Annotated in this window: 100 protein-coding genes, 1 tRNA gene, 12 pseudogenes and 1 riboswitch; of the genes and pseudogenes, 36 read left to right on the top strand and 77 right to left on the bottom strand. The window is 39.7% G+C overall.

Features of this window, described 5'->3' with window-relative positions; genetic code table 11:
• From hemQ to PROCOU_RS08725, 4 genes are all read left to right on the top strand, one after another.
• On the top strand, positions 1-631 hold a 631-nt coding region (hemQ, locus tag PROCOU_RS08710), incomplete at its 5' end, for a hydrogen peroxide-dependent heme synthase (RefSeq protein ID WP_036071522.1).
• Positions 632-876: 245 nt separating this feature from the next.
• Positions 877-1,644, top strand: a complete 768-nt coding sequence (locus PROCOU_RS08715; RefSeq protein ID WP_036071524.1) for an ABC transporter ATP-binding protein — start codon at positions 877-879, stop codon at positions 1,642-1,644.
• Positions 1,631-3,565: an ABC transporter permease gene (locus PROCOU_RS08720; RefSeq protein WP_036071525.1), complete on the top strand. Its 1,935-nt coding sequence runs from the start codon at positions 1,631-1,633 to the stop codon at positions 3,563-3,565. Before PROCOU_RS08715 ends, PROCOU_RS08720 begins: the two co-directional genes overlap by 14 nt.
• A gap of 122 nt (positions 3,566-3,687) precedes the next feature.
• Positions 3,688-4,059 (top strand): iron chaperone, encoded by a 372-nt coding sequence (locus tag PROCOU_RS08725; protein ID WP_036071527.1) that lies wholly within the window; start codon positions 3,688-3,690, stop codon positions 4,057-4,059.
• Between the two features lie 300 nt (positions 4,060-4,359).
• Here the strand turns inward: PROCOU_RS08725 and PROCOU_RS08730 are convergent, their stop codons facing one another.
• The 5 genes from PROCOU_RS08730 to PROCOU_RS18465 form a co-directional block, all read right to left on the bottom strand.
• The gene (locus PROCOU_RS08730) at positions 4,360-4,734 is read right to left on the bottom strand and encodes a DUF423 domain-containing protein (RefSeq protein ID WP_036071529.1); all 375 of its coding nucleotides are present in this window, start codon (positions 4,732-4,734) and stop codon (positions 4,360-4,362) included.
• Between the two features lie 13 nt (positions 4,735-4,747).
• Complete coding sequence (locus PROCOU_RS08735) at positions 4,748-5,035, bottom strand: YwdI family protein (protein ID WP_036071535.1); 288 nt, start codon at positions 5,033-5,035, stop codon at positions 4,748-4,750.
• Positions 5,032-5,607 (bottom strand): sugar O-acetyltransferase, encoded by a 576-nt coding sequence (locus PROCOU_RS08740; protein ID WP_036071538.1) that lies wholly within the window; start codon positions 5,605-5,607, stop codon positions 5,032-5,034. Before PROCOU_RS08740 ends, PROCOU_RS08735 begins: the two co-directional genes overlap by 4 nt.
• A gap of 98 nt (positions 5,608-5,705) precedes the next feature.
• A complete protein-coding gene (locus tag PROCOU_RS08745; RefSeq protein ID WP_244266273.1) occupies positions 5,706-5,957 on the bottom strand; it encodes a DoxX family protein in 252 nt (83 codons plus the stop codon).
• 22 nt (positions 5,958-5,979) lie between these two features.
• Complete coding sequence (locus tag PROCOU_RS18465; protein ID WP_244266274.1) at positions 5,980-6,090, bottom strand: DoxX family membrane protein; 111 nt, start codon at positions 6,088-6,090, stop codon at positions 5,980-5,982.
• Positions 6,091-6,284: 194 nt separating this feature from the next.
• Here PROCOU_RS18465 and PROCOU_RS08750 point away from each other — a divergent pair.
• The 5 genes and pseudogenes from PROCOU_RS08750 (at position 6,285) to PROCOU_RS08770 (ending at position 10,849) form a co-directional block, all read left to right on the top strand.
• Positions 6,285-7,153, top strand: a pseudogene (locus tag PROCOU_RS08750) (Cof-type HAD-IIB family hydrolase).
• A gap of 21 nt (positions 7,154-7,174) precedes the next feature.
• Positions 7,175-7,991 (top strand): annotated as a pseudogene (gene pdxK, locus PROCOU_RS08755) (pyridoxine/pyridoxal/pyridoxamine kinase).
• Positions 7,992-8,112: 121 nt separating this feature from the next.
• Positions 8,113-8,677, top strand: a pseudogene (locus PROCOU_RS08760) (DUF420 domain-containing protein).
• Positions 8,678-8,769: 92 nt separating this feature from the next.
• Positions 8,770-9,705 carry an LCP family protein gene (locus PROCOU_RS08765; protein WP_036071705.1) on the top strand — a complete coding sequence of 312 codons (936 nt, stop codon included), beginning with the start codon at positions 8,770-8,772 and terminating at the stop codon, positions 9,703-9,705.
• A 102-nt stretch (positions 9,706-9,807) separates the two neighbouring features.
• A pseudogene (locus PROCOU_RS08770) lies at positions 9,808-10,849 on the top strand (LLM class flavin-dependent oxidoreductase).
• 377 nt (positions 10,850-11,226) lie between these two features.
• On the opposite strand, the gene PROCOU_RS08775 reads toward PROCOU_RS08770, so the two are convergent.
• Both PROCOU_RS08775 and PROCOU_RS08780 read right to left on the bottom strand, forming a co-directional pair.
• Entirely contained in the window at positions 11,227-11,952 is a 726-nt protein-coding gene (locus tag PROCOU_RS08775) for a metallophosphoesterase (protein WP_036071541.1), read from the bottom strand.
• Between the two features lie 91 nt (positions 11,953-12,043).
• On the bottom strand, positions 12,044-12,235 hold the full coding sequence (locus tag PROCOU_RS08780; protein WP_036071544.1) for an Lmo0654 family protein: 192 nt from the start codon (positions 12,233-12,235) through the stop codon (positions 12,044-12,046).
• 172 nt (positions 12,236-12,407) lie between these two features.
• Here PROCOU_RS08780 and PROCOU_RS08785 point away from each other — a divergent pair, with 172 nt between their 5' ends.
• Both PROCOU_RS08785 and PROCOU_RS08790 read left to right on the top strand, forming a co-directional pair.
• The gene (locus PROCOU_RS08785) at positions 12,408-13,460 is read left to right on the top strand and encodes a DUF975 family protein (protein ID WP_036071547.1); all 1,053 of its coding nucleotides are present in this window, start codon (positions 12,408-12,410) and stop codon (positions 13,458-13,460) included.
• Positions 13,441-13,965, top strand: a complete 525-nt coding sequence (locus PROCOU_RS08790) for an N-acetyltransferase (protein ID WP_036071549.1) — start codon at positions 13,441-13,443, stop codon at positions 13,963-13,965. Before PROCOU_RS08785 ends, PROCOU_RS08790 begins: the two co-directional genes overlap by 20 nt.
• A gap of 27 nt (positions 13,966-13,992) precedes the next feature.
• On the opposite strand, the gene PROCOU_RS08795 is transcribed toward PROCOU_RS08790, so the two are convergent.
• The 3 genes from PROCOU_RS08795 to PROCOU_RS08805 all read right to left on the bottom strand — a co-directional run bounded on the left by PROCOU_RS08795 (position 13,993) and on the right by PROCOU_RS08805 (position 16,337).
• Positions 13,993-14,541: an FCD domain-containing protein gene (locus PROCOU_RS08795; RefSeq protein WP_149023646.1), complete on the bottom strand. Its 549-nt coding sequence runs from the start codon at positions 14,539-14,541 to the stop codon at positions 13,993-13,995.
• Between the two features lie 172 nt (positions 14,542-14,713).
• Entirely contained in the window at positions 14,714-15,355 is a 642-nt protein-coding gene (locus PROCOU_RS08800) for a GntR family transcriptional regulator (RefSeq protein ID WP_051994304.1), read from the bottom strand.
• A 28-nt stretch (positions 15,356-15,383) separates the two neighbouring features.
• Positions 15,384-16,337, bottom strand: coding sequence for a magnesium transporter CorA family protein (locus tag PROCOU_RS08805; protein ID WP_036071551.1), 954 nt, complete (start codon positions 16,335-16,337; stop codon positions 15,384-15,386).
• A 113-nt stretch (positions 16,338-16,450) separates the two neighbouring features.
• Between PROCOU_RS08805 and PROCOU_RS08810 the strand changes: the two genes are divergently transcribed.
• Positions 16,451-16,750: a hypothetical protein gene (locus PROCOU_RS08810; RefSeq protein ID WP_036071553.1), complete on the top strand. Its 300-nt coding sequence runs from the start codon at positions 16,451-16,453 to the stop codon at positions 16,748-16,750.
• A 55-nt stretch (positions 16,751-16,805) separates the two neighbouring features.
• Here PROCOU_RS08810 and PROCOU_RS08815 read toward each other — a convergent pair whose 3' ends face one another.
• From PROCOU_RS08815 to PROCOU_RS08835, 5 genes and pseudogenes are all read right to left on the bottom strand, one after another.
• Complete coding sequence (locus PROCOU_RS08815; RefSeq protein WP_051994305.1) at positions 16,806-17,639, bottom strand: VOC family protein; 834 nt, start codon at positions 17,637-17,639, stop codon at positions 16,806-16,808.
• Between the two features lie 85 nt (positions 17,640-17,724).
• Positions 17,725-17,955, bottom strand: coding sequence for a helix-turn-helix domain-containing protein (locus tag PROCOU_RS08820; RefSeq protein WP_036071558.1), 231 nt, complete (start codon positions 17,953-17,955; stop codon positions 17,725-17,727).
• Positions 17,956-18,084: 129 nt separating this feature from the next.
• Positions 18,085-18,465, bottom strand: a complete 381-nt coding sequence (locus PROCOU_RS08825) for a VOC family protein (protein WP_036071561.1) — start codon at positions 18,463-18,465, stop codon at positions 18,085-18,087.
• A pseudogene (locus tag PROCOU_RS08830) lies at positions 18,462-19,200 on the bottom strand (DUF2238 domain-containing protein). The gene PROCOU_RS08825 and the pseudogene PROCOU_RS08830 overlap by 4 nt, the downstream one beginning before the upstream one ends.
• Before the next feature lie 48 nt (positions 19,201-19,248).
• Positions 19,249-20,143: pseudogene (locus tag PROCOU_RS08835) on the bottom strand (PhzF family phenazine biosynthesis isomerase).
• A gap of 113 nt (positions 20,144-20,256) precedes the next feature.
• Between PROCOU_RS08835 and PROCOU_RS18065 the strand changes: the two are divergent.
• Both PROCOU_RS18065 and PROCOU_RS18070 read left to right on the top strand, forming a co-directional pair.
• Positions 20,257-21,081: a hypothetical protein gene (locus PROCOU_RS18065; RefSeq protein WP_208855806.1), complete on the top strand. Its 825-nt coding sequence runs from the start codon at positions 20,257-20,259 to the stop codon at positions 21,079-21,081.
• A 7-nt stretch (positions 21,082-21,088) separates the two neighbouring features.
• Positions 21,089-22,585 carry a glycoside hydrolase gene (locus PROCOU_RS18070; RefSeq protein WP_208855807.1) on the top strand — a complete coding sequence of 499 codons (1,497 nt, stop codon included), beginning with the start codon at positions 21,089-21,091 and terminating at the stop codon, positions 22,583-22,585.
• A 55-nt stretch (positions 22,586-22,640) separates the two neighbouring features.
• On the opposite strand, the gene PROCOU_RS08845 is transcribed toward PROCOU_RS18070, so the two are convergent.
• The gene (locus PROCOU_RS08845) at positions 22,641-23,540 is read right to left on the bottom strand and encodes a helix-turn-helix domain-containing protein (RefSeq protein WP_149023647.1); all 900 of its coding nucleotides are present in this window, start codon (positions 23,538-23,540) and stop codon (positions 22,641-22,643) included.
• Positions 23,541-24,080: 540 nt separating this feature from the next.
• Here PROCOU_RS08845 and PROCOU_RS08855 point away from each other — a divergent pair.
• On the top strand, positions 24,081-25,052 hold the full coding sequence (locus PROCOU_RS08855; RefSeq protein WP_051994306.1) for a linear amide C-N hydrolase: 972 nt from the start codon (positions 24,081-24,083) through the stop codon (positions 25,050-25,052).
• Between the two features lie 49 nt (positions 25,053-25,101).
• On the opposite strand, the gene PROCOU_RS08860 is transcribed toward PROCOU_RS08855, so the two are convergent.
• The 26 genes and pseudogenes from PROCOU_RS08860 to PROCOU_RS08975 form a co-directional block, all read right to left on the bottom strand.
• A complete protein-coding gene (locus PROCOU_RS08860) occupies positions 25,102-25,311 on the bottom strand; it encodes a hypothetical protein (protein ID WP_036071569.1) in 210 nt (69 codons plus the stop codon).
• 523 nt (positions 25,312-25,834) lie between these two features.
• On the bottom strand, positions 25,835-27,331 hold the full coding sequence (gene yjeM, locus PROCOU_RS08865) for a glutamate/gamma-aminobutyrate family transporter YjeM (protein WP_036071571.1): 1,497 nt from the start codon (positions 27,329-27,331) through the stop codon (positions 25,835-25,837).
• Positions 27,332-27,618: 287 nt separating this feature from the next.
• Entirely contained in the window at positions 27,619-29,142 is a 1,524-nt protein-coding gene (cls, locus tag PROCOU_RS08870; protein WP_036071573.1) for a cardiolipin synthase, read from the bottom strand.
• A gap of 75 nt (positions 29,143-29,217) precedes the next feature.
• A complete protein-coding gene (locus PROCOU_RS08875) occupies positions 29,218-29,766 on the bottom strand; it encodes an AI-2E family transporter (protein ID WP_051994307.1) in 549 nt (182 codons plus the stop codon).
• A 185-nt stretch (positions 29,767-29,951) separates the two neighbouring features.
• Complete coding sequence (locus PROCOU_RS08880) at positions 29,952-30,332, bottom strand: AI-2E family transporter (RefSeq protein WP_036071575.1); 381 nt, start codon at positions 30,330-30,332, stop codon at positions 29,952-29,954.
• 195 nt (positions 30,333-30,527) lie between these two features.
• Positions 30,528-31,469 (bottom strand): L-lactate dehydrogenase, encoded by a 942-nt coding sequence (locus tag PROCOU_RS08885; RefSeq protein WP_036071578.1) that lies wholly within the window; start codon positions 31,467-31,469, stop codon positions 30,528-30,530.
• Positions 31,462-34,104 (bottom strand): cation-translocating P-type ATPase, encoded by a 2,643-nt coding sequence (locus PROCOU_RS08890; protein ID WP_036071581.1) that lies wholly within the window; start codon positions 34,102-34,104, stop codon positions 31,462-31,464. Before PROCOU_RS08890 ends, PROCOU_RS08885 begins: the two co-directional genes overlap by 8 nt.
• A gap of 486 nt (positions 34,105-34,590) precedes the next feature.
• Entirely contained in the window at positions 34,591-35,514 is a 924-nt protein-coding gene (gene bla / locus PROCOU_RS08895; RefSeq protein ID WP_036071584.1) for a class A beta-lactamase, read from the bottom strand.
• Between the two features lie 168 nt (positions 35,515-35,682).
• On the bottom strand, positions 35,683-36,360 hold the full coding sequence (locus PROCOU_RS08900) for a DUF4956 domain-containing protein (RefSeq protein WP_036071588.1): 678 nt from the start codon (positions 36,358-36,360) through the stop codon (positions 35,683-35,685).
• A 2-nt stretch (positions 36,361-36,362) separates the two neighbouring features.
• Positions 36,363-37,076 carry a polyphosphate polymerase domain-containing protein gene (locus tag PROCOU_RS08905; protein WP_036071591.1) on the bottom strand — a complete coding sequence of 238 codons (714 nt, stop codon included), beginning with the start codon at positions 37,074-37,076 and terminating at the stop codon, positions 36,363-36,365.
• A 150-nt stretch (positions 37,077-37,226) separates the two neighbouring features.
• Entirely contained in the window at positions 37,227-37,919 is a 693-nt protein-coding gene (locus PROCOU_RS08910; protein ID WP_036071595.1) for a Crp/Fnr family transcriptional regulator, read from the bottom strand.
• Between the two features lie 42 nt (positions 37,920-37,961).
• The gene (locus tag PROCOU_RS08915; RefSeq protein WP_036071598.1) at positions 37,962-38,924 is read right to left on the bottom strand and encodes an SDR family NAD(P)-dependent oxidoreductase; all 963 of its coding nucleotides are present in this window, start codon (positions 38,922-38,924) and stop codon (positions 37,962-37,964) included.
• A gap of 123 nt (positions 38,925-39,047) precedes the next feature.
• Complete coding sequence (locus PROCOU_RS18470) at positions 39,048-39,416, bottom strand: hypothetical protein (RefSeq protein ID WP_077913387.1); 369 nt, start codon at positions 39,414-39,416, stop codon at positions 39,048-39,050.
• Positions 39,382-39,939 carry an ABC transporter ATP-binding protein gene (locus PROCOU_RS18475; RefSeq protein ID WP_077913388.1) on the bottom strand — a complete coding sequence of 186 codons (558 nt, stop codon included), beginning with the start codon at positions 39,937-39,939 and terminating at the stop codon, positions 39,382-39,384. The genes PROCOU_RS18470 and PROCOU_RS18475 overlap by 35 nt, the downstream gene beginning before the upstream one ends.
• A gap of 15 nt (positions 39,940-39,954) precedes the next feature.
• Entirely contained in the window at positions 39,955-40,296 is a 342-nt protein-coding gene (locus PROCOU_RS18480) for an ABC transporter permease (protein WP_244266275.1), read from the bottom strand.
• Complete coding sequence (locus tag PROCOU_RS18485; RefSeq protein ID WP_244266276.1) at positions 40,263-40,766, bottom strand: ABC transporter permease; 504 nt, start codon at positions 40,764-40,766, stop codon at positions 40,263-40,265. The genes PROCOU_RS18480 and PROCOU_RS18485 overlap by 34 nt, the downstream gene beginning before the upstream one ends.
• Positions 40,767-40,783: 17 nt before the next feature.
• Positions 40,784-41,851: an accessory Sec system protein Asp2 gene (locus PROCOU_RS16580; protein ID WP_051994308.1), complete on the bottom strand. Its 1,068-nt coding sequence runs from the start codon at positions 41,849-41,851 to the stop codon at positions 40,784-40,786.
• A gap of 24 nt (positions 41,852-41,875) precedes the next feature.
• The gene (locus PROCOU_RS08935) at positions 41,876-44,008 is read right to left on the bottom strand and encodes a glycosyltransferase (RefSeq protein WP_036071600.1); all 2,133 of its coding nucleotides are present in this window, start codon (positions 44,006-44,008) and stop codon (positions 41,876-41,878) included.
• Positions 44,009-44,020: 12 nt separating this feature from the next.
• Positions 44,021-46,174 (bottom strand): glycosyltransferase family protein, encoded by a 2,154-nt coding sequence (locus PROCOU_RS08940; protein ID WP_051994309.1) that lies wholly within the window; start codon positions 46,172-46,174, stop codon positions 44,021-44,023.
• A gap of 10 nt (positions 46,175-46,184) precedes the next feature.
• Complete coding sequence (locus PROCOU_RS08945; RefSeq protein ID WP_036071602.1) at positions 46,185-47,294, bottom strand: coiled-coil domain-containing protein; 1,110 nt, start codon at positions 47,292-47,294, stop codon at positions 46,185-46,187.
• Positions 47,281-48,574: pseudogene (locus PROCOU_RS08950) on the bottom strand (glycosyltransferase). Before PROCOU_RS08950 ends, PROCOU_RS08945 begins: the two are co-directional and overlap by 14 nt.
• 24 nt (positions 48,575-48,598) lie before the next feature.
• Positions 48,599-49,798, bottom strand: a complete 1,200-nt coding sequence (locus tag PROCOU_RS08955; RefSeq protein ID WP_036071603.1) for a glycosyltransferase family 4 protein — start codon at positions 49,796-49,798, stop codon at positions 48,599-48,601.
• A 50-nt stretch (positions 49,799-49,848) separates the two neighbouring features.
• Positions 49,849-51,132 carry a nucleotide sugar dehydrogenase gene (locus PROCOU_RS08960; RefSeq protein WP_036071604.1) on the bottom strand — a complete coding sequence of 428 codons (1,284 nt, stop codon included), beginning with the start codon at positions 51,130-51,132 and terminating at the stop codon, positions 49,849-49,851.
• Between the two features lie 36 nt (positions 51,133-51,168).
• Entirely contained in the window at positions 51,169-51,636 is a 468-nt protein-coding gene (locus tag PROCOU_RS08965) for a DUF4352 domain-containing protein (protein ID WP_036071606.1), read from the bottom strand.
• Positions 51,637-51,727: 91 nt separating this feature from the next.
• Positions 51,728-53,590 carry an immunoglobulin-like domain-containing protein gene (locus PROCOU_RS08970; protein ID WP_036071608.1) on the bottom strand — a complete coding sequence of 621 codons (1,863 nt, stop codon included), beginning with the start codon at positions 53,588-53,590 and terminating at the stop codon, positions 51,728-51,730.
• The gene (locus PROCOU_RS08975) at positions 53,556-56,591 is read right to left on the bottom strand and encodes a beta strand repeat-containing protein (RefSeq protein WP_036071610.1); all 3,036 of its coding nucleotides are present in this window, start codon (positions 56,589-56,591) and stop codon (positions 53,556-53,558) included. The genes PROCOU_RS08970 and PROCOU_RS08975 overlap by 35 nt, the downstream gene beginning before the upstream one ends.
• A gap of 1,192 nt (positions 56,592-57,783) precedes the next feature.
• Here PROCOU_RS08975 and PROCOU_RS08985 point away from each other — a divergent pair.
• Positions 57,784-59,253: an AcpB/EbpR/MafR family transcriptional regulator gene (locus PROCOU_RS08985; RefSeq protein ID WP_036071615.1), complete on the top strand. Its 1,470-nt coding sequence runs from the start codon at positions 57,784-57,786 to the stop codon at positions 59,251-59,253.
• Positions 59,254-59,710: 457 nt separating this feature from the next.
• Here PROCOU_RS08985 and PROCOU_RS08990 read toward each other — a convergent pair whose 3' ends face one another.
• The gene (locus tag PROCOU_RS08990) at positions 59,711-60,442 is read right to left on the bottom strand and encodes a WxL domain-containing protein (protein ID WP_036071618.1); all 732 of its coding nucleotides are present in this window, start codon (positions 60,440-60,442) and stop codon (positions 59,711-59,713) included.
• 121 nt (positions 60,443-60,563) lie between these two features.
• Positions 60,564-61,428 (bottom strand): annotated as a pseudogene (locus tag PROCOU_RS08995) (GRP family sugar transporter).
• A 351-nt stretch (positions 61,429-61,779) separates the two neighbouring features.
• Here PROCOU_RS08995 and PROCOU_RS09000 point away from each other — a divergent pair.
• Both PROCOU_RS09000 and PROCOU_RS09005 read left to right on the top strand, forming a co-directional pair.
• On the top strand, positions 61,780-63,501 hold the full coding sequence (locus tag PROCOU_RS09000; protein ID WP_036071621.1) for an ABC transporter ATP-binding protein: 1,722 nt from the start codon (positions 61,780-61,782) through the stop codon (positions 63,499-63,501).
• Positions 63,501-65,273 carry an ABC transporter ATP-binding protein gene (locus PROCOU_RS09005; protein WP_036071624.1) on the top strand — a complete coding sequence of 591 codons (1,773 nt, stop codon included), beginning with the start codon at positions 63,501-63,503 and terminating at the stop codon, positions 65,271-65,273. The genes PROCOU_RS09000 and PROCOU_RS09005 overlap by 1 nt, the downstream gene beginning before the upstream one ends.
• A 181-nt stretch (positions 65,274-65,454) precedes the next feature.
• Here the strand turns inward: PROCOU_RS09005 and PROCOU_RS09010 are convergent, their stop codons facing one another.
• Positions 65,455-66,453 carry a YeiH family protein gene (locus PROCOU_RS09010; RefSeq protein ID WP_036071627.1) on the bottom strand — a complete coding sequence of 333 codons (999 nt, stop codon included), beginning with the start codon at positions 66,451-66,453 and terminating at the stop codon, positions 65,455-65,457.
• A gap of 66 nt (positions 66,454-66,519) precedes the next feature.
• Between PROCOU_RS09010 and PROCOU_RS09015 the strand changes: the two genes are divergently transcribed.
• Together PROCOU_RS09015 and PROCOU_RS09020 are read left to right on the top strand one after the other, a co-directional pair.
• Entirely contained in the window at positions 66,520-67,338 is an 819-nt protein-coding gene (locus PROCOU_RS09015) for a LysR family transcriptional regulator (RefSeq protein ID WP_036071632.1), read from the top strand.
• Between the two features lie 1,050 nt (positions 67,339-68,388).
• A complete protein-coding gene (locus tag PROCOU_RS09020) occupies positions 68,389-70,563 on the top strand; it encodes an immunoglobulin-like domain-containing protein (protein WP_036071635.1) in 2,175 nt (724 codons plus the stop codon).
• Positions 70,564-70,904: 341 nt separating this feature from the next.
• Here the strand turns inward: PROCOU_RS09020 and PROCOU_RS09025 are convergent.
• From PROCOU_RS09025 to PROCOU_RS09035, 3 genes are all read right to left on the bottom strand, one after another.
• Positions 70,905-70,994 (bottom strand) — tRNA-Ser (locus tag PROCOU_RS09025).
• 110 nt (positions 70,995-71,104) lie between these two features.
• The gene (locus PROCOU_RS09030; RefSeq protein WP_077913390.1) at positions 71,105-71,737 is read right to left on the bottom strand and encodes a GNAT family N-acetyltransferase; all 633 of its coding nucleotides are present in this window, start codon (positions 71,735-71,737) and stop codon (positions 71,105-71,107) included.
• Positions 71,724-72,278 carry a GNAT family N-acetyltransferase gene (locus tag PROCOU_RS09035; protein WP_036071639.1) on the bottom strand — a complete coding sequence of 185 codons (555 nt, stop codon included), beginning with the start codon at positions 72,276-72,278 and terminating at the stop codon, positions 71,724-71,726. Before PROCOU_RS09035 ends, PROCOU_RS09030 begins: the two co-directional genes overlap by 14 nt.
• Positions 72,279-72,444: 166 nt before the next feature.
• Between PROCOU_RS09035 and PROCOU_RS09040 the strand changes: the two genes are divergently transcribed.
• Positions 72,445-73,071 (top strand): FMN-dependent NADH-azoreductase, encoded by a 627-nt coding sequence (locus PROCOU_RS09040; protein ID WP_036071641.1) that lies wholly within the window; start codon positions 72,445-72,447, stop codon positions 73,069-73,071.
• 58 nt (positions 73,072-73,129) lie between these two features.
• Here PROCOU_RS09040 and PROCOU_RS09045 read toward each other — a convergent pair whose 3' ends face one another.
• Positions 73,130-73,594, bottom strand: coding sequence for an SRPBCC family protein (locus PROCOU_RS09045; protein ID WP_036071643.1), 465 nt, complete (start codon positions 73,592-73,594; stop codon positions 73,130-73,132).
• A gap of 3 nt (positions 73,595-73,597) precedes the next feature.
• The gene (locus PROCOU_RS09050) at positions 73,598-73,930 is read right to left on the bottom strand and encodes a MerR family transcriptional regulator (RefSeq protein WP_036071645.1); all 333 of its coding nucleotides are present in this window, start codon (positions 73,928-73,930) and stop codon (positions 73,598-73,600) included.
• A gap of 168 nt (positions 73,931-74,098) precedes the next feature.
• Here PROCOU_RS09050 and PROCOU_RS09055 point away from each other — a divergent pair, with 168 nt between their 5' ends.
• The 3 genes from PROCOU_RS09055 (at position 74,099) to PROCOU_RS09065 (ending at position 76,079) form a co-directional block, all read left to right on the top strand.
• A complete protein-coding gene (locus PROCOU_RS09055) occupies positions 74,099-74,404 on the top strand; it encodes an NfeD family protein (RefSeq protein ID WP_036071647.1) in 306 nt (101 codons plus the stop codon).
• Entirely contained in the window at positions 74,401-75,336 is a 936-nt protein-coding gene (gene floA / locus PROCOU_RS09060) for a flotillin-like protein FloA (protein WP_036071649.1), read from the top strand. Before PROCOU_RS09055 ends, floA begins: the two co-directional genes overlap by 4 nt.
• 377 nt (positions 75,337-75,713) lie before the next feature.
• Entirely contained in the window at positions 75,714-76,079 is a 366-nt protein-coding gene (locus PROCOU_RS09065; protein ID WP_036071651.1) for a hypothetical protein, read from the top strand.
• A gap of 63 nt (positions 76,080-76,142) precedes the next feature.
• On the opposite strand, the gene PROCOU_RS09070 is transcribed toward PROCOU_RS09065, so the two are convergent.
• The 8 genes from PROCOU_RS09070 to PROCOU_RS09105 all read right to left on the bottom strand — a co-directional run bounded on the left by PROCOU_RS09070 (position 76,143) and on the right by PROCOU_RS09105 (position 85,128).
• On the bottom strand, positions 76,143-76,790 hold the full coding sequence (locus PROCOU_RS09070; protein WP_051994310.1) for a MarR family winged helix-turn-helix transcriptional regulator: 648 nt from the start codon (positions 76,788-76,790) through the stop codon (positions 76,143-76,145).
• A gap of 111 nt (positions 76,791-76,901) precedes the next feature.
• Positions 76,902-78,530: a M6 family metalloprotease domain-containing protein gene (locus tag PROCOU_RS16585; protein ID WP_051994311.1), complete on the bottom strand. Its 1,629-nt coding sequence runs from the start codon at positions 78,528-78,530 to the stop codon at positions 76,902-76,904.
• A gap of 140 nt (positions 78,531-78,670) precedes the next feature.
• Entirely contained in the window at positions 78,671-79,354 is a 684-nt protein-coding gene (locus PROCOU_RS09080; protein WP_077913392.1) for a L,D-transpeptidase family protein, read from the bottom strand.
• 73 nt (positions 79,355-79,427) lie between these two features.
• Positions 79,428-79,961 carry an AAA family ATPase gene (locus PROCOU_RS09085; protein ID WP_036071654.1) on the bottom strand — a complete coding sequence of 178 codons (534 nt, stop codon included), beginning with the start codon at positions 79,959-79,961 and terminating at the stop codon, positions 79,428-79,430.
• Between the two features lie 251 nt (positions 79,962-80,212).
• The gene (locus PROCOU_RS09090) at positions 80,213-81,994 is read right to left on the bottom strand and encodes an ABC transporter ATP-binding protein (protein WP_133619908.1); all 1,782 of its coding nucleotides are present in this window, start codon (positions 81,992-81,994) and stop codon (positions 80,213-80,215) included.
• 44 nt (positions 81,995-82,038) lie between these two features.
• Positions 82,039-83,763: an ABC transporter ATP-binding protein gene (locus PROCOU_RS09095; protein ID WP_036071658.1), complete on the bottom strand. Its 1,725-nt coding sequence runs from the start codon at positions 83,761-83,763 to the stop codon at positions 82,039-82,041.
• Between the two features lie 8 nt (positions 83,764-83,771).
• Positions 83,772-84,191 (bottom strand): MarR family winged helix-turn-helix transcriptional regulator, encoded by a 420-nt coding sequence (locus tag PROCOU_RS09100; RefSeq protein WP_424960704.1) that lies wholly within the window; start codon positions 84,189-84,191, stop codon positions 83,772-83,774.
• A 175-nt stretch (positions 84,192-84,366) separates the two neighbouring features.
• Entirely contained in the window at positions 84,367-85,128 is a 762-nt protein-coding gene (locus PROCOU_RS09105; protein ID WP_036071662.1) for an SDR family oxidoreductase, read from the bottom strand.
• Positions 85,129-85,297: 169 nt separating this feature from the next.
• Between PROCOU_RS09105 and PROCOU_RS09110 the strand changes: the two genes are divergently transcribed.
• From PROCOU_RS09110 to PROCOU_RS09125, 4 genes are all read left to right on the top strand, one after another.
• On the top strand, positions 85,298-85,876 hold the full coding sequence (locus tag PROCOU_RS09110) for a TetR/AcrR family transcriptional regulator (protein WP_036071664.1): 579 nt from the start codon (positions 85,298-85,300) through the stop codon (positions 85,874-85,876).
• Positions 85,877-86,012: 136 nt separating this feature from the next.
• A complete protein-coding gene (locus tag PROCOU_RS09115; RefSeq protein ID WP_036071667.1) occupies positions 86,013-87,353 on the top strand; it encodes an MATE family efflux transporter in 1,341 nt (446 codons plus the stop codon).
• Positions 87,354-87,470: 117 nt separating this feature from the next.
• Positions 87,471-87,821 carry a magnetosome magnetite crystal formation protein family gene (locus tag PROCOU_RS09120; RefSeq protein ID WP_036071669.1) on the top strand — a complete coding sequence of 117 codons (351 nt, stop codon included), beginning with the start codon at positions 87,471-87,473 and terminating at the stop codon, positions 87,819-87,821.
• 81 nt (positions 87,822-87,902) lie between these two features.
• The gene (locus tag PROCOU_RS09125; RefSeq protein WP_036071671.1) at positions 87,903-88,295 is read left to right on the top strand and encodes a hypothetical protein; all 393 of its coding nucleotides are present in this window, start codon (positions 87,903-87,905) and stop codon (positions 88,293-88,295) included.
• Positions 88,296-89,289: 994 nt separating this feature from the next.
• Here PROCOU_RS09125 and PROCOU_RS09130 read toward each other — a convergent pair.
• The 6 genes from PROCOU_RS09130 to PROCOU_RS09155 all read right to left on the bottom strand — a co-directional run bounded on the left by PROCOU_RS09130 (position 89,290) and on the right by PROCOU_RS09155 (position 92,394).
• Complete coding sequence (locus tag PROCOU_RS09130; RefSeq protein WP_036071674.1) at positions 89,290-89,790, bottom strand: GNAT family N-acetyltransferase; 501 nt, start codon at positions 89,788-89,790, stop codon at positions 89,290-89,292.
• Positions 89,791-89,968: 178 nt separating this feature from the next.
• Positions 89,969-90,424: a hypothetical protein gene (locus PROCOU_RS09135; RefSeq protein ID WP_051994312.1), complete on the bottom strand. Its 456-nt coding sequence runs from the start codon at positions 90,422-90,424 to the stop codon at positions 89,969-89,971.
• A gap of 49 nt (positions 90,425-90,473) precedes the next feature.
• Positions 90,474-91,502, bottom strand: coding sequence for a DUF4097 family beta strand repeat-containing protein (locus tag PROCOU_RS09140; RefSeq protein ID WP_036071676.1), 1,029 nt, complete (start codon positions 91,500-91,502; stop codon positions 90,474-90,476).
• Positions 91,495-91,788, bottom strand: coding sequence for a DUF1700 domain-containing protein (locus PROCOU_RS18870; RefSeq protein ID WP_036071679.1), 294 nt, complete (start codon positions 91,786-91,788; stop codon positions 91,495-91,497). The genes PROCOU_RS09140 and PROCOU_RS18870 overlap by 8 nt, the downstream gene beginning before the upstream one ends.
• A 2-nt stretch (positions 91,789-91,790) precedes the next feature.
• The gene (locus tag PROCOU_RS18875) at positions 91,791-92,069 is read right to left on the bottom strand and encodes a DUF1700 domain-containing protein (RefSeq protein WP_051994313.1); all 279 of its coding nucleotides are present in this window, start codon (positions 92,067-92,069) and stop codon (positions 91,791-91,793) included.
• A complete protein-coding gene (locus PROCOU_RS09155) occupies positions 92,062-92,394 on the bottom strand; it encodes a PadR family transcriptional regulator (protein ID WP_036071681.1) in 333 nt (110 codons plus the stop codon). Before PROCOU_RS09155 ends, PROCOU_RS18875 begins: the two co-directional genes overlap by 8 nt.
• A gap of 180 nt (positions 92,395-92,574) precedes the next feature.
• Here PROCOU_RS09155 and PROCOU_RS09160 point away from each other — a divergent pair, with 180 nt between their 5' ends.
• The 3 genes from PROCOU_RS09160 (at position 92,575) to PROCOU_RS09170 (ending at position 95,614) form a co-directional block, all read left to right on the top strand.
• Positions 92,575-93,114, top strand: a complete 540-nt coding sequence (locus tag PROCOU_RS09160) for a biotin transporter BioY (protein ID WP_036071683.1) — start codon at positions 92,575-92,577, stop codon at positions 93,112-93,114.
• Positions 93,115-93,342: 228 nt separating this feature from the next.
• Positions 93,343-94,194, top strand: a complete 852-nt coding sequence (locus tag PROCOU_RS09165; protein WP_077913394.1) for a Crp/Fnr family transcriptional regulator — start codon at positions 93,343-93,345, stop codon at positions 94,192-94,194.
• Positions 94,195-94,231: 37 nt separating this feature from the next.
• Positions 94,232-95,614 (top strand): LPXTG cell wall anchor domain-containing protein, encoded by a 1,383-nt coding sequence (locus PROCOU_RS09170; RefSeq protein WP_051994314.1) that lies wholly within the window; start codon positions 94,232-94,234, stop codon positions 95,612-95,614.
• Between the two features lie 65 nt (positions 95,615-95,679).
• Here the strand turns inward: PROCOU_RS09170 and PROCOU_RS09175 are convergent, their stop codons facing one another.
• Positions 95,680-96,207 (bottom strand): HdeD family acid-resistance protein, encoded by a 528-nt coding sequence (locus tag PROCOU_RS09175; RefSeq protein ID WP_036071684.1) that lies wholly within the window; start codon positions 96,205-96,207, stop codon positions 95,680-95,682.
• 299 nt (positions 96,208-96,506) lie between these two features.
• Positions 96,507-96,605, top strand: a riboswitch (SAM riboswitch).
• Positions 96,606-96,713: 108 nt separating this feature from the next.
• Here PROCOU_RS09175 and metX point away from each other — a divergent pair.
• Positions 96,714-97,823, top strand: coding sequence for a homoserine O-acetyltransferase MetX (gene metX, locus PROCOU_RS09180; RefSeq protein ID WP_036071738.1), 1,110 nt, complete (start codon positions 96,714-96,716; stop codon positions 97,821-97,823).
• A 115-nt stretch (positions 97,824-97,938) separates the two neighbouring features.
• On the opposite strand, the gene PROCOU_RS09185 is transcribed toward metX, so the two are convergent.
• Entirely contained in the window at positions 97,939-98,739 is an 801-nt protein-coding gene (locus PROCOU_RS09185) for a formate/nitrite transporter family protein (protein WP_036071740.1), read from the bottom strand.
• A gap of 472 nt (positions 98,740-99,211) precedes the next feature.
• On the opposite strand from PROCOU_RS09185, the gene PROCOU_RS19315 reads away from it, so the two are divergent.
• Entirely contained in the window at positions 99,212-99,370 is a 159-nt protein-coding gene (locus PROCOU_RS19315) for a polysaccharide deacetylase family protein (protein WP_159101204.1), read from the top strand.
• Positions 99,342-99,872 (top strand): annotated as a pseudogene (locus PROCOU_RS09190) (polysaccharide deacetylase family protein); the annotation flags it as partial. The gene PROCOU_RS19315 and the pseudogene PROCOU_RS09190, both read left to right, overlap by 29 nt.
• A gap of 493 nt (positions 99,873-100,365) precedes the next feature.
• Here PROCOU_RS09190 and PROCOU_RS09195 read toward each other — a convergent pair.
• Positions 100,366-101,304: an AraC family transcriptional regulator gene (locus PROCOU_RS09195; RefSeq protein WP_036071687.1), complete on the bottom strand. Its 939-nt coding sequence runs from the start codon at positions 101,302-101,304 to the stop codon at positions 100,366-100,368.
• Between the two features lie 128 nt (positions 101,305-101,432).
• On the opposite strand from PROCOU_RS09195, the gene PROCOU_RS09200 reads away from it, so the two are divergent.
• Together PROCOU_RS09200 and PROCOU_RS18880 are read left to right on the top strand one after the other, a co-directional pair.
• A complete protein-coding gene (locus tag PROCOU_RS09200) occupies positions 101,433-102,341 on the top strand; it encodes an MFS transporter (RefSeq protein ID WP_208855808.1) in 909 nt (302 codons plus the stop codon).
• Positions 102,328-102,813: an MFS transporter gene (locus PROCOU_RS18880; protein ID WP_208855809.1), complete on the top strand. Its 486-nt coding sequence runs from the start codon at positions 102,328-102,330 to the stop codon at positions 102,811-102,813. Before PROCOU_RS09200 ends, PROCOU_RS18880 begins: the two co-directional genes overlap by 14 nt.
• A 54-nt stretch (positions 102,814-102,867) precedes the next feature.
• On the opposite strand, the pseudogene arcC reads toward PROCOU_RS18880, so the two are convergent.
• The 10 genes and pseudogenes from arcC to PROCOU_RS17750 form a co-directional block, all read right to left on the bottom strand.
• Positions 102,868-103,828 (bottom strand): annotated as a pseudogene (gene arcC, locus PROCOU_RS09205) (carbamate kinase).
• Between the two features lie 30 nt (positions 103,829-103,858).
• Positions 103,859-104,617, bottom strand: a pseudogene (locus PROCOU_RS19065) (oxamate carbamoyltransferase subunit AllH family protein); the annotation flags it as partial.
• A 17-nt stretch (positions 104,618-104,634) separates the two neighbouring features.
• On the bottom strand, positions 104,635-105,903 hold the full coding sequence (locus PROCOU_RS09210) for a YlbE family protein (RefSeq protein WP_036071689.1): 1,269 nt from the start codon (positions 105,901-105,903) through the stop codon (positions 104,635-104,637).
• 22 nt (positions 105,904-105,925) lie between these two features.
• Positions 105,926-107,698, bottom strand: a complete 1,773-nt coding sequence (gene fdrA, locus PROCOU_RS09215) for an acyl-CoA synthetase FdrA (protein ID WP_036071691.1) — start codon at positions 107,696-107,698, stop codon at positions 105,926-105,928.
• A 15-nt stretch (positions 107,699-107,713) separates the two neighbouring features.
• Positions 107,714-108,763, bottom strand: a complete 1,050-nt coding sequence (gene allD, locus PROCOU_RS09220) for an ureidoglycolate dehydrogenase (RefSeq protein WP_036071693.1) — start codon at positions 108,761-108,763, stop codon at positions 107,714-107,716.
• Positions 108,764-108,779: 16 nt separating this feature from the next.
• Complete coding sequence (gene allD, locus PROCOU_RS09225) at positions 108,780-109,835, bottom strand: ureidoglycolate dehydrogenase (RefSeq protein ID WP_036071742.1); 1,056 nt, start codon at positions 109,833-109,835, stop codon at positions 108,780-108,782.
• 35 nt (positions 109,836-109,870) lie between these two features.
• Entirely contained in the window at positions 109,871-110,659 is a 789-nt protein-coding gene (gene allE / locus PROCOU_RS09230; protein ID WP_036071696.1) for a (S)-ureidoglycine aminohydrolase, read from the bottom strand.
• A 155-nt stretch (positions 110,660-110,814) separates the two neighbouring features.
• Positions 110,815-112,053 carry an MFS transporter gene (locus PROCOU_RS09235; protein ID WP_133619882.1) on the bottom strand — a complete coding sequence of 413 codons (1,239 nt, stop codon included), beginning with the start codon at positions 112,051-112,053 and terminating at the stop codon, positions 110,815-110,817.
• Positions 112,054-112,072: 19 nt separating this feature from the next.
• Positions 112,073-113,302, bottom strand: coding sequence for an allantoate deiminase (gene allC / locus PROCOU_RS09240; protein ID WP_036071699.1), 1,230 nt, complete (start codon positions 113,300-113,302; stop codon positions 112,073-112,075).
• A gap of 351 nt (positions 113,303-113,653) precedes the next feature.
• Positions 113,654-113,874: pseudogene (locus PROCOU_RS17750) on the bottom strand (hypothetical protein); the annotation flags it as partial.

Below are 113,874 nucleotides of genomic sequence, written 5' to 3' on the forward strand. Positions count from 1 at the left end.
TTTTTTAGGAGACATGGAAATTACGAAAAAAATGGGGGAAGGAGAGCATATCGTTTATTCGATTATTGGTCAAAAAGCAGATTTGCTATTTTTCACGCTTCGACCGACGCTTGAGGGTTTAAATGAGGTTGAGAACCAACTGAATAAGCTACGTATTGCGGATTATTTATTACCAGCTTATTCTTACGTTTCCGTTGTCGAACTAAGCAATTACTTGGCAAATCATCTGGCGAAAGATGGAAATCCTTATGAGAATAAACATGTGCGTGAGCGTTTGTATCCAGAATTGCCAGCCCGCAAACATATTTGTTTTTATCCGATGACAAAAAAGCGTAGTCTAACAGATAACTGGTACATGTTGCCGATGGAAGAGCGTCAAACTATGATTCGAGACCACGGTGCAATTGGCCGTACGTATGCTGGAAAAATAAAGCAAATTATTGGCGGATCGATTGGTCTTGATGATTTTGAATGGGGCGTAACGCTTTTTGCAGATGATGCGCTTGATTTTAAACGAATTGTTACCGAGATGCGCTTCGATGAGTCTAGCGCTCGTTTTGCAGAATTTGGTTCGTTTTTAATTGGAAATTATATAACAGCAGATGCATTGCCGAACCTTTTTAGAATGTAGTGTTAGAGCCTAGCTTCCCTTATAGTGAGAGCTAGGCTTTTCTGTGTTCTTAGCTGCGCAACCATACTTTAGGAAATGCAGAGTTTGTCCAAGCCCAGCCCAAGCTTCAGCCTCAACAACCGTTTTAACCTCCATAGTTACAAAATTGTAAGCCACCTCCTTCAAAATGTCATCTTACTCAATGGAACGCATTCCTTTTTCCCGTTACACTAAGCCTATACGTTATTTATTTAGGAGGAGTTTACATGGAAATAGTATTACAAGCAAAGAATGTTCGTAAAGTGTATGGAATAAAAGGAAATGTGTATACAGCTTTGGATAATATTAGTTTGGAAATCGCAAAAGGAGATTTTGTTGGTATCATGGGGCCTAGTGGTGCCGGTAAATCAACACTACTCAATGTTTTTTCAACCATCGACAAACCGACGTCTGGTGAGATTCAAATTTCAGGGCAGGAGCTTGAGTCGATGAACGAACAGCAAATGTCCACATTTCGTCGTGATCAGCTCGGTTTCATTTTTCAAGATTATAACTTATTGGATACGCTTAGTGTTCGGGAAAATATTATCTTACCGCTTGCACTCGCGAAACGTCCTGTGAAGGAGATGGAAGCAAGTCTTGATAAAGTTGCAGATACATTCGGCATTCGTGACATTCTAGATAAGTATCCAAATGAGATTTCTGGTGGGCAAAAACAACGGACAGCTGCAAGTCGTGCGATTATTGCTAATCCTAGTTTGATTTTTGCAGATGAACCGACAGGAGCGCTTGATTCTAAATCAGCAACGGATTTGCTCGAAAGTTTGAAAGGCCTAAATGAGCAGGAGCATTCAACGATCATGATGGTTACACATGATGCTTATGCCGCAAGCTTCTGTAAGCGAATTTTATTCATAAAAGATGGTGCTATTTTTACTGAAATTTATCGCGGAACGAAGACGCGTAAGGAGTTCTTCCAAAAAATTCTTGATGTGTTAGCGCAATTAGGGGGCGACATGAATGACGTTATTTGATTTAGCAAAAAAGAATATTAAACATAATTTTATTCACTACTTCCTCTATTTTGCATCAATGAGTTTCTCGATTATGATTTACTACACATTCGTATCGCTAGCGAAAGACCCAGCCGTTGTTGAACGTATCGACAGAAGCGCCAAGCTTTCTGCGATTTTCAACGCCTCATCGATTGTCTTAATTATTTTTGTTGCCATCTTCATTTTGTATTCGAATCATTTTTTCACACGGAAACGCAAAAAGGAAATCGGCCTTTATTCCCTACTCGGCCTTCGTAAGAAAGAAATTGGCCGTATGCTTTTTTATGAGAATTTCTTGATGGGTGTTGTCGCACTTGCTGTCGGGATTGGTCTTGGGACGCTGCTATCCAAGCTTTTCGTCACGATTCTACTCAAGGTCATGGATTTTGGTGGTGTAAGTAATTTTGTCTTTTCAATGGATGCCGTGATTAATACAGTTATTATTTTCATCGTTATTACACTCATTACATCGCTCAGCGGATATCGCATTATTTATAGTACGACGCTTCTCGATCTGTTTCATTCGGAAAGTAAGCGTGAAAAAACACCGAAAAACAATCCAGTTCTAGCGATTATAGCTATTTTATTCATTGCGGGAGGCTACTTCCTTGCCCTCCAACCACTTAGTGAGGAATCACTTCTAGCAAAAATGGGACCCGGAGTTGGCATGTTGACCATCCTATTCTCTGTTATCATCGGAACGGCGCTACTTCTAAGCAACTTCTTACCGTTCCTACTCAACCAGATTCGCAAAAATAAACGAATTTTCTATAACGGGACGAATATTATTAGTAATTCTCAGCTTGCTTTCCGAATTGCTTCAAATGCGAGAACTCTAGCTGTTATCGCTATTCTAAGTGCTACAACACTTACCGCAATCGGTGCTATTGGAAGTCTTTACTACAATGTAAACAAAGAATCTAATCTGATGTATCCTTCCACTTTTGAATACACAATTGTTGATAAAAAAAGTAATGAAGAAGCATTGAAACTTGCCGAAACGAATACAAAAACACCAATGACGGGTCATCAAGAAACAGCTTTGCGCAACATTAAAGCTACCAGTGATCGTGAAATGCCGTATGAATACAATCCTGATTCTGGTTTCACATTCATTAGTCAAACAGATTACAACAAACTTCTAACTCTTCAAAACAACTCTGATGTCAAAAAAGCGGATCTTCAGGATGACGAAGTGATTCTTATTGCACCGGCTTCCCTCCGCGACGAAAAAGCAGCGAAAACACTTGAAAATCAAACTTTCACCTTAAAGAACAGCACCAATCAAAAAGTAACCTTAACAGAAACCTTAGATAGACCGCCTCTTGCCAGTACTTACTACCTTCTAATTGTTTCTGATAACGTAGCTAAAACAATTTCAACTCAAAAAACACAAACAATACAATCTATCATGGTTGAAAATCCAAAAGACGCAGTTCCGCTCAGCGATAAAATGGATAAAGTACTTCCTGAAGATGCTATTTTCCTGAGCTACCCAACCAGTTACGAAGTATCAATGAGCACGATTGGCGTACTCCTTTTCATCGGTATGTTTATCGGTCTCGTTTTCCTTGCAGCAACCGGTAGTATTATTTACTTCAAGCAACTAACAGAAGCATATAACGATGTTGCAACCTACGATATTCTGAAGAAAATCGGCTTGGATCGCAAAGAAATTCGTAAAACAATAGCCAAGCAAGTGCTCGTGATTTTCCTCATACCGCTCGTACTTGGTATTGCTCATAGTTCCGTCGCGCTAATCATGCTTTCCAACATGCTGCAGATGGATCTCACATTACCAGTCGTTATCAGTACCGGAATCTATACAGCGATGTTTACGATTTACTACTTCTTGACCGTCAACACTTACACAAATATCGTGATAGGCAAAAAGAAATAAAAAAACATAAGAAGGATGATGTACCGGTCTTTCCTGCGGGTACACCATCCTTCTTTCTTGTATTTCCATCCATTTACGCTAAAATAGACTTATACCGTTCAAAATCGACTGGAGGAATAACGATGGAAAATTTATCAGAATACTTAGCAAAAATCGATAATCCTGAACACAAGGCACAGATGCAAGAAGTTTTCAGTTGGGTGAATAAAGAATTCCCCGACTTAAAATCAAAAATCGCATGGAATCAACCAATGTTCACTGACCACGACACGTTCATTATCGGATTCAGTATCGCCAAAAATAACTTTGCAGCATCACCTGAAGCAGTAGTAGTCACGCGCTTCTCAGACGCCATCAAAGCAGCTGGCTACACACATACAGCAAATCTAGTCCGGTTCCCGTGGGATAAACCCGTAAATTATGACTTATTGCGAGATATGATTGCCTTTAATATTACAGATAAAGCAGACTGTGAAACATTTTGGCGGAAATAATAAAATATATAGTCAAACGTCCTCTCATTAAATAGCGGGCGTTTTTTAATGGCAAAAAAAATATCGCTAATCCAGCAATATCAGCAGGTTTAGCGATTAAAAGGGAGTTTAAGGTAAGAAAGACTCTCAATTACTAAAAAGGGAGAAAAAGTAATTAAGATGTCGTTGCTTACATGTATAATACCCCGCTATTTGGAATCCAATCCTTTTTTTTAACCTTTTTTTGTTAAAGTTAGGTAACAAAAATTACCATCATTCATTTAGCATTACGAAATCCCTTCTTACGCAACGTTTTTTATATTACAATACTGGTTTATATTTTGCTACAGCGATAATAAAACAAATCCATCCGGTGATGAATGCTACACCACCAAGTGGAGTTACTGCTCCAAGGATGGTGATTTTGGTGATGCTGAGTACATATAAACTGCCTGAAAACAAAATAATTCCGGTCCCGAACAAATATCCTGCTGTTCGCAATAGCCCACTATTTATTTTGCCAAGTAGTAAACCTACAATTAGAATCGCTGTAGCATGAAACATTTGATATTGAACGCCTGTTTCGAAAGTTGTGTGATAGCTTCCTAGTATTTCTTTCAATGCATGTGCCCCGAAAGCGCCTATTCCTACGGCTAAACCTGCAAATATGGCACCTATTATTAACATTTTTCTCATTTCGTATCCCCCTCTAAAAATCTAGCAGTGAATCACCATTGGATCCATCTCCTGTCTCTATTTTGCCACCATCAATCGTCGCTGGTTTAGCTACAGGTAATTCGCCTGTCATCGCTTGATATTCCCTGCTTGAACTGAATGTTGCTGACGATAAGGGGGGCGAATTTTGATCACGCATTACTTCTATTAATACGGCTAATCCATGCAGATGCAACTGTTTTTCTTGTTCTGATTTGGCCGCTTTCGCGAGGTTCAATTCCTGCTCCATCTTCGTAAAAAGGGTTCGATCCGATATTGTCATTGTAGGCTTTCCTCCTGCTGGTCTAATTGGCGAATTACACGTGCTGGATTTCCGGCAACGACCGTGTTTGCTGGCACATCTTTTGTCACAACAGAACCGGATCCAATAACCACATTATCGCCAATCGTAATCCCTGGATTAATTACACTACGACCGCCAACCCAAACATTATGGCCAATCGTGACACTTTTTGCAAATTCTCGTCCACTATTTCGCTCTGTCGCGTCAAGCGGATGGTACGCTGTATAAACATGGACACCCGGTGCAAACATACAATTGTTACCAATTTTAATCGGAGCACAATCTAAAAATACACAATCAAAATTCGCGTAAAAATCATCGCCAACCGCCATGTTATAGCCGTAATCAAGACGTACATTTGGCTCCATGTAGACATTTTTTCCTGCTGATCCTAATAATTCACGGATATGTACTTCACGCGCAACAGCATCACTCACAACACCGTTAATCTTCGCACAGAGTTCACGAGCTCTTTCTCGTCCTGCTACAAGCTCTGGGTCTCCCGGTCGATATAATTCACCGCTAATCATCTTTTCACGTTCTGTCATCATTTTATAGCCACCCTTCCCTATTTTTATCAACTCCTTCCATTATACCGTTTTTCTAACAAAAAGCCCAATTCAAAAATGGTTTCTGAACTGGACGGATATCACATTATTTTTCGTTTGTTGGTAGGAACTGAAATACTTTTTTTAAATGAGCCGGTTATCAAAGTTACGATGGCTAGTACAAGCAAAGTAAAATCGAACTCATACCCACCGATAAATCCTTTTGAGAAGGTTACGGTCACAATAGCTACTGATAGAATACCAATAATTAGCGCAGATGCGTATGGTACTAGCACGCCAAAAATAAGTGCCAAACCACCAATTATTTCAAGAGGGGCAACAATATACGCCATAAACCCAGGAATTCCTAAACTATCAAAAAAACTGAACCGTCCCCCCAATACCACCTGTGAACTTCTGTAACCCATGTAAAAAGACAATCCCACCAAGCAAAATTCGCACAATCAAAATACCATATTTATTCATCTTATAATCTCCTTTATTTGTATAGTCAGATTCATTATGCTGAAAAAATATATCCTACTACTTAACTAAGTATTAATTTTTTCTTAAATTCTACTTTTATAACCTCTGATTCATCAATTTTTACTTACTGCAATTTTGCTAAAAAAAATGATATCCTAGTGGTGTAGGTACGAAAATGGGAGGATTCTATTATTATGATAAAAGTAATTGCTTCAGATATGGATGGCACACTGCTTAACTCAAAAATCCAAGTAGACGAGGAAGGCGTAAAAGCTATCGAACAGGCTCGAGCAAAAGGTATTCATTTTGTCTTGTGTACAGGGCGAATGTACGATGATGCGATGCAACTCATCAACCACGCAAACCTCTATGGACCAGCAATTTGTATGAATGGAGCTGAGATTCGTGATGAACACGGCAAGATTTTGAAACAAATTCCAATCGACAAAGTCTCAGCACGATATACGTATCAAGTGTTGACAGACCTCGGAATGTATTGCGAGTTCTTCACTGATATCGGCCCGATTTCACCGAATAAAGATAAAGGCATCGAGCTCATGAAGGAAATTCAAGGAAAAGTGCACCCAGATTTCAGTGCCGAAGAGATTCATCGCTATGTTGAGGAACGTTTTGAAAGTAAGGATGTTCATGTGATTGATGATACGGAGCGCCTGTTCAACAATGAGGATATCACGATTTTGAAATTCATCGCCTTTTCTTCTGATCAAGCGGTACTCAAAAAAAGCAAAAAAAACAACTCGAGGCACAGGGAAGCCTGGCGATTAGCTCTTCTTTTTCCGACAATATCGAAATTACACATATCGATGCTCAAAAAGGACTTTCTTTACAATATTATGTTGAAAAAATGGGCGTCACAATGGACGAAACTTTTGCGATTGGTGATAATTTCAATGATGTTTCTATGTTGAAAATGGCGGGTTACAGCGTCGCAATGGGCAATGCTGAACCCGAAGTCAAAAAACTAGCCAAGCACATTACTGATTCAAACGACGAACATGGCGTAGCAACTGCAATTCACAAAATGCTTGAAACAAATAATTAAGTTAACTGGAGGGAATTTATCATGACAATCAAAAAAACATTAACTATAGCGGGCTCGGATTCTAGTGGTGGCGCTGGACTCCAAGCAGATTTAAAAACATTTGAGGAATATGGTACGTTTGGCTTTTCAGCGATTACAACAATCGTAACAATGGATCCTGACAATAATTGGAGCCATGGCGTGACGCCGCTTGATGCTAATTTATTACGCGCCCAATTGAAAACAATCCTTTCAGGTGGTCCTGTTGACGCGATGAAAACGGGAATGCTCGGTTCAGTTGAAATCATCGAAGCCACGCGCGATGCCATCGATGAACACAACTTGCAAAATGTCGTGATTGATCCCGTGATGGTTTGTAAAGGCGAAGATGAGCTTATTCAGCCGGAAAATGCCGAAGCAATTCGCGATTTATTGTTGCCTCGCGCGTTGATCACAACACCGAATCTTTTTGAAGCCGGGCAACTTTCTGGACTTGGCAAACTAACAACGCTTGACGATATGAAAGCTGCTGCCAAAAAAAATTGTAGCATTAGGTGTAAAGTACGTTGTCATCAAAGGTGGAAAATCATTGCAAAGCGACAATGCAATTGACCTATTATATGATGGGACAACATTCACTGTTCTTGAAACACCAAAAATCGATACAAACTTCAATCACGGTGCTGGTTGTACATTTGCAGCAGCAATCACAGCTGGACTTGCGAAGGGCTTAACTGTGGAAGAAGCTGTGCATAAAGCAAAAGACTTCGTAACCGCAGCTATAAAAAGTGGATTTGCTTTCAATAAATTTATCGGCCCAGTATGGCACGGTGCTTATAATAACGCTGAAAACAGATAAATAGTTAATCTTGCTTGGTTTTCCAAGCAAGATTTTTAATTGTGAATTACTTTTCATACCAATTCATCTCCCAGGCATGTTATAATAATAGCGAAACTTATTTATAGGGGGATTTAAATTCATGACAGAAAAAAAAGATATGATAAATAAAGCGTCGTCTGACAAAAACTATTTTTGGCCCATTATGATTCTATCCTTTGTCGCGGTCGTTGTTATTTTACTGCTATTTTTCTCACCAATCGGTTATCAAGGGAAAGTTGACTATGACTTATCTATTTTTCCACGACTCAATGCGATTTTTAACAGCTTTACGTTTGTATTTTTGTTAATTGCATTATGGGCAATTATTGCGAAGAAAAACGTGAAGATGCACCGCGGTTTTATTTTAGCAGCCTTCACATCAACATTATTTTTCCTAGTCAGTTACTTGACATTTCACTACATGTCTGCGGAAACATCGACATTCGGTGGAGAAGGAATTGTTCGTTCTATTTACTTTTTCATCCTGATTACGCACAGCTTCTTGGCTGCTATCGTTGTGCCTTTAGCGCTATTCGCACTCGTTTGGGGATGGACAAACCAAATCCAAAAACATAAAAAAAATCGTTCGATGGACCATGCCAATTTGGCTTTATGTCAGCCTAACCGGTGTACTTGTGTATCTGTTTATGGCGCCTTATTATTAATTTTGGCATATTCGTGTAACATTCATCAGCTATAATTAATTAGGGAGAATTGTTTTGCTGTTAGCTTCAATTTTATGAACGAGGTGAAAGATATGGCCACTCGCCAAAATCGCAATCAACCAACAAAGAAGAAACTACGTAAAGGCAGGACTATTTTTACAATTATTATAGTCATTATACTGGCCATCGCTGGACTTGGTTTTTACCAATATAAATCGAGTTTAAATGCAGCAGAGGCTGATAATAGCATGAAAGAATTTGAATTTAACGGACAAAAAGCCGAAGATGTGAATGATCTCAATGTCTTATTAATAGGAAGCGACTCGCGCGGAAAAGATCAAGGTCGTTCGGATTCCTTGCTTATCGCTCACTATGATACGAAATCAAAATCACCGAAATTAGTCTCGATTATGCGTGATACATATGTCGATATCCCTGGTTACGGCTTAAACAAGATTAATGCGGCTTATTCATTTGGTGGCCCAGAGTTAGTTCGCCAAACAATTAAAGAGAATTTTGGTGTCAATATTGAATATTATGTGGTTGCCAATTTTGAAGGTTTCCCAAAAATTGTCGATACCCTTGCGCCAAATGGAATTGAAATTGATGCAGAGAAAGATATGTCTAAAAATATCGAAGCAAACATCAAAGCTGGTAAACAAAAAATGGATGGTGAAACTTTGCTACAATACGCTCGCTTCCGTCATGATGCGGAAAGTGATTTCGGCCGGGTTCGTCGTCAGCAACAAGTTCTTAATGCCCTAAAAGACCAAGCACAAAGTATTGGTACTATTACGAAGCTACCTAGTTTAATTGGCACGATGCAAGGCTATACAAATACGAATGTAACAACAGGTATGATGATTTCTATCGGAAAAGATTTCGTATTAGGTAACGCAAAAGATATGGCAGATTTCCGCCTACCGGTCGATGGTACGTACAAAAATGTACGCAATTCACACGGTTCTGTGCTAGATATTGATGTGGCAGCCAATGCAAAAGCGCTACAAGACTTCTTAAAGGACTAACATTCATCGAAATCACTCGTTATTCATGGCGAGCGGTTTCTTTTTTTTGACTATCGCCCAGAAGAGGCATATACTAATAGTCAAAGAAGGGCAGTGATTTTTATGACCGATAATAAATTGGAGCAAATTCCCTTATCAATTCTTGATTTAGCCAGCATCCGTGAAGGTTTCAATGAAACCGATGCTTTCCATAATAGTAAATCGCTCATTCAGTTCGCTGAAAAAACGGGATTTCATCGTTACTGGGTGGCTGAGCATCATGGGATTCCTGGAGTGGCTAGTTCTGCGACAGCTGTTTTAATAGGTTTTCTTGCAAGCCATACAGAAAAAATTCGCGTTGGCTCTGGCGGTATCATGCTTCCGAACCATTCACCACTTGTTATCGCAGAGCAGTTCGGCACGCTAACAACGATGTATCCGGGACGAATTGATCTTGGCCTCGGTCGCGCGCCAGGCACTGATTTTAAAACAGCTCGTGCACTTCGACGTGATTTGCATGAAACCGTAGAAGCATTTCCCAATTCAGTCATTGAGCTTGGGAACTATTTTTCTGATGAAGGTAATAATGGTATTTTTGCCATTCCTGGTCGCGGCCTTCACGTTCCGCTTTATTTACTCGGCTCTAGTACCTACAGTGCAAAATTAGCCGCAAAATTTGGCTTACCATTTGCCTTTGCAGCTCATTTTGCACCGAATGAGTTAGGGAACGCACTAGAACTTTATCGCACTCGCTTTGAGCCTTCAAATATTTTGGACGAACCTTACGCGATGGTTACTGTGAGTTCAGTTCTTAGCGATACGGTCGAGGAAGCTAATTTCCTAGCTACGTCTGGTCATCTTTCATTCTTAAACCTGACACGTGGCAAACCGACTCCACTTCCCAGACCGGTGGCAAATATCGATCAAATCTGGTCTGAATACGAAAAAAATGCGCTTTTGCACCAGCTTAGATATTCCTTCATCGGTGATAAGAAAAAAGTAGCGACAGAACTGGAACAATTCATGCAGGCATATCAACCAGACGAACTCATTGTCTCGTCCAATATATACGACCCATCACTCAAACAAAAAAAACTACCAGCTACTTCACGAAATTTGGGAAGAAACAAGAGGCCAGGACAAAACTCATTTTTATACAAAATAAGCAAGATAACACAAATCCTTTTTTCGAGTAGGACGTGAATCTTGCTAGACACAAATCGAGCGAAAGCGTTTGTATTCAGGGGTTTTGGTGGAAGCCGGAGAGCTGCGCATACGACTGTATGTGATGACTGAAAGCAGGGAGAGGGTAGTTTTCTCAGGCCATGCAAGAAGTTAAGCGTAGCAAGTATTGCGTAGCAGAACCGTAGAAAGGGTCGCCTATTCGCGATGCTCATAGGCATATTGGGACTGTAACTCATTCCATGTCGAACAGTCGGGAAGGATTACATGCTCGCTTTACTCGCATGTATATTGGGACTGTAACTCATTTCATGTCGAACAGTCCCAACAATGCGAGCGCTTGTCGTCGATTTATTTGGGTTATACCCCAGCCTCTTTTTCATTAGTAACCGTATATATTTTCTCTACCTTTTCTTGTGAGAATAAAACGCCATGTAGTGCTCCACCAAATACCGCACCGCCATCAATATCGATAATCGAGCGATCCGCTGAGTACCAAATAGCTGTGGAATGATCAGTATTCAAACTTTCCGTTGGTGTGTGTCCGACTACAAAGATTTTTCCAGTACGATTCGCTCCTTGCTGAAATGACTCACGAACCCAAACCATATCACGCTTGGGTGTTTGTTTCCAATCCGCAAGTTCAAAATCAACACCTGCATGAACAAATACAAAATCACCCCATTCAAAATAATATGGTCGATTTCTAATGAAGGAAAGTTCGGGAGCTGCCTCATCTTCAACTCGTCGTGCTAATTCTTCTGGTGTCATTTTTGCTGATGTTTTGTAGGTTAGTAGGCTTTCAATCGTTTCCATTCCTCCCTGGCTTATGTAATACATCATTTTCTTGCAAGGGTCAGCAAGCCAGTCGAGTAACATATTTTCATGATTTCCACGCAGAAAAATAGCACCATACTTTGCTTCAAGAAGTATGGCTTTACGGATAACCGCCCCTGGGTTCTTTCCCCGATCAATTAAATCGCCAACAGATAACAACCGCTCTTTGTCAGGTGTCCAATGCGTCAAAAGTTTCTCGAAAGCCACTATCTCACCATGAATATCTCCTACTGCAAATATATAATCCATCCTCATCACCTCTTATGTAAATACCCCTGAAGCACTGGGGTCAGTTAAAACCAGACTTCGAAAGGCAGTTTCACTATCATTCTAGATTGTTTTATAATTTGTTTATTTTCTTTTCTACAGATTTAATTTCTTTTTCAAGCGCATTCATTCTTAATTCTGTAGCAGAAATTGTTCCATTTACTAGATTGGTATCGTTGAATTGATCTGTTTCGCCAAGCAATTCTTGATGTTGACGGCGCAACTCTATTAAACGATTCTCTAAATCTTGTTTTTCGTAAGCCATATATTTCACCTCCAAATAATATTATCTGTATCTATTTTACCTATAGCCTATTCCCCTTTACTTGAAAAGTCAATCATTTTGATGAAATGTAGATTATGACTATCATTGTGATGAATTGTATGGTACTTTTAAGTATATGGATTTTTTCACAAAAGAAAGGGGATAAAATTTTATGATGAGCATTTCAGAAATTCGGAAAATGACAAAGCAATCTTTAAAGGGAAATTGGGGACTTGCGATTGGTGGCATGGTGCTTGCTTATGTGATTTTAGGCGCTGTTTCTATGATTAACTTCATCCCATTCCTTGGAACCATTGGGTATTATATTTTTGCTGGTCCTTTTATGATTGGTGTGACTTGGTTTTTCCTTGCTATTACTCGTCAAGAAAAACCTGATATCGGTTACTTATTTAGTGGATTTAAAACGTTTGGCCGTAATTTACTGGCGGCGGTACTTGTATTCATTTTTACATTCTTATGGAGTTTGTTATTCTTGATTCCAGGTATTATTAAATCCTTCTCGTACTCACAAACATTCATGATTTTACGTGATGATCCCAATATATCACCACTAGATGCCATTACAGAGAGCCGACACCGCATGAATGGTCATAAAGGACGTTTATTTGGCCTCATATTATCTTATATCTGGGTGTTCTTTATTCCAGCTATTGTAATGATGGTTCTTGCTATCATTGCAGCTGCTACAACGGCTATATTTGAATATGGCTATGATGCATCATATTCATATGATTACTATGCGAGCTCGACTGATATGAGCCCAGTATTTCTACTAGTTTTTATTCTTGGTTATTTCTTGATGCTAGCTATCATGTTTGGTTTAGCTATTTGGATTTATCCACAAGTTCTCGTGTCTTGTGCTGTGTTTTATGATGATTTGTATGCAAGCACTGGCACATTTAGCGACGATATGGATACGACTGATTACACAACAACAATTCCTGAAGATGATACGTCGTTTGGTGCGATTCCCCCAGTTGATTCGACACCACCAGAAGAACCAGAAGCACCACACTTCGAGAATAAAACATGGGGTGCTGACTCAATGGTTAATCCTGAGTCGCCCGTAACATCGCCTGAGTCTGAAGCGGAACCAGAGCAACCAACACAACAGAACGATACAATCAGTGAAGCTGTCCGTCCATCAGAGCCAGCAGATTCTGAGGAAACAACGGAACAAAAGAATGAAAACGAACCAAAATAAGCATCTATCAGGTTTTACTGTACAAGAGGCCTCTGTTTCTGATGAGGAAGCTTTACAGCAACTGATGATAGATACAGCATCTTGGCTAAAGAGTCGCGGCTCTACACAATGGAGTGATATTCTGGCAGGAAAAGATGTCCACGAACTAAAGACACGTATTCGGGATGGCGAAGTCTTTTTAATCCGCAAAAACCATCACATTGCAGCGGCTTTTATTTTACGGAAAACAGCAAGCGATTGGGATGAACGTTTATGGCGTGATCATGGCTACCAAACTCCTGCACGATATTTGCATCGATTAATGATTGCTAGAGATTTCGCCGGGCAAAATTTAAGCCAAGATATCCTAGATTGGGCAAATGTGGAGTCTTTACAAACTGGATATCCTTATCTGCGCCTTGATTGCATCGCTGACAACAAAAAACTTAACACACTCTATCAAAATGCTGGCTTCATCAAAAAGGCGATTGTCGATGGCTTCTGTATATACGAAAAACGAACGTAGGATTAAGTCCTACGTTCGTTTTTTTTATTATGCGCGGAAGGCATTGAGCGCAAAATCATCAAACAAAGTCCGAATACGTTCATTCGCTAAATCATAATCATCAGCCTCAAAAGCATCCGCAATAGCTGTGAATTTCTTAATCGTCAAGTCCCGTTTATCCTCGGATCCTTGCTTCAAAACTGTTTCCATCGAAAAATTATTAATTGTAAAAAAGACACGTTTCACATTCTCATAATAATATGGGTTAGAATCATGTTTTAAAATACGGAAGAAAAATTGATGTTGATTGAAAATATAATCCTCCATATCTTGCAAATAAGAAGAGCGATCCATCGAAGCAATATAATTCCTCAATGCTGCTATATCCACCAATGTATTTTGCTCCTTCATTTTTTGAATCGTAGCATCCATAAATACCTTGATAACTTCCAAAAGATGGCCATATTTAGCTGGGTCAATCATCGAATCACGGACAACAACTCCACTATATGTACGGTAATCTAGAATTCCCTCCGATACCAGTGCTGTAATCGCCTTACGAATTGGCGATCGACTCACTTCTAGCTCCTTCGCCAAACGTTCCTCCGTCAAATGCTCATTCGGCTTCAGTTCTCCTTTTTTTTATTTTCTCGATAATGCTAAAATACACCATTCTGTCTAGCGTCTTATATTCTCGTTTACTTTTCAATAGCTTCGACACCCCTATCTTAATTACCAACATTGTAGCATAACCTTCCAAAAATTTCACCTATCGGAACGTTTTTATAATAAAATAATTGACCAGTTCCCGAACAATTATCTCCGCCTTATCAAAATTCTTCGTTATTAAGAGTTCATTCATGCGCATATAATGCTCAATTAAATAGGCTCCATTATGAAACGGGATTAATATAATTTCCTTCGGGGCTTTCGTCAAAAAATCGATACCCATCTTTCTAACCGTACTGTCAGCATAAGAATTACCCATATAAGCAATAAAATCAAAAATAATCTGCCAAACTTCCTCTGCAAAACCGCTCCTATTATCAGCTTTTAGGTAGCCTTCCATAATCGATAAGCGTTTATACAAATGCTCTGGTTCAAATAAGATTCCCTTATTTTCTATTTTTCTCATTGTTTTAATCGTCAAAACCTCTAGCATTTCCAACATCTCGATGAACTTGCCAACCGTCACTTTCGTCTCACTAACAAAGGCTCCTCGATTACTTTCAATTGTTAAAAAACCTTCCGTTTCAAGCATAACCAAAGCACGGCGCACCGGCGTTCTACTAATGCCAAGCTCTTTTGCAATCGTATTCTCAGGCACGCGATCCCCAGTTCGCAACTGCCCATTCAAAATTTTCTCCTTCATTATCTCATAAGCTTTTTTCTCATAGTTCTGTTTTTCCATAAAGATCAGTTCCTCTCGAAGTCTCATTTTAAAAGTACTTTTTGCGCCAAAATACAATGGTCGTAATAATCGTCACTATAATTGTTCCCATCATAATCAATCCAAATGCATATTCATTATCTGAAAATGGTAGCTTTACATTCATCCCGTAAATGCTCGCCACAATTGTCGGTAATGACAAAATAATCGTAAACGATGTCAAAAACTTCATCACTCGATTCAAATTATTCGCAATTACAGATGAAAAAGTATCCGACATTCCACCTACAATTTGCGTGTATGTATCCGTCATCGCAATAGCCTGCTTATTTTCGATAATGACATCCTGCAATAGCTCCTTGTCCTCGTCTTTATCTGTATAATGTGCCGCGACAACCATCTTCTCTAATATCGCTTTATTCGACTGTAGCGCCGTTGCAAAAAAGACTAGACTGCGCTGAATCGCCATAAATGCGTACAATTCCTCATTTTTCATCGATTCTCTAATATTTTTCTCAAGTGTATGCATGTGCTCAATTAAGTTGTTCAAATATTTCAAGAAATAGTAAGCAACCGCATATAAAATCTGTAAGACAAATGCAATATGATTTGCCGTATCATATTGTTCCATTCGCCTATCCATAATGTCCCCTAAAATAGGTATTTGTTCCAGCACGACTGTCACGACAACTTCTTTTGTTGTAATAATACCAATTGGAATCGTCTTAAACTCCAAGAAACCCATCTCATCTTTCGCCTCAATCGGGCAATCTATAATAACGAGCGAATGCTTGAAGTTTTCTTCCACGTGCTTTAGTTCAACTCGAGAGCGTTCCTCCCTATCCAACGGGTCTAAAATATGATCCTTGGGTATTTCGAACTTCTTCGAGAGTTGGTCAACCTCATCCGGAGTCGGTGCCACAACATGAACCCAGCTACCTTGTTGATAACTATCAATCCTCCGTATTTCAGCATTTTCCTGTGTTTTATAATACGTAATCATTCCCGTACCTCCCATCAAGTCATAATAGGAATATGCAATCTTTACAATACATTTCATTTATGTTACAATTATTATTAGTAAAACATATTTTGTAACAATGCGAGGTGAGCGTCATGGAGTCGATACAAATGATTTTGATTGGTTTTTGTTTCGCAATCTTTTTCTTTGCGCTATCTTTTGTTATTAGTAAGCTTGGTAAAATCTCGGTTTATTGGGTCTCACTTGGAGCAAATGCAGGGTTCTTTTTAGCCTTTCTACTTGTGCAACGAGCATTTCCAACAGAAGCTCGGAATGCCCTGTTCTATTTGAATCTAGGCATCCTAACTTTTGTACTCATTCAAGCCGCACTTGGACTTGCCCATTGGCTGCTAAAGAAAACAACAGTTCGTCAAAAGAATTGGAAACATTCCTAAATTAATTATAGCAAAATTTTGCCTATAAAGAAAAGCTAAGCATTGTGTCCAATGCTTAGCTTTTACTATTAGATATCATTTTAATTACTATCCCGCTAGGGTCTTCTACTAAGATACTATAATCAGATGCTTCTTGAAAGGTTATTCCACTCTTTGCGAAACGTTCTGCTATTACATTAACTTCCTCCTCTGTCTGAATAGTGTAGAAAGCTAGCCCCGTCTCTAATTCCCCTAGGCTAGGCAAATCTCTACCTGCCCAAATATTTGTACCAATATGATGATGATAGTCACCCGCTGCAAAAAATAAGGCTGACGGAATTTCTGTGGTTAGATTAAGTCCTAAGGCAATTTGATAAAACTTCCGAGTTGCCTCTAAGTCACGAACTTGTAAATGAATGTGTCCTATTTTTGTATCATATGGTGCGCCACTCCATTCCAATTCTGCTCCTGCCATCAATATCCCATCACCATCGACTTCATTTGTCGCCATGGGAAGATTACCAAATTCATCACGTTGCCACTCACTCATAGGTCGATCCGCGTAAACTTCAATACCATTGCCATCTGGATCACGGAAATATAGCGCCTCACTATAAATATGGTCTCCCGCGCCATCTATTGGGTAGTTACTTTCCAACAAGTGATGTAAAAAGCTACCCAACTCCGCCCTATTAGGTAGTAAGAATGCAGTATGATACAAGCCTGTTTTCGCCTGTTTCGGCGTGTTGCCATGCTTTATTTCTATCATTTCCACAAGCACTCGGCCATCTATGCCTAATGTTATTTGATTCGCCTCATTTGTTATCACTTTCAACCCGATAATTTCTTGATAAAAAGCTGCCAAAGTCTGTTTATTTCTCGTTCTTAAAACTACTTTTCCAATCTCCATACAGGTCATCCTTTCGTTGTAACTAATAAAATTACAACACAATCGCTCTCAAAAGTCCATTTTTTTGCTTACAATTAGTAAGCTCTCATTTTCGTTTTTCATACCCATTTAACTTTCGATACAATATCGAACGATGCAACCCCAGTTGAGATGCAGCCTTTGATATATTTCCATTATTACGCTCAATCATTTTTTTGATACAGTGAGCCTCCACCTCAGACAAATACGTTTTTAGGTCAACAAAACTATCTATGCGTTCTTCATAATACATATCGAGTATAGATGTGGATTTTTGGTTTATTGGTATCTCTTCCAAATTTATTCTCCTCCTCGAAATTGCTCATTAATGAACATATTGTAACATAAAAACAACTAAGAAAAAATAAGTAGATTCCCTCTTTTATAAAGAAGATGCACTGAATAAGTTCGGCACACCTCCTTACTGCTAAGCCGTAATTTCGATTTGATTTCCTTCACTATCTAAAATAACACTCTCATAATAGCCATCCCCAGTCGTTCTTGGACCACTTTCCAGCGTATAGCCGTCATCTTGAAGTTGCTTCGTTAATATATCCACACGCTCTTTACTACCAACCGAAAAAGCAATATGTGCCCAACCTAACATTGGACTTTCTTTTGTGTCTACAACATCTGTTCGTTGCATAACTTCAAGCCTTGCACCCGTGGGATAACTAATAAAATAAGACGAAAAACCTTTCATGGCATTTGTATATTTGTCATTGGAAATCCCATTAAAATAGGTCGTATAAAAGGTTTTAGCTCGCTCAATATCCGCCACCCAAATTGCCACATGTTCTATCTTCATTTTACCACTCCTGCTTTCATTGTTTTCTTTGTAAACTCAAAATTTTTCATCCATGGTCGTCCTTTTTTCAGCGACCAATAGCCGATAAGAACGAAAACTAGCGAACCGAGAACATCAACTATAATATCTCCCATCGTATCTGCCAGTGCTACGCGCCCGACAAGCGGTGTACCATTTGACATAGCATAGCGTTGCATATTTAGGTTCATCAAGCCATCGAATGTGTATTCGTAGATTTCCCAAAAAGCGCCTAAAGTAACAGCAAAGCAGAATGCAAATACAGAAATGAAACCAGGCTTCATTTGCATGACGACGTGCTTGTCATTATTTAGTAAGTTGACAAACGAAAAGCCTATAGCTCCAAGCATCGCACCACTAAATGTATGCAAAATTTTATCCCAATGCGGAACTGTGGAATAGAATTTTTGGACAGTTCCTAAGTAAATAGATGCGTATAAAAAAGACAAGGAATAAAATATACACAAGACCTGGTATCTCAAATTTAAAACGGTGAGATAAAATTGTTGGTAAAAGTAAAATAATAACTCCTAAAACACACTCAAACAACAGAAAAATATAATCGCTACGAAGCGTCACTTTTGGCTCACCCGGCGTTTGCTCTATCGGCGCCAAGAAAATTTGAATCGTGATAAAAACCATCGAAATCCCCATTGAGACGAAAATAAAGATTGCAATCCATTGCGCGATACTAACTCCTTTTAATTTTTTGAACATCGTTTTCATCTCCAATCTCCTTATCTAATACAATAATTATAGCAGAGTTTAGCAATATTCTCCTATTTCACCAACTAAAACAGCCGTTCCAGTGACTTCAATTGCATAACCTGCATCTAGCCGTTCCACATGAACCACTACTTTGCCATCACGACCAACTTCCATTCCTTGTTCCACAATAATTTCAAAAGATTTATCGATATTATCCGTCATATACTCCGCGTAATAAGCTCCCATAACTCCTGATGCCGTTCCAGTCACTGGGTCTTCAATAGTTCCCGAATAAGGGGATGAGAAATGCCTGGCATGCATCGTTGCGCTATAATCAAATGTTTCCACACAAAAAGGATGAACAGAAGCATGTGGCATCTCTTGAAGGATAGCAGGAAATCTATCATTATTTGGATTCATTTTCGCAAAACTCGCTAATTTTTTTATAGGTACGAGCAATGTCCATGTTCCGGTACTACCATACATAATCGGCCACTCTTCCGCCAAATCAGCTTCTACTAAGCCAATGGATTTTGCTAAATCAGCCCGCGAACCCAAGAAAGCCTCAAAAACTGGCATTGCCTGTTGCATCGTCATCCAAACCCTTCCGTGTTCAGAACGGCCCAGTTTCACATTCAAAATACCCACTTTAGTCTCTACCCGAATTTCACCTTTTTCATTCAAAAAATCGTGATCTATCAAAGCATGAATTGCCGCCATTGTTCCATGACCGCAAAGATTCATCTCATGTCCTGGCGTAAAATAGCGCAACTGAATATCTGCCACTTCTGATTTCATTGCAAATGCTGTCTCATTAAATCCTATCTTTTCCGCTATTCCCTGCATTTTTTTCTGTCGTTAAAGCATCTGCCTCTATCACAACCCCTGCTGGATTCCCTTTTCCCGGAATATTACTAAATGCATCATAGTGATATATTCTCACCTTCCTCAACTCCCTTATTCAAATTATATCATTTATTTCCCAGGAAATAATCTTAAATCGTCAAACTAGCGTCACATAAGCATGCTATAGTTAGCTTCGAACAAACCTAAGGAGGAGAAAATATGAAAAAAATGATAATAGCGGGCTTGGCATTGTTTCTCATAATTAGTACAGCATGCTCACACAATTCAAATGCCGAAACATCTTCACAAATCGATAAGGAGAACAATAAGCGCATCGAATACGCTCAAGGTGATTTCACATATGAAGCAATTCCTGAAACATTCGCACTAAAAGTAACGAAGGATGGCACAACCGAAACCATTGCGGAACCCCAAAAAAAGCGTACCGTAACTAACCTTAAAAAAACAGCTACTGAAACTAGTTGGGACTATCCTGATGATCAACTTCATATCACTATCAAAAAAGAAGCTAAATCATTAGCTGTATCCATTCATTCAACTAATCCAAAAACCTCCCACTTCGAATGGCCACGGGTGGATGCTCCAAATTATACGCTACCAATCTCAGAAGGAAAACAGATTCCCAAAAATGATTCCGCATGGAAAAAGTATTTTTCCACAGACGGCGAACAAACCATGAATGAGTATTTTTCCATGAAATTCTTCACTTTAAATAAAGAAAAATTCGCTGTATCTTATGTTATGCCAGACACATATAATAACGATATTCTATTTCAAACAGATCCTGGTATTCAGTTTAGCATCAATCATACATTTTCATCTGTCAACAAAGAAAAAGATTACAAGTATCAGATTTTCATCACAGACAATAACCCAGTTGCAATCGCTAAAAACTATCAAAATTATATCAAAGACCATCATCAATTCACCACATTAGCTGAAAAAGAAAAAACAAAATCCCGAGATAAAAAAACTATATGGTGCACCTCATGCCTATCTTTGGAACAGTCGGGTTTTAACTGAGGCAGATGTGCATTGGAATAAGCTTCAAACATCAATCAACAACCCTATGTTCGATTGGATGGGAACGTTACTTGATAAATACGGAGAGGACGGTTCAGCTGAGTACCGAACAGTCTTGGATAACATTAAAAATGGTGAAATGTATCAATACGAGAAAAATATGATACTCAATGCTTTTCAATACACCTTACAAATGCCTCAACTTTATAATCCTGACATATTCAAAAATCCAGACGTTACTGCAAAAAAATATATCGACAAAGGTATTAAAAACCTGAATGAGCAGGAACTGTATGATTTGAACAAACATCTAATTGGTAGCCATATTCAGGGCTTGACTACACCTATCAATGATTGGGGGCAATCCAACTCTACAGCGATTATCAAGGAGATGGAACAAGCTGGTATTAAAAATGCTTGGATTGGTCTTCCTAATTGGGTGAATGGTCTAATGAACCCCCTTTCTGTAGATGCGGCAGCTGCGGCTGGTTATCTAGTAGGACCGTATGATTCCTATCAATCGATTCAGCAGGATGCCAGTATTGATTGGAATACCGCTTCTTTTCCGGATCCAACACTTTATGAAGAAGCAACTGTCGAAAATGAACAAGGCGATAAGCTCACAGGTTTTCTGGGCAAAGGACGCAAATTAAACCCAACGCTCGTTTTCAATGCCGTTAAAACACGTGTAGATGGTATTTTGGCAGAAGGAATTGGTTTTAATTCTTGGTTTATGGACGTTGATGCGGCCGGTGAGCTCCATGATGACTTCGCAAAAGCACATCCTACAACACAAAAAGAAGATGCGGCAGCTCGGATGAAACGCCTTGATTACTTGAATAAAAAAGGACTCGTTATCGGCTCTGAGGGTGGAAATGATTACGCTGCCTCACACATTGCTTTTGCCCATGGATTGGAAACACCCGTTATTAAATGGGATGACCCTGATATGCGTGAGAACGAGGATAGCCCATACTTTGTCGGAAAATATGGTTCGATGGATGGCAAAGCACCAACGCGATATAGCAAAATTGTTCCTATCAAAGATGAATATAAGCCAATTTATACAAGTCCTGTATACTCCATCCCTCTTTTCAAGTTAGTTTATAATCGTTCAGTCATCACAACACACCATTGGGAATGGGATAGTTATAAGATTAAAAATCAGTCTGGTGAGCGCCGTCTAAAGGAATATTTATACAATACGCCGCCACTGTTCCACCTTGACGAAGATACTTGGAAACTACATCAAGATGATATTAGCGCTAATATGAAAAACTGGACCCCTTTCCAGCAGGAAGCTCTGAAACACGAGATGACTAACTTCCAAACACTTGATTCCGATCGCCTTGTTCAAAAAACAGAGTTCGGATCTAAATTGCAAGTTATCGCTAATTTTTCAAATAAGAATTTTTCACTAGAGAAAAATAGCGTCCCAGCTCATACTGCCTTGATTATCAATGATGGTAAGATAACAAAGATTAGCACTGATAATCTAAACTAAAACGCTATAGCCCACATCTATCAAGTTACTCTTTCTTTGATAGATGTGGGCTATTTTAAAGTTCAAATTTCATTTGAATCTTTTTTAATTTTTCATACTTACCTTTCACTTTAGAAATTTCTTCCGAGCTCACAAAAATCGCTAATTCAGCCATTACTTCCTCAACCTTCTCTGGGTTAGATACTAAACAGATAATTTGTAACACCTCTTTTAAATAGTAATTGTATAAATACTTTTTTCTAGAAATATAGCAACATATAGCTTTGTAAAAATAAATATCACACACCAAATCAGGGCGTTTCTTACTAGCACAAAGTTCCTTACCAAATTGGAGAACTTTCATCGCTTTTTCTATATCCTCATTTCTAATTAAAAGATAGCTGTAATTTACCAGCACTGATACTTGTAATTCTGCAGTTTCATACAAAGCTTCATACATCTCCAATTCTTTAATACTCCTCTTAACCATCTCTTCTGTAATGTCTAAATCAAATAGAAATAAAATGTTTTTTAAGAGTATAATTTCCAAATAATAAAGATGATCCTGTTTGGATAAGCGCTCCCAAATCTGCTTCACATGCTGTTTGGCTTTTTGTACTTGCTGATTTTTCAGAAAAACTAATCCTTCACAAATAGTATGAATATCCCTTATCAATACATCATTTTCAGTCATTAGATATTTCGTACATCTTCTTTCAATTCCTCTAATCACAAATAAACTAGTATTATATGATACTTTTTTAAAATCTTTAATTATCAATTCTCTATCTTTCAGACTATAGGAATCGTGCAAAAAAAAAAACTCATCATAACCTAAATTCAAACGTTGCAGTATCGATTGAAATTTAATAAAGCTAGGCATTACCTCACCCCTTTCAACCTTTACGTATAGCGACCTTGATAATTCATCCCCGGCTACATACTTCTGTGTTAAGCACTTGTTCTCTCTAATCATCTTGAATGTACCTCCATAATGTCTCATTCCATCCTCCTTAAAAAGAAATAAAAATTACTTACTCTAAATATTCTCGTAAAAAATAGCACTATATTCGATTAGAAACCTAAATATCTCATGAACACGTATCTATTTTATTATAGTTCATCACCATGCTTATAACAAAGAAAGTTCATATATTATACATTTTGATAAAGATAAATTTTAAGATGTTAAACTAAAGGGAATCAGATAGAGTAAATAAAGGAGGCATTATGAGATGTACACAAATACAGTCAAAGAAAAGTTATGCGCTTTATCACTATTAAAACACTTAGAAATAAGAAGTTTATCTTTACAAGAGGCCAAAGCGTGTCGTTATCATCACCTCGATATTTATACCATTAATCTTATCACCTACGTCTTAGATATACTTGTGATGTATGGCATGATATTCTCGCAAATTGATCATACAGATGTACTTTACTATATAACACCCCAAGGAAGCCGACTGCTCTCAAAACTAGATAACGAATAGATTATTTACGAGGAGGAATAAATATGTGTACTAGTTTTATTGTAAAGACAACTAATTCAAATTCTTTCTTATCCAGAACGATGGACTTTGGTTTTGATCTTAGCGTGATGCCCAGCCTTTGCCCTAGAAAATATATTTGGTACTCAGATGTTGATAGCAGTGTTTATATTGGAAATTACTCATTTGTTGGAGCTGGAAAAAAACTAGATAAATATCTGTATGTTGACGGCGTTAACGAGCACGGCTTAGGTTGTACAGCTTTATACTCTCAAGTGAAGAGCAGCTATTCTACAGAAGAACTTGAAAATCATGTAAATATTGCTCCCCATGAGTTAGTCTTATGGATTCTCTCTACTTGTAAAGATATCCCAATGTTTGAAGAATTATCACCTTATTTGAACATCTTAGGTACAGATATTGGTCTGCTCGACATTTCTGCCCCACTGCAATGGATGCTTGCTGATACTAATGGAAAATGCGTTGCGGTGACTGTTGAGGATGGTTACTTGAACATTAAAGAAAATCCAGCCAAAATTCTAACAGAAACAGCCGCTTTAGATCAGCACATTGGAAAGTTAAAAAAAAAGAGCCGTAGAAGCTCCCATGCTTCTTCCACTTTAAATAAATTTTGGGGATTTTTTGTTGAGCTTTTTTCAAAGAAAAATATATTTCCCATTGGCCATCATTGCGCAGATCGATTTATGAAGATTGGTCATTTGAAACAGTCATTACCATCTATGATGAATGAGACAGACGCTATCCAATCTATACGTCACCTCCTCAGCCATGTTAATATCTCAAAAGAAGCCGCAAACGATGACTGTTACACCCAGTATAGCGCTATTATGTGTTTAGATACGATGTGTTACTACTTCACACCAATCCACAGCCACTCCGTTTACAAGCTAAGGCTAAAGTCCGCTGATTTAGGAAATAAAAGAGCTATAACAAGCTACCAGGTTGCGAAAACCTTAAGAATTCATCCACTAAATTAGCTAAATAAAAAGCTAGGAACAATAGCTCCTAGCTTTTTATCAATCTGATTTATTTATCCATCTCTTCTTGTAACTCTCTTTGTCTTTCTTTAAACATGTCAATTGTTTTCTGTAGTTTCTGTTGCTGTTCCTCTGTTTGTGCTCGCATATTATCGATAATCACTTGAAACGCTTCAGAACATTCTGCCCATACATCTTTCTCGCCATCTTTTAATGCATCCCGTGATTGCATATAAATAGCACCATCCTTTGTTTTCATTTTTCTATATCTACCTTGCCTTACAATTATAGCAAAAATAGCGTGTATTAGCCAAGAAAAAATTGTGAATAACATAAATATTTCCATCATGAATGGTATGCATTTATATCAGACTACAAAATTGGAGTGAACAATATGAAAGCATTGATTCAAACATTATTAGTCTTAGTTTTTGGCACCTCTCTTCCTTATCAATTATTAATTCGAAAGGTGTGATTTGTATAACACATATGATTCGGAATCTTATGAACAGCCTTATTATTGATGAAGTAAGTACGCAGAAACTTCCCTCTAAGTGCCCATTGATAATAAAAATAGATACCCTATTAACAGGCGATGACACCACAATAATCCTCTCAACTTTAAGTAAACCACAGATGTACCGCATTCATTTTTTGGTTTATATCCCTCAAGTCTATCATTCTATCTACACTAATAGTTAATAAATTTTTTAGCTATACAGCTTAAAAAGAGCCTGTTCCTAGCACTATTGATGGCACTAATGAACAAGCTCTTTTAATTGCTATCTATTGTTTTTTATTCTTAGTAAGTAAGACTCATACAAAACATATGCGACAAGAGCGAAAACAACAGGGCCTGCAATCATCCAAATCGTACTATTATAGTCGCCATTCAATGATGGGTTAATAATCGTAAAGATGTTAGCGAATCCGACCACAATAAGCACGATTGCAGTGCTAATATAGGTTTGCCATTTCTTTTTATAAATAACAAATTCTCTATTCAGTCCAGTTTTTGCTTTAAAGAATGGGAAGGCAAATGCTAAGAATAGATATGGTAATGTCATCGATACGTTCGCCATCAATGTAAGTTTATTGTAAAATGCGGATGGGTCATCCCCACCAAATGAAGCTAGTAAAATAATAATAATGACTACCAAACATTGTGTCCACATCGCAAATTCTGGCATATTTGCTTTGTTCAACCTCGTCATTTTTTTCGGCCAAACTTTTGCCGGTGTTCCTTGAATCAAGGTTTTAAGTGGTGAATAAATCAAAGTAAAGAACGCCCCTGTATAGGCTAAGAACATGGATAAACCGGTAATTCGAGCAAACCATGTTCCGATTGAAGTAGCAGTTGTTGCTCCCAGATGAAACGCATTTCCAAGTTCAAATCCTAAGTTATACATTAAAACATAGGTGATATTACCAAGGTTTGTCGTTTTACCAGAAAGTACCTGTAGCCAATTCGCGCTAATACCCCAAAGAAAAATTCCAAGTGCATAGCCCACTGAGATAACAATCGCCGAAATAATAACCCCTTTTGGAAAATTCTTTTCTGGGTTCTTGGTCTGATCTACCAAACCGCCAACCGCCTCAATACCGCCATAGGCAAAAATAGCAAAAACAACAAAGGATAGCGTTGCAAGCGGAGTTAAGTAGGATGGATTTGGTGACTCTATAAAAGATGACCACCCTGTGATTGGTTGGGCAAATTCTCCACCATTTCCTATAATAATTAGTACACTTACAACTAGTAGTACCAAATTTAGTCCTGTAACAGCAATTCCTCCAACCGCAGTTACTTTTGAAATTTGTTTTAACCCACGGGAAGCGAAAAAAGTGATGACAATCATCCAAATAATGGCTAGTAGACCGATTGTTTGCGTTGATGTCAGTGAAAATAAACGCCATTCCTGTGTTTTATCTCCCCCAAAAATAAAAGTGGAGAATGGAATCCAAACTTTGGATGATGTGCTCACCATCCAGATAACATAAGAAGCAAACCACATGAAAGTTCCAATAAAAGCAAAACGTGGACCAACGCTGTCATTCATCCATGAAAAAATGCCCCCCTGTTCGTTCTTGTAGGTCGAACCAAATTCCGCCATCATTAAAGCGTACGGTATAAAGAAACAAATTGCCGATAAAATATACCAAGGAATAGCACCGTATCCCATGAGATAGAATGCTGAGGGACTATTTGCAAACCCGAATACTGATGTAAAAATCATCAGTATTAGCCCTATTAATGTTAATTTTTTCACTTGTTTTGTCATATGTATCCTCCGATTTTCATACTATTCTGTTTTACTAAAATGATAATAAAGACCTTATTTATCTGATATTATACTTTAAAAAAACTGTTTTTTATTCAGACAATACAATAAATAAGTTATAACAAATGGATTATACCATATTTCAGCTCCATTGGTCATCTGTTTATTCACCTGTTTTATTGGTTATATTTTACAATTTTAATCATTTTTATTTTTGTATAGGGCTGAGCGCATAACTAAAAAAGTTGTCAACCTGCGTAGCTTTCGACCAGGAAGACAACTCTTACTTATAATAATGGTGACAGCAAACTTGCTAACGTTTCTTTCATTCGTTGTGTTCTTGACTTAGCTTTCATCTCAGCTTCCGTAAATAGATGGCTTTCAAGAAAGTCAGCATTGAAATCGCGTTCTAGTTGCACAATGGCATCACAGCGATCGTAGAGAAAAACCATTAATTCATGATTTAAGCGGAAACTACGAATATCAAAATTCGCGGTCCCTACTGCCGCACGTTCTCCATCGACAAGCATCACTTTGGCATGGATGAATGAATCGCCACGGTACGAATACATTTTTGCACCGGCGTCAATCATCGTTTGAATATAAGCATTACTTCCATGGAAGGAAACGCCACGATCGCCTTTACCTGGAATAATAACACGAACATCGATGCCACTCATCGAGATACGGCGGATAACAGCTAATGATTCTTCATCAGGTACAAAATAGGGACTGGCAATCCAGACCGATCTCTTTGCGGAATCCATGAGATCAAGCATCGAATCGCGCACCCATTTTTCTTTGTCATACGGGCCACCATATACGATTTGGACCCAATCATCTGCTACATCAGCCGGCTTAGCATTGAGATAGCGCGCGATACCAGATTCACTAATAAACTCGTCGGCAGCACCAGCACGATTCTCCATGTAAACCCAGTCAAATAGGAAGGATTCTTGTAGTTCAATGACACCTGTGCCGTCAATTTGCATATGTGTATCTCGCCAAACCTCAAAGTCTGGCGTATTGCTACGATATTCTTCGCCTACATTGAGACCCCCTGTAAAACCAATTTCGCTATCTACAATAATCATTTTACGGTGATTTCTTAAATTTGCGGTACGCGCAATCCAGATGGAGCGTACCGGATCATAGGCATGAACCTTGGCACCGGCCTGTTTTAATGGCTCTAAAAATTCGTCTTTCAAATGAGCCGATCCCATGCCATCGTACATAAAACGCACTGTAACTCCGGCCTTTGCTTTTTCAATCAAAATATCACGGATTTCAGTAGAAATCTCATCTTGGCGGTAAATGTAGTATTGGATATGAATATGATCTGTTGCTTTGCGTAATGCTGTTAATATAGCTGGAAATGTTTCCGAACCGTTGGTTAGAATAGTTACCTTATTACCATTGATTGGTCGAATATCAGTTAATGAAAAAAGGCTTTGTGACAACTCGGGTACCTTTTTCTCGGATTGTTGAATGGGCAAATTATGTATTGCCTCGATTAGTTTTTCTTTTTCTCGAACTTGGTTAGCTGTGAAAATCCGACCTTGTGGGTTTCTACCGAAGAATAGATAGAGAATTACTCCAAATACTGGTAGAAAAAATACAGCAGCTAACCACGCGATTTTTGAGCTGGTATTTCGCTGATCCCAAAGAAGTAGGCGCACCGCAATGATGACAGCTCCAATTTCTCCAGCGATTGTTGCAAAAGCTAAGATGGCCCCTGACCATGTGTACAGGAAATAACCGACTAGAGAAAATAAAACTAACATAACGATAACCTGAATTAATTTTTGCATTTGATAGCTCCCTTTTATTGTTTATCTCCTAATTATACATGGAAATGGGGAATTTGTCCTGTTCTGTACAAGGTATCAGTATTTCCAAATTTTGAACTTACCAGCGTCGTGTAAGTCTTTTACGATAACCGTGATTATTGGTGCTAGTATAAGACCAATGATACCAAAGAGTTGTAAGCCGATGTAAAGCGTGAACAGTGCTACTACCGGATTTAGACCAAGTTTAGTCCCAAGAATTTTAGGCTCGATAATATTTCTGATAACGGTAATAACGATGTATAAGATAAGAAGTTCGATGGCAAATGCTACATCACCATTAATGAACGCGAGTAGTACCCACGGAATCATGATGCCACCCGTTCCGAATACCGGAATCATGTCAAAAACAGAAATTCCTAGAGCAATCCAAATCGCGTTTGGAACGCCTAGAATTGTGAGCCCGATGAAAAGCTCAACACAAGTGATACCAGCGATAATAAGGTATGCTTTAATATAATCTACGGTTGTTGTTTTGAAATGTTTATGCACATTTTGTACAGTTTCATTCACGCGATCTGGCAGTTGTTTTCGCATAAATGCACCGACTTTATCGAAATCCCAAACGATGAAAAAAGAGAATAACATGCTGAATGAAAAAAAAGATAAAGATACTTGGTAATGAGAGCGTCACAGAAGCAACCCAGCTCGCAATACTGCCTGATAATGAGAGTGCGAAACTCCCAACCTTAGCGATAACAGCATTGAAAACGTGATAGTACTGTTGGACGAGATCCGGTGCAATATTTTCAATCCAATCCGCGCCCCAGTCCTCAATTTTTTTTCAACGCTGGCAAAATATCATTCTGATAATAACTAGGAATATGACCGATAGAACTGCCGAGGAACTTGAACAATTCTAGCATGCCAAGGATGAGTAAACCGCTAAGAATCGCATAAAATAGTAACATAACGATAAGCCCCCAAGCACTGCGATTATTCCATTTCGTCTTACGTGCGAGCAAACGAGTCAGTGGCATACACATCCAAGCTAGCCCAAATCCGATTAAAAACGGGTATGTCAATGGCAATACATATTTAATAAAAAGTAAAATAATTACGACAATACTAGCAAAATACAAAAACCGAATCAAAAAATGCTTCTGCCTCTCTAAACCTGATTTTTCACGATGCTCTTCTTGTTTCTGCTCCATTCCAATTCCCAACCTTCTATATATAATCATGTTTTCGCGAAAAAATCCGTATGTATCACCAAAACCCAGCAGGTAGAGAAGGTTGTAGTTCCTAGGCAAAAGCGAGCACCGAAGCGGAGCATACGACTTATGCATGAATCGGAACACAGCTTTTAGCAAACGAAAATGCAGTTTTCTCGACCTGCTGGGTGAATTTTAGAAGAAGTCGTGCATCATAGACTTAATCTCGTTTACTGATTTATCCATGTCTGATTGCTCTTTTTCGTTTAGCGGCATTTCAATGATGAATTTAATTCCTTCACGATTAATAACCGCCGTCGAACCAATATAAATGTCGTGATGCCCATATTGACCTTCTAGATAAACAGAAAGTGGCAAAATAGCATTTTCATCGTTAAAAATAGCTTTTGTAATCCGCGCAAGTGAAATTGCGATACCATAGTAGGTAGACCCTTTATGCTCGATAATTTCGTATGCAGCATCGCGAACTTTATGAAATAGCTCATCCAAAACACCGTCAGTAATTTCTGGGTGATCTCGCATCCATTCTTTGATTTGCAGACCTCCAATATTAGCATGAGACCAGACTGGGAATTGACTGTCACCGTGCTCGCCAAGCGTGTAGGCCTGTACATCACGCGCATCGACACCAACAAGTTCAGCTAGTGCTTGTTGGAATCGTGCACTATCAAGAGATGTCCCTGAACCGATGACACGGTGTTTTGGTAACCCGGAATACTTCCACACGGCATACGTTAAGACATCTACAGGATTCGACGCTACTAAAAATAGTCCATCAAAGCCACTTGCCATGACACTATCCACAATTGCTTTGGTGATTTTTAAATTTTTACCAATCAAATCCAATCTTGTCTCACCTGGAGCTTGTGCTGCGCCTGCCGTAATAACGACAAGATCTGCATCTGCACAATCATCATAGCTCGCAACATAGATTTGTTTTGGTGAAGTATATGCCAGACCATGCGATAAGTCTAACGCGTCACCAGTTTTCTTACCTACGTTTAAATCAATAATCCCAATTTCGCGTGCAATGCTTTGCGACGTCAATGCAAAGGCATAGCTTGCTCCAACATCTCCCGCACCCACTAAAATTACTTTTTGTTTGTCTTTACGCATATTTCTCGTCTCCTTTTTGTTTGCGATTTTTGACCGCTTTTTGAATTTCTACAAATACTAATGGGAAAACAGATAATCCAAATGCCAGCAACCAATGCGTCAAGCTTATTGGTACAAGATAGAACATATTTGCAACAGGTGGAATCAAAACCATTAGTAGAATAATCACCATCGATAGCATCGCGCTAAAGAATAGTGGCTTATTAGATAAAAAACCGATTTTGAAGATAGAGTCATCGCTACGAACATTGAAAATATGGGAAACAGAAGACCATGCTAAAATGACGAATGCCATTGTCATCCCAACCTCTGCACTCGCGCCGATTTCCGCATTGATATCGACGAATCTTCCAATATAAAACCCAATCAGCGTCACGACGGTAAACACAACGGCTTGCGTCGCGACTTTTGCACCCAAACCATTCGCAAAAATACCGCTGTTTTTCTTCATCGGTGCGCGATCCATTACGTTAGCATCTGCCTTTTCACGGCTTAAGCAGAAACCAGGAATACCATCGGCGACCACGTTAATAAGTAGCAATTGAACTGCAACAACCGGCGCACCCCATCCAAGTGTAATCGCAATAAACATAATGAAAATCTGTGAAAAGTTCGTGCTGAGCAAGAAATAAATTGTTTTGCGAATATTTTCATAGGCCGTCCGCCCTTCCGAAACTGCATCCACAATCGTCGCAAAATTATCATCTGTAATGACCATATCTGCTGCATTTTTAGATACGTCAGTACCCGTAATCCCCATTGCAGCACCAACATCAGCAGCTTTTAAGGCCGGTGCATCATTCACACCATCTCCAGTCATCGTCACGACTTCTCCATTTTTCTGCCATGCTTGTACAATTCTAATTTTATCCTCAGGACTCACACGTGCATAAACCGCATAATTACGTACCGTACGCTCTAATTCTTCCTGTGACATCTCCGCAAGCTCAGCACCAGTAATCGATTTATCCCCATCCTCTAAAATGCCAATTTCCCGAGCAATCGCTGAAGCCGTCACGATATGATCTCCTGTAATCATGACAGTTTTTATTCCCGCACGCTTCGCCTCTGAAACTGCGCGTTTACTCTCAGGTCGCGGTGGATCAATCATACCAACCATGCCTGCAAAAGTTAAATCATGTTCAAGCGCTTCCGCCGTCAAATCCTCCGGCATTTCTGCATAACGCTTATACCCCACAGATATGACACGCAGTGCCTTCTCTGCAAACCGATCATGAATATCGCGCGCCTGCTCTAGTAATTCATCCGAAAAAGCAACCGGAATTCGGTCAAAAGCCCCCTTTGTAATCGAAAGAAACCCGCCATCCACTTCATGAATCGTCGTCATCAACTTACGTTCCGAATCAAACGGCAGTTCAAATACCCGTGGCGACTTCTGCTCCAAATCTGCCTTTACTAATCCCTTCTCATTCAATAAACGAATGATAGAAGATTCCGTCGGATCGCCAATAATCGTTTCCACATCGTCCGTAAATTCAATTGTCGCGTTATTTGATAAACTCAACATTTCCAGTAATTCATTTTCCTGCGCATCAAATGTTTCATCTGCTGATTTTGGTGTCACACCCACCGACCAAATTTGCTGAATTCGCATTTTATTTTGCGTCAACGTACCTGTTTTATCCGAACAGATTACCGATGTATTACCGATTGTTTCTACAGCAGGAATTCGTCTAATAATCGTATTTTTTTTCACCATGTTCTGAACGCCATAAGCAAGTGTAATCGTTACAATAACTGGAAGCGTCTCAGGAACTGCTGCAACCGCAAGCGATACCGCAATCATAAGCATTTCGATTATTGTTTCACCGTGCCATAATCCAATCCCAAACACGAGTACACCGGCAATCAGTGCCACAACACTTAAGCGCTTCGCAAGCTCTTTCAAACGTTTTTGTAACGGCGTCTCCGTTTTCTTCGTCGCATTAATCAGGCTTGCAATTTTACCCATTTCCGTACGCATCCCGGTTTCCACAATAACCGCACGAGCGCGGCCACCTGTCACCAAGCATCCCGAAAATAACATATTAAAGCGATCCCCAAGTGGAGCCTTATCCGTCACAATCGCGTTCGCATCCTTCTCCACTGGCAAACTTTCTCCTGTTAGTGCCGACTCCTCGACTTGCAAACTGCTGCTCTCAATAATCCGTGCATCTGCCGGAATCATATCTCCCGCACTGAGCTCAATTACATCACCAGGTAGTAGCTCTGTCGCATCAATTTCTCGTTTCACACCATCGCGAATTACTAATGTCATGTGTGCATTCATGTTTTGCAGTGCCTCAAGCGCCCTTTCTGCATTGTTCTCCTGATAAATCCCGAGCACCATATTCAGCACCACAATCGCCAAAATAACAATGACTTTCGGGTACCCATAACCCGTCGTAATCGCCAAATAAAGCGAAATGGCTGCAGCTACAAGTAGAATAATCGTCGTGATTTCAAGCAAATGGTGCCCAATTTTAGCAAGTAATGTCTCCTTTTGTCCTTCCTCAAACTTATTGGGTCCGAACTCTGCCTTTTTCTTAGACACAGTCGCACTCGTTAACCCTTTTTCAGCACTCGTATGCAACGCTGTATAAATGGCTTGTATTTCTTTTTCCATCCATTTCATCCTGATTACCTCCACACTCTGTTTTCCAACTTGTGATACGATCTCTAAAATGATTGCACTATTAAAGTAATCTTACAATTCGTGTTTTGATGGTGTATGTAATGGCTCTCGCTATTCTATCTATTCCCGAAAAAAAAAGACTAAAACCCTTTCTATAAAAATTTTCTCATCAGCAGCCTTTAAAAGTGAAACCAACGACTAATTGTAAATAGTATGAAAAATGCAATTGCAAAAAAGGTTTAGTACAATCCCCTTCGCACTTAAGTCTCACTTTCATCTCTAATAATACCATAAAAAGGTCGCAAACCGAACCACATTGATTTCTTTTTTTCGTCAAAAAAGTAGTGTCCATCAAGAACAGGCTATGATATAACTCTAAGTAAAGTACAAAAATCGCCTTACCCAACATAATGGATAAGGCGAAAATGATGCTTTACACAAATCATACAGAGATGTTTATATTCAGGAGATTTGGCATCCATTTATTTATAAAGCAAAAAAGTCACTAAGTACTTTTGCTGTGTCTGCAATCAGTTGATCATCATATTTATCATCTTTTCCTGCTTTTTTGGAAAAAATAACCCAAACGAGTGGCTTTGTGTTTTTACCCTTAGGATAGATAACCGCAATATCATTACGTGTGCCATATGAACCTGCACCCGTTTTATCACCAACTGCATAGCCATCTGGAACACCTGCGCGAATTAATTTATCACCAGTTGTATTATCAATTAATGTTTGTTTGAAGTAATCCAAACGATTAGCCGCCATATTTCCTTCTGTCGCTAAAAATGAGAGCCCTTTTGCCATTGCTTCTGGTGTCGTTGTATCACGCTTATCCCCAGGCTTTGCTTCATTTAATTCCGGTTCAATACGGTCTGCTTGCGTTGTTTTATCACCAATTTTCGCCAGTTCCTTTTGATAGCCTTTAGGTCCGCCCAATTGATCAAATAAAACATTTCCAGCCGTATTATCACTGTACATCATTGCCGCGTTAATAAGTTCCTTGACAGTCATCCCATCTTCCACATGTTTTTCCGTTACCGGTGAGTAGTCAACTAAGTCTTCTTTTGAAAATTTAATACGCTTATTCAGTTGATCTTCCGTCAAATTCTTAAGTAATAATCCACCAGCAATCGCTTTATATGTGGACGCGTAGGCAAACCGTTCTTGCTCATTATAGCTAACTTGCTTGTTATCAGCTAAATTGATGCCTTGAACCCCCAGCGTCACATCATATTTTTCTTCCAGTTTTTTCAACTCCTTGTCCACACTACTTAGACCTTCCTTCTGTGTAGGTATCTTTTTCAGTTTCTCAGCTGTAGCCTCTTTATCAGCACTACCACACGCGGCTAAAGCTGTTACAGCGAAAAGAAACATCAATCCTAGAAAACATTTTTTGAAAAACATCTTTCCAACTCCTCTCTACCTATTTCGTACAAGTTTTACTTTATCCTATAAAAGTAAATAAAAAGTATAGAAAACAGAAAGAAAAGATTAATTTTTTCAGATAATCGTTCAATAGTTTACAAAAAACCACTAAGGAATCGCTTTGATTCTTAGTGGTCTTTACTGCTATTATAACTCAGCTTTAATACTCGAAACGCGTCCCGAGATAACTGGTAAATTCCCATTTTTAGTACGAATAGCATCGATTAGCTCTTTCTCCTGCTCGATATTTTTCATTTTGATGTAGTATCTCAACTCCATCAAACTCCCCATATTCGTTGTTCTTACTTGTTCTAATGAAATTTCATACGCATAATCTTGCAATAAGTCGTCAAAAAGGTTCGCGTAGTCAATATCCTCCGGAATCGAGATACGCAGGCTTCGCTCAGCCACTTTACTTTTCGATCCGAATTTTGTGCGTGTCAAGACAAGCAAGACAATCGCTACAAACACCGAGAAAATCAGTGCATACATTAAATAACCCATTCCAGTCGCAAGCCCAATACCCATCGACCAAAAAATACTACTAATTTCACGCGCACCACCCGCTACGGAACGGAAGCGAATCAAACTAAATGCTCCCAAAACAGCAATACCTGTCCCAACATTCCCGTTGACAAGCATGATAACGGACTGCACTAAGATTGGCAGAATCGTTAACGTTATGATAAAACTTTGTGAATATGTGTTGCGATACATATGAACACTAGCAACCAAAACTCCTAATAGAACCGAAGTCCCGCTATACATAATAATTTGCCACATATCCAAGTCTACCGCCGTACTTTTCACTATATTTTCGAACATTTTCAAACTCCTACTTTCTGATTCATTAAATATCTTCTATATACCTGTTCATACTTTGAAAATTTGGATGGATATAAATCTAAGTCGGAAAGAATATTCGCGAACCATAGCGGATATGCATGCAATGATTTTACTTCCATCAAAATATCAATTTCCGGTGCTACAAGTTCCCCATCATGACCATTTAACAATAATAGATCGTTGTTACGCCACCTTATTTTCGCATCGAATGTTACCCTAAAACCATCCTCTTCGTATGCGCTAAAGGCTCTCCTATCATAAGCAATAATAACTTTAGGGGTAATCGTCTCTTTCTGTTTGAGCCAAAAAATTTCGTTACTAATTTGCTGATCTAGCCTATTGTCAAACTTGCGCTCTTTTTCACTCTGCATGTATGTGTCTACTTGAGCAAGGCGCATCGAGATTCTCCTTTTATATACAATTCCCATTAGCTTTTTCTTAATTTCCAAATAAACCATTTGCTCGTCACTCGGCACCCCATAAGTACGGACTCTAAACTTCTCTTTATACGTTGGCTTCTCACTCGATCGCTTAATTAAATCGTAATTTTTTGTATCATAGTAAAGCGAACAAATTGTGTGCAAACCGTACTTATCCTCCTTCATATGCGCCGAAATCCGTTCCAGAAATTCTCCGTACTTCTCTTGGCTGAGGATATATTTCTTTTCCTTCCGCTCAAAAATCTGCATTGCCATTACCGTTCTCCTCTTTCTAAAATTTCGAATAAAAATAGTTATTGACATATCTATATAAAATGACCTAAAAATAGACCATAAAGAATAAGAGAAGCGTACCGCCACGAAACACTACGCTTCTTGTACTGTGGTAATTGACTATTTTATTTATTAATGCAAAGACCCTGATATTTCAAAGCCAACCATTTCTTTTAATTTCTGGTGATCTAAGATTGTAATTGGTTTTGGCGTTAGTTTAACGAGTCCCTCTTCTTCAAATTTTGACAGAATTGTTGTTGCGTATTCACGCGTAATTTGACAGTAGCTTGCTAAGTGATGTTGACAGATTTCTTTTGGTAAATGACCTTCTGATTTGCCTAATTTTTTAGAATCTAAATGTAACATTGATGCTGCCACTTTCGCTTTTGCTGGTAAAAGATTAAATTCGCCATAATAGTTCACGGATTGTGTTAGATTTTCGATAATTTTGAGTAGAATCGAGGTCCCCCAACCTGATTCGTCAATAACATTTAAAACAAAATACGGATCGATGAAATAAGCTGTTGTTTCAGATATCGTCTCTAACTCGAATTGGTTGCCCCCTCTTGATAGCAAAGATGCAAAACCAATGAATTCTCCATCTCCAGAAAATGACATGGTTGTTTCCTTCGTATTATGGCTTGCCACAATTTTGGTTAAACCTTTTTCTATATAAATGAAAGAACGATTATCTGTTACCGTGGAATCAATAACGGTTTTCGCTGGTAATACTTTTTTCGTGGAATATTTATCAAATGATTTATTGGAAAACAGCAGTATTTCCAGAAAATTCTCGTCGATTTCAACACCAAATGTTTGTAGCATAATAAATGCCTCCTTTTAATTTTCACATGACTGTTGTCTTGCTTAGACTTGCTGTTGCAATAAGGAATCTTTTAAGGCTATCAAACCTTCTTTCAAACTCACTTTATTTGTCCATCCCGTTAATTTTTGGGCACGATCGCTAGCAAGAACAGAGCGCTTTACATCTCCTAGGCGCGGTCCTTCTATCGTAATCGCTACATCTTTTTCAAATACGTCTAAAATCGTGTTGTAAATATCTAAAATTGCAATTTCATCTCCTGTTCCAATGTTAAGAACGGTGTTGACTGCTTTTTCAGATACGAGTCGGTTTGCTTCCACTACATCCCCGACGTAAACATAATCTCGTGTACAACCTTTTGGCATATCTGGATATGTCATCAAAACAGATGGCTTATTTGCCAAAATATTATTCACAAAAATTGGAACAACCCCGCATTCACCATCTGGAATTTGACGTGGACCATAGATATTGGCATAGCGTAAAACTGTGTATTCAAAACCGTATGTGTTTGCATAAATATCTAAATATTTTTCGCCGGCATATTTGGTGATGGCGTATGGGGATAGAAGTTGAGGGGTATCGCTCTCTTTGGATTTCTCAGTGCCTTCAATAACTTTACTTAAGGCACCTCCAGAAGAGACGTAGATAAATTTCTCGATTGGGAAGTGTTGTGTGCACTGTAGTAGAACTAGTAGCCCGCCAAGGTTAATGTCTAAATCGTATACTGGGTCTTCCATAGAACTAACAACGGATTTTTGAGCTGCATGATGATTGATAATCTGTGGACGGAATGACTGGAAAATAGCCCTCATTTTAGCATTGTCTTTAATATCTGCTTCGACAAAAGTGAATTTTTCATCAGCAAGTAGGTGACAGATATTGTCTACTTTACCAGAAGATAGGTTATCTACGCAAAGCACCTCATACCCTTCTCTTACATACATTTCACAAATATGAGATCCGATGAAGCCTGCGCCGCCTGTTACTAAAACTCGATTTTTCATTTTTTATTGCCTCCTTCATTTGCTTATATCGCGTGTTCCTCTTGTTAATTGCCAATTTGTAATAGGCTCGCCACTAGTTCTTGCAATTTGGTGAAGAATGTCGGGGATTCCATAGCAATTGCGCTAAAAATCGTGAATGCCCAGAGAATGCTGAGATAGGCTACCGTTGTTTTTTTTGAAATCAGGTTGTGATTTTTTCGGTAGGCTTCTCTGTAATTCGTTCGTGTTCGTCTGCCGTTGTTTGAGATTTTGTTGGTATTCTGTTTTTTCTTCCTTGGATAATTTATTAAAACGATGAACGAACTTGCTGTACTCTAAGCCTACTTCTTCTGCGGGACCGTCTAGTCGTACTTCACCGTAATGAAGCCAAATGATGCGATTACACATCGTCCGCACTTGGCTGAGCGCGTGGCTAACGAAGAAAATCGTTTTGCCTTCTTCTTGGAATTGCTCAATTTTATCGGTGCATTTTTTTGTAAAACGTGGTGTCACCGACAGATAGGGCTTCATCGATAATAAGAATGTCTGGATTGATTTGAACCGCTATAGCAAAGCCAAGGCGCGCCTTCATACCACTAGAGTAGCGCTTGATGGGTTGATCGATGAAATCATGTAGATCCGCAAAGTCAGTAATAGCTGGAATCATTTTAGCAATTTGTGCATTGGAATAGCCGAGCATGAGGCATTTCAAACGAATGTTTTCCATACCGGAAAGCGTCGGTTTAAGCCCCGCTCCGATGGCAAGTAAGGATACTTCACCACCTGTTTGAACTTTACCATGACTTGGTTGAATAATCCCGGCCAAGATGTTTGATAACGTTGATTTTCCAGAACCATTGAGACCTATTAAGCCCACTGTCTCGCCACGCTTAACCTCAAAAGAAACGTTGCGCAATGCCATAAAGGCAGGCTTTTTTTCACTCGGACGAAAAAGGGATCGTAGCTGTTTGGCCGGGCTTGTAATCATGCTATATTGCTTCGATACATGCGTGACAGACACCATGCTTTCTATCATTTTTCTTTCTCCTCTCTATAAATAATCCATAAAACGGTCTTTAAATCGTAGATGAAGTAGGGAACCAACACCGAGTACGAGTAGTGTTATTCCCCAAAAATAGGCGGTCCACCATGGCTCTGCAAAAAACCATTGCCTGGAGAAAAAACTATCACGAAACCCTTCGATAATATAGACAAATGGATTAAGTTTTAACATTTTAGTCATAAGGGAGTCTGGGTTGGCCGTGACATCGATAACTGCACCTGAGATGAAAAATAGAAGGCGCATCGCCGAGCCAATGATCAATTGGTAGTCGCGAAATAGGATCGTAATCGTCGCATTTAGAAGAGAAATGGCGTATAGGAATAAGCACATACACACGAAGTAGTAAAAAAAAATTGTGTCCAGTAAATCGTTGGGAATAGGTGATTGATAAACAGGAAGCCAAGTAAGATAACGAGCATCGTCGCATAGCTGTATAGAGACTTAAAAATCGTAATCGACGGCAAAATGCTCATTGGAAATTTCACGCGAGAGACGACACTCAAATTACTATAAATCGAGTTGGCGCCAGAGATGATAATCGCGCTGATGAAAAACCAAGGAATCATCCCTGCAAGCATCCAGACAATATACGGGACCCCTGCATCCATCGAACTGGCTCCATTCATCCGAATTCCAAAAACAAAGTAATAAATCAATACTTGCAAGGTCGGACTGAGTACTTCCCACAACATGCCTAGATAATGGCTTTGATAGGTAGCTCGCTGATCATATCTCGCAATCCGCGTAATCTTATTGAAATGTTGCACCTGCTCTTTTAGAATTTGGACCGTTTCTTTCACTGCTTGTTCACTTCTTCCTATTTTTGGATCATTTTAGAGATGGTTTCAAATAAAAATGGGGCGTAATACTGACCTGTTTGGTTGTGGTCACTGTAGTCTTGCAGATCTAACTGGTACGGAACGCCTTTTTGGTCTAATTTTTTCAGTAACGGTTGTAAGTGCTGTGGATAGTGGTAGTCCCCTTTTCCAATGTGGAAAATGAAATCTGGGAACGTTGTATTCGTGTCGACAAGGTTCATGATGAGCTCATCGTAATATTTCTCACCTGCTGCTTTATCTTCACCCAGCATATTGTTTAAGCCTTTGCGGACAACCGGCGCATTCGTAGCACGTTGTTTCAAAAACTTGGCTAAGAAAACTTGTGGTGCCCCAACAATTGCTGTTCCAAAATGATATTTCATGGAGTAATATAGAGACGCTGCGCCACCTTTGCTGGACCCTGATGCGATAATGTTACGAGAAGAAATACCTAGTTCGTTCGCTTTTGTCATAATAAGCGCAATCACAGAGCGTTCGTAATCAGAACGACGATTATGCCCCATATAGTAACAAAACTGGCCTTTGTACTCATCTAAAATGAAGAGCTTGTTGACATCGCATGGCCACAATGTGCGGAAATGATTATACACCGGTGGACCTCCGCGAAACTCATTCGAATGTAAGCCAGAGAAAGAAATCACTAGTTTATCAGATGGTGTTTTCGCAGGTTGGAATAAATATTTAACAGGATGATCATTGTAATAGATTTCTTCTTTTTCCAATGTCGTCGTAACCGTTTGCTGATTCGCTACGTCTACGTTTAACATATTGGTCATTTTATTGATAATAAGTGTATCGTCTTTTTTCAAGAATAAGCGGATTTTATAAGCACCGCTACGAATCGGCTGGTATGTTACAGTCACTTGCTGTTTATCAATGGGTTGATACCACTGACGCTCCACAATTTGGTCATTATAATAGATGTAGTAGGCATACGTGTAAGTGGCTTCTAGCATGTATAACGCTTTAAAGTTCACCACAAGTTTGCCTGCTGTATAGGCTAGGCGGGATGTGTCCAGTTTTTCAATAATGATATCGCTTGTCATAATTTCTCTCCTCATGTCCGGAACTTACCCCACAAAAGTTGCGGTTAGTAAGTCCTCGATTTCGTGACAAATTTTAGCTTTGTTAAAATATTTATAAGCGTAGTCTTTATAGCTTTGTTGATCGGCTTCATTTAATTCATTATTTGCAATAAAGTCTGCAATGGCTGTTGGCGTTTTAAAAATAGCGTCGGCTGGATAAACGGTTTCCACTCCTGGCCAGTTGAGTAAGCATGGTGTCGAACCCGCTGCCATACCTTCCATCAATACGGTATGAAAACTCTCAGATTCACTCGTCGATAACAAGTAACCTATTTTTTGGAGCCATTCGTGCACATCATTACCATGCTTGTCAAATACAACATTATCCGCCCAAGTAGCGTTGTTAATACGTTCAAATACAGCGTCATAATATTCCCGTTCTGCGGTGCGTCCCATTAACCAAGCCACATCTTTTGGTAACTGTCCTTTGATGAACAGTTTGTAACGTTTATCTTGTTGCCATAGTTGTTCAAAAATATCGAGCGCTTTGTCTAGCCCTTTAATTTTTGGAATCACACCGCAAATACCGAGGTTAAAGTCAATGTTAGATTTTTTTGGACGATCTAGTTTTTCCGTGTCAATTGTGTTGGCAATCAGAACCATTTTGTGGCGGGGAATCCGACAAATTCGATTCATCTCTTCCATAATGAAAGGACAAACGGCGATAATATGGTCGATTGCATCGAGGTTATAGTGGAAGGGATGAGCGGTACGTTTTTCTTGTGCATGGACACGAACAATCAGTTTTTGATCTGGCTTTTTGTTTTGGGAGTACCAAACTGCGTTGCCAAGACCCCACTCACAATAAATCATGTCTGCCCATTCAAGTAGTTCCTTGCTGTTCGCTAAATCGTGTTCTGTATGATTCGTCCAGTGATCGATTTTGACGTTAATGTTTGGTTGCTTTTCGAGGTAGTCCATGATGTCTGTCATAAACTTCAAGTCATGACTCGCAAACAAAAGATTCATTGGCTCTTTATTGTAGCTCCATAAGATATTTTTCAATCGGTCATACGATGCTTCTAGCGTGAAGTTCTGACTGGCCTGGTACATCGCTTTTGCTGCTCGTTTGTACACTGCGGAATCATTTAAAACGAGTTGCGTCTTCTCTAAAAATTCGGCTTCCGTATCTACGAATAATTCATAGTCTACGCCCAATAGTTGCTCGTGCATTTTGGTACGTCTTAATAAGACTGGTTTACCAAGTCTTGCGTATTCCAATAATTTTGTTGATAGCTCCACGGAAGCATCATTATCAATCAATTCACTGCGCCAGCTAATACCCACATCAGAAGCTGCAATATATTCCTGCGATTCTGCGCGTGATACGGCGCCAACCCAATCGATGTTTTCCGTCTGTTGAAACGCTTGCTTGATTTTACCGTTACGTGCACGTAGCTCACCTTGGAACTTATCGCCAACGATACAAAATGTAATGTCCGTATCTGCTAATTTTCGCGCGGCACGGATAATTTCTTCCGTATACCATTCCGCTGCGAACTTTCCACTGTATACCAGTTGGTTATTTCGATTGCGATAATCCGGTGTGTTCGGTTGTGCTGGAATCATCGGTGACAGAATTGCCACTTTTTCACCGCTCACGTCCATCAACTCACTGAAAATAGCACGTGTTGCTTCTGTCTGTAGAAACATATTTGGGAAACAATCGTAAACTTGTCGTAAATCGGAACGCTCCGTCTCTGAAATTGTCGCTGGATCATGATTGAAATCCGTAATGTACGGCATTGTTTTTTTCATCAACTTTGGATGCTTCATCATCTCTTTTACAAGTGCGAACCCACGAATAATAATCAAGTGGTAGTTATTTTGCTTATTCAGTTTTTCCATACGTTCTAATGCTTCTGTAACCTGAATTCGATTCCCATTTTCAAATGACATCTCTGGAAACGTCTCAAACGGATCGAGTAATTGCACGTTGTCAAAATTCGAAATACCACCCGTCAAGCGCGTATTCTGTTCCTTCGCTTTCAGTAATATATCAGTTTTCACACTCGGGTTAATTGCTAGCATGGAAGCCATTGATGTTAACCAAACTGCCGAACCGTCCATGATATTCAAATCCATGTCACCATAGACTAAGATTTTTAACTGTCTCAAAACTCATCGCTCCTATATTTCTACTTTAGTTAAAACGTTCATCGGGGCCTCTGCACCATAAGCAACAAAGTTAAACTTATCGCTACTAAACAGTGATACCCCTTGGCGGAAATAATGCGCCATAGATCCATCATTTTCCATGTTTCCAAGTAATACAGGTACCGTTCCCATCATCGGAATTGTCGTTTTCAACAAGGAACGGTGGTATGTCAGCCCGCTTACAAATTCATAATCCTCTTGTGCACCGTCTTCTTGTAACGCGCCATTTTCCCATTCAAAAAAGTTCTTCTTCCCAATCACATCAGCTTTTGTATATTCCGTAGCTAAAAATAGATCTGCAAGATATTGTTCCCCATAAAAATGCTCGCCTGCCATATAACTCATATATTCCGTCTGGATGATATCTTGTAATTTCTGATAGTGGTTCACATAGGTTATAGCGTACATGCTCATATCTTCTGTGTTGTATTTATTCATTAAATCTGTCACCCCATCAAACATCGAAGCAAACAAAACCAATTTTTTATTAGGATACGTTTGACGATCAAAATTCGCTTTCACAGCTTCAATATCTGCCTCTGAATGAACGACTGATAATACTGTCACTGCTTTTGGTGTCGCATCAAGTGTAATTCCCATGTTGGCAAGCATCATCCGTAAACGATGTTTGTATGTGTGATGGTGATACACTTCCCGTATCCCTTCCAATGCTGTCTGCTGATACAATGCATCATCCGTCGTTATCGCATCGATTTTCTCTTTTAGTGTCTCCTCATCTTCTGCAATCAATACTAGGTCACCAAACATCCGCTTAATTCCTTTTGAATAGCTACTAATAATTGGTGTTCCACATGCTAAACCTTCGAACACACGGCGTGAAAACATGGTCGGCGATTCTTTGATACTATTAATATTCAACATATATTTGTAGCCCTTATAGGCAATGTCCATGTCGTTATACGCTAAGCTTCCTAGTACACTTGGCAAGAAACGCTCAGGAAATTGAAAATCCGGTGATTGACGCTCAAAATTCCGATCATAAATCGCTAACCCATACTGTTGCGTCACATCTAAAATTTGATCCATATCGCGTCTGCGATCCTCATGTCGATTCGCATAGTACGAACCCGCAAAACACATTTTGTCAATCCGCTTCTTGTATAACTTAATTGGATTGTGCATCTCCGGCTGAACCGCGAAACTTTGTGCAAAAACATTTTCATGCCCTGCAGCCTTTTTATATTTTGGAATCATGTCCGCATCTGTCGTATAAATGTAGTTAAACAATTTGGCCGTATCGATAAACTTATCGTAATGAATCGGATCCTCTTTATTCCAAAAGATAGTCGGTACATCATTTTGCTTACACCATTCAAGAAGTCCTAACAATGCGCTTCGATCTTGATTTGCATAGCGCCCAATCTTATACTCCCACGCCTTATGATTCCCGTGCCATGCCGACTCTACCATCAACATGTGTGGTTGTTCGCGCTCTAGCACCTCTTGCCAATTATCAGGAGTAAACGTAATCAGATTCACTTCTTTTTCATAACACGTTCGCGTAAATTCATCAAAAATACATGCGACACGCAAATCTGTTGTTTTCGTAATACTCTTCAAGCCCGCCCGTGTTTCTACCACGGTTTCCCCTGATTTTTTCGTAGCTTTTGCCGCATCGAATGTCCGAATAAATTCGCATCCCATAATCTCAATTGCTGTTTTGCTAGGAACTCGTAATGCGATACGCAAACGTGTCGTCTCCTGCCCAACTTTTAAGTGGTTTTGCTTGTTTGGATCAAACAATGTTGACTTCATCTGCTTCTTGTTTCCATATTCAATTATCGCTATTTTACATTCTTGCTTTCCATTCATATGAATGTCTATCTGAAAGTCAAACTTTTCTCCTGGAACCGTTTCGATAATATGCATCGGATAACGACTGAATAACAAGTTCGTCTCCAAGTAAGAAAAGTAAATATATTTATCACTGTTATTGGTAGCCATGACTGTATCACCGTGTTGCTCGAATGTAAGATCATCGTTGGAACTGTGCCAATTAGCTGCGTTTGTGAAATCCTTCGAAGCAATCACTTCAGGCTGAATATTGCTTAAAATTTTCTTTTGTAAATACTCGATTTCATGATATAAATTCTCAATCTTTTTCACGTTTCATTCCTCAATCTTTGGCTTTATTTTTTATCTTCCAGTACTTTCTCATCATTCGAATCACTTTCGTACTGTTCAAGCGGTTGTACTTTTCTGTCATTTGGCTTAATTTTCTAGTTAATGTTGCATTTTCTTTCTTCAAATTGTTAATTTCTTTGACCTGTTGCGCATCTCGCTTTTTCATAGTTATCAGTACCGGCTTTTCATCTTCCAGTAAACTGAAAATATGTTTATTAAGGTCGTTATTTACTGCTCTTTCAGCATTCAAGGCATCTGATATTTGTTGTACTAGCTGTTTCGCCTCATTTACATCTCGTTGGTGTTGTCTCACCGTTTCGGTTTGTTTCTTCCCTTGCTCCACCCATGTTTCTTCGATGGTGCGATATTTCTCTTCTACTGCTTGTATTTCTTTTTCTTTTTGTGTTTGGATGCGCGCCACCTGTGCTTCGTAGTCTGCTTTCATCCGATCAATCTGACGTTTATAGGTCTCTAGCCGCTCTAAGATTTTTTCTTCTAACGCGTGGTCTTCTTCTATGCTCTCTTGGAACGTATAAAGCGCATAATTCCCGACTTGCTTTCTTACTTGATAGTTCATTTTTTCCAAAAGAGACGCAATATCTGCAAAATTCGCACCATCTGTTTCCAGCCAAAGCATCGGTTTAACTTGTTCCAATTGCTTCATCAGCCATGCTAGAGAATGAGACTCTAGCACGCGAGCTGTCGCATGAATCATGTGTGGGGCTATCATATCGGCTGGCATTACTTTCCCTTTTTCTGAAACGGTAAAGCGCTGTTTCGCCCAATCCGGGCGCACACAGACCATCTGTGGTAACTTGTTTCGCACGATATCGTTCCGTATTTCTTTCCATCGCTCTTTATTCGCCTCAAAAAGATACACCTTGCTTGCATCGCGATACTTCGCAAAGTAAATCGCATGACTCACCAATCGGCTGTCTAAGACATAGATGACGGCTTTCTCTGGAATAAATGCCGCAAATGCCTCTAAGACGTCTTTTTGATAGTAGTCTTTTGTCTGTACCATCTCCGCTGTGACTGCATTGTTCATCATATTTAGTTTCACATTGTCGCTTAGTTTCAACAGGGCTTTATTCTTTGTCATGTCCATCCTCTAATTCCTTATAAATTTCTAGAAAAATCACTTTTTCTTTGTCCCAATTATATTTTTCACGTGCCAGAAAGCAGTTCTGGCGCATTTTTTCATGAAGTTCTGCATCGGCCAGTAACGTATTCACACCTGCTGCAACGGATACTGGATCATGCGAATCCACAACAATCCCCACTTGCTCCCCTTGCACAATTTTCCGTATTTCCGGAAAATTACTACCAATCACCGGCACACCGCTCATTACATATTCAAACAACTTATTCGATGATGCCGAGTAATGATTAAAACACACATTATTTAAAATTTGAAAACCTAGATAAGCATTCTTCGTGTACGCCAATAAATCTTGCAATGGTACTTTTGGTAAAAACTTGATTCTCTCTTCCAAATTCGCGTCCATGACACGTTGCTGTAAGTCAGCTTTAATCCTGCCATCGCCGATAATGACGACAATACCGCGATCAAAAAGTGCTGTTGCTTCAATGAGTTTATCCAATCCGCGTCCCGTTTGAACACCGCCTTGATAGAGTAGAATCGGTTCTAGTGGGGGAATATCCAGCAATTGATGTATATCGATACCTGTTGCTTCTTCCGGATATACTTTATTTGGATAATTATGGACTACTTTTGGATAGAAATGATATCTATCTTCTATATAAGCTGCCCGCGTATCATTTTCATGGATACAAATATCTGTGAAGCGAAGCAGGAATTTCTCGCTGATACCGTACATCGGATTGTTGTAACCTGTTCTACTCGTCTGTACTTCGTGAGAGTCATAGACAAGCTTTTTTTTTGCGAAAAACCTTGGCGCAAATAGTGGCTTGCGGCAACGTATTCAAGTCATTAGCATGATAAATGTCGTAGCGTTTAGCAAGTCCTTGGCGCACCATTCTTGTAAAAATCAGGCTACGTCGGACAAGTGTCTGCACCTTTCTGTGGAAGAAAATAGCTACTATCAGACTACCGATGAGTGTTGGGAGGGGGGAAAACAGAAGTAATAATAGAAAGATACAGCCTAGTATTGCTAGGCTTAGTTTGCTTCTTTTAATGAAGCGCATCGTGTTTATAAGTGGTGTTAGAAAATCCGGATAACTATTCTGCACACGATATATTGTGAAATTTTCAATAGGGGATTCTTGTAGAGGAAGCTCTGGCTGTTTGGCATCATGGATTGCAATTAAGTCAACGTGATACCCCGCTTCTTGTAAAGCGGTGCATTCGCGCAGCACCCGAGCATCATTTGTGAAATAGTTCCAGACGAATACAGCGATTTTTTTTTTGACATACTTTCTACCTCATTCAAACTCGGATATCAGTTTTTCAATCCGTTTAAAATTTTCTTGCCAGTTGTAATTTGCTTTTGCGTATTGTAAACCGTTTTGTCGCAGCTTACCGCGAAGTTCATGATTTTTAATCAAGTGAGCTAAACCGCAGTACATTTCTTGTTCTGCATCATGCTCATAAATAAATCCTGTATTAGAGGCATGGATAATCTCTCTAGAATAACCGGAAACCATACCAATAATCGGCAACCCAATACCCATATAATCTACAATCTTGCCTGGAATCACCGTCTCAAAGACAGGGTGTGGTACAAGACTCACAAATGCAACATCTGCCGCTGCAAGTTTTCTCAATACATTACTTCGTGTATCTGGTGGGTTCACAATGATGTTTGCTAACTCTTGCTCTTTTACCGAGTCAATCAGTTTTTGATAATTGGCGCCATAACCAATCATTTTGAACTGAACTGCTGAGTCCTTTTCAAAATGGGCCGCCATACGGATAAAACTTGCTAACTCTTGTGCTAGACCGATGTTTCCAGTATAGATAACCGTAATAGGCTCATTAATAATCGGTCTTTTCAAGCTTCCTAACTCCAATTCTTCCGGTGTCAGGGCGTTCGGTACAAAGGTAATCTTCTTTGGATCAATGCCTTTACTGGCGATATAGTCTACAAATCGTTCACTATTTACGATAATCTGATCGGCCTGCTTATAAATTCGTTTTTCAAATCTATAAGCAATCCAGAGAACAATTGGTGAATTGAATTTCCCTACTCCTTTAAGCGATTCTGGCCATAAGTCGCGAATATCGACAATCAGTTTGGCTTTAAATTTTCGTTTCGCTATTAACCCTGCGAGCGCAATTGAAATAGGTGGACTCGATACATAAACAACATCAAAAGATTCTTTAGCTCTTAAAATTTTCAAAATAAAGCGGCATAGTGTTTCCAGATAGAGGAAGAAGCGAAAGATCATCTTCGTTTCGTATTTGCTCGTCCGTGTTTTCACGCGAGCAATCTTTTCTTCGTTCAGCTCTGCGTCCCAAAATTTTTCCTGCTCGTAAATGTCGCGATTCGGATATTGTGGTTCCGTTGTGTACAACGTTGTGTCATATTTCCTGCCAAGCAACCGAAATAGTTGCTTCATCCGATTCGCGGCACTTCCGATTTCAGGATAGAAATTTTGCGATATTAAAAGTATCTTTTTCATTCATCATCCACATTTCTAATTTTGATCACATGCTTTTAGCGAATTGTTGTTTATACAGTAACACTAACTTCTTTTAATTCACCAATTTTCGAAAGGGTTCCAAGATTGAAATATTTCTCCATACCGGCACATTGTGTCGCGATATTTTTCGTATCTAGAACAGCTACTTCGCGCATGTTTGTCAAGCTTTGAGGTGTAATATCGCGAAACTCAGAATGGTCAACGAGTACCAATACTAAATCTGCGTCTGCTGTTGCAACGGCCATGTCACTTTCTACAAAACCTGCCTGGACATGAGGATCGTATGCAACAACATCATATTGTCCCATCGCTTCTAATTCGTGATAAATTTCTAAGGCTGGGCTTTCGCGGATGTCATCGATGTCACCTTTATACGTGAGCCCAAAAACTGCAATTTTCTTACCTTGTATTTTGTTCATTAATGCTATGGTGTTTTCGACAATGAAGTTTGGCATCGTTGAGTTGATGTGTCTTGAACGTTGAATTAAGTGTGATTCAGCCGGTGCTGCTGCTGCGATGAAGTAAGGATCAACTGCCAAACAATGTCCGCCAACACCAGGACCTGGTTGGTGTAAGTTGACACGTGGGTGTTTGTTCGCCATGCTGATAACATCCAATGCGTTGATACCAAGCTTAGCTGAGATGTGTACGAGTTCATTTGCTAGTGCGATATTGACGTCACGGTATGTGTTTTCCATTAGTTTAGACATTTCAGCTGTCGATGCTGCGGATTCAATCAATTCGCCTTTCACAAAGACACTGTAGATTTTCTTTCCAGCTTCGGTACATGCCGGTGTTACACCACCAATGATGCGGTTGTTGTAGATTAATTCGTGAATGATTTGGCCTGGTAGCACGCGCTCGGGGCAATGAACTAGGAAGACGTCCTTCCCTACGATGAGGCCTGTACTTTCAACGAGTGGTAAAATGTGATCTTCGGTCGAGCGGGGAGCGATAGTAGATTCAATAATGATGGTATTTCCTTTTTGGAGAACCGGTAAAATATTGGTTACTGCGGATAAAACGTAGCTTAGATCACATGATTTCAAGGCGTCATTTTTGTTTGGTGTAGGAACAGATACGATAAATGCATCTGCCGGCTCTACAACCAAACCTGCCTTAAATTTATTATTTTGGATGGCTCTATCAAGTTCCGCTTGCAATCCTGGTTCTTCGATGTGGATTTTACCTGTATTCAATTCTTTAATCACTTTCTCGTTCACATCAATTCCTAGTACATCTTGATTGTGATTGGCGAACATGATTGCGGTTGGAAGTCCAATATAACCTAATCCCATAACAACTAATTTCAATTTATGACAACCCTTTCTGGTTTGGTTTTTAATTTTTTACTTCGCTTCTGGAATCGTGATAGACCAGCTTGCTTTTTCTTTATCCATTGGTGCATAGACGAGTGTGCCTTTTTTGACACTTGTCGGTAGTTCGAAGTATGCTTTTCCTGCTAGTTTTTCATTTGGTTTGAACTCATCACCAAAGTTATTACCTTGTGGGAAAACGTCATATGTTTTGTCACCGGATTTAATTTTGAAATCCCCAGCGCCAACGCCTACTGGTGCGCTATCATTATTTAAGAAGGACATCGCGATGCTGACCATATTTTTGCCTTTTTTCGTGCTTTCTGTGGTTTTGATGTCACCGATTTTCATATCGATATTGTTGACTGTTTTTGTTTTGAATGTTTGTTTTGCTGTTTCTTCTGTTTTTGTTTCTTTGTCTTGATTGTCTGCTGTATTCCCACATGCGCCTACAAATACGAGTGTTAGGGCTGTGACTCCTGCGATTAGAACTTTTTTCATTTGTTTTAGTACACCTCATTCATTTAATAACTAAAGGGGAATAATTCTATTCCCCTTATGCTTTGTTACACTTTTTAGTGCTTCTGTTATCTTATTGTGTGATTGTTACTGTGTTTGTATTGATTTGTCCGCCGCGACTATCTTGTCCGATTACTTCTACAACGTCTGTTGGTTGTAAGTTAAGGTCTCTGATGAAGTATTTATATGTTCCGTCCGCTGCGTTCACAAATGCTGGGCTAGTCTTTAATACGCCGTTTACACTCAATACCACTTTGTACACATCTCCTGTAGCTGTACCGTACAGATAGCTATCCCCAACTTTTACTGGGCTAGCATTAACTGTACCTGTTGCTACGTTGATTGTTACTGGTTTGCTGTCTAGTAGTTTACCTGTTGTATCATATACATTTACTTTTACGTCATCTGTTCCATCTGTGATTAAACCTGCTGCGTAATAATGGATAACATTTCCGTTAGCTGGGATTTGGCCGTATTTAGTTCCATTTACTTCTAGCTCTACTTTGGCTACATCACCAGTGTACGTTCCGTCAACATAAGAGTTTGTACCGATTTTGAAAGCTTGTGGTGTTACAGTTCCTTTTGTTACAGGAGCAGTTTGTTGTGTTAAGCTGACAGTTGTTGTGTTAAGAACTGCACCAGTGGCATCATATGCGATAACTTCTACTACATCTGTTACAGAAGAAATTTTATCTTTAGCGTAATATTCATAGTCTCCTGCTGTTTTTGGAACAGCTGATTTTAATACACCATTCACTCTAAGAGCAATTTTAGTTACATCGCCAGTTAGTTTACCTGTTACATAACCGTCTTTTCCAACTACAAAAGTATTAGCAGTTACAGTACCAGTTGATGTGCTTATTGACACTACTTTTGTATTTACTAAAACGCCTGCTGAATTGTAAGCATTCATTGTAACTACATCTGTAGAATTTAGTATTTTACCTTTTGCATAGTATTGATATGTTCCAGCAGGTTGAGCAGTTACATCAATACGTTGCTGTACAACACCGTTAACTACTAGTTCTACTTTCTGAACATCACCAGTTCTTGTTCCTGTTACATAGCTGTCTTTACCTAGCTTGAAGCTGTTTGCTGTGATTGTTCCTGGTTGACCGTTGTTTGCTGTGATTGTTACTGGTTTTGTATCTAGTACTTTACCTGTTGAATCATATGCAGTTACTGTTACAATGTCTGTAAGATTCAAGATTTTGTCTTTCGCATAGTATTGGAACGGTGAAGTTGGTGTGTTGATTGTTTGTTTAACTACTCCATTCACTGTGATGCTCACTTTCGCTACATCACCTGTGAATGTTCCTTTTACATACGTATCTGTCCCAAGTACATAGTTAGCTGGTGTAATTGTGCCTTTTGTAACTACAGATGACTTTACATTTACTTTCGTACGTTGTAATACTTTACCTGATGCATCATAGCCAATGATGTAAACAGCATCTGTAGCGTTTAAAACTTTGTCTTTTGCATAGTATTGGTATGGGTTAGATACATCAATAGCTTGTTTTACAACGCCATTAACTTCTAGAGCTGCTTTTACTACATCTCCTGTTAAAGTACCTTTAACATAGTTAGTTCCAACAGTGTAATCTTCAGCTGTGATTGTTCCTGCTGTTACTTTTGCATTTACTTTCACTGATGTTTTTTGTAATTCTTTACCATTCGCATCAAGTGCTACAATAAATACTTGATCCGTTGCTTTAGTAATACTACCGTTAGCATAGTATTGGTAAGGGCTACCAGTTGCCGAAATGGTTGTTAACTTAACTCCATTAACTTCCAAGTACATTTTGGCAACATCGCCTGTGTAAATACCTTTAACATAGTTGTCTGTACCAATTGTGAAGTCACCTGCTGTGATTGTTCCTGCTGTTGCTGCGATAACTTTAATTGTAATAGTTTTTTTCTGTTGTATTACCATCTTTATCTGTTACTGTATAAACGACTGTGTAGTTACCTACTTTAGTCATATCTACATTGCTGCTCTTAACTGTTACGTCTGCTGTTAAGTTGCCATCTTCTTTATCTGTTGCTGTTACACCTGCTAATGGGCTAAATGTATCTCCCACGCGGAATGTTTGATCATCAGCTGTGATAACTGGTTTTTGATTTGATGCTACGATAACTTCTACTGCTGGGCTATCCAGACCGTTATCACCTTTTTGTGTTACTTGAAGCACAGCATCTTCTTTTTGTGCTGGGATATTGATAGCGAAATCGCCATTAGCGTCTGTATTACCAGTTACTTTTGAACCATCTGGGAGTGTTACTGTAATTTCTTTGTTTGGTTCACCTTTACCTTTAAGAACCGTGTCGCCTTCTTTGACACCATCAACATCTGGAGTTCCTGGTACTGATAAATCTTGTTGTACTTTCGTTGTTACGTTTGCACTGTCGTTTACACCATTTGTTTGGTAGCTGACAACAGATTGATTTTTAGCAAGGTTAACGCCTGCTGGTACGTCTACTGTCCATTTTCCATCTTGGCCAACTGTTGCTTTTGCTGTTGTTCCATTAGGGAATGTAACAATAACATCATTTCCTGAAGTACCTGTGCCTGTTACTGTTTTTGCACCAACATAGATTGGGTTAACGACTGGACGATCGATTGCACTTGAACCTTCCGTTGAAAGACGCGTGTAGTCGAATAAGCTGAATCCGTCAAGTCCTGTACCTGATACTAGTCCACCATAATAACTTGTTGTAGCTGCACCGTTTTTGTTTGATAGTGTAACACGGCCAGAATCAACATTAGTCCATGCGCTGTTTGAAGCTTTAGACCAGTCAGTTCCGTGGTTCCACGCCATTAGGTTTGTTACATTGTTGATTTCTACGCGTGATTGGTTTGCAACTGTTGCCGTACCGTAACCTTTAACGATATGACCAGTTTTAGTTGTTGCATTATTGTTGTTTTGGCGGAAATCAATAAATTTAGGGCTATTTAACACTAACTTAGAGTTTGCTGCGCCACTTAAGTCAAATACAGATGTTGTTGTTGATGGATAAAGTGATTCTACATAAGCCATAGTGTCTTTTTGGAATGTTACAACACCATTTGCTTTTACTGCTGGTTTTGCTGATTTGGAAGCAGCACGGATATTAGCTTTTGATCCTGTAGCAAATGTTACTGAACCAGAAGTGTAAATACCATAGTCTGCTGCTGCAATTTTAAGTGTTGAGTTTGTTCCTACGTTAAGCGCTGATGCTGCAGTAGCTTCTTGTCTGACACCGTCTGTTCCAGATAAATCAAAGCTTGAGTTAGCACCGATATTAATTGCTGATCCATATAATGAGTGGATGGCATGGCTGTTCAATGCTTTAATAACAACTGTGTTGTTTTCTCCGAAAGTTGTATTTTTGTATGTGTAGATACCGTCGTGGTTGTTAGCTGTGATGTTCATGCTTACGTTTTTACCTGTAGATAAACCTTCACCGCTTGTATCTGTTGTATTAATGCCATCAGTATAAGCATTGATACTAACCGTTGAATCATCACCGAATACTACTCCGCCAGCGTTAACACCTGTACCAGCTGATGATGAAATTGTAGTTTTAGTGTTTGAACCAAAGTTGACGCGTGAGTTTCCGCCTGCATAAATGGAACCAGCTTTTGCTTTTACATTAACTTCTGTGTCATCACCAAAAATAACTGGACCACCGGCAGAGTAAATACCGTAGTCAATACCGGAATCGATATCGATTTTTACACGATCAGCTGCTGCTTTTGGTTGGTTAGATACTGTACCGAAGCGGATTGGTGCTGCTCCAGCTGAATAGATACCTTTATATTGTGTTCTTAGTTTTAGAGATGAACCATCACCGAATGTGATAGACGCATTTCCGTAAAAACCATGTCCATTGTCACTAACAATATCAACATTAGCATTTTTACCTACGACGATTGATGCTCCTGTATTGTATGCGTAAACAGCTGTACCTGTACCTGTTGCTTTAAGTTTTACATCATCGCCAATTGTGATATTTCCAGTTACGTAGATACCGTAACCAACATCACCAGATGCAAGTGTTAAGTCAGCGCCATTTTTAACGACTAATGTTGCGGCTCTTACAGTTCCGTATTTTGATGCGGATTTTAATACAGTGTTTTCACCAATAACAAGAGCACTAGTTGACACGTCAAATGCATAACCTTTGCTTGAGTTCATGTTGATATAAGCATTATCACCGATACTTACTGCACCTGCTGAACGAACTTTAACCGCTGTATTCAATGCTGATAGTTCTTCGATACGTGTATTGTCTTCAATAATTAGATCATCTACGTCCATACCATATTGGTCTGGGCTGACGATTTTATTGTTTGTTCCCCCAATAGAAAGAGAGAGCTTACCAGTTCCACCCATAATCATACCGAATACTTGTACATTGTTTGTTAAGTTAACTGTAGGGGCAGCTGTTGAATTATAACCAGTGAACACACCTTTAGTTCCAACGTTAGTAATGCTTAAGTCTTGTACATCAACGATTGATGTAGAACGCATAATCATTTGGTAGCTACCAGCAGTTACTGCATAGCCGTTACCTTCAATGCGGATGTTGCTGTTGATTGATACGTTGCTTGTGAATTGGAAGTTACCAGTAATTTCGATAACATTGATTGTTGTGGATTCTGCTGCTGCTTTAAACTCAGCAAAAGTAGAAACTTGTGCACGTTTCTCTGTTACACCGTTGTCTAGAGCTAATGACATTGGCTCGATTGCAATTCTGCTTGCTGCTTGATCAGCAGTTGGCAATGTTGGTGTTGTTGACTCTTGACCAGTTGCTTCTGCTGCAAATGATCCTGTTGGTAATACTGTAAATACTTGGCTTGCAATAACTGTAGCTACTAAAAGTGATTTGGCAGCTTTTTTGACCGACGTCTTAGATAAAACGTTAATTGGTCCCTTTTCTTCAAATTTCATGTTTATTTTTCTCCTTCTTCCTTAAACTGTCTATTTGTCTATTTGCTATCCTGCGTGAAACGTGTTGCCCTCACATAATAAACACCCCCTAAGTTGTGACAGAAACTGTATCCTCATTCATATTTATTAAAAATATGAAATCCTCTGATTAGTGTTCGGTTTATGCTTTGGAATACACCCCTGCAGTCTTTGCTCGAAGTAAAACGAATTACTTCACTCTTGCTGTATGAATTATATCATAAGATTTTAGAGCAACTGGGCGATGTTTTTTCTGTAAATCGCCAATTTCTTCTAAAAAGAAATGTAGTTGGACGATATATCCATTTCAATTTGTAAATAATTTTACTTTTGTTATACTTGGGTGAAATCTTTGTTAAATCTAGCGAAATTAGAGTTAGATTATTTTGATTATTTTGGTTTTTAATTAATGAAATCGTGGAAATAACTTATTTTTTGGGGTTTTGCGTCATATTCTTTTACTGTAGTGCGGTTTTCAATTCCTAATAGTCTAGTGTAAAATAATTATTTTCAAACGTTTATTTCGTATATTTCTCTTCTTTTATCTTAATTCGCTTTGTTTTAACTACTTTGTAAGACTAATAAAATTGTTTTTTTTGGTAACAAATTTTCACTTATTTTAGGCGATTTTTGCTTACTATACTCTAAATTTGCAGATTTATCACACTTTTGATGTAACTTATCTTGCTTGTTGTTTGAATTGCCATACATCACTGACATTTCATTCTGGATGCTGTGCAACCTTGGCTGGCCTCACCTCCTTTAAATATGTGTATTCCATTCTTTTAATCTAAAAATACCTCTTATTACAGTTAATATTAGATTATTAATTCATTATAGAAATTGATTGATTGATTGTATGAAGATTTTTTTGAGGGTTTTTGAAGTGTTTCTTTCATACTGCACGATGCAGTGGATTGGTCGGGGGATGACCAGAAGAAGAATTTCTGCTAAGTACCTGTCGCTTGAACCGCTCTGTTTCTTGATGCGTTTCGTTCTCGGTACCTCTTACAGTTATAAGAATACTACAAAAAAAAAGCGAAACTGGGATTATTATCAAAAACTTCTTAAATCAAGAAATTTTTGACGCACTTGATTAAATAAAATGACAAATATAAATTATGGTGCTATATTGAGCATATTAGAAAGTCGTGCTTTAGGAGCGTGTTTAGTTATGAAAAACCTCGTCATCGCGTCAGAATACCGGAAACTAAGATTATTGCATATTTTGTTTACGGCGGAGCAGGATTATACGAAAAAGGAGCTCGCTGGTTTGCTCCATTGTTCCATTAAAACCCTTGAGACCGATATTAAGGGCTTGCAGGAAATTTTTGATCCAGCTATTGCTTATGTCCATGAAGATGAGTATCATGTTTTATTAGACGTTGGAGAGCAAGTTAATTTCTCCTATTTATATGCTATGGCTGTAAGCAATTCGTATATGTATTTGATTTCTAAAGATATTTTTTCAGGAAAGCGTCAAAATTTATCAGATTGGGCAGAGGATAATTTCAGTAGCTTACCAACGATGTATCGCCGTATGCGTCAAATTGATACGTACCTTGCAGAAAGTCGTCTTGTTCTAGAGACTACGCCTCTTGATATTAAGGGATCGGAAATTCGACTACGTTTTTATTATTTCCAGATCTATAGTCGCTCTTATCCTTATACGAAATGGCCATTTCCAGAAATTCCATATTTGCAGGTAAACGAATTTATCAAGACTGTTGAGCGTTGTTTTGGTATTTATTTTTCTCTACCAGCGCGGATTAATTATGCGATTGCAATTGCTGTTTGTTTGGAACGTTTGAAGCAAGGTTATCACTATAAGATGTCTGTAGAAGATCTAAATTCCTGGAAAAGTATTGCCGAGGCACAACGCGAATTCCATCCAGTCGATTACTCCATTTTAGATAATATCATCGGTTTTCCGTTGCCAAAACATGAGTGCTATATCAATGTATTGATGTGCTTTTGGACGAAATTTTCCTATGTAGATGAGGGACAAGCTAGCATACGTGTGAAACATAGTCAGATAGTTAACCCGCATAAATATGAACTAGCAAATGATTTGGTCAAGATTTTAGAAGATTATCAGATTCATAATAGTACGCATATTGCGGCTGAAACTATTGATTTTCTAACACGGTTCCTCTTTATTGATAAGATGAATATCTTGCCGGAAGTCCCATATGCCCATGTAGCACCAGATAAACACGAACTTAGTAAAAAAATAAGATCAGTGTTAAACACCTACGAAACCAACCCAAATCATCATTATATACGTTCTAATAAGGCGATGATGATTCATTACTTGACTGATTTCTACAATACTGTGATTCAACAAGAACAGCAGTATCGGATACTCCATGTCAAAATCGTATCTGAGAACGGCTATTTTTGGGAGGAATATTTGCGTACCGAGTTACGTAAGCGTTATTCAGACGAACAAATTATTATTTGTGATGAGCTACATTCACACGAGCACATGCAACACATCGATTTGATTATTAGCGACTTCCCTTTTTATGAAGAAACAGGCATTACTTCCGATATACTTGTTTGGAATATGCCACCTGCAAAAAAAGATTATGAACAACTTAATATATTTTTGAAAAGAAAAAATGATGCTTTTCCTAACTAGACTAACCAAGTCATCATCAACTCCCAGCACGAAAAAATGGGGCTGGTCCATAAACCAAATAAATCGGCGATAAGCGCTCGATTTGTGCCAAGCAAGATTTACGTCTTACCCGAAAAAGGGAGTCGTGATATCTTGCTTATTTTTGGTTAGAACTATTTTTTGTCCCCCCTTCCAGACTATAGAAAAATCACTTTACGTGATTTCCTATCAAACTTCAGCGTGTCGACAAATACTTAGTTTTTAACGATGAAAATGAGCTTTTGTCGACATGCTGAGTCTGAGGCAAAAGGTTCTTTGACCTAGAAAAATACGTATCAAAAATCTAAATTCAGATTTTTGATACGTATTTTTTCTTTTTTCTATATACAAAAAAGGATGGAACATCCGTTGATACTAATCAACTTTTGTCCCATCCTCAAAACTACGCTTTATATAAATCGGCGTATTATTTATTCAATTATGCAGGTGTATCTGTTAATTCCCATGTTAGCGTTGCTTCATACTTACCTGGAATTTTCGAAGTTTTACCTGGTACACTAAGCTTAATGCTATCTGCGGCTTCTGTTGCATCTGCTCCAAACATGTCAACCCATGTTCCCATACCTTGGTCTTCTTCTGCGCTCATAACATCTGATGACGTTCCTGCTGGATCAAGAGTAAATCCTGACGCTGTTGGCGCGTCACTTTCAGATGCAGAATTTAATGTTGGGTTCTCAAAGCTTAATACCGCACCTACTAATTCAGACGTACCATTTACAAATTGACCATCTTGTTTTACTGTTAAATGCCAACCTGCATTGGAACCACGGTTATCTGTAATTTGAATATAGTTTGGAATATCTTTAACTGTTTCAGCTGCACCAACTTTAATTTGGTCCAGTTTAGCTGAGTAGACTTCATTATTACCAGAAATTTTTTGCTCACCAAAATGAATGTTCGAGATGTAATCAATACTTAAAGGACCCGCTGTACCTGCTGGATGATCTGGATCAACTGGCACGACTACTTCAGGATTTCCTGGATCAGTTGGGTCAACCGGATTAGTAATTGTATCATTAGGTATAAAGCTGACGTCTGCTTTAGAGCCTAATGTCCCGCCATCTGCTGCGGAAGCGATTGTTCCTGTACCCGTTCCGACGAACGTTGCAACAGTTACCATACCTACGACTACGAATTTCGTTAATTTCATATTATCAATTCCTTCTCTCGTTTTTATTTGTGTCCCTTACAGACCTAAGAATACTATACAAAACGCAGAAAAAAGGAATAATGTCAAAAAATATCGAAACGCAGAAAAAAATGAGAATCTCTTAAGCTTTTGTCACGCCAATCAGCACCCCACCAATAACAACAAAAACCACACCACTAACAACAAAGATAATTTCTTTGCGCGTTTTGCGTTCATCTAATAGTAAAATTGCGCCAAGCGTGGAAATAACAACACCAAGCTGCGATAAAGAGAACCCAGTCGCAACCCCGACAATACTGTTCGCGTAAAGCATCGCCACATTTCCCAGTGCCCAAATCATACCAGGAATCACGAGCCACGCTGTTTTTTTTAATGAAGCGACTTTCCTTATCATCCTTGCTTTGCGCCGTCATAATGAACGCCGCAACCACCATACCAATCGCTTGTGGCAAAATCGCATCCCATCCATTAATTGCAAAACCTTGAATAATCACAACATAGCTAATGTAACCAGCTGACGAAATGGTCAGTGCAAGCAATCCTCGATTCAGCATCGCCTGCCCGGCTTCTTCTTTTTCCGCATAAGATGTCATAAAAATACCTACAATAATTAGTGCTAACGCAATAAACCCGAATACGATTCGAAACAGTGTATCCCATTCATGAAATAGTAAAACCCCACACAGTGTTGTCCCAACAAGCTGCATTCCAGTAGAGATTGGCATCGCCTTTGAAACACCGATTAGCTTAAACGACTTCAATTGAAACATCTGTCCAACGCTCCACAAACACCCTGTGGCAAAGCTAATCAACACCGTTTTCAGAGTATAAACCGGATCTGTGAATAAAAATGCAATACAGGCAAATACAAGCGCACCAAAAGTAATCCCCATTGTTTGTTGTCTTGTAGTTCCACCAATTTTTGTAATAACTAACGGCATAAACCCCCATAACAAAGCTGGTATAAGCGCTATCAAAATATTCATCTATCCCATTTCCTCCCTCAATAATCAAAACCGAATATGTATTTTATATCTTAAAAAAGATTATCCCATATTCTATTTCATATGTCGATATTCCTATTTTTTAGTATATATAATGAAAGCCATTTCATAGCAAGCTATTTTATCCACTAGTTGATCTTTTTTGTATCCAAATTCTCCAAACCCTTATGCTCCAACCTTTAGAGCCACTTATATTTTCTTACAATTTGTGAATATTTCATGAATAGTCATATTTACTAATAGAAAGTTTCATTTTCTCCTTGCATATTAAGGTAAATTAGTTTAGAATATATGTTCGTGCTGGTATTTAACACATATACAAGGAGGTATATAATGAAAGTTTTATTTCAACATTTGAAGAAATACAAGCTTCAAACCACGCTCTCCACTCTGTTTATCGTCGTCATGGTTATCTCACAATTATGGCAGCCGAAATTATTACAACAAGTACTGGAAGCAATTATTAACGATAAGATGGACGAAATCACGCGAATTGGTATTTTACTTATTGTTATTGCGCTCGTCGGACTTATTGCAGGTATCCTAAACACTATTCTCTCCGCAAAAGTGGCACAGGGTGTAGGAGCTGATATTCGTGAAACTAGTTTCCGCAAAATTCAAACATTCTCATTCAGCAATATCGAGAGACTTTCTACAGGAAACCTAGTTGTTCGCCAAACGAATGATATTACGCAAGTTCAAAACTTAGTGATGATGTCCCTACAATCCATTACTCGAATTCCGATTATGTTTATTGGGAGCTTTATTTTAGCGATGTATACCTTACCAGAACTTTGGTGGATTATTATTGTACTCGTTGTGCTCGTTTTCCTAATTGTATTTTTGATTTTTGGACGTATGGGGAAACATTTTGGCAAAATTCAAGCTTTTATTGACCGTGTTAATGCGATTGCAAAGGAAAATTTAGCTGGAATGCGCGTTGTTAAATCCTTCGTGCAAGAAGATAACGAATTGGAACGCTTTACAAAGACGAGTGATAAGTTAACACATCACACCATCGTAGTTGGACAACTTTTCTCCATTATGATTCCCGCGTTTATGCTTGTTTCAAATATGGCCGTTGTAGCAGCGATTTTCTTTGCTGGTGATTTGGTGAAAGACAATCCCGAAGTTATCGGAGCTATTGCTTCTTTCATGAACTACTTAATGCAAATTATGATGGCGATTATTATCGGTGGTATGATGATGATGATGGCCTCACGTGCGATGATTTCACTAAAACGTATCGGCGAAGTTTTAGAAACAGAGCCTGACATTACGTATGATGAAAATGCTCCAAAACAAGATTTAGTCGGTAGTGTTGAGTTCCGCGATGTAAGTTTCCAATATGAAGGGGACGAAACAAAAGCCCTAAAAAACATCTCATTCGAAGCGAAGCCTGGGGAAATGGTCGGAATCGTTGGTGCAACAGGATCTGGTAAATCGACTTTAGCTCAACTGATTCCACGATTGTACGACCCAACCGAGGGTGAAATTTTGATTGGTGGAACGGACTTGAAGAAAGTGAATAAGCAGACGTTACGTGATACGGTTTCGCTAGTATTGCAACGCGCGATTCTTTTCTCTGGCTCCATCGCTGAGAACTTACGTCATGGTAAAAAAGATGCAACATCAGAGGACATGGATAAAGCAACACGTATTGCACAGGCGAAGGAATTTATCGAACGTCAAGCTGATGTTTATGAGGCACCAATCGTAGAACGTGGCAATAACTTCTCTGGTGGTCAAAAACAACGCCTTTCCATCTCACGTGGTATTATCGGCGAGCCAAAAATTCTGATTCTAGATGACTCTACAAGTGCTTTAGATGCACGCAGTGAAAAGCTTGTCAAAGAGGCGCTGAGCAATGAATTAGGCGACACAACAACATTCATTATTGCCCAAAAAATCTCATCTGTTATTCATGCAGACAAAATTCTCGTTCTTGATGCTGGGGAACTTGTTGGCGTTGGAACACATAAAGAATTAGTCGAGACAAGTGACGTTTACAGAGAAATCTATGACACACAAAAGGGAAAGGAGGTTGACGCGTAATGACTGAATTTAAACGTATCTGCCGCTTTTTCTGGCACTATTTAAAAGCTTATAAATGGCAACTGAGCGTTATTATTATCGCGATTATCGGTGCTACTTATTTACAAGTAAAAGCTCCTGAGTACATTGGAAAAGCTATTCAAGAACTGGCTATCTACGCGCAACGTCTCTTTACAACTGGGGTAGATGATAAAACAGATTTCGTTCATATTATCTGGATGCTGATTTTATTTTATCTGTTGCTTGCCGCAGCTACATTTATCCAAACAATCTTGATGGCCGGTGTTTCTGGTAACGCAACGAACCGGATGCGTATCGGATTATTCCGCAAGATGGAAAAATTATCAATTCGTTTCTTCGACGGACATAAAGATGGAGAAATGCTGAGTCGTTTTACAAGTGACTTGGATAACATCTCAAACACACTAAACCAAGCGCTCGTACAAGTTTTGTCCAATGTAGCGCTCATGATTGGTGTTATTATCATGATGTATCAACAAAACGCGAAGCTTGCTACAGTGACGCTTCTAATGGCACCAATTGCGATTTTCATTGCTGCATTAATTATCCGCAAAGCTCGTAAATATGTGGATATGCAACAAGATCGTCTCGGTGAACTAAATGGTTACATTGATGAGAAAATCTCTGGTCAAAAGATCGTTATTACAAATGGTTTAGAAGAAGAAACAATTGAAGGTTTTGTAAAACATAACAATATTGTTAAAGATGCTACATTCAAAGGTCAAGTTTACTCCGGTTTACTTTTCCCTATGATGCAAGGTATTTCTTTAATCAACACAGCTGTCGTGATTTTCTTTGGTGGTTACCTCGCGCTTGATGGTAGCATCGAACGTGCCGCAGCACTTGGTTTAATCGTTATGTTTGTACAGTATTCACAACAATTCTACATGCCATTAACACAGATTTCATCTCAGTACAGCATGCTTCAATTAGCAATTACTGGCGCTCGCCGTGTCAGTGAAATTTTTGACGAAGAAGAAGAAGTTGAACGTAAAGATTTGAAAACAATCGATGGCGTTCATGAAAGCGTGAAATTGCAAAACGTGGACTTCGCCTATACTCCTGAAAAACCAGTCCTTAAAAATGTCTCGATTGACGTTGCAAAAGGTAAAATGGTCGCACTTGTTGGTCCAACTGGATCTGGTAAAACGACTGTTATGAACTTGCTGAACCGTTTCTATAATGTTGATAATGGTGCGATTCTTTTTGATGATATCGATATTCGTGATATCAAACTTGCTTCGCTTCGTAAACAAGTTGGTATTGTGCTTCAAGATTCTGTTCTTTTCTCTGGCACTATCCGTGACAATATTGTCTTCGGTAAACCTGAGGCAACGGATGCGGAAGTTACAGATGCAGCAAAACAAGCCAATATTCACGACTTCATCATGACACTTGAAAAAGGTTATGAAACGGAAATCACTGACGAGAATAACATTTTCAGTGTCGGTCAAAAACAATTGATTAGTATCGCGCGTACAATTATTACGAACCCATCTTTACTTATTCTAGATGAGGCGACAAGTAATGTTGATACCGTAACAGAGAGTCGCATCCAAAAAGCAATGGAAAATGTAATATCTGGTCGTACTAGTTTTGTCATTGCCCATCGCTTAAAAACAATTCTTGATGCCGATCACATTGTTGTACTACATCAGGGAGAAGTGATTGAACAAGGAACACATGAATCCTTACTCAAAGAAGAAGGCTTTTATTCCGAGTTATATCACAATCAATTCGTTATTGAATAATAGAATCATTAAAGAATCGAAAAAACAACAAAATCGTCCGCCCCACTTACTTTGGGGTGGACGATTTTGTTTTATACAAATAGAGCGAGGGCGTTTTATGGAAGTCAGAAAAGATAACATCTAAACGCTGTTGCTGATTTATCTAGGTGTTATTCCCAACACCTTTTGCTCTAGTGTTATATTAAAAGAACAGCTTGCTTACCGTAATGGATAAACCAAGTAATGCAACCGAACCAATCGTAGCTGCCAAGAAGACACGACCTCCGCGGCGAATGATAACTTGAAAGTTGACACTCATACCAAGTCCCGCCATGGCCATTCCCAGACAAATATACGCAAGTGATACAAATCCATTCAACAGACTAACAGGCATAGCAACATACGTACCAATCGCGCTAGTTATTAGAAATCCAGCCATAAACCATGGAATTGGTAATTTTGCTTTTTCTTCAGTCGATGACTTTGCTTTTCGCTGTGCCATGATACCTACAATTAAAGCAACCGGAGCTAACAGCAATACACGAGATAATTTCATAATTATGGACGCATCGAGTGCTTCTACCCCACCTGCTCCCCCAGCCGCAACCGAATGAGCAATCTCATGAAGAGAAGAACCCGTCATCACACCGAATTGTACAGGCGTCATACCTAATACTGGCATAAGAGCAACCTCAATCAATGTAAATACCGTTCCTAAAATACAAACAACCGCTACAGCAAGCACTGCATCATCATTCTTTGCTTTTAGCTGTGGTGAGACACCCATGACTGCAGCTGCCCCACAAATACCACAGCCACAAGCTGTTAGCAATCCCAGTGTACTATCTACTTTCAGCCATTTACAAAGAAAATAAACCGTCACGATGGTAAAAGCAACCACAACACATGCGAAAATAATCGTTTTCACACCTGAATCAGCCAAAGCTTTTAGATTTAAACGAAAGCCTAACAAAATAATCCCTAATCTCAAAAATTTATTGGATATAAAGCTCGTCCCAGGTTGCGCACTGACAACGATTGCTCTGCTGGCTTGGACAAGCATACCTAATATCAAGGCAATAACGAGCGCCCCGATGAGCTGTAAACCAGGAAGTTGAGCTAAATATTTTCCTGCTAACGAGCAAGCAAGCGTCACAATGACACCAATCCAAAATCCTTTTTCTTGCCATTTGATTCTCATTTTTTATCCATCTCCTACATCCATGTTATAATAAAAAGAAATATTGTATAAAAGGGGCCAGCGCTTATGTTTCAATGGTTACAAACATTTATGTCAGTATACGAAGAGCGTAATTTTACACATGCTGCCGAAAAAAATTTTATTTCACAACCAACTGTCTCGCTACATATTCAAAAATTAGAGGAAACAACCGGAAGTAAACTATTTATACGCAATGGCCGCAACCATATCATTCCAACCGAAAGTGCTGACTTGCTCTATATTCGCGCCAAACAACTTGATTCACTATGGGAAACAAGTTTAAACGATATACAACAATTACAAGGAAACACTCAAGTAACATATAAAATTGGCGCCTCACAAACAATTGCTGTGTATATACTGCCACTTATTCTCCCCAAACTCCAAGAACAATTTCCAAACTATCATTTTATCGTTGCCGTAGCAAATTCAACGGCTATTTTTAATCGTGTAGAAACGCATGAATACCAAGTTGGGCTGGTTGAATCTCCTATGGTAGCACCGATGATTACACGCACGATTTTTGCCTACGACTCACTTGTTTTAGCTGGAAATATGACAAGTGACCTTTGGCTGTTACGTGAAGCAGGTTCTGGTATTCGTGCCTACAACGATCAATTTTTTCAGCAAGAAAACATCGTTCCATCACAAAAAATGGAGATAGCTAGCAACGAAACTATTTTAAGTATATTAAAGCAAGGCACCGGAAAAACACTGCTATCCAATTTAAGCACCCACGGTTTACCCTATCAAAATCCACCAACACCGATTGTACGACCGCTTTTTCAAATTCAGAACAATGCATTTCCCGAAGATGCACTACAAATAGCGCTGCGTGAATTACTGCTCACGACCTTTAGTTGACTATACTTGTAGTATACAGATATTTTTCAAATAAGGGAAATAGATATTTCCGATACTTTCCATCAGCAATATTAATAATAATAAAATCCTCTTAAATGCTCCTCTCATGGAATCTTAGCTGCAAGATGAAAATTTACCATTAAATACAGAAGGTTTTCTCCCTACCAGGTGGAAAATCTTCTATTTTATTTGTTTTAGGAATTCCCGCCGTGTAACAAATGAATGCCATTCCTTCATAATTAAAAATTCCCCTTACAATCACTAGGCTGTCCAATCATATGAGAAAAAAGTGTCTCAAAAATTGACACAACCAAATAATTTACTGGAAAATGCTAGTTTTCCTAGAAAATTTGATAACATAGAGCTAAGACGTAGGGCAAATAAATCCTTAAAAATAAGTATGTAGCTCATAGCCCTTCTAAATTATCCCCGCCGTGATTATACCAACTGACAGGTAATGCCATATCCTTATGCCCTCAAATACGGAATACCCAGCCATTTTTTAGCTTTCCCCGCTACAGAAACTTTCCCATATGAGTCCCCCTCATAGCACTAAAGCAACACGGTATATTCCACATACTACTAATAAGCTACGTTTCTTAACAAAAAATATGAAAGAGGTTATTTATTTGAACATCAAAAAAAATATTTACTACATTCGCATTAACATCTATTGTAGGAACAACCTTCGTTACACCTTTTCAGACATTATCACCAGAAGCTGCTGAAGCGAATACAAACACAATAGCCGTTGAGCCAACAGCAAGCTTCGTTGATACGCCAATCGGAGCAAATCTTATAAGCCAAAATCTCACATCAGTTGATAACAAATTCAAAGATTATCAGATTAGTGAATCAGGTGTAATCACAGAGCCCGATCCCGGAAAAACACCGGCATTAACGAATGACAGCGGTTGGCTACGCACAAATATCAACTCAAATACAGCTATTTCAGCATCAAACCCGTTTAGTTTCTCAACACGTGACTTAGGAAAGAGTGCGCAAAATTATACGTATATTGCAACAACAGTTCAAACGGAGCCTGGCAAGTTGTATCAGTTTAAATATGACACGAAGTTGTATAATTTAGGCGCCTTTGCTACAAGCCCACAAGACAGTCTTATTGGAATGAATGCAAGAGTGGCGACATATGGTAGTAATGTGACATACAAGAGTAATTCATATAGCCTAGCTGGAACCTCTGCTGAAACCTTGACAAGTAAGGATGAAATTATTGAATTTAGAGCAACTTCCGATAAAACAGTTATTTCTGCGGAAATGTCCTACATGAACCTCAGCACGAATGGAGGCTATCATTTTGCTGGATTGAGTAATTATTCTGTAAAAGAAATAGATGAAGCCGCTAACCAAGAGGCGCGTGAAGCTGTTACAAACTTGTTTATGGATAATGAAGTTCTTGGTGCTATAAACAGCAATACAAATCAATCCGCGATAGATGTTGCAAAAGATTTAGTGGATGCTGTCATATCTGATAGCGTAAGAGCCGAGTTACAACAACAATTAGATGAAGCTCAAAAACAACTGGATGCTCGCCACGCAGAAAACGCGGTAAAAGATTTGATGGATGATCAAGGTATAATCCTTCCGGAAACAAGCCAAGCATCTATCGATAACGCTAAATCTCTAATAGATAGCTTGCCTGACTCCACGCAAAAAAACGAACTTCAAGATAAACTAAATGACATACAAGCACAATTAGATACTATTAACGCCGAACAACAAGCCGAAAATAATCGCCAAACTGCGGCTACTGACGCTGTCAAAGAACTATTTACCAATAATGACACCACTAGTGATTCTATTAAAGATACGACGGATCAAGAAGCCATCGATGCTGCTAAAAATTTAGTAGACGCTGTCACAGACCCAGCAGTTAAAGCTGAATTAGAGCTATACATCGCTGCCGCTCAAACTCTTCTTGATGCCAAAAATGAAGCTATACAAGCTGAAAACGAACGCCAAACTGTGGCTACTGACGCTGTCAAAGAACTATTCACCAATAATGACACCGCTAGTGATTCCATTAAAGATACGACGGATCAAGAAGCCATTGATGCCGCACAAAAACTTATCGATGCTGTGACAGATACAGCCGGTAAAAACAACCTACAAAAAGACCTAGATCGTGCCCAAGTCTTATTGAATGAGCGCTTAAGCACAGTCGGAACCATCACACCAGCCGACTTCCTTATCGGTGGCGACAAATATGTCACGGGTACCTTCACAGGTAGCGTTGCGAAAATCTCTCTTCTTGTGAACGACAAAGAATATACAGGTGGCGCAGTCAAGACAGATGGTACTTTCACCTTCTATACGAACGATAAAAACATCAAGAAAACAGATACCGTCTTCGCCGTTGCTTACGATAAGTACGGCAAAGAACTTGAAAGAACAAAAGTGGCATTTGTCTTGGTCACAGCCGGTAAAATTACCCCAGCAACGTACAACTTGGCATCCGATAAAAACATCACAGGAACGTATACCGAAGATGTAGCGAGAATTACCGTAACAGTTGGCGATAAAGTGTACAAAGGCGGAACCGTTGCTGACGGTACCTTCACCTTCTACGCGTTTGATAAAATCAAGAATGCAACAGACGCGGTAACAATTCATGCTTACGATTCCGTTGGCAGACTACTCGATACGAAGACTCTCAACGTTATCACAAGCGTACCAGTCATCACAAAAGGTAGCATTACAGTGAACGACATGTTGGTACCAGGCGATAAAAACATCACAGGAACGTATACAGATAACGTACACTATGTCATTGTCACAGTGGATGGTGTAAACTACAAAGGTGGTACTTTTGTAGATGGTGAATTTAAGTTCTATGCGTTCGATAAAATCACGAGTGCCAACAGTACAGTCACCATGCAAGCCTTCGATAAAGCAGGTAAAGTACTTGATACGAAAACAGTGAAACTCATAGAACCCGTAAAAGCAAGCGAAGGTAAAATACAAATAAACACATTCACATTGGGCACAGATAAAAACATCACAGGAACATACACAGGCGATGTAAAATCCGTACAAGTAACCATAGGAGAAACCACATATAAAGGTGGCACATTCACCGACGGCGAATTCAAATTCTATGCTTTTGACAAAATCAAATCTATCAATGACAATGTAAACATCCAAGCATTAGACGCAAAAGGAAACGTATTAGATACAAAAGTGATCGAAGTAATAGGTAAGTAATCGTAAAAAAACAGTAACCAGTTTCATGAGGTTGCTGTTTTTTTAGACGCTGAATCCTGTCTTATACTTCAATTTTTAATAAAATTTTTACCATTACTAATTATGGAATCCCACTTATAATTTACCGCTAGCACATAGATATTTTTGAATTTTCAATCTCCCCTTCTGTTTGTGGCTTCATTCCAATCCTCATTTATTAGCTTCCTCTTGATCTCATCATATTTGAGATGAAAAAGACCATGTCCAAAAACTGGGATGGTCTTAGAATCTTATCAAACTTCCTTTACACCATACCTAACGACCGTTACAGTGCCTTCTCTCTTTCCTTCATTTCCTAAAAACGGAGAAACGGGGATTCGAACCCCGGCGCGGCCGGAACCGCCTAACAGATTTCGAGTCTGTCCCCTTCAGCCGGACTTGGGTATTTCCCCAGTATGCAGATGCTTGTCCCAATACTTGTCAAACGCTTTATCCTGAACAATCACAAGTTACATTCTAATGCATTTTTTTTTTAAAAAATCCAGTTTTTTCTCTCCATTGCTTAGAAAGCGTCATAAAAATCACTCCGGACATGTGGAATCGCTTTTTCCCAAGCTTCAACCGTAATGTCACTACCTTGCGCTTTTTCATAATGAACAAGGTCGCGTGGTCGCGCAAAGCCCATCAACATCTGCCCCAGCGCTTGAATCGTAATCGCCAGCACAGGCTCCTTTGTGCTCTCCACTCGCTTCACAAAACTGCCTCGAATCTCAAAAACGCCTTCATTCCAGGGTGCAATCTCGTCTTCCACTTGTAGATATAGCGCGTTGTCTGTCCATTCAAATCTGTATTTGCTTAAAAATGCCTCAACATCCACAATTCGCATCATAAAATCCAAAATCTCACGTTTCTGAAAATCCGGTGACGGAAAAGCAAGTGAAACATCACGCAGCGAACCTACATTTTTGGCGACAACACGATCTACCATCATGCCATGCGTCCCTATAAAACGCCACAATCCTTTTTCGGCTTCATAATTTAGCGTAACCATCTCGTGCACTTTGAATACCTCAGCATCCAGCGTGAACAACATGTAACCCATTGTGACACCGTTCATATCACAGTAAACCGCAATTTCCTTCGTATATCCACGGCGCGCCAGTCGCAACCACCACGCATCGTCACGCATCATCATACCGCTTTTTTTTCGTTAAAGCCAAGCGATTGTAGAGCTCCCGCACGACCGAAATCCCTGTACCATCTTTGCTAGTAAGTCTCATCACACGCCCAGGAACAGTTCCCATATCCGGCAGAGCATGGCTAGGAATTTCCAACTCCACTTTTTCTGTGAAAACTTCGTATCCAAATCTTCTATAGAATGGAATCGAAAATGGACTTAAATAAGACACTAATTGCCCAGCATCACGCATTCTCACCAATGATTCTGTCATCAAGCGGGTAATCAATCCGCCATTTCGAAATTCCGGGAAACTTGCCACATAAGCAATCCCCCCCATCGAAAAACGTTCTCCTAAAATCGAAACGCTGAGTGGATATGTTAAAACTTGCGCTAGTAAATGCTCGCCATAGAACAAACCAAGACGCCTCGCATTTTGTACCCAGTAATTAAAATCATCCTCACCACCAGATGCAGGGACGCGAAACGCATAATCACGCAATTCCTTCACTTTCCCAATTTCTGACTCTTTAATTTCCCTTAATTCCACTGCAATCACCCCCACTTCCCCTTTATTTTAGCATAAACTGCGCCAAAATGTTCAGGTAAACGTTTTAGCTTACTTTTTACAACAAACTAATTTTTTGTAAGCATATTACTTGAAGTATAGATTGCAATATTATACACTGTAAAAGTAATCAAAACATATTGGAGGAATTTATAACATGGCAAATGTATTATTTATTAAAGCAAACGGTTTACCAGCGGAGCGTTCCGTGAGTGTGAAGTTATACGAAGAATTCTTAAAAAATTACACAGCAAGCAATCCTAGCGATACAATCACAGAACTTGACTTATTCCAAGCAGATTTACCTTACTACGACGCAACAATGATGAGTGGGCTTTACAAAGAGTCTATCGGAGAAACGCTAACAGAAGACGAAGCACGTTTAGCAAAAGTTGCAAATGGTTACCTAGAACAATTTTTAGCAGCAGACAAAGTTGTGATGGCCTTTCCATTGTGGAACTTCAGCATCCCAGCGCAATTCCTAACTTACCTATTCTACCTAAATCAAGCTGGTAAAACTTTCAAATACACTGCAGAAGGTCCAGTTGGTCTAGTAACTAATAAAGAGGTTGTACTGTTGAACGCACGCGGTGGCATATACTCCGATGGTCCAATGGCAAACTGGGAAATGTCTCTTAACTACGTGAAAAATATCTTGACTCACTTCGGTATCACAAATCCACAGACCGTTGTCGTTGAAGGTCACCATGCAGTGGCGGATCAAGCACAAGATTTAATTGCAGCAGGTGTAGAAAAAGCAGCAAATCTGGCTAACACATTCTAATATACTGTAAAAAGTCTCGCTACCCTGATGGGCACCCATCAAAAAGTAGCGAGATTCTTTATTTTGTATCTTTCAAAGCTTCAGACTCTACACGTTTCATAAAATCCTCTACAACCTTATCATTATTCTTCGATCCACTGAGTTTCATCAACACTTTTCCAAGAAAATTAACACCTTGATTCGAGCCATAATAAATAAAACGCGTCGAGTTCTCATCTATTTTTTCAAGTGTAATCGATGTTTCAATCTTAAACGCCTTTGCTAGCAAAAATCCGCTCGTATTATGCTTACGTTCTGGCGTATCCTCATGTTCTAAATCTTCCACAATATACGTCTCAACACGCTTTCCTTCCTGATATTTCTGCTGGTATGTCGAGCCGACAACGCCCTCTTTCATCTCAATCGCTTTATGCTCAACCACCTGAGGCATCACTCGCTGAAGATTCTCAGGTTCAAATAAATTCCAAATCACCTCAATATTCGCCTTAATCACCATTTCTTCATGCCACGTCACCGTACTCATTACTCATTCCTCCATTTCCAAAAATGTATCAATTTCCATAATAATCGCTTCCGTATCCGCAATCCGCTGACGTAAAGCCACCTTTTTCTCCTTCAAAATTTCTTCGAGCTCATCCAATGATCGATCATGCACCACCATCAACATCTCCTGAATCGAAAAATCGAATCGGCGTAAATAAACGAGCAATCTCGCCACTAAAAACGAGTTGTTATCATAATAACTATATTTATTACGAGGCTCCACAAAAACAGGTTGTAACAACTCTATCTGCGCATAGTATCGCAAAGTCTCCTTCGTAAGCCCTGTCATCTCTGAAAACTCTCCAATTCGGTACATATTCCCCCCTCCTCATCATCCAGTATAAACCACGGAGCGCACCACAGTGTCAATAACGAACTTTCGTAAAAAAAAATTCATACTATTTCCACATTCTCTACCACACCTAATGAAAAATAGGTTATACTAGAAGAGTACACAATAAAACCATGGAGGACGGTGAGCATAATGTCGCGAGAATATACAGAAGATGATCTTGTATACGGTGAATCTTGGGGACTTGTACATCGTGGTTTTTTAGCGGATAGTGAAATCGAGCGAATGAAAGCGCTACGAGACAAGGTTATGGGCAAACAGGGCACAGCTGGTACAACTTTGAAACCGATTGGTAGAGTAATCATTGATGGTGAATGGTATGATGCCAGGCTCAAAGATGGCTATTTAGATATAGGAACCCCTATCGTCGTTGTCGGTATTGATATTGGCTATGTATTAGTAAACGAAGACCTAAAAAGAGAGGAAGATAATTCATGATTGGAACAATTATTATTGCAGTTTTAGTACTCGTATTTTTGATTATATTTTTCACATTGGTACCGGTGGGCTTATGGATTAGCGCCATTTCCGCACAAGTTCGTGTTGGACTTGGGACACTTGTTGGGATGCGCTTACGCCGTGTTACTCCTTCCCGCGTTGTCAAGCCACTGATTAAAGCCGTAAAAGCAGGACTTGAGCTAGAAGTTAACCAACTGGAAAGTCATTACCTAGCCGGTGGTGACGTCGACCAAACCGTTGACGCACTTATCGCTGCACACCGCGCCAATATCGCACTTGATTTTAGTCGCGCCGCTGCGATTGATCTTGCTGGACGTGATGTTTTAGAAGCCGTTCAAACCTCTGTTACACCCAAAGTCATTCGTACACCTGAATTTACCGGTGTTGCTCAAAATGGTGTCGAAGTAAAAGTTATCACACAAATTACCGTACAATCCAATATCGATCGCATTGTCGGTGGTGCAGGTGAAGATACCGTCATTGCGCGTGTCGGTGAGGCCGTAGTCTCTACGGTCGGTGAAACTCGTGAACATACCGATGTTCTTGAAAACCCAAATAGTATCTCGAAAAAAGTCCAAGAACAAGGTCTGGGAGATGGTACAGCTTATACGATTCTATCTATTGATATCGCAGAAATGCGTATTGGTGACAATATCAAGGCCAAACTAGATATCGAAAAAGCCAATGCAGATATGGAAGTAGCACAAGCCGCAGCTTCTAAACGTAAAGCAGAAGCGATTGCCCTAGAACAAGAAAATCGCGCTGTCGTAGTTGCAGCAGAAGCCGAAGTTCCAAGAGCACTTGCAAAAGCGCTCGAAAAAGGAAATCTAGGTGCGATGGATATTTACAGAATGGATAATGTTCAGGCGGATACGACGATGCGGGAAGCGATTGCGAAGGAGGATAAATAAGTTCGGTGGCATCGTCGGTTCAGATGATGGGATTCTCACTTCGTTCCTATCCATATTGAGTCTGTAACTCCTTTTAGCCGAACAGTCGTGAAGGATTACATGCTCGTTACACTCACATGTATATTGGGACTGTAACTCTTTTTAGTCGAACAGTCCCAACAATGCGGAAAGCGATTGCCAGAGAAGATAAATAAGTTTGGTGGCATCGTCGGTTCAGATGATGGGATTCTCACTTCGTTCTTATCCATATTGAGTCTGTAACTCCTTTTAGTCGAACAGTCACTGGTGGATTACATGCTCGCTTTGCTCTCATGTATATTGAGTCTGTACCTCTTTTATTCTTGCTTATATCGTTTCAGAAAGAAGGTGTAACGAAAATGGATAGTATTTTTGCTAATATTGGTGATTGGTTCGGTACTGCAATCGTTATCATTGGTATTCTTTTTGGGCTCATCAGCTACTTTAAAAAAGCGGAGACAGAAAAAGAGAAGGACGAGAAATCTAACCTTCCAAATGTGCCAAAACAACGATCTACATCTAAAAAATCACCTGCTAAAAAGCCTCAAACATCGGGCTACAAAGATACACTGATTAAAGATGCAATCTCAAATGCTGATCCTAATGTGACGCGTATGCATCATCGCCATATGGCTACAAAAAAACGTGTCCGTGGAAAAATGCAGGAAGCAATCATTATGAAAGAAATTCTAGATAAGCCGGTTTCTATGAGGCCGCCAAAATAAAAAGAAACCAGTAAAGCGGTATGTATCTCACGCATTTACTGGTTTTTCTTTGCCTAAAAAGGCTTATCTATAATCTTCATGTCCAAAATAATCTACATTGCGCATGGCACCAAAATCTGGGTGTCTACCGTGGGAAAATCTTGGATCGCAATGGTGACCTCTGTGTCCTGGACCGTGGCCCCTACCGCTTGGTCTACCTCCGCCAAAGCCAGGGAATCTGCCACGTCCTTGCAAGCGGGTATCTTCAAAGCCTTCGTCCTCACTCATATCACCTAACGCCTTTCCAAGCTCGTCTGTAATCCTGTGTAGATAATCGTGCAGATTCGCCTTTTCTTCATCATCTAGCACATCGAAAATTTTATTGTAATCGGTCTGATTATCCTTGCTCTGCTCTACTGCTTTCGCACCGGCCTCTGTCAATTTAACATTCATCACACGACGATCTTCCTCAGATGGTTCACGCGTAATGTATTTATTTTTTTCCAGCTTTGCCAACAGCTCACCTAAAGACTGGTTTCGCATATCGAGCAAGTATGCCAATTCTTTTTGTGTGATTTCAGGTTTCATTTTTAAAAGGGCTAATACTCGTCCTTGACCGCGATAAGGATTTCCCAAAGGTCCAGCACCATGTAATTTAAGGCTTTGATACTGATGCAACATCCGATTAAATTGGATAAATTGTTTCATCAAATTGTTTTCTGTTTCGCTCATGTGTAATTCCTCCATTAGTTCGTTTTTGTCATTAGACATATTTGAAAGGTACCTTCATTTATCATTATAAAGGTACCTTTCAAATATGTCAAGTTGATTTAATTCGTTACCTTAATGAGCACGGTATCTTTTTTTAGAACCGTCTAATGACCGCGCTGTGATAATCGCTGTCCCAACTACTTTACCAGTTATTTTTCCCTTAGTATCCACTGTCGCAATTTTAGTATTCGAGCTTGTCCAAGCAATTCCTTTATTCGAAGCATTAGTCGGTGCTATAGTGACCCGCATTTGGAAAGCCGTGTTCTTTTTGATGTAGACACCACTTCGATTTAGCGTGATTGCTGTTACTGGGTAGGCTGGACCAATTCTGACAGACATTACGTTACCCGGCTTAGAGTTTACTTTGAAAGAAAAATTCGGATAGGCTCCATTACTAAGACGATTCGATGGATTTGTGCGATTATTCAAATAGATTTGTTGTGCTTTGCCTCTAGATCCCGTGCCGACGTAGTAAAGCGCATCAGACATGGCAGTGCTACCGCTATTCAACTGGGAGTAACCAATAATGCCTTGATTCGCCTCCTTCAATGTCACCATTTGTTTGCCTACAGTTTGATTGCCACCATAATTTGTATTCACATGATAAATAGCTATACCGCCTTTGTACACTTTGCCGATTAGCGCACGGTCAAAGCCTATAAATTGCCGATTCTCTATTAAAAAGTACTCTCTCGGAGAACTTGTATTAATTCGCAAAATTGTCGTTCCTGCGTAAACCGTTTGGGTGGAAGATGTCGTTGTACTAACGACACGCGGTGTCACAGCACCAATTCTCACCTTAGAATAGGCGTCTAGAAGAATTGGTGTTTGACCTGGATAACTGTCACCAGATTGCTTTCCCCAAGCACCTTTTGCCATTAAGCTGTAAGTTCCAAGGCCACTCCCTGAACCGTTTGTATTGTATAAATCCATCAAACCAAGGTCATGTCCAAGTTCGTGTGCAATCACACCAATTGTTGCCATATGTGTACCGTGCATTTCACCAAATTGAGTATATGTGAAAAACGTTTTACCATCTAGTTTTGGTGTGATATTCGCGTTCATTCCCCACATATGCCCCCAAACTGAGACCGCTGTGTTTGTGTATGCTCGTTCCTGACCTGCTACAATCGTCATCACATGAAGCTCACTCGCATCTATACGGCCATTTTTATTCGTATCATACTGTGCAAAATTAACAAAACCGTTCGCTGCAATTAGTGCATCCCGAACTATATACTGATTACGTGTATCAATCGCCGTGCCAGTCCGTGGGTGATTACGATTCAATTTAACCCGTACTATACCATTATTTGCGATTCCTGACGTTTCATTGGCCGGAACGAGGTTAATTTTGGCATTCGTCGCCTGTGTATAATAAAGCCGTACTGATTTACTCGTCGTACTAAAAACTTTCTGATTCCAGCTCGCTTCGCTCTGTTTAATTGCCACGTCTTTGAAACTCACTAGAATAACTAGCACGCGGTTTACAGCAGGCATAGCGCTCACTTTTGGAATCACCGTCGTTGGTGTTTGCGCTGGTAGAGATGATGCACTCGGATATTTACTTACCGTAACGGGAGTTGTTTGTGCATTTGCTTCTCGTAAGGAGTCTGTGGAACTTGTCTGTGCTATCGTTACGACACATATCGATAGAACCATCATGACTATCAGCACCATCCATTTCAGAATAGGCCGCATGATTTGTTCCTCCTTTAATTCGGCTACATTCGCCGTTTCATGATTGGTAATTAATACCCGAATTTAAAAAAGATTAAACGATGCGCATAGATGAGCAATAAAAAAGCCCTCCGAATTCGAAGGACTTGGTCTTGCTGCACTTAATATCTACTCAATTCCGTTCTTGGCGATTGAATAATCACTGGTTTTTTCTTAGGATCTAGCCATTTTAAAATTTTAACTACATTTGCTTGACTAGTTCCCGTGCATCCCATCGTGTAGCTACTAGATACATGGAAAAAGATTGCTGAGCCCCAACCAGGTTTTCTAAGTGGATTATAATTAATGACGAACGCATAATTGTAAGCCGGTTGATATAATTTTTCCGCAGACTTCCAGCGATTGTTGGCCGGGAGCACTTGCCATGAATTGTAAAGTTTAGACTTGCTATCATCCACCCAAACATCACGTGTTGTCGTTTTGCGATAGGGCATCTTTGTTCCAGGATTAGCATAACGACCAAAAGCCGTTCCAAGCGTGAACTTCCCGCGTGGACTTTGAACCACTGTCTCCCGCATCGTTGTTGCAAAACCATCTCTACCAATAAAGCCGTACATCAATGCTTTACGTTGCCAAATGCCTTTACTATCCCGCTCAAACGTCTGAATCGTTGCCTTGTTAGATTTATAGCCCGGTGTTGTCACTAAAATAAGTTGCTTATTCGCCCCCACTGTTTTAAAACGTTGCGCATCATTCGTCGCTGCATCTGCCTTACTTCCAACTGCAAAAATAACCCCAAGCACTAGAAAAATAACAACCATACTACAAAACATTTTTTTTTTCACAACAAAATCCCCCCTACTATCTTTATAGGGTTCCACTGTTTTTTCATATCTAAACATGATAAAGGGTGAAAACTTATTTGGATTTTAATACTGTCAAAATCTGTGTAACTTCCTCATCAACCGTCATATCACCAGTAACTCGCAACACTGGGCAATTTAATTTTTGAATCCAAGCTTCATGTAGCTTCTTACTCCGCACATCGAGGCCACCACCTTCATACCTCGAAGCCCACGCAACAAATTCCAAATGCGCCTCGTGCCTACTTCCTCCCGGCAAAATCGCATCACCATAACGCGCCCGTTCCCGATTCACCAATCTCTCTAACCTCACATCACGTGGTACCTCCAAAAAAACCACCACATCAAAAAGCCGTTCCAGTGACATCCCCCAGTTAGAAAGCGCACCCGACAGAATCCAATCTTGATGTCCCGCAAAATCCTGCTCCATCATCTCCAATCGCTTCTCTATTACCCTTTTAATATTGTATTTCTCTTCCCAATAATAATTATCCGTATCAAAAAAAGGCACGCCAAGCCTATTTGCAAGCGCTCTACCGAGCGTTGAAGTGCCAGCACCCGATGCCCCCATCACATGAATTCTCACCATCCACCTATCCCCCTCATAAAAGAAACTTCCCCACCATCCTACCACAAAAAAGCACCACCAGCCAAAGCCAGTAGTACTTAAATGTTTTATAAACCTTGCACATTCAGCAGTAATGAAGTCACCATCACGCCTCAGTAGGACAACAAATGCTTAGATGCTACAGGCTTACTTTATTCATCTGAATGTTGAATCTCTGTAACGCCTTACTTCGCACAACCCCAGCATTTAGCGCTTGTCGTCAAGCTGAGCGACTAAACAGCTTGGTCATTTGCGAACTGACTATTATAAAGATCCGCATAGAAACCATTCTCATCAAGCAATTCCTTATGCGTTCCTTGTTCAATCACATTCCCATGGTTCATAACAAGAATCAAGTCCGCATCACGAATCGTCGACAATCGATGCGCAATAACAAAACTTGTCCGCCCTTCCATCAAGTTCCCCATTGCCAATTGGATGTTCAGTTCTGTTCGCGTATCAACGCTTGATGTTGCCTCATCCAAAATCAAGATGCTAGGATCAGAAAGAATCGCACGCGCAATCGTTAACAATTGTTTTTGTCCTTGCGAAATATTCGAGCCCTCTTCGTTAAGAATAGTATCATAACCGTCCGGCAAACGTCTAATGAATTCATCTGCATACGCCGCTTCAGCAGCAGCAACAACTTCTTCTGTCGTTACATTATCTCGTCCATACGCAATATTCTCCGCAATCGTCCCGTTAAATAACCACGTATCCTGCAATACCATGCCGAATTTCGCGCGCACATCGTTTTTCGTCATATCACGCGTATCAATACCACCAAGACGAATTCCTCCAGCCTCAACATCGTAAAAGCGCATCAACAAATTGATAATCGTCGTTTTACCCGCACCAGTCGGGCCAACAATCGCTACCATTTGTCCTTCCTTCACATCAATATTCAAGTCATGCATCAGCGTTTTATCTGGCGTATAACCAAATTTCACATGATCGAAAACAATTCGATCCGATTCTCCCGCACGATGCTCCACATTTTCCGGAATAGTATCTGTTTCCTCTTCCTCATCCAACACTTCAAAAATACGCTCAGCCGAAGCCATCGTAGATTGAATGATATTTGAGATGTTCGCCACACTAGAAATAGGTTGCGAGAACAACTGCACGTATTGTGTAAATGCTTGGATATTACCAACTGTTAGCATTCCATTCGTTACAAAAATACCACCACCGATGCAGACTGCTACGTAACCAATATTACCTACAAACTGCATGAGGGGCATCATGATACCTGAGATAAATTGCGCCTTTTTTGCAGCAACATAATAATCATTATTTACCACATCAAACTTCGCCAGCGTCTTCTTCTCTTGCCCAAATGCTTTGATAACCGTATGCCCACCAAACGTTTCCTCTACATGATCGTTTAGCACACCTAGATTTTTTTGTTGTGCTCCAAAATATTTTTGCGAACGGCTAGCTACAATTGCCACGAGCAAAATACTAAGTGGAACCGTCGCGACAACAATCAACGTCATCTGCCAACTAATCGTCAACATCATAATCAGAACACCGACAATTTGCACAATCGCCGTAATCGCCTGTGTTAAAGCCTGTTGCAACGTGTTTGCAATATTGTCCATGTCATTCACAGATCGGCTCAAGATATCACCATTAGAGCGTGTATCAAAGTAACGAAGTGGTAAACGGCTCAGTTTGGCCTTTAATTCTTTACGCATATCATACACCGTACGTTGTGCCACACTCGACATTACATATTGTTGTAAAAAACTAAATAACGAACTACCTAGATAAAGCAATAATACAATAAACAGTACATCAAAAATCTTATCGTAATTAATCCCAGCTGGCGACATAACACCTGCAAATATTTCCGTCGTCGCTTTTCCAAGTTCTTTTGGACTAATAACATTAAAAATCGTTGACAATATAGCGAGTAAAAGCACTGTAATAAGCGAGATAGTCCGTGGTCTCATATATCCTAATAAGCGGAACAAAGACTTTTTAAAATCTTTAGGCTTGGCTGTTGGCATCACGGTTCTTCCGCCACCATGTCCACCTGATCCTGGTCCTGGACTCATGCTATCTCCTCCTCTGACAGTTGTGATCTCATAATTTCTTGGTAAATCGTATTCGACTCTTTTAATTCTTCATGCGTTCCAATTCCAGCAACTTTACCTTCATTGACCACAATAATCTGATCCGAATCAATAACTGATGTAATCCTTTGCGCCACAATAATTGTTATCGACTCGCGCGTTTCCGGTTTTAAAGCCGCACGCAATAACGAGTCCGTTTTAAAATCAAGTGCTGAAAAGCTATCATCAAAAATATAAATCTGTGGTTTCCGAATCAACGCACGTGCAATCGCCAAACGCTGTTTCTGACCACCCGAAAAATTATTTCCGCCCTGTTCAACACGGCTATTTAAGCCCTCCGATAGTTTCGAAACAAAGTCCTCCGCTTGTGCCGTCCGTAAACCCGACCAAATTTCGTCATCAGTCGCCGTTTCATTCCCATAGCGCATATTTTGCTCAATGTCACCAGTAAACAACATCGCTTTTTGAGGAACTAAGCCAATTTTCATCCGTAAATCTTCCTGCGCCATCTCCCTGACGTCCAGACCATTCACGCGTACTGCACCTTCTGCCACGTCATAAAAACGCGGAATCATATTAATAATCGTCGACTTCCCAGCACCCGTACTACCAATAATCGCAATCGTCTCCCCAGCATTCGCCTTAAAAGAAATGCCTTCAATCACCGGCTTTTCAGCACCGGTGTAGCGGAATGACACATTATCAAATTCTAATGAGACCGGAGACATCGCATTTTTTGCATCCTTCGTGTCATGAATTTCCGTATCCATTTCCAACACTTCGTTAATGCGTTCTGCAGAGGCCGCCGCACGTGGAATCATGATAAATACAGCTGAGACCATCATGAAAGCAATCATAATTTGCGTTGCATATTGAATAAACGCCATTAAATCACCGACTTGCATGCTACCATCACCGACAAATTTCGCCCCAATCCAAATAATTGCAATGGTCGTTAAGTTCATAATTAACATCATCAAAGGACTCATCAGAGAAAGCAGTCTATTAACACCAACCGCCGTTTTTGCGTAATCTTCATTAGACACATCGAATTTCTTCAACTCATCATCACCACGATTAAACGCACGAATCACTCGAATTCCTGTCAGGCCTTCCCGGATGACTTGATTCAGTTTATCCATTTTCTTTTGTAATGATTTAAACATCGGCATCGCCTTCCCGCCGATGAATACGACCATTACGAGTAAAATAGGCAATACAATCACAAAAATAAGCGACAGTTTGGCGTCTTTACCAACTGCCATAATCACACCACCAATTAACATAATCGGTGCCATCACCATCATTCGTAGCATCATATACAACACATTTTGAATTTGTACCACATCATTTGTTGAACGCGTAATCAAAGATGCTGTACCAACTTTATCAAATTCCTGCAACGAAAAATTCTCTACCCGACCAAAAATGTTGTCCCTTAAATCGCGCCCAAATCCCATCGATATCTTGGATGCATAGTATACAATAATGACAGAAAGACCTCCTGACAAAGCAGAAATACCCAACATCTGCAATCCTACTTTCCATATGTAGGTCGTGTCACCTTTTGCAACACCATTGTCAATAATATCTGCCATCAGAGTAGGCAAGTACAACTGTCCTAGAACTTGCAGGAATGTTAACACTAAAACTAGTACAATGCCCCATTTGTAGGCACCCATTCGCTTTACTAATTTCATCATAACGTCGTTTATACCCCCTTGTTTTCAGCTTTTTTGTTGAGATACTCTGTTAGTCTATCCAGTAGCGAAATTAACTTCTCCATTTCATCTTTACCCAAAAATAAAGTCATGTCCTCAAAATTTTTGTGAAAAGTTGAGATTATTTCTGCTACTACTTCCTTTCCCTGTCCCGTAAGTTGAATATACGCGGCTCTCTTATCCACCGGATCTTGGCTTCGGATGATTAGCTTCTTCTCTTCTAACGCATTAATTTGCTGCGTAACACTTGGTTTTGATACCCTGAGAATCGCTGTTGCATCCGATACTTTCATGCCCTGCTCATGATTCGAGTGCTGTAAGCCTTGGTGTAACATAAACAAGAACCGGGTTTCGGATCGTTTTAAGCCGGCAACTTTAAAATTTTGCAACTCTGCCTGCTTAAAATTCATAAAAGCTTTCACAACTGCTTGGCCCAAATCTTGCTCCGAATTATGCACTAATCTGCATCCCCTTTTTATTTAGTTTACTTAACTAAGTATATTCTTCTTATGTAGAAAGTCAAGTGAGAACTATTACAAAAAAGCTCCCAGCAATAAAGCTAGGAACCGTTCTTACTTCTCTATTTTAATATGCCGTCCAACCAGCATCAGCTGTCACAACCGTACCGTTTACAAAACTTGCATCCTCTGATGCCAAGAATAATGCTACTTTCGCAATTTCCGAAGCTTGGCCAACACGCGGGTTTGTTCCCATACCAATCATAGCACGAGCTTGACCAAATTCATCTGGGGCATAAAGCGTCGTTCCAATATTGGTTTCTACTGCGCCTGGTGCAATCGCGTTACAGCGAATATTCTTTGTCGCATATTGGAAACCGACATTTTTCGTAAAACCAACGACTGCATGTTTTGAAGCCGTGTAAGCCGCACCCGCACGCGATCCAAACAATCCGCCCGCAGACGCAATATTTACAATAACACCACTCTCTTGTTTTTCAAAAATCGGTAGCGCTTTTCTCGTCGTCCGCATTACACCTGTTGTATTAATCGCGAAAACACGATCCCAAAGCTCATCTGTTATTTCACCAGCAGGAACAAAATTATCCATAATTCCCGCATTATTTATGAGTATATCAAGCGTTCCGTAAGCCTCAACCGCCTTATCAATCATTGCCTGCACATCGTCTTCCTTCATTACATTAGCGACTACCGCCAAAGCTTCCCCTTCGCTAGCCTTGATTTCCGTTACTGTATCTTCCGCCGCCTCAAGTTGAATATCTGCAACGACTACTTTTGCACCCTCTTTTGCAAAAAGTAAAGCAATTTGGCGTCCCATTCCCGATGCTGCACCAGTCACAACAGCGACTTTTCCAACTAATTTACCCATGATTATTCCTCCTAAAATTATAATTGCGCTAGAGCTTTTGAAGTCACTCTATCTATTTAGTATAGTCCTCTTTCAATCCTAACTTCAATAGGTAATGAAAGCGGTTTTTGTTGATTTGGCGACACTTTTAAGGTATATGTATACTAAACGAGAAAAAGGACGTGAAAACATGACCACCAAACCTGATCGCCGCATTCGAAAAACAAAATCCGCCTTTGCAAAAGCCCTTCTGACACTCCTAACTGAAAAAACATTCAAAAAAATCACCGTCACCGATATTGTTACACGCGCTGATGTCAATCGTGGAACTTTCTACAAACACTATCAGGAAAAAGAAGATTTGCTAGATGAAGTAATTTCTGACATACTTGCCGATCTCGAAGTCGCCTATCGCGATCCTTATGAAAAAATGCCCCATTTTTCAGTGGAACGGATGACACCCTCGATGGTCAAGATTTTCGATCATGTCTATACCCACCAATTATTTTATAAACATGCCATCGATGATAAATTACGCCCAGGTTTTCAAAATCAATTGTGTGATGCTATAAAACGTATCGCTCTTCGCGATTTTGCAACGGTTCTAAACCATTCCGGTGTCAATCCAGAACTCCATGCTAGCTATCAAGCACACGCGATTTTCGGCTTAATCGTTTACTGGGCACAATCAAATTTTGAATTTACACCTACATATATGTCTGAACAACTACTCCAAATCGTCCATTCTAATACTTCCTTTACCACTTAGTTATTATTACAGTTCCTTTTCATTTACCGATTAGTCTATACTTTAATCCTGCCCTGCCTTATAATAAGGGAATATTATATGGAGCGGAATTACATTCGCTTAACGCCTAGGTTTATCGAAAGGAGCAAGCCACCACATGGATAAAAGTCAAACCGCCTCAAAACTAAGCTTATTCTCACTCGCATGGCCAATCTTTATTGAGCAATTTCTGCGAGTTATGATTAGCTATGTCACTGTCTTCATGTTAGGGCATTATTCCGATGATGCCGTTGCAGCAACCGGCGTCGCGAATCAGATACTCGTGATTTCCGTTATTATGTTCGCCTTTATTAGCGTCGGTGTTCAAATTCTAGTCGCCCAAATGATTGGAGCAAAAAAACACCGCCTCATTGAACAAGTCATCACAAATGGAATTGTGTTTTCTGTCGTAATTGGAGCAATTGTCAGTCTTGTTTTCCTTCTATTATCATCCTATTTCTTAACATGGATGGGACTTGATCCTCACTTGGTAGAAATCGGCACACCGTTTCTAGAAATTATCGGTGGTGTTTCCATTCTGACAGCCATTCCATATGCAATCATGCCAATTTTGCGAACACACGGATACGTTCGCCAAGCCATGTATATACCGGTCGTTGCTGGAATCATCACAGTTATTGGGAACTATCTCGTTTTATACGGCCCACTTGCCTATTTAGATTTGGGTGTCACTGGTGTAGCATTAGCAACCGTTTTCGGTAACTTTATCGCCGTTTTTCAATCTATTTGGTTGTTGCATCGCCATGTCGAATATCGCTTCAAATGGCATAAATTCAAAGAACTATCACGGCGAACAATGTATTCCATTTTGCGCCTTGGTCTGCCATCCGCAGGTGAAAATATGTCCTATGCAGGCTCACAACTCGTTGTTACAGCCATTATCGCCCTCATGGGTACTGATGCCCTGACGACAAAAGTATACGCCTCAACGGTAAGTCAATTTGTTGCTTTGTTCGCCATCTCGATTGGCCAAGCCTCTCAAATCATCATTGGGCGCGCAGTTGGAGCAAAAGAAGTTGAACGCGCTTATAAACAAGGCTTACGAAGCTGGAAAATAGGGCTCGCCATCGCAGTCTGCATCAGCATTCTTATCTACTTTTTCGCAGAGCCGATTATGCATCTCTTCACATCTAATGAAGAAATCATCGCGATGACAAAACAATTATTTTTCTTATCCATCTTCCTAGAAATCGCGCGTTCCACCAATATCATCATTATCAGTAGCCTCAACTCAACTGGCGATGTCCGTTTCCCATTTATTGTTGGTATTATCGTCATGTGGATTGTAAGCCTCCCATTCTCTTATGTTCTTGGAATCACCGCAGGAATGGGACTCATCGGTGTCTGGCTAGCCTATATCATCGACGAAGGAATTCGTGGCGGTCTTATGGTCTATCGCTGGCGCTCCAAAGTTTGGTCTTTAAAATCAGTTCTATGATTACTACTTACAAAAATGTAACCTTCTGCCCCACAAATTGTCACCTAATTCAATGGTTCTCATATACCTATCCATCGTATAATAAACACATCAAGTTACGAAAGGACGTTATGAACCATGAATGATCAAAAACTATTAAATGCACTTAGCTATTTCAGCCTATTTTTCGCACCATTTATTGTACCAATTGCCATTTGGATTTTTAGTGGTACAGAAAATACGAAACACCATGCAAAAGTAGCTTTATTTACACATATCCTACCAACAATTGGAGGTATTTTTACAGCCCTCAGTGTTGGAATTGTCGGATTTAGTACGAACAGTGCAAATGTCACAGGTTTCATCGGGCTTGGTCTAGTCGTAGTAGTTGGTCTTATGACAATTATCCTCGCCATTTTCAACATTATCCGCGGTATCCAAGCTTTGGTAGCAAAAGAAGATAACCCACATTTTAACTCTATCGATTAATTGTTGAAAAAAGCTAGCTGGCGAACAAGATTCCAGCTAGCTTTTATGATATAATTATGAGATGAAATGGGGGAATGCATCGTGCGTTTTATCTTTGCTTACTTGACTGTGTTTATATTGGGCATCTTTTCCGTTATTGGAATGGAGGCTATTATGTACGGTGAAATAACGTATCAGCTCGTATTTGCCGCGATTCTTTTTGCTGCACCACTCATACTCGTTGGAACGACAGTCGCCGAAATGTTTTATGGCTTTAGCAAAAATGCGACAGCTAAGCGCTTCATACTCTGGGGCTTCCTATTTGGCGTTGTTGCAACTGTAGTAATCACTAGTATTCTGCAACTCATCAGTCTCATAATGATTATCTTGACTTCGCTTATCGGCGGATTGATGGGCGCCGTACTAGCTTGGATTTTCTTCGTAATTCGCGGTGGTCAAAAAGCAAGTGGGAAAGCCGCAACAACCAACAACTAGCTTACAAAATAGCGATGGAACTCGGCTTTTCATCGCTATTTTTGTACAATAAATACAGATAAAACTACTTGATATGATTTTCTGTAAAACCTCAGCGTGCCATCAAATGCTTAGCTTCTAGGCAAAAATAGATACCAGCGCGGAGCTTACTAAGGTACGTTGACTGAAAGCAATGAGCCTTGACAATAGACTGGATTAACTTTCCACATGTTCGGGTATATAAAAGTGTTACCTATAATTATGTCAGGAGAGGAAAAATTCCTATGCCTATAAATAATGACACATTACATATTCTCGTATTACTAAAAAAAGACCCAAACTTTCATACCTATTGCATACAAAAAAAGTAACAATAGGTAGTAGAATTCCCATAACCAGCCTTAACCACAACCTATATCTAATTGAAAGTGGCTTTATACAGTGCTTACGAGATATTGGAACAGACGAACCATTACATAGAATCATGTAGCCAGGCGATTTTCCCTACCTACCGTTCAATTCCGAAGATTATCCTGAAATCATAGCATGCGAGGCACTAACCGATATCACTTTTTGAAAAATAGACATTGCTTTTTTCAAAAAGGTGATGCACTTAGAAGATCCAGACGAAACTATTTTTTTCTGTTCATTCTGACAAGTCTAGTAAAAATATAGTGGAACATTTTCTTATAGACCGGATACATCCTAAAGAACGAATTTACTTTAGTTTGCTTATTATGATGCACCTTGGCCATCTAAAAGCGACCAATACCGCCCAGCTTCCTGCCTTTGTCATCTATGAAAAAATCGCGGAATATTATTCTATGAAATCTTGAATAACCTACAAAAAAACAGCCTGATTTCATTAGATAATAACTGGGTAATAACAAATGTTATTGCATTCAACACTATGTTGGCGTCCAAGAATATATTAACTCTTGAAAACAGTCTAAATTAAAAAGCACCACTGAAATTAGATTTGAAGTCTAATTTTAGTGATGCTTTTCATTTAATTTTAAGCCTCTTCTTCCACGTGTTGAATCAGTTGAAAGCGAACCGTCTCCAACTTATGCCCATAAAAGTCTTCCTCAAATTGGTCCCATTCTACAAAGCCACGTGCCTCATAAAACGCAATCGCATTCTTATTTTCCTTCTCAACATTCACAAATAACGGCAACGGTAACGCGAATAACTTAATCCCTTCATCAAGTAACATCGTTCCATACCCTTTATTCTGCACCCCTGGCAACAAATAAAAAGCCGCTAGTTCACTCTTACGCTTCTCAAGCTCGATGAAATTAGCGAAACCAATCACGCTATCTTCCTGCTCTAATACTGCAAATGGAGTCGCACCAACACGTGTTTTCAACGTCTCCAAATTATAAAACATGTCCAAAAACCGATCCTGCACTTCACGTGGGATAATATCCGCATACGTGTCGTGCCAAGATTTCACCGCAATATCTTGAATAGCTTCAATGTCTTCTAATGTTCCTTTTCTAATTTGAACTGTCATCTGTGATTCCCCTTTCATCCATAGAGATGTAGCGTTATCACTTAGTATACCCTCTCATTAGCATTTTAGTCACGCCAAAAGTCGTGATGTCAATTCTCGGCTCTTCGTTTCAAACTGTTCCAAATACAGTGACATAGCTCCACAAAACTCGATTTCCATCGCGCCCTCATACAAAAAATCACATGGCTGCAAAAAAATGCTGTGCACGATTCCCAACGACCGATATCTCGCTTAGTTCTAATATATGCCCCACAAACTGCGAACAGAAAAACTCATTTTTTCCCGATAAATTCAAGCGCAATACTACACCAAGAATCCCCCAAAAATTATAACGATAATTATCCGCCGTGAGTGAAAACCAGTTCAATTCCTTTTGAATACGAGCCTTTTGTTCCACCGTAATCTCGTAACTAAGAATTGCAGTTGCCGCATTTTTTAATACACCACTGCGCATATCTTCTTCAATAAAACCACCATTCAGCGGATTTCGCTTTCCAATCCGGCCAAAACTATAAACTTCCGTCAAATCTTCCGTCAAACTAATCGACACATGATTAAACGGCTTCCTCGTATACTTTTGAATGACCCGCCCTGGAATCGTCTCTGTTTTCGTTAAAATAACGTACACTTTCACCCTAATACCCCCATCTATGTAAAGAAGTGAGCACGAAGCCCACTCCCGTTTACTGTTCTACCCTAATATTCCCCGAACCAGTCCGGACTTTAAGTATTAAATCTGAACTTGTCTTGATTTCCGGTGATTTAATATCACCAGAATTGCTTCGTAAATCTAAAAATCCATTAAAAGAGCTTGGGACCTCTATCTTCACATCACCAGAATCTGCATCAACCATCACGTTTTTCGTCACATCGCTAAATGTCAAATCTACTTCCCCAGAACCACTTACAATGCTTGTCGCATTATCCAATCCAGAAAGTTCGATATCACCAGAATTATTATCTACTTTGAGCTCGCCACTCAGTTTTTCCCCATCAATACTACCCGAACCATTTTTCAGCGTTGTTGTTTTCGCCGTCACTTGATTTGCTTCAATATCGCCAGAACTAGACGTGATGCTAAGTGTATCACCAGTCATACCTTCCACCGAATTCTCACCGGAACCATTAACAAGCTCCAAATTCGACATCACATTTTTCAAATCAATATCACCTGAACTATTTTTAATGGAAGTCACATCCGCTGTCAGATTCGACGCTTGAATTTCACCAGAACCACCGCTTAGCGCAATCTTTTTCGCCGTCACATCGTTTATCGTCAAGTCACCTGATCTCATATCACTCGCCAATTCACTAAGTTTAGCGTCCTTCGCTATATGAATTGTCACAGTCTGATCTCCATAAATCGGAAACTCTAGAAACTCGAACCATTTCTGATTATGCGCTACATCAATCGTCAAATTATCCAGATCTGGCTTCACACTCTTATCCAAGCGATTAATTGCCTCTTGTGACAAATGACCACTCATTGTCACGTAATTTTTACCAGTATTACTCTCTGCCATATTCACTCGTATATCCTGATCACCCATTAGCTTAATCCGCGAAATATCACCATCTGACAATTGCCACTCTCGATGATACGCCTCGCCACGATCTATATTATTGTTGTTAAATGTCAGCCCAAATCCAATACCACCAACGACTAGAAGAGCCGCACCGATAATGAGTAATTTCAATTTATTCTTAAACATGTCTGCTCTCTCCTTTCATCAAATGAAAATTAAATTTAGTATAACTAACCGTTGCCATAATCATCACTTTCGCCAACCAGATCGTCGCTACAAGGAAAACGAAGCCCAATCCCACGATGCCAATCGTTCCAAAGAATTTATACCATTCAAAAGCTTGATTCAGCACTGCATCCAAAACGAAAGCAAGCGGCGTTAAGAAAAAACCAACCGTTGAACCGATGAATCCCGCAACAACACCCCAAAATGATAAAAGTAAGGAGTAAATAATCAAATTTGGAATTAACATTGCTAAAAATATCCCCACCTTAAAACCAGCGCCACGTTTTTTTTTTGCTGGTTTGGCATATAGTAAGATTCTTCCGATAGCTGTCCACCTCGTTCTGCTAAAATATCGCGTGCAATTTCATTTGGGCTCCCAAGGTCAAAAACAATCTCTTGCTCTGTTTTCCCACTTGACTCCCCCACTGCAAAATGTTCCATATAATCGGCTAATACCTCTTGTTTTTCCTCAGAATCGAGCCCTGCCAGTTTTGCCTCCAACTCATTTAGAAATTGTGTTTTATCCAATATTCTCTCCCCCTTCTACAAATAATCGATTAACATTCTCTACAAAATCTTTCCACTCAACCATTAATTCCGTCCTATACATCTCACCCATAACCGTTAGTTGATAATATTTTCGCGATGGCCCTTCCGATGACTCCTTCAAATACGTATCGCAATAGCCTTCTTTCACCAAGCGTCGCAATACCGGATAAATAGCTCCTTCCGCCACCTCCACATACTGTGAAACGTGTTGTGCCAGCTCATAACCATATTGATCCTTTTTATGAATCAGGAAAAGGCAACATAACTCCAGAACACCTTTTTTAAACTGAACATTCACTTCCATGCCAAACCCTCCATTTCTTATTATCAAAATTCCAGTACTGAACATTAATCACTACTTGTTATAAATAACTATATCATGCACTACTAATTAATGCAAGATAGTGAAATAAAAAAATAGTATTGCCAATTCCAAATTTTAATGTTAACCTAAAATCATATTAAGTTAACAAAGGAGAGTTATATGAGAGATAAAAAATTGAAACAACTCATTATTAATGCCCTATTTGCAGTCATCATTGCTATTCTAGCCCAAGTCACTATTCCAATTGGTCCAATCCCCCTAACTGGGCAAACCTTTGCAGTGGGTCTTGCCGCAACGATTCTCGGTGCACGCAATGCAACGATTGCTGTCGCTGTCTACGTATTTTTAGGAGCGATTGGTATTCCCGTTTTTGCAGGCATGACAGCAGGACTCGGTATCATTTTTGGCCCAACAGGTGGCTTCCTGATTGGCTTCCTTTTCAATGCTTACATTACCGGATATCTCATTGAAAAAACAAATTTCAGTATACTTCCTGCCATTTTTGCTAATATTATCGGGACTTTTGTCACGCTTCTATTCGGTGTTATCTGGTTAAAATTTAGCGGTGACCTCTCATGGACTACAGCATTTACAGCAGGAGCTATTCCTTTTATTCTTCCAGGTATTCTAAAAGCAGTGTTTGCAGCATTAGCTGGAATCAGCATTCGTAAGCGTCTTGTCGTTGGTAAACTGATCTAAATTTTCCGAATTCAAGGGAAATTGTTATACAAACCCCCTTTCCTTCGATATAATAAAGTAGGTAGTCTGAATGAAATAGGCTTGATCAAACTCGATACGTGGTCAGATCACCTACCTTTTTATATCAATTTGAGTAGGATTAAGATTTTGCATGGCACAAGTCGAGCGCTAGCCGCTGATTTATTTGTTTCTATTCCAGACTCAATCTGTAAGAAAAGGGGACATAATATGACGCTATACGATTACAACAATCTAAAAGAGAGCTTCGATACGGACAAAATGCTTGCCACCTTAATGAAATCACATGGAGAATCACCACCTTATACGGAACTTACATACCGTCGCAATGAGGTTATTATGGAAGAAGGTACACCTAATAGGCATTTCTACGTTGTCAAAAAAGGCATGGTAGCAATGTCAAAAGGTACTGCCAGAGATGATTCTATTCTGACATTTTGCGGACCCGATGATATTTTAGGATTTTTAAGCGTTCTAGAAAACGCGGTCTCACCTATTTCCTACACAGCTATTAGTGAAGTCACATTATTTAGATTCGAGCGCCAATATGTTATCGACAAAATCACCTTTGGCCAAGAAAGCTTTTGGTATGCCTATTTCTTCTACTTAAATTTTACGCATCCAATTCTAGTTCGCGAATCACTTTCTAATCTACCGTCCGACAAAAAAATTCTAGCCGGTCTCGTTATCGTAGCCGAGCGCTTCGGTCGCGCTGAACCTGACGGCTCTTATCTTATTCCGTATTATTTTACACAAAAAGTAATTGGAAAATATTTGAACCTAGCACGCGCCTATGTGGCAACTAATCTACGTAAATTAGAACAAGACGGCCTCATTTCACTTTCACCGAAGCCATGGAAAATCCATGATATGGCGGCAGTCAAAGAAATACTAGATATGAAATATACCGACCTTTACTCGCTCACAAAAAAAATGAAAAATGAACCAGTATCTTTTTACGTTACTGGTTTTTTATTACAAAAATGTGACGATTTTTTGACGGAATACGCTTTTTTCTGGAAATGGATACAAATTTATAGTGACAATAAACCTACGTTTTAGTATAATAGTTGTATTACATAAAAAGGGAGAGAATTGAATGTCAAAAACAACAAAACTGGCTTGCGGATTGCTCGCTTGCGGACTAACTTTTTCACTTGCAGCACCAGTATTCGCGGAGGAGGAAACACAAGCACCCGTTACCGAAACAGTGGCACCAGAAACTAATGAAACGACAGAAACAACGACTACTACTGATCAAGCAACCACTGCAGAAGAGAGCACATCGAAAGCACAATTAAAAGCGGTTACAGCTGTTCAAAAAGAAAACGTATCATTCGTTAAAGATGCTACACCAGCAATTACTGATTTTGTAACGGTTTCAGATGCAAGCACGACACTTGCTTACAAAGCTGGAACAGAACCAAAAACAGCGGTTGCAGGAACATTCTCAACTACTATTGTTGCAACATTAGCTGATACAACAACACAAGAATTTATTGTTAGCTACGAAGTAACAGAACCTACGAAAACAACTGTAAAAGCTGTGGCTCTTGCAACGGAAAAAACAAATGTAACGACTGAAATCAATGAAGCAGTGAAAGACCCAAGTAAATTTGTTACCGCTACAGCTGGGGTAACATTATCATTCGTGAAAGCACCAGTTGTGAATCGCCTAGGCGTACAAACTGTTACGGTTGCTGCTACAGATGGTACAGCAACCGAAAATATTACGGCTAGCTATACCGTTATTGATACAACGAAACCTGAAATTGAAGTTTATGAAGATGATTTTTACGTTGGCCTTGATGAAGATTGGTATGTTGAAGAACTAGTTGATGCAACCGATAACTCTGGCTTCGTGAAAACCTATTTTGCTAATGGTAGAGAAACATTGGATACATCTAAAGAAGGTACATTTACGGTGGAGGTTATCGCAGAAGACGCTAGTGGTAATACTTCTAGCGTGACGCTGACTTATACTGTTGTGGGAGAAGATTTCTACTTCTTTGACGCACCAGTTGTCAACGTAGCAAAAACAACAGCTACAGATATTTATGGAACGGCTGAACCACTTACAACTGTTTTTGTTTTCACTGAAGACGGTGATTTGTTAGGCATGGCTGATGCAGATGAAAATGGTAATTTCCACATTGAACTAGAAGAAGCTCTAGTTAACGGCCAAACAGTATTACTAGGTAGCATGGATATGGACACTGGCGAGTTCAGCGATGTAGCTGAGTTCACATTCCAAGGTGGTACACTTAAAGTAGATCCGGTCGATACAACTAAGAAACCGTCTATTACGCAAGTAGTGAAAAAAGCACCTGTACCTGTAAAAATGACTCCTGTTGCCGCGCCAGCAAAAGCAACTACACTTAAAGAACTTCCAAAAACAGGAGATAATAGTTCTGCTGGATTGATATTTGCAGGATTCTTAGTTTCTGGGCTAGCTGTTGCACTTCTTAGAAAACGTGGATAATCGCATAAAAGTAGGCAGGAAATCCAATTATTCGGATTCCTGCCTTTTTAATAGTTACATTAATGTCATTTCAATTTACCAATGAAGAAGAATAGCGCAAAGCAATTGATTCCTTGGACGATGAAAAATGTTCCGACAAGAATAACGATACCGATTGCTCCAACGATTGGGTTAAACAGGGAGATGAATCCAAGAATAATCCCTAAAATACCTAGTGTGAGCAACCAGCCCCAACCTTCTACTCCTTCATTTTTAGCATCAAATGCACCAATTGTACGCATGATTCCTGCGAATAGAACCCACATACCAAAAACGATAACTAGTGTGACAGTTCCTTCTAATTGGTCCGCTAATAATGTAATCCCCAGTAAAACAGATAAAATCCCCTCTGCTAAAATCCAGCCCGATACTTTTTGTCCGCTACGGTTAGAAAAATACTGGATAATTTGGAATATACCAAGCATTAACATCAACGTTCCGATAAATAATGTAAATGATAGTAGAGAAATTCCTGGGTGAGCAACAAACCAGATTCCTAAACAAACCATTGCGATACCAGCAAGTAGTACCAGTATACGTGTGAATGTTTTCATAAAATATAACACTTCCTTTTCTAAGATTAGATTTTTTATGTTTCACTGCTTATTTTAACATATTATTATTGATTAAAAAAATAATTGTATTATATAATATTTTATTATTTTCATTTTTAGTCTCAATTAAACTGTAAAGATGAAACCTAAGCGCTTTGTTAACTGTTAATGTAGTAATAAAAACAATAATTGTTTCAAAAGTTCATAATTTCACTATGTCTATATTCTTTTGAAAAATCTGTCTACTTATCTTGACAAATGTAGCTAAATAATTGTATGATAGAAGAAATTTAATATGCTTCTTATCAAGAAAGGTGGAGGGACTGGCCCTGTGAAACCTTAGCAACCGGACGTTTTGATCACGGTGCTAATTCCAGCAATTTTTGCGAAGATAAGCTGTTGATTGTAGAATCGTTGTTTGTTCAACCTCTCCATCTTGACGCTTACTTAGCGCTTGATAGAGAGGTTTTTGTTTGGACTATTACAAAGAGAGAACAGGTGATTGCATGGGAACACTTAGGCAAATGGAACTTTTTAAGGAAATACCATTGACGCTTGAAAATGGTGAGACGATTGGACCAATTGTGGTTGGCTTTGAGACATATGGAGAACTTTCTTTAGCGAAGGATAATTGCATTTTGTTAGAGCATGCTTTGACTGGGACAGCTCATGCAGCGAAACATTTTGACGATGATGTTGCCGGTTGGTGGGATGATTTTATTGGTGTTGGGAAAACGATTGACCCAGCTGACTATTTTATTGTTTGTACGAATGTTTTTGGGGGCTGTAGTGGGACAACAGGGCCGTCTTCTATAAATCCGAAAACTGGCGCAGAATATCGATTGCATTTTCCAGGATTTACGATTAAGGATATTATTAAGGTGCAAAAGGCGTTACTGGATGCGCTCGGGGTTATGCATGTCGTTTCGGTAATCGGTGGCTCGATGGGCGGGATGCAGGCAACGCAATGGGCGATTGATTACCCAACAATAACGGGCAGTGTAATAAATTTAGCATCTCCATTGGCAGCGAGCCCAGAGGCGATTGGATATAACTTGATTATGCGGATGGCGATTTTGAATGACCCTGATTTTAATGGTGGAGATTATGTTGGGCAACCTGAGGGTGGGCTCGCAACGGCACGGATGGTCGGGATGATGACATATCGCACAAGTGAATTGTTTTCGAAGCGATTTGAGCGATTTACAGTGGCTGATTCTTCTCCGGGCGCTTTTTCGAAAGAGCATTTCCAAGTGGAGTCTTATTTGCAATATCAGGGCGATTCTTTTGTAGAGCGTTTTGATGCGAATAGTTATTTGTATTTGACAAAAGCGATTGATTTATTTGATGTGACGGTGAACGGCGTGGATGAAAAACCTCTTTTTGCAGGGATTGAGATTCCGTATTTGCTTGTAGGTGTAACGAGCGATCAGTTGTTTCGAATTCATGATTTGCGCCGAGATTATGAAATAATGAAGGAATGGGACGTACCAGTGACGTATTATGAAGTGGATTCAGATTATGGACACGATGCTTTTTTGGTCGAGGTAGAGAAATTTCATCCGCTAATTAGTACTTTTTTGACGCAACATTCAATGGTAGAATTGAAAAAGTGAAACTGGAATAAAAAACTCATTATCATATAAAATAAACAAAGATAAAAATCGTCCTACTCCAAATAATGAGTAAGACGATTTTTATCTTTGCTTATCGTTTTGTCCTAGGCTGTTTTTAATCTTTATAAATTGATTTCGTTTTATTGAGCCATGCATAGCCCAAACCAATTACTAGGCCACCACCAACGTAGTTTCCAAGTAAGGCTAAGGAAAGGTTCGTTGATACGCTGCTCCAAGTCATAGCGTCTAAATGAGCACCTGAGGCAAAGAATGCTAGCGAAAATGACGAGAAGTTAGCGATAACATGCTCGAAACCTAGGAAAGCAAAGATGAAAATGATAAATACCATTGCGAAAATTTTTCCTGCATCATCTTTCATCCGCATCGTACAAATAACCGCTGTATTCACGACAATATTTGCAAAAATTGCTTCAATAAAAATCTGTAAAGGTTCTTTTTCGAGCTTACCAGTGACGGCTGTAAATAAGAAATGATCAGCTGGTAACGCGTGGAATGCTGATGTAAGTGACATCAAGTAACCGGCAAGAATACCACCAATTAAATTGCAAAATATACAAAGAAATAAAATACCTAAAGCTTTGCCAGGTTTGATAATTTTTTGATAAACACCTGTTGTCATATACATCATATTACTTGTACCGAGCTCGGCATTCATATAAATAATCATGACTAGTGACCAGCTGAACATAAATGCATAAACAATTTTTCCAAGCCCGTGTGCAAAGTGATCGACCTTATCACCAATCATCACCGCAACGGCCGTTCCGAGCGTTAAAAATAAACAGGCCAATATGGCGCGAAAAATATACCGAATGACACTATTTTGCACAAGATCGATTTTTTTACGCGTACTATAGTCGACTTTCTGCATCAATGTACTATTTTCTGAATCCAAATTCTTCATCTCCATTAATCAGTTTTCATAACTCCACAACCTTACCATTGTAGCACGAAATAGACACTTTGGAAATAACCATTTTGACGATAATGAAATGATTTCATAGTTTTTCTGAAAAGTTACTGAAATCGACATTTTTTTTTTATGCATTTAGTCTATAATTCCCATTGTATTTACTACCTAAACATAACAATGGGTCGCTACGACCAGCTTAGTCAACCTAGTCTCATTTATCTTATGCAAATATTATAGAACCTTTATAAATTTCTTTAGACATTATTGATAACATAAAACCACGCTATCACTTCAATAAATCCGAATTAAGATGGAGGTAAACAAATGAAAAAAAAAGATTATCATTATATCATCAATTCTATTACTCATCCCCTGTGTAGTTGTTGGAATTTCTCTATTTCTAAAAAGCCCTGATGTTGCAAAAGTAGAAACAAAATCGAGTAAACAAGAAACATTGCCACATCAAGATCAAGCACCAAAGAAAGTACCAACAAAAAGTAAACAAAAAATCGCGTATTTGACCATTGATGATGGGCCAACAAAGTATTTGACAGAAATTGTAGCAGCGCTAAAAAAAAGAAAACGTAAAAGCCACTTTTTTTCTCGTTGGTAATAATATTACTGGTGACCACAAAAAAGAAGTCAAAGAAGCCGCAGAGGCAGGTCATAGTATAGGTATGCACAGTATGACACACGATTCGAAAAAGCTATACAAAAAAGGACAATTTATCCCAGAAATGAAACAAGAATCTACACTAATTAATGGCCTTTTAGGTAAGCAGATTAAGTTAATTCGAGCACCTTACGGAAGTACATATTTAAATTCGGCACAAATAAAAAAAGTAAAGGAGGAAAAGTATCGCTTACTTGATTGGAATATCGATAGTGAAGATTGGCGACATAAGGGACAACCACAAAAAATAGTAGCTTCTGTGAAGGAACAACTCGATAAATTCCATAAAATATCCCCTGTTATTCTAGTACATGAAACGGAGGATACCTTAAAGGCAATCCCCGGTTTAATAAAAGCTATTCGCGAAAAAGGCTTTGAGCCAATGCCTTATTTTGAAGATAATGACTTTCATATGAATTTTATCAAGGACGCAGGTCTGTAAGTAAACTGGACAAATCCCATTGCTGTTACTAGGAGAGTCCTTCTTTATTAAGCATTAAACAACACAATAAAAAACCACTGCGGAAAAGGGAGTAACCGCAGTGGCCAAAAAAGGGAGTTTGGGATTTTCATTCTTCAGGGGAAAGTATGAAAATTTATTTGCTTACAACTATATATTAAACTTGGAAGAAAAAAATGGGCTGTGAGTTAAGTTAGAAATTGATGAGATTAATTTTTAACTTACTGATATGATATATCAATAATAGAAGCCCAATCTATACATAATAGACATGTTTTGCGTACTATGATTCTAACTACCTTGCTTTTTATCTTATCGATATTTCTCTAAAATAGCAAGATAGTCTATTAATGAGAATAAAATCATGTATGAAAACAGAAAATAAAAATGATAAAATACAGTTAAGTAAGCGCTAACTTTAAATAGACTGTAAAAAACCATTAAAACAAACGCAACATTGTAGTTTTAGCTACCACTAAATTTGAGGCTTAAATAATTGATTGATTTTCTCTAGACTTTGCGTTTTCGAGAAAATATATTGGTTGTTCGTCACATCTTGTTTTAGTGTGTTCACTTGGTTCGGACAATCTTGATTCTGCTTTCGAAACATTTTGGGACTTATCCCGTAAAAGCGTTGAAAGGAGCTATTTAGATAGCGCAGATCAGAGAACCCACACAGGCCGCAAATGGTTAAAAGTGTGCTTTCTGTATGAATTAATAAATATTTCGCTTTCTCACATCGGAGAAGATTGAGATACTCTTGGAACGTCACACCAAAATTTTCATGAAAAAAGTGAGATAAATACGTAAATGAGAGCGCTTCTATTTTTGCAATATCAGAAAGTAATAGCTTTTCTTGATAATGTTTAGAGATATAGTCACTTATTCTTTTGATTCTTTCAAGCTTTAATAGTAGTTGATCTTTTTTTTCTTCCTTCATTTGTTTATATGGAACAAGGTTCATCAAATCAAACATAATAATGGAGGAAAAACCATGACACAGCAATGAAAAATTTTCTTCCTCTTTAAAATAGGCTTGACTGGCTGCTATTATATTTTCTAACAAATGTCTCCCAGTTTCAGAGGTTTCTAAAGCAATAGGCGTTGTATCGAAATACACTTCATTGATTTGAGGAAAAAAAGCTTCGAAAATCTTAGGAGAAAATTGAAAAATTAACAGCAATGCGGAGTTTTTTGAATGCAGTTCGTGTAATTGACAAGAGTTTAGAACAATAAAGTCACCTTTTTTCAATAAAATTTTCTTGTTATTTGTCACAATGTTTAAAGAACCGCTCAACAAGTACACTATTTCGATATCCATATGTAAATGAGTGCTGCGATAATGCATCTCGATTAAAAAAACATGAATGTTTTGCACTTTACTATGTTCAATCAGTTCGAATTCATTTGGCATGTTCCTTCCCTCCTCAATATTCTTACTATAAGCGAAATTGAAAGCGGAAGCAATATATAATTTTATCATCAAAGGAGGAAAGGAATAGCGCAATCATTATTTATACTACTTAAAATGGGGGATATTTTATGAGACTATCAAAAAACTTGATTTATTTCTTCGGTGCTTTAGGAGGGTTACTATTTGGTTATGATACAGGCGTTATTGCAGGGGCACAAATTTTTATTCAAGACGAGCTCCAATTAAGCAATGGCGAAATAGGATTTGTTGTTAGTTGTATTTTGATTGGTGCGGTTGTAGGTGCGGTATTAATTTCACCATTATCTGATAGGTATGGACGTAAGAAAATGGTTATTTTGACAGCTTTTATCTTTTTTGTGGGGGCACTAGGTAGTGCCTTGTCACCAGATGTTTTGACTCTGATTATTTCTCGGATGTTCTTAGGGGTAGCTGTTGGTGGTGCTAGTGCGCTTGTTCCAATGTATTTGGCTGAATTGGCACCTGCTAATCAGCGAGGAAGCTTATCATCTTTGAATCAATTGATGATTATGATTGGGATGTTGCTCGCTTATATCGCGAATTACGTTTGGCGTGATTCACCGATTGGATGGGAATTGATGTTAGGTTTTGCAGCAGTGCCAGCGCTCATTCTTTTTATCGGTGGGATTTTATTACCCGAATCGCCGCGTTACTTAGTAAAAGTAGGCAAACAGAAAGAAGCAGAAGAAATCTTACTAAACATTCGAAGTAAGTCAGAGGCAGAGGCAGAAATCCGTGAGATTGAAGAACAAAGCCATATCGAGAAGGGTCGTTTAAAGGATGTCTTTTCAAAATGGGTACGTCCATCGGTCATTGCAGCTTTTGGCTTAGCTATCTTGCAACAATGGATGGGTTGTAATACGGTCTTTTATTATGCTCCGCGCATTTTAATGAGTGGCGGTACAGATGCCACTTCGGCGATTCGGACGCAAATTTTTCTAGGTATTTTTTTATGTCATTGTAACCGTTGTAGCAGTGTCCTTAATGGATCGATTTGACCGGAGAAAAGTTTTGATGTTCGGTGCTTTGGCGATGGGGCTCTCCTTCTTTGCCTTGTCTGCAGCGTTTCATTTAGAGGCAGATAAACCAGGATTCCATCTATTCACCTTTATTTTCCTTGCTACTTATATTTCAAGTTTTTGTGCAACTTGGGGACCGGTAATGTGGGTTATGATTGGCGAAATCTTCCCGCTACAAATTCGCGGTCTAGCAGTCGGTATCGCTTCTTTAGTAAACTGGGTAGCCAACTGGACTGTTTCCGTTAGTTTTCCGGTCCTAGAGGCACAAATAGGAAATGTGACCTTATTTATTATATTCGGATTGGTTTGCTTAGCAGCGGTATTCTTTGTTAAAGGCTTTGTGTTTGAGACGAGAGGTTATACACTTGAAGAAATCGAGGAAGCCTTAGTGAAAAATGAGACGAAAGCGTTGAATGATAGAAGCAAGACTAGCGTAGCTAAAGCCATTTAGAGCGTTAAAAAGATCAACTAGAGCCTAGGAGCTAGTTGATCTTTTTAATTATATTTAAGCGTTTACTGTACTTTTTTCAGGCATAATCCTAGTTCCTGCACGGCCTGCTAATGCTTCCACTGCTGCGTCTAACGAGCAAATGATGGCTTCTTTTCCAGATTCAGCAAATGCGATTGCCGCTTCCATTTTTGGCCCCATGCTACCGTCTGCGAAATGGCCTTCTGTCATGTATTCTTTTGCTTCTTTAACTGGCACACCTTCTAGTTTTTGTTGATTCGGTTCACCAAAATGTAAGTAAACATTGGACACATCAGTTAGTATCATGAAAACATCTGCTTCGACTTGTTCGGAGAGTCGTAGCGCGGAACGATCTTTGTCGATAACTGCTTCGACGCCTTTTAGGTCTCCTTCTTCGTTTTGAACAACAGGGATGCCGCCCCCGCCTGTTGAAATGACGACAGTATCCGTGGCTACGAGTTGTTTAATAGCCTCAACACCATGAATTTTTTGTGGCTGTGGGGATGGGACAACACGGCGATATCCTCGACCAGCATCTTCAGCCATTTCCCAGCCTTTTTCAGCCGAAAGTTCTACCGCTTCTTCGCGTGTATAGAAAACACCGATTGGTTTTGATGGGCTTTGGAAAGCTGGATCACTAGCGCTAACTTCGGTTTGTGTTAAAAGCGTGATAACGTTTGTCGGTATTTTTTTGCGTGCTAGCTCGTTTTTTAGTGATTGTTCCATCATATATCCAATGAAACCTTGTGATTCTGCACTACACGCATCGATTGGAAGTGCTGGAACATATTCCTTGGCTTCTTCGTTTTGACGCAAAATATTGCCAACTTGTGGTCCGTTTCCATGTGTGACAATGACTTTATGCCCGGCTTCGGTGATTTCTGCAATTTTGGCACAGCTATCTTCCACATTTTTTTAATTGATTTTCAAATGTTGCCTCTTGATTCGGTTGCAAGATTGCATTGCCCCCAAGTGCGATAACTACGCGTTTTCCCATTGAAATTTCCTCCTCTATTGCGAGTGCGACACCAGCTATCGTGTCTATCCCCGACGTATGACCACTTTGGTAAATTTGTTCGATGATTTTCTTCGTCTCAGCGCCAGTTTGGAACGCTTTGTAAAGGGCTATTAATAGCTCACTAAATTCGTCTTGTAGTGCATATTTTAGATAGGTCAAGCTAATGTCAGTAGTCAATATTTCTGTCTCGATTAGTTTTGTAAGTACCGCTTTAAAAGGCACGCTCACTTTTCCAATGAGCAAAATACCGACTAGCATATCATCTCCTGATGGTGTCAAACCGTTGCCACGACCTATAAAGTAACGCAGCGTTTGCTCGATAAATACCGCGTCTGTACTTTTTATTGCTTTAGCTAGGTCGTGCGTTTTCGGTTGCATTAGCCATTCGCTAATTGAAATATCGAGCCCAGTTTTTTTCTCGGTCGTTAAAGATAAAGGGCTCGGATGAATGTCCGCTTTCTCGCGTTTACAGATATATTGTTCTATGCCCACGAGTTTTATTTGAAAATTTGGATGAAAAAGTATGCCCGCATCAAATTGAAAAACCTCATTGATTTGGATTTGTGCGATGAGTGCAGAAACGTCGTTATGTGTGAGCTGAATCGCGAATGGTAATCGGCCATTTTTTGCCGTTCCTATAAAGATACGTTCTTCTTCGCATTCCAAGTTAAAGCCATTTGTGAAAATGCTATGAACGCGCCATACCTTGCGATTAGCTAGTAAATTAGCAACATTTTGTGCCATACTCAGCGCTTTGATTATCGGCATCCTTCTTCACCTCCTTGTTATACAGTTAAGCCTAATTTTTTGGCATAAGCTGTAATTGCTTTTTCAAAACAGGCAACTGGTGGGTTTACAGTTCCGGCACCGATTTGACCGATTCCAGCTTTTTTATGAGCGATACCAGTATTGATGACTGGTGTAATACCAGTTTCAACTACTTTACGAGCATCGATTCCGAGACAAATTCCTTGAAAATCCCATGTTGGGACGGTAAAATTCGGATTTTGATCGATGACGATTTCCAGCATTTCGTTACTCGTTTTTAAGGCATCGCCAAATCCGCCAGTACCGACAAAGCGAGTCACAGCAGGTGCTGCAATCATTGCCATGCCGCCAACTCCAAATGTTTCTGTGATGGCACTGTCTCCAATATCAGGATTCGCGTCTTCACCAGAATAGCCGGTGAAATAAAGACCTTGTGGCGTGTTGACGGGTGCTGTGAACCACTCGTCTCCCATGCCACTGATGCGAATTCCAAAATTCTCGCCGTTACGACACATCGCTGTTACAATCGTGCCCTCTTGAATCATCCGCGCGCCGTCCATCACTGCTTTTGCAGATGCCATCATAATATTTAAGAAAAATTGATCAGTATCTGCAAGGAATTTGATAACCTCTTGGCGTTCTTTTTCATCGATATCTAGGCCCACAATGATTGGGCTTACTTCTTTCAAAAATACTAGAGAGGCCGCGATATTGCGCTGATGGAATTCGTCTCCCATTGCGATTGCTTTTGCCACGATAACGTTTAGATTCATTCCTTCTTCCAGTGTTTGGAGCGCCTTGCTAAGCACTGGGCCAAGCACATCACGCATCCAGCGCAAGCGATTCACAACTTCTTCTGAATAAGCACCAAAACGTAGCACCGCACCAATACCTTCGTTCATCGTACAATAAGCGCGGTTGCCGTCTGTGCGGTTTTCCACGACAACAACAGGCATATTTGCTGATGTAATGCCTCCCATTGGTCCAACTGCATCCACGTGATGGCACGGCATAAACGTTACATCCCCGCGATCAAGCATCGCACGCGCATCATTTTCATTATCTGCCCATTCTTCAAATAAAGCAGCACCGACACAAGAACCTTGCATGGGGCTCGTCATATTTTCCCATTTAATCGGAGGGCCCGCGTGAAGTAATACCTTTCCTTCATTTAACTCAGCAATTACAGATTTAGCAGGGACAACGTCGAGTAAAAATGGTGCTGAAGCAACGATTTTATCCGCCACTGCGCGGTTTGCTTCATCGATAGTCTGGTAATTTGTCATTGTTTTTTCCTCCTTCAAAAATTTATTTCATATCCGCTGTTTCAGCACGATAACTATTCAAAAATTGCAATACTTTTTGTAGTTCAAGGTTGCCACCAGCTACTGGGCGCCAGTCAAATTGCACTGCACGTCCACCTGTTTCGGTAATCGCTTCGGCAAAACTTTTCAGTCCGATATTGATGACACGTGGCTGTTTCGCAAGCAAGTTTAACATCGCCTCTGATGCTTCTAAAACTGGTACTTCCGCTCCCTCTTCCACATCTTTCATCGCTTTATCGGCTTCTGCCACAGTATGACCAACAATTGCAAGTCCCGTTCTAACCGCTTCATTGTTACTATCTTTCACGATAACACCTGCATTAATTAACGTTTGACGCTGCTCATTGTAATCTTGCGGGTCTTGAAGCGTACCACAGACCGTTCCAATGACAGCTAATTCACGCCCAGCTGCTTTCGCTTTTGCAATAACATCTTTAATCGCTGGCGCCAATTGTCCCGCCATGTCTTCGTGTGAGCCATAGCCAAGCACTACATCGAGCAAAATAACTGCTGTTTCCGGATCATTGGCCGCGTCCTCAATGAATGCAATCCGTTTTTCAGGATCAATCATTGGATGCGGTTTACCTTGCGTATAAATATCGTCCCCGAGATCGATAACTTCATGCCCTTCTGTTTTCAAAATGTAGCCATCTTGCTTGATTAAGCCTTCTTTTAACTGTAACGCATCTGCAACAAGCATCGCCGCTTCCGACGCTAACGTTCCGCCAGAATAGTAACCTTTGATATGTTTTTGTTCTGGAGTTAAATGAATGTCAGGCGTTACAATTTCTGTTTTCACAGCAGTTACCGTCTCACCTTTTGCTAAGGCAACAGCAATACGAGCTGTTTCTTCAAGCGTATAGGCATGATATAAATTCGCCTCATGATACGTCGGTTTTTCACCTAAAAAGATTGTCACAGCTGGCTTCGTAATTGTACGTAATAATGCCAAAACTTTATCGCGAATCGCTTTTGCAGGTGGCTTAGAAATGACGACAATCACATCTGTATCAGCTTGTTTTTCAAGCGCTAATATTGCGTCCAACATCGTAATCCCACCAACTGTTTCTGATAAATCACGACCGCCAGTTCCAATCGCATTCGTCACGCCACCACCAAGACGATCAATAATTGTAGAAACTTCTTGAATTCCCGTACCTGATGCACCAACAATGCCAATATTCCCTGGTTTTACAACATTCGTAAACGCCATTGGAATCCCGTTTACGATACCAGTTCCACAATCCGGTCCCATCACTAGAAGCCCTTTATCGTGCGCTTTTTGCTTCAAACGCAATTCTTCTTCAATCGGCATATTATCGCTAAAAATAAACGCGTGCAAGCCTTCATCAAGCGCCCGATCCGCTTCCGCAGCAGCATATGTACCCGGAATGGAGATAAGTGCCATATTTGCATCTGGATCAAGCTTCATTGCCTTATCCCAAGTCCGCGCCGTTTCCGTCGTAGTGCTACTTTCCTTCGTTGCCTGACTCGCTAGAAATGCATCCACTTCCGCTAAAATTTCATCAATTTTTGAAGCATCTTCCGTGTCCACAACTATCGCCATATCATTCGCCGATGCCGCTTCCAATTCCTCCGTACGCAAACCCGATGTTCCAAAGATATCTTTATTCGCAGGCGTTCCCATCATAATCGAAACGCGATTGACTCCTTCAATCGTTGACACTTTATTCGTAAGCAGCATCAAAACAACCGAATCCTGATACGCATTTTCCTTTATAATCGTGTGTAACATCGTGCTCATCTCTCCTTATTCCGCAAATTTATTTTTTCCATCATAATTATCAAAATGAATGGCATCTGAGATCAAGTATTCATAAATATCATCCACAATCTCGATACCCTCTTCCTCGTAAGTTTTCTCACGTAACCGCCCACGCTCACCAGGATAATACACCCGATCCACGCCTGGCGCTGGTTTAACCGCCGTCACTTCATCAAGCACCTCTGACATGTTCGCCTTAAACGCCTCGATATCCGTAAAGAATGCCGGATTAATCACGATGTGCAATTGCCCCAAATCGCGCCCCTTCGAAAGATCGGCATACATCGAACTCACATGTTTTCCAAATGGCAATCCGAGCAAAATTCCTGACAAAACGTCCACCATCATCATTAAGCCGTATCCTTTTGGTCCAGCGATTGGCAATAACGCGTTCACCTTCGTAGGATCCGTCGTTGCTGCCCCATCAGCATCTACCGCCCAAGTTGGTGGAATTGATTCCCCGCGTGATCTCGCATGAAGCACCTTCCCCCAGGCCTGAACCGTCGTCGCCATATCAAAAGTCAGCATTCGTCCGTCATCTGTTGGGGCCGCAAACGCAATCGGATTCGTTCCAAAATAATCCTCCGCTCCACCAAAAGGTACTACCATTGGGTCCGACTGACAGACAGAAAGCGCTACAAAATCACAGCTCGCCGCTTGTTCTACAAAATAAGCCAACGCTCCGCTGTGCGACATATTTTTTACGCCTACAACCGCGACACCATTTTTGCCAGCAATCCGAATTGCTTCTTCCATCGCCCGTTTTGCTGCCACATGCCCTGAGCCATTATCGCCATGGAAAATCCCACTCGTTGGTCCTGTCTGTTCAAAACGGAAATCCGGACGATTCGTAATACCACCTTTGGCAATACGCTCCGAATAATACTCAACACGAACCGCGCCATGCGAATGAATTCCACGCGCATCCGCAAACGCCAACACGTCAGCAACAATATCCGCATGTTCTTCCGTCAAACCAGCTCGCTCTATTTTTGTCTGAATCAGCTGGTGCAAATCTTCCTTTGAAACTCGCATTCTGCCCGCCACCTTCCTAGTCTTGCTTCGCGAATAACCCCGCGCTATCATACTGATCAAAATGAACTGTATCACTAATTAAATAGTCATACACATCTTTTACAATTGGAATGCCAACCTCCGCATAGTCCGTTTCCACGATTTCCGCTAACTCACCTGGATACAATACTTGGTCAAACCCGGGTGCCGCTTTTGTATCATGTAATTCATCTACCATCTGTGCAATATTTTGCTTAAACTCCTTCAAAGATGTGAAAAAAGCTGGGTTAATAACGATGTGTAATTGCCCTAAATTGCGCCCCTTCGTCAAATCGGTATACATGGAAGACACTCGTTTCCCAAATGGCAATCCAAGCAAAATGCCTGATAAAATATCAACCATCATCATTAAGCCATACCCTTTTGGCCCAGCTACTGGAAGCAAAGCATTAACCTTGTCTGGGTCTGTCGTTGGCTCCCCATTCGCATCCACAGCCCAAGTTGGCGGAATATCCACACCTTTAGAGCGAGCGTCTAAAATTTTACCCCAAGCCTGAACCGTCGTCGCCATATCAAAAATGACCGGCTCTGCATCCATCCTTGGCGCTGCAAACGCAATCGGGTTCGTTCCAAAGTAAGGCTCAGCGCCTCCAAACGGCACTACCATCGGATCCGACTGACAAACTGAAATCGCAACCATATCTTTTTCCGCGGCCTGTTTCACAAAGTAAGCAAGCGCACCGCTATGCCCCATTTGATGCACACCAACAATCCCAATTCCTGTCTCTTGCGCCAAACCAATCGCTTCATCCATCGCAAGACGCGCCGCCACATGGCCAACACCGTTATCCGCTTCAAAAATACCCGAACTTGGCCCCGTCTTATTAAATCGGAAGTTCGGTGCAAGCGTTGTGCCACCTTTCGCAATTCGTTCCGCATAATAATCTACTCGAACCGCACCGTGTGAGTGAATTCCACGCGCATCAGCAAATGCCAATGAATCCGCGACACCGTCTGCATGCTCCTCCGAAAGACCGGCGGCTTCTAATTTCTTTTGAATTAAATCATGTAAATCATGTTTTCTTACTCGAATCATTTGTGGTTCTTTCACACCAATTCCCTACTTTCTTATAATTGTGGGTCGCGATTACAGTCTTTGGAATACAAATAACTGAATGCTTCACCGCGTCCTACTGCATATGTCGCTTGTGGCACGTAGGCTCCCATAAATAAATAATCGCCTTTTTTCACCGGAACCCATTCATTATCCAAATTGTATACGCCTTCGCCAGACAACATATACGCGCCATGTTCTTGGTAATGCGTTTCGATATATCCGTGGCACGCCCCCGGCTCGAAGCTCAAAATATGGAAATTCATATCAAAGCCAAGATCTGCTGGTAACAAGTTTTGCAATATGACATCTTCCATACCTTCATATGCGATTTTCTCCAAATTAGCCACATTATTCACAATGATATGCGTCTCGTAACCTGCAACCGCCTCATATTTCTTTTTGTAAAGAAACGCCTCGCTATTTGCTCCACCATTATCGTTCTCAAATTTCAAAATAACACCGGCCGGGCAATAAATATAACCACCAGCCTCCAATGTATGCTTCGCGTCATCCGCCCAAACCGTGATTCTTCCCTCTAAACAATAGAAAAAAGTTTCCACGCCTGGTGCGCCGAATCCTGCCTTATTTTGTCCGCCATCCAATAACGTAATAATATAGTCCACAAAAGAAGCACCCAATTTAGGCGTTGCTAAAATCGACAATTCACAGTTTTCAAAACCAGGAATCGAATTATTCACTAAACCATCCGGCGGAATAATTGCGTAATTCGCTCGCTTTATCACTGACCTAGAAGCGAGGATATCGCTCACATAACCCGTATTCTTATTTCTGTAACCCATCTTAAAAAAACCTCTCTTTTCCCAATTATAATTTTGCAAATCTGACTCCACTATACAAACTAGGTGGGGCGATAAATGTTTATATCCTAGGCAAAGCCGAGCATCGGGGCACAGACTTTAACGACGGAGATGGACATTTATCGCTCCACTACTGGTTAAGCTACTTTTCTACTTTTAATATTTGCTAGTAAGAACACGATAGCTCCAATAACTAGGATAATCGCTGAAATATAGAAGCCCATTACTTTCGAGCCTGTCGAATCAGAGATAACCCCTGTCAAAAACGGTGCGATAACCGATGAGCTCATTCCAAAGAAGTTAAATACACCAAATGATGTTCCGTATCCTTTTTTCGGTGCGCTATCTGCCACGTATGAAATTAAAATTGGTTCTACCGCAAGTTTTCCGAGCAATCCGTATAACACAAGGCCGACAAGTAAGATTCCTGATGATGGCGCAAGTACTGTCAGCATTAACATACATGCCGCTGCAATTGTCAAACTAACGATAAAGCGCACTTTTTTCGTTCTGAATATATCTGACATTCTACTGAAAAATAATGCTCCTGGAATCGCCGAAAAGGCTACAAGTGCTGCTGAAAATCCGATTGCTACGCCTTCGAATCCACGTTCTTGTTGTAGGAAAGATGGCAACCAAGTCACGACCATGTAGTATCCGTAACACGTTGCAAAATAAAGAATGTATGATGCAATCATGCGACCGGTGAACAAGTTTTTAATCGGCGCTTTTTCTTTTGGTGCTGCTTTCTCTTTTGCTACCGTGGAGCGATCCACTTTTGGCGAGTTTTTAATGACACCTGCAAAGACAAAAACCATCACAACGATTAAACCAGCAATAATGAAAAGCATCACTTGCCAGTTCATTCCGACCGATTTTACGAGCAAGCTAGAAGCGATCAAGCCGATACCCATACCTAGCGCGGAACCACTATTGATAATCGCCGTTGAAAGTCCGCGTTTTTCAGCAGGGATATTTTCAGAGGACAGCGAGTATGCCGCACCGTAGTAAGATCCACAACCAAGACCTGCAAGTAAACTACCGAGATAGATCATCTCTAAGTTCTGTGCTGTACCAATAATAAGTGCTGCGATGGCAAAAAGTGAGAAACCAGGAATTAAAACGACTTTCTTCCCGAATTTATCAACTAAAATCCCCGCTGGAATCTGCATCCCTGTATATGCGAAGAAATAAAAACTGGCAATCAAGCCCATTTGTGCATCAGAATGTTGCCCTATTGTTTGTTGAATTTCTGGAAAAATCGGTGTCAAAACACTGCGGTAAATCCAAATAACTACCCAACCTAAACATAAAATAATAATAATTTGCTGCCAATACTGGAGCCCCTTTTTCATTGTTGCTGTTTCGTTTTCCATCTTTTGATCCACTCCCTGTTTATTTATATGCTAATTCGTATAATGCTTCTGTAAGTGCCTTAACGCCTTCAACCAAGTCCTCTGTTTTCGTATCCTCTGCCGGATTGTGACTAATTCCACCAATGCTCGGTACAAAGAACATCGCTGTCGGTACACGCGGTGCGAAAATTTGAGAGTCATGGCCTGCACCACTGTGCATCACACGATAGTTCAACCCTTCTTTTTTACAAACACCCTCTAAAACAGACACAATGTGCGGATCCATTGGTACCGGCGCTTCGTCCATCCACAAATCAATCGAAATATCGATGTCCATTTCTGCGCAAATTGATTTCATATCTTGCTCAATTTCTTGCGTGAAACGATGCAATTCAGCTTCATCCGTATGACGACAATCCATCGTAAACAGTGTCTCACCTGGAACGACATTCACCGTGTTTGGCTTCGGTTCTACTTTTCCGAAAGTTAGCACAAGTGGATCGCCTAGCTTTTTCGCTTTATCAATCGATTGCGACACGATTTTACTAAACGCATACACCGTATCTTTGCGGTAGCCCATCGGCGTTGTTCCTGCATGGTTTGACTCGCCGCTTAGCACAATTGTATAGCGACGTTGCCCAGCAATACTGTTCACCACGCCAACCGCCTTACCTTCATTTTCCAGCACTTTTCCTTGCTCAATATGAATCTCAACGAACGCGCGTATATCATCGCGTAACGGTTTCGTTTCATCACGGAAATCAAATCCAGCACCACGCATTGCATCTACAAATTTTACACCTTCAAAATCTGCAACGTCCGCCACCTCCTCTTTATTGGCAAGTCCAAAGAAGTTCTTGCTTCCCCAGAAAACATACGGAAAACGGCTACCCTCTTCTTCTGCCATCGAAATAACTTCTAGGTTTCGAAGCGGCTGACCGTGCTTTTCTTTCAAATATTTAATCGCAAGGTACGCAGCCAATACCCCAAACTGACCGTCCAGTTTTCCGCCGTTGACCACCGTATCAATATGAGAACCTGACATAATTGTCTCATCTTTATATGTAGAGCCTTCCACACGACCGAAAAGATTACCAATTTCATCAAAATACGTTGTAAAACCAGCATCATCCATTTTCTTCTTCACGCCTTGTTGTGCCTCCACCCAATAATTTGAGTAAAGCAAACGCGTCGTACCACCAGTCGGATCTGCGCCAATACCCGAAAGCCACGCTACATTATCCGCCACATCTTGAAAAATCCTGTCCATCGTTCAAAATCCACCCTTCTTCTGATTTGCCTTATTGTTCTCTACTCTTTAAAGTGTAAGCGTTTCAAGTTTTGATTGCATCGTTTAAAAGGGATAAAAACCTCGTATTGTTTTTGTTCATTATGGCTAATTAAAGGAGCAAAATTGTTAATAGTGATTATATAAACAAGAACGGATGTGCTTTTAATATTTTGGACACGACATAAATAGAATTTTATTTGCTTGCTTTCTATAAAAATTTGCTTCTATACACGAAGAAAGAGCATCACTTTTTTTCAGTGCGCCCTTTCTTTGTTATTTAGATGACTGGTTGACTGCTACTTAAATCTGATTACTTTCTGACCACTTATTTCAATTTTTTTCTCTATCTCGTTTTCCCTCGTCCCATCCCAGCGTAGCGCTGTAATGTCTTCTTTTTTTCAACCATGTATAGCCATCATAACGTCCTTCTTCTGTCACGTTGCGAAGGCATATCCCCTCTTCCAATTCCTCTTGAAACACACCCATCACAACACTTTCCCCACCTAGTACCTCTACAAAACAAACGCGTTTCGTCTGCTCCAAATAATTAG

The organism is Listeria rocourtiae FSL F6-920, assembly GCF_000525975.1.
Taxonomy (GTDB): Bacteria; Bacillota; Bacilli; order Lactobacillales; family Listeriaceae; genus Listeria_A; species Listeria_A rocourtiae.

Excerpts from the sequence above, each read along its gene's own strand:
- PROCOU_RS18475 (WP_077913388.1), bottom strand. The coding sequence starts at position 39,939 with ATGATAGAAAGCATGGTGTCTGTCACGCATGTATCGAAGCAATATAGC.
- allD (WP_036071693.1), bottom strand. The coding sequence starts at position 108,763 with ATGCGAGTTTCAAAGGAAGATTTGCACCAGCTGATTCAGACAAAAATA.
- PROCOU_RS08905 (WP_036071591.1), bottom strand. The coding sequence starts at position 37,076 with ATGGCAATGCAGATTTTTGAGCGGAAGGAAAAGAAATATATCCTCAGC.
- PROCOU_RS16580 (WP_051994308.1), bottom strand. The coding sequence starts at position 41,851 with ATGACAAGCGATATCATTATTGAAAAACTGGACACATCCCGCCTAGCC.
- PROCOU_RS09130 (WP_036071674.1), bottom strand. The coding sequence starts at position 89,790 with ATGACAGTTCAAATTAGAAAAGGAACATTAGAAGACATTGAAGCTATT.
- PROCOU_RS08915 (WP_036071598.1), bottom strand. The coding sequence starts at position 38,924 with ATGAAAAATCGAGTTTTAGTAACAGGCGGCGCAGGCTTCATCGGATCT.
- PROCOU_RS08855 (WP_051994306.1), top strand. The coding sequence starts at position 24,081 with ATGTGTACTAGTTTTATTGTAAAGACAACTAATTCAAATTCTTTCTTA.
- PROCOU_RS18480 (WP_244266275.1), bottom strand. The coding sequence starts at position 40,296 with ATGTGCTTATTCCTATACGCCATTTCTCTTCTAAATGCGACGATTACG.
- PROCOU_RS18465 (WP_244266274.1), bottom strand. The coding sequence starts at position 6,090 with ATGAATAAATATGGTATTTTGATTGTGCGAATTTTGCTTGGTGGGATT.
- PROCOU_RS09050 (WP_036071645.1), bottom strand. The coding sequence starts at position 73,930 with ATGTACCGAATTGGAGAGTTTTCAGAGATGACAGGGCTTACGAAGGAG.
- PROCOU_RS09030 (WP_077913390.1), bottom strand. The coding sequence starts at position 71,737 with ATGATGATGCGTGACGATGCGTGGTGGTTGCGACTGGCGCGCCGTGGA.
- PROCOU_RS08845 (WP_149023647.1), bottom strand. The coding sequence starts at position 23,540 with ATGATTAGAGAGAACAAGTGCTTAACACAGAAGTATGTAGCCGGGGAT.
- PROCOU_RS09115 (WP_036071667.1), top strand. The coding sequence starts at position 86,013 with ATGGATAAAAGTCAAACCGCCTCAAAACTAAGCTTATTCTCACTCGCA.
- yjeM (WP_036071571.1), bottom strand. The coding sequence starts at position 27,331 with ATGACAAAACAAGTGAAAAAATTAACATTAATAGGGCTAATACTGATG.
- PROCOU_RS09210 (WP_036071689.1), bottom strand. The coding sequence starts at position 105,903 with ATGACAAATTACCAGACTATCGATGAAGCAAACCGCGCAGTGGCGGAT.
- PROCOU_RS18880 (WP_208855809.1), top strand. The coding sequence starts at position 102,328 with ATGGATCGATTTGACCGGAGAAAAGTTTTGATGTTCGGTGCTTTGGCG.
- cls (WP_036071573.1), bottom strand. The coding sequence starts at position 29,142 with ATGCAAAAATTAATTCAGGTTATCGTTATGTTAGTTTTATTTTCTCTA.
- PROCOU_RS09070 (WP_051994310.1), bottom strand. The coding sequence starts at position 76,790 with ATGAGCGAAACAGAAAACAATTTGATGAAACAATTTATCCAATTTAAT.
- PROCOU_RS09140 (WP_036071676.1), bottom strand. The coding sequence starts at position 91,502 with ATGTTTAAGAATAAATTGAAATTACTCATTATCGGTGCGGCTCTTCTA.
- PROCOU_RS09160 (WP_036071683.1), top strand. The coding sequence starts at position 92,575 with ATGAGAGATAAAAAATTGAAACAACTCATTATTAATGCCCTATTTGCA.
- PROCOU_RS09055 (WP_036071647.1), top strand. The coding sequence starts at position 74,099 with ATGTCGCGAGAATATACAGAAGATGATCTTGTATACGGTGAATCTTGG.
- PROCOU_RS08885 (WP_036071578.1), bottom strand. The coding sequence starts at position 31,469 with ATGCGTAAAGACAAACAAAAAGTAATTTTAGTGGGTGCGGGAGATGTT.
- PROCOU_RS08825 (WP_036071561.1), bottom strand. The coding sequence starts at position 18,465 with ATGAAGATAGAACATGTGGCAATTTGGGTGGCGGATATTGAGCGAGCT.
- PROCOU_RS09175 (WP_036071684.1), bottom strand. The coding sequence starts at position 96,207 with ATGAAAACATTCACACGTATACTGGTACTACTTGCTGGTATCGCAATG.
- metX (WP_036071738.1), top strand. The coding sequence starts at position 96,714 with ATGGGAACACTTAGGCAAATGGAACTTTTTAAGGAAATACCATTGACG.
- PROCOU_RS09045 (WP_036071643.1), bottom strand. The coding sequence starts at position 73,594 with ATGAGTACGGTGACGTGGCATGAAGAAATGGTGATTAAGGCGAATATT.
- PROCOU_RS09040 (WP_036071641.1), top strand. The coding sequence starts at position 72,445 with ATGGCAAATGTATTATTTATTAAAGCAAACGGTTTACCAGCGGAGCGT.
- PROCOU_RS09195 (WP_036071687.1), bottom strand. The coding sequence starts at position 101,304 with ATGCCAAATGAATTCGAACTGATTGAACATAGTAAAGTGCAAAACATT.
- PROCOU_RS09005 (WP_036071624.1), top strand. The coding sequence starts at position 63,501 with ATGACTGAATTTAAACGTATCTGCCGCTTTTTCTGGCACTATTTAAAA.
- PROCOU_RS16585 (WP_051994311.1), bottom strand. The coding sequence starts at position 78,530 with ATGCGGCCTATTCTGAAATGGATGGTGCTGATAGTCATGATGGTTCTA.
- PROCOU_RS09165 (WP_077913394.1), top strand. The coding sequence starts at position 93,343 with ATGACGCTATACGATTACAACAATCTAAAAGAGAGCTTCGATACGGAC.
- PROCOU_RS18065 (WP_208855806.1), top strand. The coding sequence starts at position 20,257 with ATGAAAAAAATGATAATAGCGGGCTTGGCATTGTTTCTCATAATTAGT.
- PROCOU_RS08975 (WP_036071610.1), bottom strand. The coding sequence starts at position 56,591 with ATGAAATTTGAAGAAAAGGGACCAATTAACGTTTTATCTAAGACGTCG.
- PROCOU_RS09085 (WP_036071654.1), bottom strand. The coding sequence starts at position 79,961 with ATGGTGAGAATTCATGTGATGGGGGCATCGGGTGCTGGCACTTCAACG.
- PROCOU_RS08725 (WP_036071527.1), top strand. The coding sequence starts at position 3,688 with ATGGAAAATTTATCAGAATACTTAGCAAAAATCGATAATCCTGAACAC.
- PROCOU_RS09015 (WP_036071632.1), top strand. The coding sequence starts at position 66,520 with ATGTTTCAATGGTTACAAACATTTATGTCAGTATACGAAGAGCGTAAT.
- PROCOU_RS08730 (WP_036071529.1), bottom strand. The coding sequence starts at position 4,734 with ATGAGAAAAATGTTAATAATAGGTGCCATATTTGCAGGTTTAGCCGTA.
- PROCOU_RS08775 (WP_036071541.1), bottom strand. The coding sequence starts at position 11,952 with ATGGATTATATATTTGCAGTAGGAGATATTCATGGTGAGATAGTGGCT.
- PROCOU_RS08745 (WP_244266273.1), bottom strand. The coding sequence starts at position 5,957 with ATGGCGTATATTGTTGCCCCTCTTGAAATAATTGGTGGTTTGGCACTT.
- PROCOU_RS08765 (WP_036071705.1), top strand. The coding sequence starts at position 8,770 with ATGGCCACTCGCCAAAATCGCAATCAACCAACAAAGAAGAAACTACGT.
- PROCOU_RS08805 (WP_036071551.1), bottom strand. The coding sequence starts at position 16,337 with ATGATTACGTATTATAAAACACAGGAAAATGCTGAAATACGGAGGATT.
- PROCOU_RS08790 (WP_036071549.1), top strand. The coding sequence starts at position 13,441 with ATGAAAACGAACCAAAATAAGCATCTATCAGGTTTTACTGTACAAGAG.
- PROCOU_RS08945 (WP_036071602.1), bottom strand. The coding sequence starts at position 47,294 with ATGACAAAGAATAAAGCCCTGTTGAAACTAAGCGACAATGTGAAACTA.
- PROCOU_RS09110 (WP_036071664.1), top strand. The coding sequence starts at position 85,298 with ATGACCACCAAACCTGATCGCCGCATTCGAAAAACAAAATCCGCCTTT.
- bla (WP_036071584.1), bottom strand. The coding sequence starts at position 35,514 with ATGTTTTTCAAAAAATGTTTTCTAGGATTGATGTTTCTTTTCGCTGTA.
- PROCOU_RS09155 (WP_036071681.1), bottom strand. The coding sequence starts at position 92,394 with ATGGAAGTGAATGTTCAGTTTAAAAAAGGTGTTCTGGAGTTATGTTGC.
- PROCOU_RS08970 (WP_036071608.1), bottom strand. The coding sequence starts at position 53,590 with ATGGTAATACAACAGAAAAAAACTATTACAATTAAAGTTATCGCAGCA.
- PROCOU_RS09065 (WP_036071651.1), top strand. The coding sequence starts at position 75,714 with ATGGATAGTATTTTTGCTAATATTGGTGATTGGTTCGGTACTGCAATC.
- PROCOU_RS08880 (WP_036071575.1), bottom strand. The coding sequence starts at position 30,332 with ATGGAGCAGAAACAAGAAGAGCATCGTGAAAAATCAGGTTTAGAGAGG.
- PROCOU_RS09000 (WP_036071621.1), top strand. The coding sequence starts at position 61,780 with ATGAAAGTTTTATTTCAACATTTGAAGAAATACAAGCTTCAAACCACG.
- PROCOU_RS08810 (WP_036071553.1), top strand. The coding sequence starts at position 16,451 with ATGGAGTCGATACAAATGATTTTGATTGGTTTTTGTTTCGCAATCTTT.
- PROCOU_RS09010 (WP_036071627.1), bottom strand. The coding sequence starts at position 66,453 with ATGAGAATCAAATGGCAAGAAAAAGGATTTTGGATTGGTGTCATTGTG.
- PROCOU_RS08715 (WP_036071524.1), top strand. The coding sequence starts at position 877 with ATGGAAATAGTATTACAAGCAAAGAATGTTCGTAAAGTGTATGGAATA.
- PROCOU_RS08990 (WP_036071618.1), bottom strand. The coding sequence starts at position 60,442 with ATGAAATTAACGAAATTCGTAGTCGTAGGTATGGTAACTGTTGCAACG.
- fdrA (WP_036071691.1), bottom strand. The coding sequence starts at position 107,698 with ATGTTACACACGATTATAAAGGAAAATGCGTATCAGGATTCGGTTGTT.
- PROCOU_RS08900 (WP_036071588.1), bottom strand. The coding sequence starts at position 36,360 with ATGTTCGAAAATATAGTGAAAAGTACGGCGGTAGACTTGGATATGTGG.
- floA (WP_036071649.1), top strand. The coding sequence starts at position 74,401 with ATGATTGGAACAATTATTATTGCAGTTTTAGTACTCGTATTTTTGATT.
- PROCOU_RS09235 (WP_133619882.1), bottom strand. The coding sequence starts at position 112,053 with ATGGAAAACGAAACAGCAACAATGAAAAAGGGGCTCCAGTATTGGCAG.
- PROCOU_RS09095 (WP_036071658.1), bottom strand. The coding sequence starts at position 83,763 with ATGATGAAATTAGTAAAGCGAATGGGTGCCTACAAATGGGGCATTGTA.
- PROCOU_RS09200 (WP_208855808.1), top strand. The coding sequence starts at position 101,433 with ATGAGACTATCAAAAAACTTGATTTATTTCTTCGGTGCTTTAGGAGGG.
- PROCOU_RS08735 (WP_036071535.1), bottom strand. The coding sequence starts at position 5,035 with ATGACAATATCGGATCGAACCCTTTTTACGAAGATGGAGCAGGAATTG.
- PROCOU_RS09170 (WP_051994314.1), top strand. The coding sequence starts at position 94,232 with ATGTCAAAAACAACAAAACTGGCTTGCGGATTGCTCGCTTGCGGACTA.
- PROCOU_RS08785 (WP_036071547.1), top strand. The coding sequence starts at position 12,408 with ATGATGAGCATTTCAGAAATTCGGAAAATGACAAAGCAATCTTTAAAG.
- PROCOU_RS08860 (WP_036071569.1), bottom strand. The coding sequence starts at position 25,311 with ATGAAAACAAAGGATGGTGCTATTTATATGCAATCACGGGATGCATTA.
- PROCOU_RS08985 (WP_036071615.1), top strand. The coding sequence starts at position 57,784 with ATGAAAAACCTCGTCATCGCGTCAGAATACCGGAAACTAAGATTATTG.
- PROCOU_RS09090 (WP_133619908.1), bottom strand. The coding sequence starts at position 81,994 with ATGCCAACAGCCAAGCCTAAAGATTTTAAAAAGTCTTTGTTCCGCTTA.
- PROCOU_RS08800 (WP_051994304.1), bottom strand. The coding sequence starts at position 15,355 with ATGGAAAAACAGAACTATGAGAAAAAAGCTTATGAGATAATGAAGGAG.
- PROCOU_RS08890 (WP_036071581.1), bottom strand. The coding sequence starts at position 34,104 with ATGAAATGGATGGAAAAAGAAATACAAGCCATTTATACAGCGTTGCAT.
- PROCOU_RS09120 (WP_036071669.1), top strand. The coding sequence starts at position 87,471 with ATGAATGATCAAAAACTATTAAATGCACTTAGCTATTTCAGCCTATTT.
- PROCOU_RS18870 (WP_036071679.1), bottom strand. The coding sequence starts at position 91,788 with ATGTTAATTCCAAATTTGATTATTTACTCCTTACTTTTATCATTTTGG.
- PROCOU_RS08965 (WP_036071606.1), bottom strand. The coding sequence starts at position 51,636 with ATGAAAAAAGTTCTAATCGCAGGAGTCACAGCCCTAACACTCGTATTT.
- PROCOU_RS08815 (WP_051994305.1), bottom strand. The coding sequence starts at position 17,639 with ATGGAGATTGGAAAAGTAGTTTTAAGAACGAGAAATAAACAGACTTTG.
- PROCOU_RS09105 (WP_036071662.1), bottom strand. The coding sequence starts at position 85,128 with ATGGGTAAATTAGTTGGAAAAGTCGCTGTTGTGACTGGTGCAGCATCG.
- allC (WP_036071699.1), bottom strand. The coding sequence starts at position 113,302 with ATGGACAGGATTTTTCAAGATGTGGCGGATAATGTAGCGTGGCTTTCG.
- PROCOU_RS08875 (WP_051994307.1), bottom strand. The coding sequence starts at position 29,766 with ATGTTATTCTCTTTTTTCATCGTTTGGGATTTCGATAAAGTCGGTGCA.
- PROCOU_RS09100 (WP_424960704.1), bottom strand. The coding sequence starts at position 84,191 with ATGAATTTTAAGCAGGCAGAGTTGCAAAATTTTAAAGTTGCCGGCTTA.
- PROCOU_RS08780 (WP_036071544.1), bottom strand. The coding sequence starts at position 12,235 with ATGGCTTACGAAAAACAAGATTTAGAGAATCGTTTAATAGAGTTGCGC.
- PROCOU_RS08955 (WP_036071603.1), bottom strand. The coding sequence starts at position 49,798 with ATGAAAAAGATACTTTTAATATCGCAAAATTTCTATCCTGAAATCGGA.
- allE (WP_036071696.1), bottom strand. The coding sequence starts at position 110,659 with ATGGGTTACAGAAATAAGAATACGGGTTATGTGAGCGATATCCTCGCT.
- PROCOU_RS08720 (WP_036071525.1), top strand. The coding sequence starts at position 1,631 with ATGACGTTATTTGATTTAGCAAAAAAGAATATTAAACATAATTTTATT.
- PROCOU_RS08910 (WP_036071595.1), bottom strand. The coding sequence starts at position 37,919 with ATGCTACAAACATTTGGTGTTGAAATCGACGAGAATTTTCTGGAAATA.
- PROCOU_RS08740 (WP_036071538.1), bottom strand. The coding sequence starts at position 5,607 with ATGATGACAGAACGTGAAAAGATGATTAGCGGTGAATTATATCGACCG.